The sequence below is a fragment of the Streptomyces sp. NRRL F-2580 genome, from assembly GCF_000720115.1.
Taxonomy (GTDB): domain Bacteria; phylum Actinomycetota; class Actinomycetes; order Streptomycetales; family Streptomycetaceae; genus Streptomyces.
The window spans coordinates 1-115343 of the sequence record NZ_JOIR01000028.1 but is presented as its reverse complement, the minus strand read 5'-3'; the positions used below and the strand labels follow the sequence as shown (position 1 = coordinate 115343).

The 115343-nt window shown below is 72.4% G+C and carries 100 protein-coding genes and 3 pseudogenes (1 of these 103 running past the window's edge); 62 read left to right on the top strand and 41 right to left on the bottom strand.

Features of this window, described 5'->3' with window-relative positions; all coding sequences use genetic code 11:
- Together IF88_RS0126865 and IF88_RS0126860 are read left to right on the top strand one after the other, a co-directional pair.
- On the top strand, positions 1–528 hold the 3' portion of the coding sequence (locus tag IF88_RS0126865) for a carbohydrate ABC transporter permease (RefSeq protein WP_051837608.1). Its footprint begins 351 nt before the window's first position; 528 of the gene's 879 nt are visible here — the last part of the coding sequence; the start codon falls outside the window, past its left edge; the stop codon is at positions 526–528.
- A 52-nt stretch (positions 529–580) separates the two neighbouring features.
- The gene (locus IF88_RS0126860) at positions 581–3604 is read left to right on the top strand and encodes an alpha-mannosidase (protein WP_030717741.1); all 3024 of its coding nucleotides are present in this window, start codon (positions 581–583) and stop codon (positions 3602–3604) included.
- Between the two features lie 61 nt (positions 3605–3665).
- Here IF88_RS0126860 and IF88_RS40910 read toward each other — a convergent pair whose 3' ends face one another.
- Positions 3666–4895 (bottom strand): hypothetical protein, encoded by a 1230-nt coding sequence (locus IF88_RS40910; protein WP_037807138.1) that lies wholly within the window; start codon positions 4893–4895, stop codon positions 3666–3668.
- A gap of 288 nt (positions 4896–5183) precedes the next feature.
- On the opposite strand from IF88_RS40910, the gene IF88_RS0126850 reads away from it, so the two are divergent.
- From IF88_RS0126850 to IF88_RS0126840, 3 genes are all read left to right on the top strand, one after another.
- Positions 5184–7208 carry an NADPH-dependent 2,4-dienoyl-CoA reductase gene (locus IF88_RS0126850; protein WP_030717739.1) on the top strand — a complete coding sequence of 675 codons (2025 nt, stop codon included), beginning with the start codon at positions 5184–5186 and terminating at the stop codon, positions 7206–7208.
- 56 nt (positions 7209–7264) lie between these two features.
- Positions 7265–7678, top strand: coding sequence for a PaaI family thioesterase (locus tag IF88_RS0126845; protein ID WP_030717737.1), 414 nt, complete (start codon positions 7265–7267; stop codon positions 7676–7678).
- Positions 7679–7785: 107 nt separating this feature from the next.
- Positions 7786–8700: a cobalamin-binding protein gene (locus IF88_RS0126840; RefSeq protein WP_030717735.1), complete on the top strand. Its 915-nt coding sequence runs from the start codon at positions 7786–7788 to the stop codon at positions 8698–8700.
- Between the two features lie 18 nt (positions 8701–8718).
- Here the strand turns inward: IF88_RS0126840 and IF88_RS0126835 are convergent, their stop codons facing one another.
- Entirely contained in the window at positions 8719–10122 is a 1404-nt protein-coding gene (locus IF88_RS0126835; protein ID WP_030717733.1) for a short-chain fatty acyl-CoA regulator family protein, read from the bottom strand.
- 293 nt (positions 10123–10415) lie between these two features.
- On the opposite strand from IF88_RS0126835, the gene aceA reads away from it, so the two are divergent.
- The 3 genes from aceA to IF88_RS0126820 all read left to right on the top strand — a co-directional run bounded on the left by aceA (position 10416) and on the right by IF88_RS0126820 (position 14318).
- Positions 10416–11717 (top strand): isocitrate lyase, encoded by a 1302-nt coding sequence (aceA, locus tag IF88_RS0126830; protein WP_030717730.1) that lies wholly within the window; start codon positions 10416–10418, stop codon positions 11715–11717.
- Between the two features lie 118 nt (positions 11718–11835).
- Positions 11836–13434, top strand: a complete 1599-nt coding sequence (gene aceB / locus IF88_RS0126825; protein ID WP_030717727.1) for a malate synthase A — start codon at positions 11836–11838, stop codon at positions 13432–13434.
- A complete protein-coding gene (locus IF88_RS0126820; protein WP_078893163.1) occupies positions 13431–14318 on the top strand; it encodes a 3-hydroxybutyryl-CoA dehydrogenase in 888 nt (295 codons plus the stop codon). The genes aceB and IF88_RS0126820 overlap by 4 nt, the downstream gene beginning before the upstream one ends.
- Before the next feature lie 107 nt (positions 14319–14425).
- Here the strand turns inward: IF88_RS0126820 and IF88_RS47385 are convergent, their stop codons facing one another.
- The 6 genes from IF88_RS47385 to IF88_RS40900 all read right to left on the bottom strand — a co-directional run bounded on the left by IF88_RS47385 (position 14426) and on the right by IF88_RS40900 (position 20511).
- The gene (locus tag IF88_RS47385) at positions 14426–14533 is read right to left on the bottom strand and encodes a DUF4430 domain-containing protein (protein ID WP_234323713.1); all 108 of its coding nucleotides are present in this window, start codon (positions 14531–14533) and stop codon (positions 14426–14428) included.
- Between the two features lie 214 nt (positions 14534–14747).
- Positions 14748–16322: an alpha/beta hydrolase gene (locus tag IF88_RS0126810; protein ID WP_030717722.1), complete on the bottom strand. Its 1575-nt coding sequence runs from the start codon at positions 16320–16322 to the stop codon at positions 14748–14750.
- Between the two features lie 140 nt (positions 16323–16462).
- Positions 16463–17005 carry a hypothetical protein gene (locus IF88_RS40905; RefSeq protein ID WP_051837605.1) on the bottom strand — a complete coding sequence of 181 codons (543 nt, stop codon included), beginning with the start codon at positions 17003–17005 and terminating at the stop codon, positions 16463–16465.
- A gap of 143 nt (positions 17006–17148) precedes the next feature.
- Entirely contained in the window at positions 17149–18126 is a 978-nt protein-coding gene (locus IF88_RS0126800) for an SCO0930 family lipoprotein (RefSeq protein WP_037807136.1), read from the bottom strand.
- 127 nt (positions 18127–18253) lie between these two features.
- Positions 18254–19669 carry an NADH-ubiquinone oxidoreductase-F iron-sulfur binding region domain-containing protein gene (locus IF88_RS0126795; protein ID WP_324617212.1) on the bottom strand — a complete coding sequence of 472 codons (1416 nt, stop codon included), beginning with the start codon at positions 19667–19669 and terminating at the stop codon, positions 18254–18256.
- A gap of 29 nt (positions 19670–19698) precedes the next feature.
- Entirely contained in the window at positions 19699–20511 is an 813-nt protein-coding gene (locus tag IF88_RS40900) for a hypothetical protein (protein ID WP_063754846.1), read from the bottom strand.
- Positions 20512–21115: 604 nt separating this feature from the next.
- On the opposite strand from IF88_RS40900, the gene IF88_RS0126785 reads away from it, so the two are divergent.
- Positions 21116–22411, top strand: coding sequence for a PucR family transcriptional regulator (locus tag IF88_RS0126785; protein WP_030717701.1), 1296 nt, complete (start codon positions 21116–21118; stop codon positions 22409–22411).
- Between the two features lie 245 nt (positions 22412–22656).
- On the opposite strand, the gene IF88_RS0126780 is transcribed toward IF88_RS0126785, so the two are convergent.
- Both IF88_RS0126780 and IF88_RS0126775 read right to left on the bottom strand, forming a co-directional pair.
- Complete coding sequence (locus tag IF88_RS0126780) at positions 22657–24036, bottom strand: DUF1996 domain-containing protein (protein WP_030717699.1); 1380 nt, start codon at positions 24034–24036, stop codon at positions 22657–22659.
- A gap of 9 nt (positions 24037–24045) precedes the next feature.
- On the bottom strand, positions 24046–24687 hold the full coding sequence (locus tag IF88_RS0126775) for a DUF4142 domain-containing protein (protein WP_324617211.1): 642 nt from the start codon (positions 24685–24687) through the stop codon (positions 24046–24048).
- Between the two features lie 435 nt (positions 24688–25122).
- Here IF88_RS0126775 and IF88_RS0126770 point away from each other — a divergent pair, with 435 nt between their 5' ends.
- From IF88_RS0126770 to IF88_RS0126755, 4 genes are all read left to right on the top strand, one after another.
- Complete coding sequence (locus tag IF88_RS0126770; protein WP_234323712.1) at positions 25123–25740, top strand: helix-turn-helix domain-containing protein; 618 nt, start codon at positions 25123–25125, stop codon at positions 25738–25740.
- Positions 25737–26645: an SDR family oxidoreductase gene (locus IF88_RS0126765; protein WP_030717689.1), complete on the top strand. Its 909-nt coding sequence runs from the start codon at positions 25737–25739 to the stop codon at positions 26643–26645. The genes IF88_RS0126770 and IF88_RS0126765 overlap by 4 nt, the downstream gene beginning before the upstream one ends.
- 90 nt (positions 26646–26735) lie before the next feature.
- Positions 26736–27794 carry a VWA domain-containing protein gene (locus IF88_RS0126760; RefSeq protein WP_030717686.1) on the top strand — a complete coding sequence of 353 codons (1059 nt, stop codon included), beginning with the start codon at positions 26736–26738 and terminating at the stop codon, positions 27792–27794.
- A gap of 524 nt (positions 27795–28318) precedes the next feature.
- Complete coding sequence (locus tag IF88_RS0126755) at positions 28319–28738, top strand: TOBE domain-containing protein (RefSeq protein ID WP_030717683.1); 420 nt, start codon at positions 28319–28321, stop codon at positions 28736–28738.
- Here IF88_RS0126755 and IF88_RS48285 read toward each other — a convergent pair.
- Together IF88_RS48285 and IF88_RS40895 are read right to left on the bottom strand one after the other, a co-directional pair.
- Positions 28704–28925, bottom strand: a pseudogene (locus tag IF88_RS48285) (molybdopterin-dependent oxidoreductase); the annotation flags it as partial. The gene IF88_RS0126755 and the pseudogene IF88_RS48285 sit on opposite strands and share 35 nt — an antisense overlap.
- Before the next feature lie 76 nt (positions 28926–29001).
- On the bottom strand, positions 29002–29397 hold the full coding sequence (locus tag IF88_RS40895) for a TOBE domain-containing protein (RefSeq protein ID WP_234323711.1): 396 nt from the start codon (positions 29395–29397) through the stop codon (positions 29002–29004).
- 250 nt (positions 29398–29647) lie between these two features.
- Between IF88_RS40895 and helR the strand changes: the two genes are divergently transcribed.
- Complete coding sequence (helR, locus tag IF88_RS0126740; protein WP_030717676.1) at positions 29648–31819, top strand: RNA polymerase recycling motor ATPase HelR; 2172 nt, start codon at positions 29648–29650, stop codon at positions 31817–31819.
- Here the strand turns inward: helR and IF88_RS0126735 are convergent.
- Positions 31816–32268 (bottom strand): GNAT family N-acetyltransferase, encoded by a 453-nt coding sequence (locus IF88_RS0126735; RefSeq protein ID WP_030717673.1) that lies wholly within the window; start codon positions 32266–32268, stop codon positions 31816–31818. The two genes, helR and IF88_RS0126735, sit on opposite strands and share 4 nt — an antisense overlap.
- A gap of 222 nt (positions 32269–32490) precedes the next feature.
- Complete coding sequence (locus IF88_RS0126730; RefSeq protein WP_030717670.1) at positions 32491–32910, bottom strand: VOC family protein; 420 nt, start codon at positions 32908–32910, stop codon at positions 32491–32493.
- A 213-nt stretch (positions 32911–33123) separates the two neighbouring features.
- Between IF88_RS0126730 and IF88_RS0126725 the strand changes: the two genes are divergently transcribed.
- From IF88_RS0126725 to IF88_RS0126715, 3 genes are all read left to right on the top strand, one after another.
- A complete protein-coding gene (locus IF88_RS0126725) occupies positions 33124–35187 on the top strand; it encodes a SpoIIE family protein phosphatase (protein ID WP_030717667.1) in 2064 nt (687 codons plus the stop codon).
- 95 nt (positions 35188–35282) lie between these two features.
- Positions 35283–36530 carry an erythromycin esterase family protein gene (locus IF88_RS0126720; RefSeq protein WP_030717664.1) on the top strand — a complete coding sequence of 416 codons (1248 nt, stop codon included), beginning with the start codon at positions 35283–35285 and terminating at the stop codon, positions 36528–36530.
- Positions 36531–36755: 225 nt separating this feature from the next.
- Positions 36756–37286 (top strand): GNAT family N-acetyltransferase, encoded by a 531-nt coding sequence (locus IF88_RS0126715; protein ID WP_030717661.1) that lies wholly within the window; start codon positions 36756–36758, stop codon positions 37284–37286.
- 121 nt (positions 37287–37407) lie between these two features.
- Here the strand turns inward: IF88_RS0126715 and IF88_RS0126710 are convergent, their stop codons facing one another.
- The gene (locus tag IF88_RS0126710) at positions 37408–38205 is read right to left on the bottom strand and encodes a VOC family protein (protein WP_030717657.1); all 798 of its coding nucleotides are present in this window, start codon (positions 38203–38205) and stop codon (positions 37408–37410) included.
- A gap of 15 nt (positions 38206–38220) precedes the next feature.
- The gene (locus IF88_RS0126705; protein WP_158754589.1) at positions 38221–38967 is read right to left on the bottom strand and encodes a hypothetical protein; all 747 of its coding nucleotides are present in this window, start codon (positions 38965–38967) and stop codon (positions 38221–38223) included.
- A gap of 136 nt (positions 38968–39103) precedes the next feature.
- On the opposite strand from IF88_RS0126705, the gene IF88_RS0126700 reads away from it, so the two are divergent.
- Together IF88_RS0126700 and IF88_RS0126695 are read left to right on the top strand one after the other, a co-directional pair.
- Positions 39104–39916, top strand: coding sequence for a crotonase/enoyl-CoA hydratase family protein (locus tag IF88_RS0126700; RefSeq protein WP_051837601.1), 813 nt, complete (start codon positions 39104–39106; stop codon positions 39914–39916).
- A gap of 41 nt (positions 39917–39957) precedes the next feature.
- Positions 39958–40572: a 2'-5' RNA ligase family protein gene (locus IF88_RS0126695; protein ID WP_030717648.1), complete on the top strand. Its 615-nt coding sequence runs from the start codon at positions 39958–39960 to the stop codon at positions 40570–40572.
- On the opposite strand, the gene IF88_RS0126690 is transcribed toward IF88_RS0126695, so the two are convergent.
- Complete coding sequence (locus tag IF88_RS0126690) at positions 40554–41450, bottom strand: DeoR/GlpR family DNA-binding transcription regulator (protein WP_078893161.1); 897 nt, start codon at positions 41448–41450, stop codon at positions 40554–40556. The genes IF88_RS0126695 and IF88_RS0126690 overlap by 19 nt on opposite strands.
- A gap of 96 nt (positions 41451–41546) precedes the next feature.
- Between IF88_RS0126690 and galT the strand changes: the two genes are divergently transcribed.
- Positions 41547–42596 (top strand): galactose-1-phosphate uridylyltransferase, encoded by a 1050-nt coding sequence (galT, locus tag IF88_RS0126685; RefSeq protein ID WP_030717643.1) that lies wholly within the window; start codon positions 41547–41549, stop codon positions 42594–42596.
- Positions 42593–43792, top strand: coding sequence for a galactokinase (galK, locus tag IF88_RS0126680; RefSeq protein ID WP_037807131.1), 1200 nt, complete (start codon positions 42593–42595; stop codon positions 43790–43792). Before galT ends, galK begins: the two co-directional genes overlap by 4 nt.
- Before the next feature lie 168 nt (positions 43793–43960).
- On the opposite strand, the pseudogene IF88_RS49660 reads toward galK, so the two are convergent.
- Both IF88_RS49660 and IF88_RS0126675 read right to left on the bottom strand, forming a co-directional pair.
- Positions 43961–44221, bottom strand: a pseudogene (locus IF88_RS49660) (hypothetical protein); the annotation flags it as partial.
- A complete protein-coding gene (locus IF88_RS0126675; RefSeq protein WP_158754587.1) occupies positions 44136–44414 on the bottom strand; it encodes a hypothetical protein in 279 nt (92 codons plus the stop codon). The pseudogene IF88_RS49660 and the gene IF88_RS0126675, both read right to left, overlap by 86 nt.
- A gap of 34 nt (positions 44415–44448) precedes the next feature.
- Here IF88_RS0126675 and IF88_RS0126670 point away from each other — a divergent pair, with 34 nt between their 5' ends.
- Both IF88_RS0126670 and IF88_RS0126665 read left to right on the top strand, forming a co-directional pair.
- Complete coding sequence (locus IF88_RS0126670; RefSeq protein ID WP_030717639.1) at positions 44449–46353, top strand: glycoside hydrolase family 5 protein; 1905 nt, start codon at positions 44449–44451, stop codon at positions 46351–46353.
- Between the two features lie 83 nt (positions 46354–46436).
- Positions 46437–46946 carry a hypothetical protein gene (locus IF88_RS0126665; protein ID WP_234323710.1) on the top strand — a complete coding sequence of 170 codons (510 nt, stop codon included), beginning with the start codon at positions 46437–46439 and terminating at the stop codon, positions 46944–46946.
- A 100-nt stretch (positions 46947–47046) separates the two neighbouring features.
- On the opposite strand, the gene IF88_RS0126660 is transcribed toward IF88_RS0126665, so the two are convergent.
- Together IF88_RS0126660 and IF88_RS0126655 are read right to left on the bottom strand one after the other, a co-directional pair.
- A complete protein-coding gene (locus IF88_RS0126660; protein ID WP_030717635.1) occupies positions 47047–48192 on the bottom strand; it encodes an ABC transporter substrate-binding protein in 1146 nt (381 codons plus the stop codon).
- A gap of 119 nt (positions 48193–48311) precedes the next feature.
- A complete protein-coding gene (locus tag IF88_RS0126655; RefSeq protein WP_234323709.1) occupies positions 48312–51062 on the bottom strand; it encodes a SpoIIE family protein phosphatase/ATP-binding protein in 2751 nt (916 codons plus the stop codon).
- A 252-nt stretch (positions 51063–51314) separates the two neighbouring features.
- Here IF88_RS0126655 and IF88_RS0126650 point away from each other — a divergent pair, with 252 nt between their 5' ends.
- The 6 genes from IF88_RS0126650 (at position 51315) to IF88_RS0126625 (ending at position 57225) form a co-directional block, all read left to right on the top strand.
- The gene (locus tag IF88_RS0126650; protein ID WP_078893160.1) at positions 51315–52625 is read left to right on the top strand and encodes a hypothetical protein; all 1311 of its coding nucleotides are present in this window, start codon (positions 51315–51317) and stop codon (positions 52623–52625) included.
- 124 nt (positions 52626–52749) lie between these two features.
- Positions 52750–53583: a class II glutamine amidotransferase gene (locus IF88_RS0126645; protein ID WP_030717626.1), complete on the top strand. Its 834-nt coding sequence runs from the start codon at positions 52750–52752 to the stop codon at positions 53581–53583.
- A 27-nt stretch (positions 53584–53610) separates the two neighbouring features.
- Positions 53611–54030 (top strand): SHOCT domain-containing protein, encoded by a 420-nt coding sequence (locus IF88_RS0126640; RefSeq protein ID WP_030717623.1) that lies wholly within the window; start codon positions 53611–53613, stop codon positions 54028–54030.
- A gap of 35 nt (positions 54031–54065) precedes the next feature.
- Positions 54066–55928, top strand: coding sequence for a glycoside hydrolase family 15 protein (locus tag IF88_RS0126635; RefSeq protein WP_030717620.1), 1863 nt, complete (start codon positions 54066–54068; stop codon positions 55926–55928).
- Between the two features lie 27 nt (positions 55929–55955).
- On the top strand, positions 55956–56639 hold the full coding sequence (locus IF88_RS0126630; protein ID WP_030717612.1) for a GAP family protein: 684 nt from the start codon (positions 55956–55958) through the stop codon (positions 56637–56639).
- Between the two features lie 121 nt (positions 56640–56760).
- Entirely contained in the window at positions 56761–57225 is a 465-nt protein-coding gene (locus IF88_RS0126625) for a DUF6325 family protein (protein WP_199808140.1), read from the top strand.
- Between the two features lie 25 nt (positions 57226–57250).
- On the opposite strand, the gene IF88_RS0126620 is transcribed toward IF88_RS0126625, so the two are convergent.
- From IF88_RS0126620 to IF88_RS0126605, 4 genes are all read right to left on the bottom strand, one after another.
- A complete protein-coding gene (locus IF88_RS0126620) occupies positions 57251–57565 on the bottom strand; it encodes an SHOCT domain-containing protein (protein WP_030717603.1) in 315 nt (104 codons plus the stop codon).
- Positions 57566–57651: 86 nt separating this feature from the next.
- Positions 57652–58746 carry a carboxylate-amine ligase gene (locus tag IF88_RS0126615; RefSeq protein ID WP_030717602.1) on the bottom strand — a complete coding sequence of 365 codons (1095 nt, stop codon included), beginning with the start codon at positions 58744–58746 and terminating at the stop codon, positions 57652–57654.
- 85 nt (positions 58747–58831) lie between these two features.
- Positions 58832–59797: a hypothetical protein gene (locus tag IF88_RS0126610; RefSeq protein ID WP_030717601.1), complete on the bottom strand. Its 966-nt coding sequence runs from the start codon at positions 59795–59797 to the stop codon at positions 58832–58834.
- A 4-nt stretch (positions 59798–59801) separates the two neighbouring features.
- Positions 59802–60098 (bottom strand): amphi-Trp domain-containing protein, encoded by a 297-nt coding sequence (locus IF88_RS0126605; RefSeq protein ID WP_030717600.1) that lies wholly within the window; start codon positions 60096–60098, stop codon positions 59802–59804.
- A gap of 333 nt (positions 60099–60431) precedes the next feature.
- Between IF88_RS0126605 and IF88_RS0126600 the strand changes: the two genes are divergently transcribed.
- A complete protein-coding gene (locus tag IF88_RS0126600) occupies positions 60432–61862 on the top strand; it encodes a DUF2252 domain-containing protein (RefSeq protein WP_030717599.1) in 1431 nt (476 codons plus the stop codon).
- 46 nt (positions 61863–61908) lie between these two features.
- Here the strand turns inward: IF88_RS0126600 and IF88_RS0126595 are convergent, their stop codons facing one another.
- Positions 61909–63300, bottom strand: a complete 1392-nt coding sequence (locus IF88_RS0126595) for a chloride channel protein (protein WP_030717596.1) — start codon at positions 63298–63300, stop codon at positions 61909–61911.
- Between the two features lie 381 nt (positions 63301–63681).
- Between IF88_RS0126595 and IF88_RS0126590 the strand changes: the two genes are divergently transcribed.
- From IF88_RS0126590 to IF88_RS0126550, 9 genes are all read left to right on the top strand, one after another.
- Positions 63682–65082 carry a chloride channel protein gene (locus IF88_RS0126590; RefSeq protein WP_051837599.1) on the top strand — a complete coding sequence of 467 codons (1401 nt, stop codon included), beginning with the start codon at positions 63682–63684 and terminating at the stop codon, positions 65080–65082.
- Between the two features lie 10 nt (positions 65083–65092).
- Entirely contained in the window at positions 65093–66562 is a 1470-nt protein-coding gene (locus IF88_RS44165; protein WP_078893159.1) for a gluconokinase, GntK/IdnK-type, read from the top strand.
- A gap of 35 nt (positions 66563–66597) precedes the next feature.
- Positions 66598–67521 (top strand): cyclase family protein, encoded by a 924-nt coding sequence (locus tag IF88_RS0126580; protein WP_030717588.1) that lies wholly within the window; start codon positions 66598–66600, stop codon positions 67519–67521.
- A 146-nt stretch (positions 67522–67667) separates the two neighbouring features.
- On the top strand, positions 67668–69248 hold the full coding sequence (locus IF88_RS0126575; RefSeq protein WP_030717585.1) for a GMC oxidoreductase: 1581 nt from the start codon (positions 67668–67670) through the stop codon (positions 69246–69248).
- 159 nt (positions 69249–69407) lie between these two features.
- The gene (locus IF88_RS0126570; RefSeq protein WP_234323708.1) at positions 69408–70247 is read left to right on the top strand and encodes an SDR family oxidoreductase; all 840 of its coding nucleotides are present in this window, start codon (positions 69408–69410) and stop codon (positions 70245–70247) included.
- Positions 70248–70285: 38 nt separating this feature from the next.
- Positions 70286–71782, top strand: coding sequence for a cytochrome ubiquinol oxidase subunit I (locus tag IF88_RS0126565; RefSeq protein ID WP_030717581.1), 1497 nt, complete (start codon positions 70286–70288; stop codon positions 71780–71782).
- On the top strand, positions 71782–72834 hold the full coding sequence (locus IF88_RS0126560; protein ID WP_051837597.1) for a cytochrome d ubiquinol oxidase subunit II: 1053 nt from the start codon (positions 71782–71784) through the stop codon (positions 72832–72834). Before IF88_RS0126565 ends, IF88_RS0126560 begins: the two co-directional genes overlap by 1 nt.
- Before the next feature lie 39 nt (positions 72835–72873).
- Positions 72874–74640 (top strand): cation:proton antiporter, encoded by a 1767-nt coding sequence (locus IF88_RS0126555; protein ID WP_030717577.1) that lies wholly within the window; start codon positions 72874–72876, stop codon positions 74638–74640.
- A gap of 125 nt (positions 74641–74765) precedes the next feature.
- Entirely contained in the window at positions 74766–75131 is a 366-nt protein-coding gene (locus IF88_RS0126550; protein ID WP_030717572.1) for a peptidase inhibitor family I36 protein, read from the top strand.
- Between the two features lie 64 nt (positions 75132–75195).
- Here the strand turns inward: IF88_RS0126550 and IF88_RS0126545 are convergent, their stop codons facing one another.
- Entirely contained in the window at positions 75196–77043 is a 1848-nt protein-coding gene (locus IF88_RS0126545; RefSeq protein WP_030717569.1) for a glycoside hydrolase family 15 protein, read from the bottom strand.
- A 102-nt stretch (positions 77044–77145) separates the two neighbouring features.
- Between IF88_RS0126545 and IF88_RS0126540 the strand changes: the two genes are divergently transcribed.
- From IF88_RS0126540 to IF88_RS0126520, 7 genes are read left to right on the top strand one after another with little or no spacing between them, the layout of a single operon-like run.
- Positions 77146–78474, top strand: coding sequence for a DUF2254 domain-containing protein (locus IF88_RS0126540; RefSeq protein WP_234323707.1), 1329 nt, complete (start codon positions 77146–77148; stop codon positions 78472–78474).
- Positions 78474–78716: a hypothetical protein gene (locus tag IF88_RS48280; protein ID WP_051837596.1), complete on the top strand. Its 243-nt coding sequence runs from the start codon at positions 78474–78476 to the stop codon at positions 78714–78716. The genes IF88_RS0126540 and IF88_RS48280 overlap by 1 nt, the downstream gene beginning before the upstream one ends.
- Positions 78650–79150 carry a serine hydrolase domain-containing protein gene (locus IF88_RS44160; RefSeq protein ID WP_234323717.1) on the top strand — a complete coding sequence of 167 codons (501 nt, stop codon included), beginning with the start codon at positions 78650–78652 and terminating at the stop codon, positions 79148–79150. The genes IF88_RS48280 and IF88_RS44160 overlap by 67 nt, the downstream gene beginning before the upstream one ends.
- Positions 79147–79467, top strand: coding sequence for a hypothetical protein (locus tag IF88_RS42345; RefSeq protein ID WP_051837592.1), 321 nt, complete (start codon positions 79147–79149; stop codon positions 79465–79467). Before IF88_RS44160 ends, IF88_RS42345 begins: the two co-directional genes overlap by 4 nt.
- A gap of 54 nt (positions 79468–79521) precedes the next feature.
- On the top strand, positions 79522–79941 hold the full coding sequence (gene panD, locus IF88_RS0126530) for an aspartate 1-decarboxylase (protein ID WP_030717564.1): 420 nt from the start codon (positions 79522–79524) through the stop codon (positions 79939–79941).
- A 15-nt stretch (positions 79942–79956) separates the two neighbouring features.
- Positions 79957–80316: a GNAT family N-acetyltransferase gene (locus tag IF88_RS0126525; RefSeq protein ID WP_030717560.1), complete on the top strand. Its 360-nt coding sequence runs from the start codon at positions 79957–79959 to the stop codon at positions 80314–80316.
- Complete coding sequence (locus tag IF88_RS0126520; protein ID WP_234323706.1) at positions 80313–80951, top strand: aspartate/glutamate racemase family protein; 639 nt, start codon at positions 80313–80315, stop codon at positions 80949–80951. The genes IF88_RS0126525 and IF88_RS0126520 overlap by 4 nt, the downstream gene beginning before the upstream one ends.
- Before the next feature lie 243 nt (positions 80952–81194).
- Here the strand turns inward: IF88_RS0126520 and gndA are convergent, their stop codons facing one another.
- Positions 81195–82640, bottom strand: coding sequence for an NADP-dependent phosphogluconate dehydrogenase (gene gndA / locus IF88_RS0126515; RefSeq protein WP_030717554.1), 1446 nt, complete (start codon positions 82638–82640; stop codon positions 81195–81197).
- A gap of 194 nt (positions 82641–82834) precedes the next feature.
- Here gndA and IF88_RS0126510 point away from each other — a divergent pair, with 194 nt between their 5' ends.
- Positions 82835–84136, top strand: coding sequence for a transglycosylase family protein (locus tag IF88_RS0126510; protein WP_030717552.1), 1302 nt, complete (start codon positions 82835–82837; stop codon positions 84134–84136).
- A gap of 96 nt (positions 84137–84232) precedes the next feature.
- On the opposite strand, the pseudogene IF88_RS47380 reads toward IF88_RS0126510, so the two are convergent.
- Positions 84233–84973, bottom strand: a pseudogene (locus tag IF88_RS47380) (DMT family transporter); the annotation flags it as partial.
- Positions 84974–85265: 292 nt separating this feature from the next.
- Between IF88_RS47380 and IF88_RS0126495 the strand changes: the two are divergent.
- Positions 85266–86753: an SDR family NAD(P)-dependent oxidoreductase gene (locus tag IF88_RS0126495; RefSeq protein ID WP_030717546.1), complete on the top strand. Its 1488-nt coding sequence runs from the start codon at positions 85266–85268 to the stop codon at positions 86751–86753.
- Between the two features lie 18 nt (positions 86754–86771).
- On the opposite strand, the gene IF88_RS0126490 is transcribed toward IF88_RS0126495, so the two are convergent.
- A complete protein-coding gene (locus IF88_RS0126490) occupies positions 86772–87347 on the bottom strand; it encodes a metal-dependent phosphohydrolase (RefSeq protein ID WP_199808139.1) in 576 nt (191 codons plus the stop codon).
- A gap of 296 nt (positions 87348–87643) precedes the next feature.
- Here IF88_RS0126490 and IF88_RS45750 point away from each other — a divergent pair, with 296 nt between their 5' ends.
- Both IF88_RS45750 and IF88_RS0126480 read left to right on the top strand, forming a co-directional pair.
- Positions 87644–87817 (top strand): hypothetical protein, encoded by a 174-nt coding sequence (locus tag IF88_RS45750; RefSeq protein WP_199808141.1) that lies wholly within the window; start codon positions 87644–87646, stop codon positions 87815–87817.
- A gap of 179 nt (positions 87818–87996) precedes the next feature.
- Entirely contained in the window at positions 87997–88980 is a 984-nt protein-coding gene (locus IF88_RS0126480) for an NAD-dependent epimerase/dehydratase family protein (protein ID WP_030717541.1), read from the top strand.
- On the opposite strand, the gene IF88_RS0126475 is transcribed toward IF88_RS0126480, so the two are convergent.
- Genes IF88_RS0126475 through IF88_RS0126465 form a run of 3 tightly spaced genes read right to left on the bottom strand, consistent with a single transcriptional unit; the run spans position 88966 to position 91942 of the window.
- Complete coding sequence (locus tag IF88_RS0126475) at positions 88966–90408, bottom strand: lipase maturation factor family protein (RefSeq protein WP_030717537.1); 1443 nt, start codon at positions 90406–90408, stop codon at positions 88966–88968. The genes IF88_RS0126480 and IF88_RS0126475 overlap by 15 nt on opposite strands.
- Before the next feature lie 20 nt (positions 90409–90428).
- Positions 90429–90962, bottom strand: coding sequence for a DUF1990 family protein (locus IF88_RS0126470; protein ID WP_030717527.1), 534 nt, complete (start codon positions 90960–90962; stop codon positions 90429–90431).
- A gap of 53 nt (positions 90963–91015) precedes the next feature.
- Positions 91016–91942: a YndJ family protein gene (locus IF88_RS0126465; protein WP_051837588.1), complete on the bottom strand. Its 927-nt coding sequence runs from the start codon at positions 91940–91942 to the stop codon at positions 91016–91018.
- Between the two features lie 232 nt (positions 91943–92174).
- Between IF88_RS0126465 and IF88_RS40885 the strand changes: the two genes are divergently transcribed.
- From IF88_RS40885 to IF88_RS0126440, 5 genes are all read left to right on the top strand, one after another.
- Positions 92175–93425, top strand: a complete 1251-nt coding sequence (locus IF88_RS40885) for a DUF6777 domain-containing protein (RefSeq protein WP_051837585.1) — start codon at positions 92175–92177, stop codon at positions 93423–93425.
- 7 nt (positions 93426–93432) lie between these two features.
- Positions 93433–95496 (top strand): SpoIIE family protein phosphatase, encoded by a 2064-nt coding sequence (locus tag IF88_RS0126455; RefSeq protein ID WP_030717515.1) that lies wholly within the window; start codon positions 93433–93435, stop codon positions 95494–95496.
- Positions 95497–95638: 142 nt separating this feature from the next.
- Positions 95639–96892 (top strand): hypothetical protein, encoded by a 1254-nt coding sequence (locus tag IF88_RS49130; RefSeq protein WP_030717512.1) that lies wholly within the window; start codon positions 95639–95641, stop codon positions 96890–96892.
- A 20-nt stretch (positions 96893–96912) separates the two neighbouring features.
- Positions 96913–97773 carry an Fpg/Nei family DNA glycosylase gene (locus tag IF88_RS0126445; RefSeq protein WP_030717510.1) on the top strand — a complete coding sequence of 287 codons (861 nt, stop codon included), beginning with the start codon at positions 96913–96915 and terminating at the stop codon, positions 97771–97773.
- A gap of 26 nt (positions 97774–97799) precedes the next feature.
- Positions 97800–98189 carry a hypothetical protein gene (locus tag IF88_RS0126440; RefSeq protein ID WP_030717508.1) on the top strand — a complete coding sequence of 130 codons (390 nt, stop codon included), beginning with the start codon at positions 97800–97802 and terminating at the stop codon, positions 98187–98189.
- A 5-nt stretch (positions 98190–98194) separates the two neighbouring features.
- Here the strand turns inward: IF88_RS0126440 and IF88_RS0126435 are convergent, their stop codons facing one another.
- Together IF88_RS0126435 and IF88_RS0126430 are read right to left on the bottom strand one after the other, a co-directional pair.
- Positions 98195–98659, bottom strand: a complete 465-nt coding sequence (locus tag IF88_RS0126435) for a hypothetical protein (protein WP_051837618.1) — start codon at positions 98657–98659, stop codon at positions 98195–98197.
- Between the two features lie 243 nt (positions 98660–98902).
- Positions 98903–99442 (bottom strand): sigma-70 family RNA polymerase sigma factor, encoded by a 540-nt coding sequence (locus IF88_RS0126430; protein ID WP_030717505.1) that lies wholly within the window; start codon positions 99440–99442, stop codon positions 98903–98905.
- Positions 99443–99771: 329 nt separating this feature from the next.
- Between IF88_RS0126430 and IF88_RS0126425 the strand changes: the two genes are divergently transcribed.
- Complete coding sequence (locus tag IF88_RS0126425) at positions 99772–100959, top strand: CapA family protein (protein WP_030717503.1); 1188 nt, start codon at positions 99772–99774, stop codon at positions 100957–100959.
- An 84-nt stretch (positions 100960–101043) separates the two neighbouring features.
- On the opposite strand, the gene IF88_RS0126420 is transcribed toward IF88_RS0126425, so the two are convergent.
- Positions 101044–101505 carry a universal stress protein gene (locus IF88_RS0126420; protein WP_030717500.1) on the bottom strand — a complete coding sequence of 154 codons (462 nt, stop codon included), beginning with the start codon at positions 101503–101505 and terminating at the stop codon, positions 101044–101046.
- Positions 101506–101577: 72 nt separating this feature from the next.
- Here IF88_RS0126420 and lysX point away from each other — a divergent pair, with 72 nt between their 5' ends.
- Together lysX and IF88_RS0126410 are read left to right on the top strand one after the other, a co-directional pair.
- Entirely contained in the window at positions 101578–104880 is a 3303-nt protein-coding gene (lysX, locus tag IF88_RS0126415; protein WP_030717497.1) for a bifunctional lysylphosphatidylglycerol synthetase/lysine--tRNA ligase LysX, read from the top strand.
- A gap of 91 nt (positions 104881–104971) precedes the next feature.
- Positions 104972–105874: a polysaccharide deacetylase family protein gene (locus IF88_RS0126410; RefSeq protein ID WP_030717494.1), complete on the top strand. Its 903-nt coding sequence runs from the start codon at positions 104972–104974 to the stop codon at positions 105872–105874.
- A 27-nt stretch (positions 105875–105901) separates the two neighbouring features.
- On the opposite strand, the gene IF88_RS0126405 is transcribed toward IF88_RS0126410, so the two are convergent.
- Positions 105902–106564, bottom strand: coding sequence for a class F sortase (locus IF88_RS0126405; RefSeq protein ID WP_030717492.1), 663 nt, complete (start codon positions 106562–106564; stop codon positions 105902–105904).
- A gap of 365 nt (positions 106565–106929) precedes the next feature.
- On the opposite strand from IF88_RS0126405, the gene IF88_RS0126400 reads away from it, so the two are divergent.
- The gene (locus tag IF88_RS0126400; RefSeq protein ID WP_030717489.1) at positions 106930–107442 is read left to right on the top strand and encodes a hypothetical protein; all 513 of its coding nucleotides are present in this window, start codon (positions 106930–106932) and stop codon (positions 107440–107442) included.
- A gap of 118 nt (positions 107443–107560) precedes the next feature.
- On the opposite strand, the gene IF88_RS0126395 is transcribed toward IF88_RS0126400, so the two are convergent.
- The 3 genes from IF88_RS0126395 to IF88_RS46745 form a co-directional block, all read right to left on the bottom strand.
- The gene (locus IF88_RS0126395; RefSeq protein ID WP_030717487.1) at positions 107561–108169 is read right to left on the bottom strand and encodes a hypothetical protein; all 609 of its coding nucleotides are present in this window, start codon (positions 108167–108169) and stop codon (positions 107561–107563) included.
- 183 nt (positions 108170–108352) lie between these two features.
- Positions 108353–109123 (bottom strand): DUF4239 domain-containing protein, encoded by a 771-nt coding sequence (locus IF88_RS0126390; protein WP_030717485.1) that lies wholly within the window; start codon positions 109121–109123, stop codon positions 108353–108355.
- Between the two features lie 32 nt (positions 109124–109155).
- On the bottom strand, positions 109156–109308 hold the full coding sequence (locus IF88_RS46745) for a hypothetical protein (RefSeq protein WP_158754581.1): 153 nt from the start codon (positions 109306–109308) through the stop codon (positions 109156–109158).
- A gap of 874 nt (positions 109309–110182) precedes the next feature.
- On the opposite strand from IF88_RS46745, the gene IF88_RS0126380 reads away from it, so the two are divergent.
- Both IF88_RS0126380 and IF88_RS0126375 read left to right on the top strand, forming a co-directional pair.
- Positions 110183–111013, top strand: a complete 831-nt coding sequence (locus tag IF88_RS0126380; RefSeq protein ID WP_030717483.1) for an SAM-dependent methyltransferase — start codon at positions 110183–110185, stop codon at positions 111011–111013.
- Between the two features lie 65 nt (positions 111014–111078).
- Positions 111079–113271, top strand: a complete 2193-nt coding sequence (locus IF88_RS0126375; protein WP_030717482.1) for a putative bifunctional diguanylate cyclase/phosphodiesterase — start codon at positions 111079–111081, stop codon at positions 113269–113271.
- Positions 113272–113412: 141 nt separating this feature from the next.
- Here IF88_RS0126375 and IF88_RS0126370 read toward each other — a convergent pair whose 3' ends face one another.
- Complete coding sequence (locus IF88_RS0126370; RefSeq protein WP_051837583.1) at positions 113413–114504, bottom strand: FAD-dependent monooxygenase; 1092 nt, start codon at positions 114502–114504, stop codon at positions 113413–113415.
- Positions 114505–114609: 105 nt separating this feature from the next.
- Between IF88_RS0126370 and IF88_RS0126365 the strand changes: the two genes are divergently transcribed.
- Positions 114610–115266, top strand: a complete 657-nt coding sequence (locus tag IF88_RS0126365; RefSeq protein ID WP_030717479.1) for a TetR/AcrR family transcriptional regulator — start codon at positions 114610–114612, stop codon at positions 115264–115266.
- Positions 115267–115343: the final 77 nt, after the last annotated feature.

Genomic DNA, 115343 nt, shown 5'->3' with positions numbered 1-115343 from the left:
AAGGGCCGCCGGGCCGTCTTCACCGTGCTCGTGGCGACCCTGATGTTCCCCTTCGAGTCCGTCATGATCTCGATGTTCCTCACGGTGCGCGAGATGGGGCTGGTCGACACCCTCATCGGTGTCTGGCTCCCCGGCGCGGTCTCCGTCCTCAACATCATGATCATGCGGGCGGCCTTCCTCGCCGTGCCCAAGGAGATCGAGGAGGCCGCGGTCCTGGACGGGGCCGGCGAATGGACCCGCTTCACCCGGGTCTTCCTCCCCGCCGCCAAGGGCGCCCTGGCCGTCGTCTGCATCACCAGCTTCATGGGGGCCTGGGACGACTTCCTCTGGCCCCTGCTGGTCCTCACGAACAGCGACCACTACACCCTGCAGCTCGGCCTGAAGACCCTGGCCGGCGCCACCACCGTCAACGACCAGCGGCTCATCGCGGCCGGTGCGATGGCAGCGCTCCTGCCGATGATGCTCCTCTTCTTCGCCCTCCAGCGTTTCTTCTTCAAGGGCGTGGGCGAGGGAGCGGTCAAGACCTGAGCCCGCCCGCCGCACTGTCCGTACCGACCACCCAGTCTCTGGAGCAGCCGTCATGCACGACGACCGCAGCATCACCGAGCACCGTCTCCGCCGGGTCCTGAAGGAGCGGATCAAGCCCGCCGTCCACTCCCGCTCCGTCCCGCTGACCGTCGAGCGCTGGGAGGCGCCGGGCGAGCCCGTCCCCGTCGCCGAGGGCCTGGCGGCGCCGTACGGACCCTGCGCGATCGGCGATCCGTGGGGCCCGGCCTGGGGCACCACCTGGTTCAAGGTCACCGGCACCGTCCCGGCCGACTGGGCCGGCCGCTCCGTCGAGGCCGTCCTCGACCTGGGCTTCGACCGGATGATGCCCGGCTTCCAGTGCGAGGGTCTGGTCCACCGGGCCGACGGCGGTGAGATCAAGGCGCTCAACCCCTACAACGACTGGGTCCGGGTGGCCGACCGCGCCGAGGGCGGCGAGCGCGTCGAGTGGTACGTCGAGGCCGCCTCCAACCCGGTCCTGGTCGACCACGCGGCCACGTACGAGGGCGACCGGCTGACCAGCGGCGACCAGCCGCTCTACCGGCTCGCCCGGATGGACCTCAGCGTCTTCGAGACCGAGGTGTGGGAGCTGGTCCAGGACCTGGAGGTGCTCTACGACCTGATGATCCAGCTCGACACCCGCGAGGCCCGGCGCCACGAGATCCTGCGGGCCATCAGCTCCGCCCTGGACGCGGTGGATCTCACGGACGTCCCCGGTACGGCGGCCGCGGCCCGCGCCGAGCTCGCCGGGGTGCTGGCCGCCCCCGCCGGCGCCTCCGCGCACCGGATCAGCGCCGTCGGCCACGCCCACATCGACTCCGCCTGGCTGTGGCCGTTGCGCGAGACGGTCCGCAAGGTCTCGCGCACCGCGTCCAACATGGTCAACCTGATGGACGAGCACCCCGAGTTCGTCTTCGCGATGTCCCAGGCCCAGCAGCTGGACTGGATCAAGACCTACCGGCCCGAGCTCTTCGAGCGGGTCAAGAAGAAGATCGCGGACGGGCAGTTCGTGCCGGTCGGCGGGATGTGGGTGGAGTCCGACACCAACATGGTCGGCGGCGAGGCCATGGCCCGGCAGTTCCTCTACGGCAAGAAGTTCTTCCTCGACGAGTTCGGCATCGAGACGAACAACGTCTGGCTGCCCGACTCCTTCGGCTACACCGCCGCGATGCCGCAGATCGTCAAGCTCTCCGGCTCCCGCTGGTTCCTCACCCAGAAGATCTCCTGGTCCCAGGTCAACCCCTTCCCCCACCACACCTTCTGGTGGGAGGGCATCGACGGCACCCGCGTCTTCACGCACTTCCCGCCCGTCGACACCTACAACTCCGACCTCGGCGGCGCCCAGCTGGCCCACGCCGCACGCAACTACCGGGAGAAGGGCCGTGGTTCGCGGTCGCTGGTCCCCTTCGGCTGGGGCGACGGCGGTGGCGGCCCGACCCGCGAACACCTCGCCCGTGCCAAGCGCCAGCGGGACCTCGAAGGCTCCCCGAAAGTCCGCATCGAGCGGCCGGACGCCTTCTTCGAGAAGGCCCGCGCCGAGTACGAGGACGCGCCCGTGTGGGCGGGCGAGCTCTACCTGGAGCTGCACCGCGGCACCTACACGTCCCAGGCCAAGACCAAGCAGGGCAACCGGCGCAGCGAATCGCTGCTGCGCGAGGCCGAGCTGTGGGCGGCCACCGCCGCCGTGAAGGTGCCGGGGTACGGGTACCCGTACGAGGACCTGGAGCGGATCTGGAAGACGGTGCTGCTGCACCAGTTCCACGACATCCTGCCGGGTTCCTCCATCGCCTGGGTGCACCGCGAGGCGCGCGCCACGTACGCGCGGCTGCGCGAGGAGCTGCGGGAGATCACCCTCGCCGCGCAGCTGGCGCTCGCCGGGGAGGGCGCCGAGGAGCTGGTCTTCAACTGCGCCCCGCACGCCCGGCGCGGCGTCCCGGCCGGCGGGGCGGGGCACCCGGCCGAGCCCGGGCAGCCGGTCACGGTGGAGGAGCGGCACGGCGGCGGGCACGTGCTGGCCAACGGCCGGCTGCTGGTGGAGATCGACGGCCGCGGGCTGATCGTGTCCGTCTACGACCTGGAGGCGCGCCGCGAGACCCTGGCTCCGGGCTCTGCGGCGAACCTGCTGCAGATCCACCCCGACTTCCCGAACATGTGGGACGCCTGGGACATCGACGCGTTCTACCGCAACCGGGTCACGGACTTGGTGGACCTGGACGCCATGGAGGTCGCCGAGAGCGGACCGGCGGCCGCCACCGTCCGCGTCACCCGCTCCTTCGGCGCCTCCACCGCGGTCCAGGCGGTCACGCTGCGGGCCGGGTCCGGGACGGTGGGCATCGTCACGGACGTGGACTGGCACGAGACGGAGAAGTTCCTCAAGGCCGCCTTCCCGCTGGACGTGAAAGCCGAACGGACGGCCTCCGAGACGCAGTTCGGGCACGTCTACCGGGCCACGCACACCAACACCTCGTGGGAGGCAGCCAAGTTCGAGATCTGCGCGCACCGCTGGATCCACGCGGAGGAGCCCGGCTGGGGGGTCGCGCTGCTCAACGACTCCACGTACGGGCACGACGTCACCCGGGACGTGCGCCCCGACGGCGGCCAGACCACCACCGTCCGGCTCTCCCTGCTGCGGGCCCCGCGCTACCCCGACCCGGAGACCGACCAGGGCGCCCACACCCTGCGGTTCTCGCTCGCGCCCGGCGCGTCCATCGGGGACGCGGTCCGCGAGGGGCACGCGCTGAACCTGCCCGAGCGCACCCTGACGGGGGCGGGCCCGGTCACCCCGCTGCTCGCGGTCGACGACGACGCGGTGGTCGTGGAGGCGGTGAAACTGGCCGAGGACCGCAGCGGTGACGTGGTCGTCCGCCTCTACGAGTCCCGCGGGGGGCGTGCTTCGGCGCTCCTGACGGCGGACTTCCCCCTCTCGGCCGCGGTTGAGAGCGACCTCCTGGAACGCCCGCTGGCCGGCTCGGCGGTGGGCGCCCCGACCCCGGCGGGCGCGGTCCCGCTGACCCTGCGCCCGTTCCAGATCGTCACCGTCCGGCTCCACCGGGTCTGACCGGTCCGGACGTACGGATGACCCCGGCCGGCCGGGCCGGGGTCAGGTCGGTCCGTACCGGTCAGGACGGGTTCAGCTTGATGGCGAAGCCGTTGAAGATGGCCCAGACGTCGACCCAGCCGAGTCCGGTGCTGCACTCCTGCGCGGCGTTGCATCCCCAGCCGTAGCTGACGATGCCGTTGAGCTGCCGTGAGTTCTGATCGTTGATGAAGATCACCGGACCGCCGCTGTCGCCGCCCCGGCCGACGATTCCGCCGGCGTGGGGCACGCCGTAACTGCCCCAGACGTCGGTCCCGTTGACGTTCCACTTGGCGTTGCCCGCGTACACCGTACGGATGTTGCAGACGACCTTGGAGTTGTACCCCAGCTGGCAGGTGAAGTCCCCGACCGCGACGTTGCGCACCCCGTTGAGGTAGCGGGTGTAGCCGTTCGCGTCCACGCCGTCCCACGTGTAGCGGTGGGTCGGTGCCTCGATGAAGGCGGAGTCGATCTCCGGCTTCTTGAACTTGACCTGGCCGATGTAGTTGCCGCCGGCGGCCCACACGTTGTCGCCGACGTTGTAGCAGTGGCCCGCGGTGACCAGCCACTGGCGGCCGTCCCACGTGCTGACGGCCGGGATTCCGCTCGTACAGTACGACCGGCTGCCGGGGGCCGGCCCGAGGGCCGCCCCCGCGTAGAAGGGCGAGGTGTCGTTCCATCGGTTCAGCGGCCGCGACGGCGGTGCCTGGGTGATGCGGACAGGGGTCGCGCCGGCGGCCTCGCGCTGCTGCGCGACCGCCGGGGAGTCGAAGTAGGCCCGGGCGGCCTCGGGCTTGTCCACGGAGAGGTCGATGGCGGAGCCGTCGACGGAGCTGCCGGCGAGGGAGACCGTGAAGGGGAGACCGGCGCGGCCGGTCAACCCGGAGATCTCCTTCATGAGGTCCTTGCGGGATTTCTTCGCCTGGACGATGTGGATCAGCTTGGCGTTCACCTCGGGGTCGGCCTCGTGCACCGCGGCCAGGAACTCCCGGCCGCGGCCGGGATCGGTCAGGTACACGCGGACCGATCGGTAGTCGGACGCCATCTCCACCTGCGTGTAGATGTCCGCCCGGGCTCCCTGGCCCACCCGGGCCGCGGCATCGGCCGCCGCCCGCAGGGGGCCCAGGGCCTCGGCCTGTCGTTCCGGGGCCATCGCGGCGACCGCCTCCGCGGACAGCGGCCCCGGGGGTTCCGCCTGTGCGGAGACGGTCATCAGCGGCAGGACGGCCAGCGCCCCGGCGAGGGCAAGGGAACGCCGCAGCGCATTCTTCATCTGTCCCCACTCTCCGACCCCACCGGTGCGAGGTCTCAGCGCCGGACGCTAGTGAGGGGGGAGGGGGCCGACAAGGAGGGCGGACGGCCCTCCTGGACGCACCGGACCAGCCTGTCGGAGCACGGCAGGATCAACCGGCGCGTGAGGTCCGACACAGGGGGCGCCGGGGAGGTCGTGCGGCGCCCGCATCCGGGGGCGGGGCGCACCCCCGCGGTTATGCACTTAGTTGCAAAACCAGCTTCCCCTCGCTAGAACAGAGTCATCACCCCCGCGCGAGGAGGCGCCCCCATGAGTTCCCAGAGCCGGTACCCGCACCTGCTGAGCCCCCTGGACCTCGGCTTCACCACCCTGCCGAACCGCGTGATCATGGGGTCGATGCACACCGGCCTCGAGGAGCACGCGGGCGGCTTCGAACGCCTCGCCGCCTTCTACGCCGAGCGCGCCCGCGGCGGCGCCGGCCTGATCGTCACCGGCGGCATCGCCCCCAACGACGCCGGGCGCCCCTTCGAGGGCGGCTCCCGCCTCACCACCGAGGACGAGGCCGCCGAGCACCGGGTGATCACCGAGGCCGTGCACGCCGAGGGCGGGAAGATCGCGATGCAGATCCTCCACTTCGGCCGCTACGCCTACCACAAGGACCTGGTCGCCCCCAGCGCCCTCCAAGCCCCCATCAGCCCCTTCGTGCCGAACGCGCTCAGCGACATCGAGGTGGAGCGGACCGTCGAGGACTTCGTCCGCGCCGCCCGCCTCGCCAAGCTCGCCGGCTACGACGGCGTCGAGATCATGGGCTCCGAGGGCTACCTGATCAACGAGTTCATCGCCGGCGCCACCAACAAGCGCACCGACCGCTGGGGCGGCGCGTACGAGAACCGCGTCCGCTTCCCGCTGGAGATCGTCCGGCGCACCCGCGCGGCCGTCGGCGAGGACTTCATCCTCATCTACCGCCTGTCCATGCTGGACCTCATCCCCGGCGGCTCCACCCTCGACGAGGTCGTCCACCTCGCCAAGGAGATCGAGGCGGCCGGCGCCACCATCATCAACACCGGCATCGGCTGGCACGAGGCCCGCATCCCCACCATCGCCACCTCCGTCCCGCGCGGCGCCTACACCTGGGTCACCAAGCGGCTGATGGGCGCGGTGAGCGTCCCGCTCGTCACCAGCAACCGCATCAACACCCCGGAGATCGCCGAGGAACTGCTCGCCGACGGGCGCGCCGACCTGGTGTCCCTGGCCCGCCCCTTCCTGGCCGACGCCGACTTCGTCGCCAAGGCCGCGGCCGGCCGCTCCGAGACCATCAACACCTGCATCGGCTGCAACCAGGCCTGCCTCGACCACACCTTCAGCGGCAAGATCACCACCTGCCTGGTCAACCCGCGCGCCTGCCACGAGACCGAGCTCGTCCTGTCCCCGACGCGCACGAAGAAGAGCGTCGCCGTCGTCGGCGCCGGCCCGGCCGGTCTCGCCTGCGCCGTCTCCGCCGCCGGCCGCGGCCACGCCGTCACCCTCTTCGAAGCTTCCGGCCACATCGGCGGCCAGCTCGACGTCGCCCGTCGCATCCCCGGCAAGGAGGAGTTCGAGGAGACCATCCGCTACTTCGGCACCCAGCTCGCGGAGAGCGGTGTGGAGGTCCGCCTGAACACCCGCGCCGACGTGGAGACCCTGCGCGGCTTCGACGAGGTCGTCGTCGCCACCGGCGTCACCCCCCGCACCCCCGACATCGAGGGCGTGGACCACGCCAGCGTCGTCAGCTACCTCGACGTGCTGCGCGACAGCGCCCCCGTCGGCGAGCGCGTCGCCGTCGTCGGCGCCGGCGGCATCGGCTTCGACGTCGCCGAGTTCCTCACCGACAGCGGCGAGGGCGCCTCCCAGGACCCCGAGGTCTACTTCCGCCACTGGGGCGTGGACACCGCGTACACCGGCCCCGGCGGGCTCGCGAAGCCCGAGCGCCCCGCGCCGCCGCGCCGCGTCCACCTGCTCCAGCGCAAGGCCACCAAGGTCGGCGCCGGCCTCGGCACCACCACCGGCTGGATCCACCGCGCCGAGCTCAAGCACCGCGGGGTCGTCTCCGTCGCCGGTGCCGCGTACGACCGGATCGACGACGAGGGCCTGCACATCACCGTCGACGGCGAGCAGCGCCTCGTGCCGGCCGACACCGTGGTCCTGTGCACGGGCCAGGAGCCGCGCCGCGATCTGTACGAGGCGCTGCGCGCGGCCGGCGTCGAGGCGCACCTGATCGGCGGCGCCGACGTGGCCGCCGAGCTCGACGCCAAGCGGGCCATCCGACAGGGGACGGAACTGGCCGCCTCGCTCTGACCGGAACCGTCCGAAAGGGGATTGTGGCGGTCCGGCCGGGCCGCCACAATGCCCCGGTGACGTTCTCTCCCGCAGACGCAGACAAGATCCTCGCCGACCACTTCGCCCCCTGGGTGCTCGCCCTCGGACTGACCGTCCAGGAGACGGGCGAGCGGCACGCCGTGCTGCGTCTGTCCTGGTCCGGGGAGCTGGCCCGGGACGGCGGCGGGCTCTCGGGGCAGGCGATGATGGCCGCCGCCGACACGGCCACCGTCATCGCGATCTCCGCCGCCCGGGGCGGGTACGGGCCGATGACCACCGTCCAGCAGTCGACGAGCTTCCAGCGGCCGGTGGTCGGCGCCGACCTGCTGATCCACGTACGGGTCACCAAGCTCGGCAAGCGGATGGCCTTCGCCGACATCACCCTCACCCCCGAGGGTTCGGCGGAACCGGCCGCCACGGCCTCGACCGTCTACGCGCTGCTCGGCTGAACCGTCGCCCTGCCGGCTCAACCGTCCAGCGACAGGGCGTTCTTGGCGTGGGCGACGGAGTCCTCGGAGGCGGGTCCGCCGGGGTTCTCGGTGCCTACAGTGGGGGTATGCGCATCGTCTCGCTGCTGCCGGCCGCCACCGACCTCGTCGCCGAGCTCGGTCTGGCCGGTGACCTGGTGGGACGCACCCACGAATGCGACTGGCCGCCGGAGGCGCTCGCCGGCGTGCCCGTCGTCACCGCGGCCGCATTCTCCGCCGAGACGCTCAGCAGCCGGGAGATCTCCGACGCCGTGGGCGGCGCCGCGCACTCCGGATCCTCCCTCTACACGCTCGACACCGAGGCCCTGGCGGCCCTCGCCCCCGACGTGGTCCTGACCCAGGACCTGTGCGACGTCTGCGCCGTGTCCTACCGGGGAGTCTCCCAGGCGGTCCGGGTGCTCGACGCCGGCCCGCGGGTGCTCAGCCTGGAGCCCCGCACCCTGGACGACGTACTGGACTGCCTGGTCACCGTGGGGGAGTTGCTCGGGGTACAGGAACGGGCCGAGCGGCGGCGCGCGGAGCTGCGCGCACGGCTCGCCGGGGTGCGCCGGCTGACGGCGGGACGCGCCCGGCCCCGGGTGGTGGCCATCGAATGGCTCGATCCGCTGTGGCCGGCCGGGCACTGGGTCCCCGAACAGATCGACTGCGCCGGAGGCGAACCGCTGCTCGCCGCGCCGGGGGAGCACACCAAGGCGATGACCTGGGACGAGGTCGTCGCCGCCCGCCCCGACGTCCTGCTCGTACTGCCCTGCGGCTTCCCGCCCGAGCGCACCCTGCGGGAGCGGGCCCTGCTCACCTCCCTGCCCGGCTGGGCCGTGCTGCCCGCCGTACGGGCCGGCGCCGTCTGGGTCCTCGACGGGCCGGCGCACTTCAACCGGCCCGGGCCCCGGGTGGTGCGGGGCGCGGAGGTACTCGCCCACGTACTGCACTCCGTACGGACGGGTGAGCCGGTGACCGCGGCGGAGGCCCGGCGGCTGGACTGAGCCGCCCCGCGGCGCCGTTCAGCCGCGTTCGTCGGTGACCGGGTACGGGATGAAGGTGCTGCTGTTCTCGTCGACGGCGAGGGTGCGGCCGAGCGGCGGGACCGCCCGCTGCGGGCAGTCGAGACGCTCGCAGAGGCGGCAGCCCATGCCGATGGGGGTGGCGGCGGCCGTGTTGTCCAGGTCGAGGCCGTCGGAGTAGACGAGGCGGGAGGCGTGCCGGATCTCGCAGCCGAGGCCGATGGCGAAGGTCTTGCCGGGCTCGCCCCAGCCGCCGCGGTGGCGGGTGACGGCGCGGGCGGTCCACAGGTGGCGCTGGCCGTCGGGCATGGCCGCGACCTGTACGTGGATGCGGCCGGGCGCGGCGAAGGCCTCGTAGACGTTCCAGAGCGGGCAGGTGCCGCCGGCGCGGGAGAAGTGGAAGCCGGTGGCGGACTGCCGCTTGGACATGTTCCCGGCGCGGTCGACGCGTACGAAGGAGAAGGGCACCCCGCGCAGCCTGGGCCGTTGCAGGGTGCTGAGGCGGTGGCAGACCGTCTCGTAGCCGAGGCCGAAGTGGTCGGTGAGCCGCTCGATGTCGTAGCGGAACTCCTCGGCGGCCGTGTGGAAGGCGCGGTACGGGAGGATCAGCGCGGCGGCGAAGTAGTTCGCGATGCCGATCCGGGCCAGGCCGTGGGTCGCGGATCCGGGCGGGAAGTCCTCCGCCGCCAGCCGGTCCAGCTCCTCCCCGTACTCCAGCAGGGCCAGTTGGGTGGCGAGCCGGAAGGCCTGCTGGCCCGGCCGGAGCCGGCTGGAGATGTGCAGGACGCGGGCGCGCTCGTCGTAGTGGTGCAGCCGGTCCGAATCGGCCGCGAGGCGCACCCCGTGCCGGTCCGTGAGCCGCGCCGACAGGGCGCGTACGACGTCCCCCGGACGGATTCCCACCTCGCGGGCCAGCTCCTCGGCGGCGAGGTCGGCGTCGTGGAGGTAGTTCTGCCGCCGGTAGAAGAACTCGCGGATCTCCTCGTGCGGTGAGCGCGGGGTGTCGAGGGCGCCGTCCCGGCCGTCCGCCGCCCCGGCGAGCCGCTCGGCGAGCAGCTGGCCGCGCCGGCCGAGGTCCAGCAGGACCGAGGCGACGGCGGGCATCCGGGTGGCCAGCTCCGCGAGGTCCGAGGCGGACACCCGGGCTTCGGCGACCTCCGTGGCGAGCGCCTCGCGGAGGTCGGCCACCAGCCGGGTGGTGTCCCGCTCCGAGAAGAAGCCGGGGTCGACGCCGAACGCCTCCGTGAGCCGCAGCAGCACCGGGACGGTGAGCGGACGCGAGTCGTGCTCCATCTGGTTGAGGTAGCTGGGCGAGATGGCGAGGACCCGTGCCAGCTCGGCCTGGCTCATCCGCCGTTCCTCGCGCAACCGCCGCAGCCGCGCGCCCGCGTACGTCTTGCTCACCGTGCTCCTCGCCTGCTCCACGTGTGCCGGGGACAGCCCCAACCCTACGCGGGATCCGCGTCCCGCCAAGGTTTGCAAACTTGGCAAAACTGCCCGTGAAGATTCGCAGAACTTGGCATTCTTCCCTCCTTGTTGGCACTCGGTGCCACTGCCAGAGTCAGTCCTGTGGCCTCCGTTCGGCCTCTGGGCCGGTCCGGCGGCCGCGATCCCCTTGAGAGGCACATGGTGCCAGCACGGTGCACAGCTGACCACAACATTGGCAGATCAAGCGATTCACGGAGACGGTGACGGTCATGGCAGAGGCGAACACGACGGCGGCGGCCCAGCAGCTCGAACAGCGGTGGGCCACGGACCCGCGCTGGGCCGGCATCGAGCGCACCTTCACCGCCGAGGACGTGGTGCGGCTCTCCGGCAGCGTCCGCGAGGAGCACACCCTGGCCCGGCGCGGCGCCGAACGGCTGTGGCGCCAACTCCACGAGCAGGACTACATCCACGCACTCGGCGCGCTCACCGGCGGCCAGGCCGTCCAGCAGGTCCGCGCCGGGCTGCAGGCGATCTACCTCTCCGGCTGGCAGGTCGCCGCCGACGCCAACCAGGCCGGCCACACCTACCCCGACCAGAGCCTCTACCCGGTCAACTCGGTGCCGCAGGTGGTCCGTCGGATCAACAACGCGTTGCTGCGCGCCGACCAGATCGCCACCGCCGAGGGCGGCACGACGGGTTCGACCGACGGGGGGACCGACTGGCTGGCGCCGATCGTCGCCGACGCCGAGGCCGGCTTCGGCGGCCCGCTGAACGCCTTCGAGCTCACCAAGGCGATGATCGCGGCGGGCGCCGCGGGCATCCACTACGAGGACCAACTGGCCTCCGAGAAGAAGTGCGGCCACCTGGGCGGCAAGGTACTCGTGCCGACCGCGCAGCACGTCCGCACCCTGAACGCGGCCCGCCTGGCGGCCGACATCGCCGACACCCCGACCCTGATCATCGCCCGTACGGACGCCCTCGCCGCCACCCTGCTGACCAGCGACGTCGACGAGCGCGACGCCGAGTTCTGCACCGGGGAGCGCACCGCAGAGGGCTTCTACCACGTCCGGGGCGGCATGGCCCCGGTCATCGCCCGCGGTCTCGCCTACGCCCCGTACGCCGACCTCATCTGGGTGGAGACCGGCACCCCCGACCTGGAGCAGGCCCGCGAGTTCGCCGAGGCCATCCACGCGCGCTACCCCGACCAGATGCTCGCCTACAACTGCTCGCCCTCCTTCAACTGGAAGGCGGCGCTGGACGACGACCAGATCGCCAAGTTCCAGCGGGAGCTGGGCGCGATGGGCTACCGCTTCCAGTTCATCACCCTGGCCGGCTTCCACTCCCTCAACCACGCCATGTTCGACCTCGCCCGCGGCTACACCGAGCACGGCATGACCGCGTACGTGGACCTCCAGGAGCGGGAGTTCGCCGCCCAGGCACAGGGCTTCACCGCGGTCAGGCACCAGCGCGAAGTCGGCACCGGCTACTTCGACCTGGTCTCGACCGCCGTCAACCCGGCCTCCTCCACGACGGCGCTCGCCGGCTCCACCGAGGAGGAGCAGTTCCACTAAGCGCGCGATGCCGGTTCCCGCCGGCGCCTTCCGATCGCCTTCCGATCGCCGCCCGACGGCGCCCCGGGGCCCTGTCCGCCCCGGGCGCCGGCCGCCCCACGCCGAGGAGTAGAACCGCATGTCACACACGCCCCTGACCAGCAGTGTCCAGGTCCTCGGCGCGCGGGGTGAGCGCCACGAGGAGATCCTGACCCCCGAGGCCCTGGAGTTCATCGGCCGCCTCGACGCCGCCTTCGCGGACCGCCGCCTGGAGGTCCTCAAGGAGCGCCGTCGCCGCGCCGCCCACCTGGTCTCCGGGTCATCCCTTGACTTCTCCAGGGCCACCGTCGGCGTGCGTACCGACCCCGACTGGCGGGTCGCCCCGCCCGCGCCCGGACTGACGGACCGACGGGTCGAGATCACCGGCCCGCCGGAGCGCCGCATGGCGGTCAACGCCCTCAACTCCGGGGCGAGGGTGTGGATGGCCGACTTCGAGGACGCCACCGCGCCGACCTGGGACAACGTCATCGGCGGGCAGCTCAACCTGCTCGACGCCATCGAGCGGCGCATCGACTTCACCACCCCGGAGGGCAAGGAGTACCGCCTCGGGACGGAGCTCGCGACCATCATGGTGCGCCCGCGCGGCTGGCACCTCACCGAGGAGCACCTGGAGGTCGACGGCCGGCCCGTGTCCGCCTCGCTCGTGGACTTCGGCCTGTACTTCTTCCACTGCGCGCGGCGCCAGATCGACGCCGGCCACGGCCCGTACTTCTACCTCCCCAAGCTGGAGAACCGGTACGAGGCCCGACTCTGGAACGACATCTTCCTGCTCGCCCAGGAGCTGCTGGGCATCCCGCGGGGCACCGTCCGGGCGACCGTCCTGATCGAGACGATCACCGCCGCGTTCGAGATGGAGGAGATCCTCCACGAGCTGCGCGAACACAGCGCCGGGCTGAACGCGGGCCGCTGGGACTACCTCTTCAGCCTGATCAAGACCTTCGGCCACCGCCCCGACTTCCAGCTCCCGGACCGGGCCAAGGTCACCATGACCGCCCCGTTCATGCGGGCGTACACCGAACTGCTCGTCCGCACCTGCCACAAGCGGGGCGCCCACGCCATCGGCGGCATGGCCGCCCACGTTCCGAGCAAGGACACCGAGGCCCACACGGCCGCCCTCGCCAAGGTCCGGCTCGACAAGGAGCGCGAGGCAGAGGACGGCTTCGACGGCTCCTGGGTCGCCCACCCCGGGCTCGTCCCCGTCTGCCGCGAGGTCTTCGACGGGGTGCTGGGCGAGCGGCCGAACCAGCTGGAGCGGACGCGCGAGGACGTCGACGTCGCCGCCGCCGATCTGCTGTCGGTCCGCCGGATCGCCGCTCCGCCGAGCTCCGAGGGCATCCGCTCCAACGTGGCCGTGGCCCTGCGCTACTTCGACGCCTGGCTGCGCGGCAGCGGCGCCGTCGCCCTGTACGGCCTGATGGAGGACGCCGCCACCGCCGAGATCGCGCGCGTGCAGATCTGGCAGTGGCTGCGCCACGACCGCGTGGACCGGAGCACGCTCACCGATCTCCTCGACGCCGAGTGCGCCGCCCTGGCGGCCGAGGACCCGCAGGCCTTGGTCCTCGAAGCCCGTGAGGTCTTCGTCGACACCGCGCTCTCGGTGCAACTGCCCGCGTTCTTCACCCCCGAGGCCTACACCCGCCACCTGGTCCGCCACGCCGCTGTGCGGGTGACCGCGTGAGCGCCCCGGCACAGCGGCCGACCCGCGACCTGCGCGTCGGGGTCGCCGGCGGCGGACAGATGGGAGCCGGCATCGCCGAGGTCTGCGCCCGCGCCGGCCTCGACACCGTCGTCGCCGAGGCGGACGCCACCGCGGCCCGCGCCGCCCGCGAGCGGGTGGCCGTCTCCCTCGAACGCGCCGTCCAGCGGGGCAAGCTGGACCGGTTCACCGCCGAGGACGCCCTGGCCCGGCTGGTGTTCACCGGGGACCTGGAGGACCTCGCCGACCGGCAACTGGTCATCGAGGCCGTCACCGAGAACCCCGAAGCCAAGACCGAGGTCTTCACCGTCCTCGACAAGATCGTCGAGGACCCCGAGGCCGTTCTGGCCACCAATACGTCCGCCATCCCGATCATGCGGCTGGGCATGGCCACCGGTCGCGCCGACCGGGTCGTGGGACTCCACTTCTTCAACCCCGTCCCCGTCCTGCCCCTGGTCGAGGTGGTCTCCTCCCTCCACACGTCGGCGGACACACTGGCCGCGGTCGAGTCCTTCGCCCGGGAATCCCTGGGCAAGACCACGGTCCGCTCCCAGGACCGGGCCGGCTTCGTCGTCAACGCGCTGCTCGTCCCGTACCTGCTCTCCGCCATCCGGATGGCCGAGTCCGGCTTTGCGAGCGCCGCCGACGTGGACGCCGCCATGGAGCTGGGCTGCGCCCACCCGATGGGGCCGCTCAAGCTCGCCGACCTGATCGGGCTGGACACGGTCGCGGCCATCGCGGAATCGCTGTACGAGGAGTTCAAGGAACCGCTCCACGCCCCGCCCCCGCTGCTCCAGCGGATGGTCCAGGCGGGGCTGCTGGGCCGCAAGAGCGGCCGCGGGTTCCACACGTACGACCGGGGCTGATGAGGGACCCGGTGGTGCCGGTGCGGGGTTGAGGGACCCCGGCGGCACGGACAGGAGCGCGGAGCGGCCCGGTGAGCCGCTCCGCGCTCCTGTCGCGGGGCGCTCCGTCAGAAGGAGGTCCAGGTGAAGGCCACGTCGTCGCCGGGCTTCAGCTTGAACAGGCGGCCGCCGACCGGGGTCGGGATGCCGTTGACCGGCTGCACGGTGAGGGTCACGTTGACCGCCCGGTTGGTGCTCGGGGCGGCCTCGGGGTGCGCGACGGCCGGCGCCGTGGCGAGGGCGAGACCGAGGACCGCTCGTCGGCCTGGCGGTGAGCGCCGCGCGCAAGGACGCCCCCGACTTCGGCCGCCGTACCAAGGTGGCCGCGGAGGCGTCCCCACGAACCGGCAGCCGTTCGCGGCGCGTGTAGGGCCGGAGGTCGGGCCGGTGTCAGAACCGCCCGGGTCCGGACGGGATCGGCAGCGGCTTCGACGGGGCCAGGGTCCCGCGCTGCCGCGCACCGTTCGGCGGGTTCTGGCAGGTCACGTCCTGGGCGGGCAGTTTGCCCGTGGTCAGGTACGCGTGGACCGGCGCGTTGGCGCAGGAGGTGGGGTCGGCGAGGTACACGCCGTGGCCCTCACCGCCGGCGGCCAGCACCATCCGCGAGCCCTTGAGGGCGCGGTGCAGGCCCTGCCCGCTGACGAGCGGGGTCTGTGAGTCCCACTCGTTCTGCACGGTCAGCACGTTCGCCCTCTTGTTCATCGGGGTGGCCGCCTCCACCGGCCGGTCCCAGAAGGCGCACGGCTTGATGTTGGACGCGAAGTCCCCGTACAGGGGGTACCTGGCCTTGTCCTTCGCCGCGTCCCGCTCGTACTGCTCGGTGTAGCGGGGCCAGTTGCCCGTGTCCCCGCACACCACGGCCCAGAACACGGCGGTGCCGTTGTCCGAGGCGGGATCGGCCGCCGCGCCGCCGGTCAGCAGCCGCTTCAGCTCCGTCACGGTCATGCCCTCGGGCAGCGGCCTGCCCTCGGCCGCGGCCTTCAGGGCCACGACCAGGGGAGTGGCCTGCGCCGGGTAGAAGAACACCCCGCGCGCGGAGCGGATCATGTCCCCGTCGACCTTCATGCCCTCGAGGTCGATGGGCTCCTTGTCGGCGCGCGCCACCAGCTCCCAGAACGTCTCGGACACGGCCTTCGGGCTGTCGCCCAGCCCGTACTCCGCCGCCCGCTGCGCCGCCCACTGGGTCCACCGGGCGAAGGCCGGCTCGGCCTCGGTGGCCCAGACCTGGATCATGCCGCGCCAGATCCGCTGCGGGTCCACACCGCTGTCGAGCACGAAGCGGTCCGTGCGGTCCGGGAACATCTGCGCGTACACCGCGCCGAGGTAGGTCCCGTACGAGTAGCCCAGGTACGAGAGCTTGCGCTCGCCCAGCACCGCGCGGATCGTGTCCATGTCGCGCGCCGTGTTGCGGGTGGTGATGTACGGGAGCACCGAACCGGCCTTCTCGCGGCACTTGTCGGCGATGGTGCGGGCCCACGTCACGTCGGAGCCGAAGGTCTCCGGACGGTAGGCGCGGTCGAAGTTCTGTTCGGCCTCGTCCAGTCCGCAGGTGATCGGGGCGCTGGCGCCGGCTCCGCGCGGATCGAAGCCGATGAGGTCGTACTGGTCCCGGACCTCCTTGGGCATCGCCTCGTTCATCATCAGCGGCAGGTCGAGCCCGGAACCGCCGGGGCCGCCGGGGTTCAGCAGCATGGCGCCGTGCCGCTTGGCCGGGTTCTCGCTCTTGATCCGGGATATCGCGAGGTCGATCGTGCGCCCGTCGGGACGCCGGTAGTCGAGCGGAACCTTGAGCGTGGCGCACTCGTACGAGGCCGGCTGTTCGGGGCTGCAACGGTGCCAGGCGGGCTTCTGCCGCAGGTGGTCCGCCGCGGGGGCGGCCGATGCCTGGGTCGCCGACAGCAGGGGCACGGTGGAGGCGAGCAGTCCGGCGGCGGTGAGCAGTGGTGCGAAGCGTTTCAGGAGCACGAAGGCGTTCCTTTCGGTGAAGTCGCTTACAGCACCACCTTGTTGCACGCGCTGCCCGGCCGAATCATCCCGAAGGGTCGTGCCTTGTGCTCCTCGCGAACGAGCTGACATCAGGACAACTGGCCGACACGCCACGGGGTTCAGGGGTGGGTGGAGTGCTCGGCATGATCGGAGGGCTGGGGATGCTCGGAAGATCCGGGGTGTTCGGAGGATCCGGCGTGCTCGGAGGGGCCGGCGTGCGTGTCGCCCTTCTCCAGGGAGCCGCCGAGCCGGCCGCGCACCACCGCCAGGGCGTCCTCCGTCCCCGCGGTGACGACCCAGCGGTCCCCGACCAGGTAGAGGCCGCCGTACATCCGGGCCTCGGTCAGCCAGGAGCGCAGCCCCTGCTCGGCGGCGAAGGTGACCATGCGGTAGGGGCCACCCTGTTCGGTCTGGCAGCCCCCTTGCCGCAACTCGTCGGCCTGCACGCTCACTTCGGCCGTGCAGCCGATGGCCGCGGCGATCTCCTCGATCGAGGTGCCGCGCGGGGAGGTCGAGGTCTGCTGCGCGGAGTTCGAGGTGCGGTGCGCGGCCGTCTGCCCGGCGCCGCAGCCGCCGCACAGAAGGGCCGTGAGGCACAGCGCGGCGAGGGTCGCACGTGGCGGGCCCGTGCGCCGGGTGCGGCGGTCGGTGGACAAGGGCATGGCGACCTCTCTGGCTGGTCGGGACGGGGGTCGTGGTGCCCGGGTGGGGAGGGGGCCCGGGCACCACGCGTCGAGGGGCGGGCAGGGCGGTCGGGTGCGGCGGGGGACCGTGCCGGGTGGGGCCGGTCCGCTCCGCTCCGGTCCTAGCCGGTGACCTTCGCCTTCTTGCCCTTGTCGGTGACGGCGAACCAGAGGCCCTTGTTGTTGTGGCCGCTGATGTCCCCGGGTTCCTTGTCACCGGTGAACGTGTAGACCGGCCAGCAGTCGATCGTCAATTGCTCGGTGCCGTCGGGCCGCTTCACCTTGCCCACCAATTCGGCGGCAATTCCGGTCACATTTGCCTTGTCGACGGGCTTTGCGGGCTTCCAGGTGTCCGTGCAGCCGTCCACGCAGCCGATTTTCATCGGCCAGGCACTGTCCTTGTCGAACCGGTAGAGCGTCCGGCCCTCGGCGTCCGAGATGATGGGGCCGAGCTGGGCATTCTGATTGACGCTGAGTTCGGATTTCTCCTCCGCCGCGCCGCCGCCCTTTCCGCTGTCCGCGCCGCCGCTCTTGGCCGGAGCGGCCGGCTTTCCGTCCGGTCCCAGCACGTGCCAGGTCCCGCCGACCCCCTCGCCGAGCGAGTCGCCCGCCTTGGTGTCCTTCGCGTAGCGGTACACGGGCCATCCCGCGAGCGTCAGCTGCCGGGTGCCGTCGGCCCGGGCGACCGAGCCGAGGAGGCTCTTGTCGATCCCCTCACCTGCCGAGACGTCGTCCGCGGAGACGGCGGGCCAGGCCGTGGCGCAGTCCCCTTCACAGTTGGACTTGGGGGGCTTGGGCGTGTCCTTGTCGAACCGGTAGAGAGTGAATCCCTGACTGTCGGCGACGCCCGAACCGACCGTCCCGACATCCTGCACCTTCAGCTGCCCGGCCGGACCGTTCTTGCCGGCCGCGCCCGACGGGTCGGCCCCGGATCCGCTTCCGTAGACGTCGTCGTAACCATTCCCGACCTGTTTGCTGTCGCCCACCGGCTGGACCGATGTCCCCTTTCCCGAGTAATTGTCCCCGCTGCCGCATGCGGCCGTCAGCATCAGTACCGCGACCGCCGACCCGGCGAATATCTCACGACGCATCCTCTTCATGGTCTCTCCTTCAGGTTCGGTTCCGCGTTTTCTTGCCCCCGGTAATTGATACGGGGCGACGGGCGACGGAAGCAGAATTCCCTGGGAATTTGTCAGATCGCGCCAAGATTGAACCCGGCGCAATGGTTCAGTCCTGGATGCGCAGGGCAAGGGCTGGGCAGCGCCGCACCGCGCGCAGCGCCTTCGGCCGCAGCCGCCCCGGCACCGGCATGGACGCCTGCGCCGGAAAGCCGTCCGCGTCGAGCCGTACGACGTCGGGCAGGATGTCCACGCACAGCCCGTGCCCCCTGCACAGGGTCCAGTCCACGACCAGCCGCTCCGGACTCTCGTCCTCGGGCAGCGGCAGCGCCCCCAGCACCCGCCGGCCGCACCCGCTGCCGAGGGCGTGGTCCCGGAACTCGTCCGGGAACACGCTGAGCGCCGAGGCCACGAAGCGCGAGGTGCCGTCGGGATGGCTGCACGCACCGCGGCCCAGGACCGCCTTGAGCCGCGCCTCCACCATGTCGAGGGCGGTTCTGCCCCCTCCCCGGATCGCGTCCTCCAGTACGTCGGCCAGTGAGGGCAGCCCCCGCACGCACGGGCCGCACTGGCCGGCCGACTCGTTCGCCATCCAGCGGGTCACCCGCGCCACCTCGCCGGCCGGACAGGTGTCCTCGGGCAGCGGCAGTACCGCCCCCGCCCCCAGCCGGGCGCCGAGCGAGTCGAGGGACTGCCGGGACACCTCCGCGGCGCGGGCGGACCCCGGATCGAGCCATTTGCCGTGATAGCCGCCGACCAGGACGCCCTGGCCGGGATCGGTGCCGCACAGGTCTAGGATGTACGAGAGCGCGGCCCCGGTCGGCGTCTCGACGACGGTGGTGCCGGCGACGGTCAGCAGGACGGTGCCCGGCTCGTTCGGCAGGCCGGTCGTACGGTAGTCCAGCGCGCCGAGCCGTGCGGCGACGGCGAGTTGGGCGAAGGTCTCGGTGTTGGACAGCAGGGTGGGCATGCCGCCCAGGCCCCGTTCGCTGGTCCGCACCTTCTGTCCGGACGGCAGCGTGTCACCTCCGTTGAGGCCGTTGATGTGGGCGGTTCCCTCTCCGGTGACGAACCGCTCGGGGAGCATCGCCACCCGCACCCGGCGGCCGGCCGGGCCGCGTTCCGCGATGGCGGCCCGCACCGACTGTTCCACGTCCGTCCGGGTGACCCCCACCACGACGTCGTCGGCGGAGATCGCGGCGGCGGCCAGCAGGGCCCCGTCGAGCACCAGATGGGGGGCGTGCAGCAGAAGCGCCGTGTCCTTGAGGCAACTCGGTTCGCCCTCACTGCCGTTGACGACGACCGCGGTCTGTCCGTCCCCGCCCCGGGCCGACCGCATGACGGCGCGCAGTTTCCGGGCGAAGGGGAAGCCCGCCCCGCCGCGGCCCCGCAGGTCGATGTTGTCGGAGAGGTCGACCAGTTCGTCCGGCCGGTACCGGGGCAGCGAGCCGTGGGCGGTCAGATGGGCGACGCGGTCGAGCCTGGGCGCCTGGTCGAGCCCGGCCAGCAGCCTGGGGGCGCCCACGCAGCCCAGGCTGGGGGTCGGAAGGCCGGTCACAGCCACCGGTCCCCGGTGGCGACCTGCTCGCCGTTCGCGCCGAGGCCGCCGCCGGCCCGGCTCGGGGCGTACACGGCGGCGCGGGGCGGGTCGTCGGGCCGGGGCGGCGGGGCCGGCCGGTCGATGGCGACCGGACGCGTACCCCGTCTCGGCCGGGGCACGGCCGCCAGTACGACGGACGGCTGTGGCGCGGTCTGTGGGCTGGCCGGCCGGGACGGTACGTCGTCCATACGGGACTTGAGGCGGAACGCGAGCACTCCGGCGACGCCGGCCAGGCACAGCGCGTAGGCCGCCGTGACCCAGACGTCGGCGGGCCGGCCCGCCTTCAGTCCGTGCACCAGGGACGCGCCCCAGGCGGGATAGGCCCCGAAGTGCAGGGCCCGCCACCACAGGGAGCGGCCCTTGGTGGCGAACGCGCTGCGCACGGCACCGGATATCGCCACGGCGAGGAAGAGGTATCCGGCCAGCGAGCCGAGGCCGATCAGGACCGGCTGGCCGACGTCCGTGAACGGCACCGCCGCGGAGGCGGCCGTCGTGCGCTGCTCCGCGATCTTGACCCAGATGTGGAGGGCCAGGAAACCCAGCCCCGCCACCGCGAGGCCGCGGTGCACCCCTTGGGCGAGCAGCCGGTGGCCCGACCCCAGCAGGAGCCGGTCGCTGGCCACCAGCCCCCACAGGACGGTGGAGGTGAGCGAGACGAGCGAGAGCACGCCCGCCCCGTAGTCGAGGAAGTCCCACAGCTGGGTCAGTGCGCCCGCGCGGGCGGCCACGACGAGGGAGACGACGGCCGCGCCGACGGCGCTGATCACACCGGGGCGCAGTCTGCCCGCGGTGGGAAGGAGGGAGGGCCGCCGCACGGCCCGCCGGCCGGCGGCCGGCGCCGTGGCCGCTGCCGCGTGACGGCTTCTGCGGCGGGCTCTGTGTGAGCGGGACATGTGAGGCTGGGGCAGGGGCATCCAGTTCTCCTGTGCGCCTGGGCTCCGAGCGCTCCACCTGGCGCTCGGGCACCCGGGGGTCGTTGTGTCCTCTGTGCCCGGCAGCGCTGTGAAACTCCGCGCCGGCCGAGGGAACTTGGGGCCGGAGTGCAGCAGCATCGTGGAGCTGCACACCAGCTCCACGGGATTTATCGAAACGTGATAATTTCTCGCACCGCGTCTCCGACGCATCGAACAACACCGGAAGATTCCCCTCCAGCGGAGGTTGCGACTGGCCACCGCGCCGCCTGCCACCTACGCGTCCCGGACGGCAAAATCGCCGCAAAATTACGGGACCGTAAGTGGCCGGACCTCTCCAGGAGGGAGTACGAGGGCCGCAACTCCAGTGCCAGACAAGGATGTTGGCGCAGGGGGCAACCTCGGCGGGCTTGTCGCTCTTCCCCGGACAAGCCTCACCCCGGCACGAACGAGGAAAACGATGTGCGAACTTCTGAACCGCATCTGGTCCCGCCCGCGTGGCGAGTGGACCCGCGTCCTGCGCAAAGAACTGCCCGCGCTGGCCGCCGAGATAGTGGAGGAGCTTCTGCATGGAATTCCGGAATTTTCCGCACTTATCGATGACAACGATGCCATCGATGACGAGTTGCTCAGGCAGTGCGTGGAAGAGGCTCTCCTCACCGCGCTCGGCTACCAGGAGCAAACCCGGGAACAGACACCGGACGAGGACGAGGACCAGGACCGGGACGAGGACCCGGACGAGGACCCGGACGAGAGCGAGGACGACATCGCGGACACGGACATGGACACGGTTGGAGTCGGGGCCGAGACCAAGGCCGGGACCAAGGCCCGGATCAGGGCCGGAATCCCCCTCCAGAGGAACGACGAGTGCGAGGTCACGCACGAAGGCCGCTACGAGGTCGTCCGTGAGGGCGTTCGCGAGGGCGCCCGAGAGAGCGCCCGAGCGGGCGGCGACGCGGGCGACCGCGCGCGTGAGGACCTCTTCAACGCCCTCACCGACGACCGCGCCGCTTGCGAGAGTTCCCTCGTCGAACTCGCCGAGGCGGCCGGCTGGCCCCTCCCCCCGGCCGTACGGGCCATCGTGCCGGCCTCGCCCGTCGAGGCCCAGCAGCTCGCCGCCGTACTGGCCGACGCCCTCACCGGCACGTTCGCGGGCCGGCCGTGCCTGCTGGTGCCCAGCCTCGACCCGGACACCCGCGCCCCTCTGGACCAGCTGCTCCGCGGCCGGTTCGCGGCCGTGGGCCACGCGGTCCCGCTCCGGGACACGGCCTCCTCGCTGCGCTGGGCGCTGCGCCTGTTCGCCCTGACCCCCGCCCGCCCGGGGCTGGAGCTGCGGGCCGTGTTCGTGGACGACCACCTCTCGACCCTGCTGCTGCTCCAGGACGAACCGCTCGCCCACGCGCTGGCCGCCCGGTGGCTGCGGCCGCTGGCCGACCTGACCCCGCGCCAGAGCGAGCGCCTGGAGGTGACCCTGCTCGCCTGGCTGGAGGGCGGCGGCGCCCCCGAGGCCGCCAAGGCCCTGAGCGTGCACCCGCAGACCGTGCGCTACCGCATGCGCCAGCTGGAGAAGCTCTTCGGCACCGGCCTGCGCGACCCCCGTACCCGCTTCGAACTGGAGATGGCCCTGCGCAGCCGCCGGCTGATGGCCCAGGTGCGACGCCAGCACTCGCGCGTGAGCCGCAGGGCGGCGCGCGTGATCACCGCCGACTTCACCCCCCTTGTCGTCGGACGCATGGCCCGCGTCAACGGACTCTGAACGGCATCCGAAAACGACATCGAAACGGCATCTGAACCGCGAACAGCCCGGCCCGGCCCCGTCGTCACGGGGCCGGGCCGGGCTGTTGTGTGCGGTGTTGGCCCGAAGTCGGCTCCGGGCCAACACCTTTCCCGGGGCTGGGCGCGGTGGTGGGGGTGAGGAGCGCCCGGCCCCGGGAGCAGAAGGGCCCGTACCGGCCCGGATCTCAAGGAACCGGACCGGTACGGACCAGGGCGGTCAGGGGGTCAGCGGCAGGTGCGCCCGTCGTTGATGCAGCTCACGGCCTTGTTCATCAGGCCGTTCGACATCACGTTGATGAAGTCGTCGTGGTCGGTCACCGGCTTGTGCAGCTGCTCGGGGAAGCTGTCCACGGCGAAGCGGGCACCCGGCGCCACCCCGTACGTGAGGCGCATGACCAGCTGCGGAATGGCCTTGAAGCCCTTCTGGCAACGGCCGTTCTTGTCCGGGAAGGCCACGTGCGTCCGGTGGTTGGCGCTGTCGACGTTCCGGCCGTCCCAGCAGCTCTGGAAGGTGAAGGTGCGGACCACGTCACTGCCCTTGGGGCAGACCGGGTACTTGTCCTTCAACTGGCGGTTCTCGAAGCCGGTGCAGCTCCAGGAGGCGTTGGCGTTGGCGTTGCCGTTGGTGAAGGCCTTGGCGTCACCGGTGATGATGCGCAGGAAGCGGGGCATCGCGGTGACTTTGTCGGCGGGGCTGCCCTTGAAGGTGATCGACACCTGCTTCGGCTTGAGGATGGTGCCGACGTTGGCGTCCTGGCCGCCGCCGGGAGCCTTGGCGTCCCGCTCGGCCTTGCCGTCGCGCAGTCGCAGCACGGGCCAGTAGTAGCTCGACTGGTCACCGTTGCCGCAGGTGGTGCCGGAGGCGGCGAGGCTGTCGTTGGTGGAGAAGGCGTCGGTGGTCTGGTTGCCCACGTAGTCGTGCATGTGGTGGGCGCCGTTGGAGACGCCGGGCGCGACGATCACGTTGTCGGGGTTGAAGTGGCCGTTCTCGTTGCGGCCGCACTGCGAGCTGAAGGACCCCTTGGAGGCGTTCCCCGACGCGGCGGGGGTGCGTACGTTCGGCTTGACCTTGTTGATGCTGACGAAGTCGCTCTTCGCCGGGCCGCCCTTCTGCCCGCCGGCGCCGCTCTTGGCAGCGGCGTTCAGGTCGCCCCCGCCGCCTGCCTGGCCGTCGTTCGCGACGGGTGCCTCCTTCATCGTGCAGGCGCCCAACGACTTTATCTCCTGGGGGGGTTGGCCGCCGCGGCCGATCGCGTCGGCCATGCCGGAGATGGTCTTGTCCCGCTGCTGCCTGAGCTCACCGAGAAGGGCGTCGCCCTTCGCCTCGCCGGCGGCGAGGCGCCGGTAGGCGTCGGCCACCTGGTCGTCCAGCTTGGCGAGGCCCTCGTCCACCTCGGTCTTGGCCTGCTCGGGCACCGCGGTGATCTTGTCCCCGACGTCGGGACAGTCGATGGTGGCCGCCAGCTTCGTCGTGCGGTCGCCCTCCTGGCCCGCGGACGCGTTTCCGGCGACGATGGCGACCCCGCCGCCGCCCAGCACGAGGGCGGACACCACGGCCAGGAGCTTGTTCGACAACCGGGGGCGTTTGTGGCCCTTTTGACTCATGCGATCACTTCACTTCGTCGTTCGGACATTGTCGGAGAGCGTGTCGAAGTCGACCAGTCCGCTGTCTTCGAGGACCGTGATGTGGTCCAGGACCGTGGCGTTGGCGGACGTGGCGAGGGCTCGCACCATGGAGTTGCGGGTCTGCGCCCGTATCCCCGCCAGCAGTGCGAAGACCTTTCCGTGCGCTCGGCGCAGCAGCTGGACGAACAGTCGTTCGTACTCGTCCCCCTTGGCGCGGGTCAGCTGGCCCAGCCATTCCTGCTGCTGCGCGGACGGCTGGTTGGGCAGATCGACGCCGAGGGCCTGGCCGACCTGGATGACCTGCCGGTCCAGCTCGGTGTGGCCCTCGACGAGGTGCTCCCCGGCCGTGCGGATCGCTGGGCGCGACCCGCGCTGCTGGGCCTGCCGTCCTGCGGGCAGTTCCCACAGCCCGGCGAGCCGTACCTTGCGGACGAAGTCCCGGTCCGCGGCCGTCAGCGGTCCGTACGCGGTGCTCACCGTCCCGCCGCCGTCGTCGTCGCCCGCGGCCGGACCCGCTGCGGCGGCCGAGGCGGTGCTGCCGAATCGGTCCACGGGTATCAGCAGGGCGATCAGGGTGAGGGCAAGCGCGGTGATGACGACACCGCTTCCGATCGTGTATCTCGTGGCCACTGACAGGCCGCTGAAAGATCTCCGCCGCAATGACAGCACTGTGCCTCCTCGCTCCATGGGCCGGGAAAGTGGCGGGGCAGGAGGGGCCGCACGTGCCGTGCGGTGCACACCCGCATTCCCGGGGGTGTCACGGGACGCTAGTGCCAGGCGTGGCGCGGCTGCGGGAGGACATCACCATCGGACAAACATCCCGGCGGTCCCGGGAAAGGCTGCTATCTTGCCGCGGCGCGCGCCGAGCAGGACGGCCACGGCGGGACTTGCTCCTCGTTCACGTAGTAGGCCAGGGGCCGGGCCGGGGGCGCAAGGTCGAGTCCCGGCCGCGTCGCGTTTCGATACTCGGACGGGGCGACGCCCCCGCGGCGGTTTGCGGCTTGCGGTGGCGCGGAGCCCCCGCTTTAATAAATGAACGAGCATTTATTAATGAGGTGTGGCGCTGTGGGACGTCCCCGAGGGGTCGACGACGCGGTGATCCTGCGCGCCGCGGCCCAGGTCATGGGCCGGGTAGGTCCGGCCGGGCTGACGCTGGCCGCCGTCGCGCGCGAGGTCGGGCTGGTGCCCGGCACCCTCGTGCAGCGCTTCGGATCGAAGCGCGGTCTGCTCCTGGCCCTCGCCGCCCAGTCCGCGAAGGACGCGGGCGAACGGGCCGGCCGGGTGCGCCGGGAACACGCCTCGGCGCTCGGAGCCCTGGCGGCGCTCACGGCGGAATCGGTGGCCGGGATGGACACGCCGGAGACCTTCGCCCACCATCTCGCGTTCCTGTGCACGGACCTCGCCGATCCGCAGCTCTACGCGCACGCCCTGGCCGTTCACCAGGCCCAGGGGCGGGCGGTCGAGGCGCTGCTGGCGGAGGCGGCGGAGGCCGGTGAGCTGCGCGCCGGAACGGACGTCGCGGCGCTGGCCCGCACCGTGCGGGCGATCACCGCCGGAGCGGGACTGACCTGGGCGCTCGACCGCCGCGGCACCCTCGCGCAGCGGCTCCGGCAGGAGCTCGACACCGTACTGCTCCCGCACATCCCGCCCCACCCCGACCACGACCCGGAGGAATCACCATGACCGACACACGCCCGCTGGCAGGGAAGGTGGCCCTCGTCGCCGGCGCCACCCGGGGCGGCGGACGGGGCATAGCCGTCGAGCTCGGTGCCGCCGGCGCGACGGTGTACGTCACGGGCCGCAGCGGCGTCGGCGGGCGCTCCGACCTGAACCGCCCGGAGACGATCGAGCAGACCGCCGAGCAGGTCACCGCCGCGGGCGGCCTGGGCATCCCCGCCCGCACCGACCACAGCCGTCCCGACGAGGTGGAGGCCCTCGTCGACAGGATCGCCGCGGAGCAGGACGGGCGGCTCGACATCCTGGTCAACTCCGTGTGGGGCGGAGACCCGCTGACCGACTGGGAACACCCCTTGTGGGAGCAGGACCTGGAGACCGGGCTCCGGCTGCTGCGGCAGGCGGTGGAGACCCATGTCATCACCAGCCGGTTCGCGCTCCCCCTCATGGTCGCGCGCAAGAGCGGCCTGGTCGTGGAGGTCACCGACGGCAACACCGCCCGCTACCGCGGCACGTTCTTCTACGACCTGGCGAAGTCCGCCGTGATCCGTCTCGCCGTCGCGCAGGCGGCCGAGCTCAAGCCGCACGGTGTCGCGGCCGTGGCCATCACGCCCGGCTTCCTGCGCTCGGAGGCCCTGCTGGAACACTTCGGCGTCACCGAGGCCAACTGGCGCGACGGCGCCGCCCAGGACCCGAACTTCGCCCACTCCGAGACCCCCGCCTACCTCGGCCGGGCGGTCGCCGCGCTGGCGGCCGACCCCCGGATCATGACCAAGACCGGACGCGCCCTCGCCACGTGGGGCCTGTACCAGGAGTACGGATTCACCGACGCCGACGGCACGCAACCGGACTTCGCCGCCCACTGGGCCCGGAACCTGCAAGAGGAATACGGGCCCCTGGGCGACCCGCTCTGACGGCCGGGTGATGGTCCGTCAAGCTCCATTGTCAGTGCCTCCCCATAGTGTGGAGACATCACTCGGGGAGCCTCGAAAAGGAGCGCAGACATGTCCGCCAACAAAATCCAGCACAAGGTGAACCACGTCGCGCTGGTAGTGGACAGTTCGGGTTCCATGCATCAGCACCAGCACCAACTCATTCGTGTCGTGGACGAGTTTGTCGCGGGCCTGAAGGCCGAATCGGACAGCCTCGGTCATGAGACCAGGATCAGCCTCTATTCCTTCGACCACAGGGTGGAGAACCTGGTCTGGGACATGGACGTGAAGCACCTTCCGTCCATGCGGGGTCTGTACAAGGTCAACAATGGCGCCACGGCCCTCATCGAAGCCTCCCTGAAGTCCCTGGACGACCTGGGACACATCTGGGAGGAGTACGGCGAGCACAGTTTCCTCCAGATCGTGGTGACGGACGGCGAGGAGAACGCCTCCGGCGGCGACCGCCGGCACGACGGCGACATGACCATCCTCGGCCCCTGGCTCGACAGGATCGCCGCGAAGATGGGCGCGCTTCCGGGCCACTGGACCTCGGCGATCCTGGTCCCGAACTCCCTGGCGAAGCGCACCGCGCAGAACTACGGCTTCCCGGCGGGCAACATCGCCATCTGGGACGCGGATTCCCAGGAGGGCGTCGAGGAGGCGATCGGCACCGTCCGCGCCGCGGCCACCAGCTTCCTCCGGGGCCGCGAGCAGGGCGTGCGCGGCACGAAGAACCTCTTCGCGGTCGGCCAGGACATCTCGGTCGACGACGTGCGGGCGAACCTCGAACCGGTCCCGGCCGACAAGTACCGCCTCCTGAAGGTCGACACCGAGGTCGAGATCCGGTCCTTCGTCGACTCGCACCCGGGCGTGACGTACGAACGCGGATCCTGCTACTACCAGCTGGGCACCCGGGTCCAGGTCCAGCCCGACAAGGAAGTCATCGTCGTCGAGAAGGACACGGACCGCGCCTATACGGGCGACGCGGCCCGGAGCCTTCTCTTCGGCACGGGAATCCAGGGAACGGTCTCGGTAAAGGCGGGCCGCAATCCCAAGTTGGAGGTCTACGTGCAGAGCCGTTCGGTGAACCGGAAGCTCAAGCCGAAGACCCGTCTGCTCGTCATGCTCTGAAAGGAAGAGGGCAAAGTGCGGAAACCGTCGACGGACGCGGCCGTGATGCTGCTCGGGGTGCGCATTGGAGGGCGAGTGGCGGGATCTTTCCGATCCGGACACGGAAGACGCCTGGCTCGCCCATCTCCGGTTCGGCCGACCGCTACGTGCAGGTCCACTGCGAGCTCCGATACGGACTCACACCCGCCCTGCAAGCCCTTGGAAGCCTCGACTCGTGGTTCTTCCACGGCGCGGGCGACGATGTCGACGCTTGGGCCCAAGGGCTGAGCGAGCGGCCAGCCTGGACGGCGCTCGCATGCTCAAGCCCGCCGGGATCAGGGTGTACCAGGAGCAGGTGTAGCCGCGCGGTCCCGCGCGGTCGGGCGGAGCCGAGGGCGCTCGCACCCGCAGGCGCCAGCCGGGCGGGTGGTTCCCGCAGGCGGGTGCGAGGGGGTCCGTGCGAGCCGGATCACGGGGTCCTACGGTCGGTCTCGGGCGGTTCCCTCCGGGCCGCACGACACGTCCACGTAAGAGGTCGAACCTTCATGACTCTCAGCATCCGCAACCAGATCGCAGGCACCGTCCTCGCCGTCACCGTCGGCGAGGCCATGGCGACGGTCAAGGTCCGGCTGGACGGGGGGCAGGAAATCACCGCGGCCGTCACCGCCGACGCCGTCAAGGACCTCGGTCTCACCGCGGGCTCCGGCGTCAAGGCGCTCGTCAAGGCCACCGAGGTGGCCCTGGCCACCGGCCCGGTCGAGAACATCTCCATCCGCAACCAGCTGACCGGCACGGTCTCCGACATCGCCACCGGCCCGGCCATGGCCGCCGTGAAGGTGAACGTGAACGGCGGCCACCTGACCGCGGCCGTCACCGCCGACGCGGTCGGCGCGCTCGGACTGTCCGCCGGATCGCAGGTCGTCGTGCTGATCAAGTCGACCGAGATCTCCCTCGCCACCGCCTGATCCCCGGCCGGAGGTCCGGCGCCGCCAGAGCGCCGAACCACACGTGCGTGACGGCGCTGACGTAGCGCGCCCCGCACCGGTCCGAGGAGACCACCAGCTGCGCCCCCGCCCCGTCGAGGTCCTCCCCGTCGAGGCGGGTGGCGAGCAGCACCGGGCTGGCGTCGAAGTCCTCGTCGAGCTCGGCCCAGGGAGACGGCGAAGGGCTCGCCGACGCTGTGGAACATGACGGCCGGACAGCCGGGCGCCCGGCGGGCCGGGCCCTGCTACGTCAGGTCGATGTGGACCTCGGTGGACTTCACCCGGGCCGTCACCGTCGCCCCGACCGTGATGCCGAGCTCCTCGACCGACTCCCCGGTCACCACGGACACCACCCCGGTGCGGACCCGACTGGATCTCCACCTGCCCACGTCGTCGGGCTGCACGGCGGTGACGATCCCGGCGAAGGAGTTGCGGACGGACGTGACGACCGTGCCCGACGGCAGGGGGTGCAGCCCGGCGACACGGTCCTTGGCGAAGGCGGCGAGGACCACCCCGTCGACGATCCGCGATCCGTCCGGACCGGGGCCGGCCGGCAGCCGTCCCGTCTCGGCCCACCGGCGGACGGTCTCGGGGCTCACGCGCAGCAACTGGGCGGCCTGCCCCATGGAATACGACGGCACGCCCGCGGCATAGGGGGTGCCCCGCCGGTCCCGCCGTGCGGGAGGCCGAGAGGGCAAAGAAAAAGGCAAGGAGGTCGAAACCACTCCTTGCCACTCTCAACTTATAGCGCACCGGGGGGCTTGCGGCAAGGCCCCGGCCGTGAGGCAAACTTCGCGGACCGAGCTCCGACCTGCAGAAACGGGAGATCCACCACGTGTGTGCGCTGTTGTCGAGTTGTCCGTCGTACGACCTCGGATCGGAGCTGATGCCGTGAACTCCCTGACCACAACCAGCGCGTTCGACCTTCCCGACCGCCTCTCCGACAAGGCCGACGCGGCGCTGGTCGCCCGCGACGAGCAGCACTTCGCGGCCATCTCGGAGAGCCTCGCCCAGTCGATCGCCGAACTGTCCGACCGCCTGGAGGCCGCGCGCAAGGCACCCGGCGGCATCGGCCGCGAGGCGATGGACCGGGACGCGGAGATCCACCGCCTGACCAGCCGCCTGCGCACCTTGCGCCGCTTCGGCCTGGACCTGTGCCTGGGGCACGTCGTCGGTGCCGACGACGCCGAGCCCGTGTACATCGGACGCCTCGGCCTCACCGACAGTACCGGCCACCGGCTGCTGGTCGACTGGCGTTCCCCCGCGGCCGAGCCGTTCTTCGCGGCGACCCACGCGAATCCGATGGGCCTGGCGAGCCGCCGCCGGTACCGCTGGACCCGCGGTCGGATCAGCGACTACTGGGACGAGGTGTTCACCGCCGACGGGCTCGAAGGGCACGCCGCACTCGACGACCAGTCCGCCTTCATCGCCAGCCTGGGCACCAACCGCTCGCCGCGGATGCGCGACGTGCTCGCCACCATCCAGGCCGACCAGGACGCCGTCATCCGGGCGGGATCCCGCGGCGCCCTCGTCGTCGACGGCGGTCCGGGCACCGGCAAGACCGTCGTCGCCCTGCACCGCGCCGCGCACCTGCTCTACTCCGACCCCCGCCTCGGCCACCGCCGCGGCGGCGTGCTCTTCGTCGGTCCGCACGAGCCCTACCTGGCCTACGTCGCCGACGTCCTGCCCAGCCTCGGCGAGGAGGGCGTGCAGACCTGCACCCTGCGCGACCTCGTCGCCGAAGGGGCCGCGGCGGCGGTCGAGACCGACGCGGACGTGGCCCGGCTGAAGTCGTCCGCCGGCCTGGTGAAGGCGATCGAGGCGGCCGTCCGCATCCACGAGGAGCCGCCCACCGAGGGGATGGAGGTCGAGACCCCCTGGTCCGACCTGTGGCTGAGCGCAGACGACTGGGCGGTGGCGTTCGACGCGGTGGAGTCCGGCACCCCGCACAACGAGGCGCACGACCAGATCCGCGAGGAGCTGGCCACGATCCTGATGGACAAGGACGACAGCGACGCCCCGCCCCACCTGCTGCGGAGGGTGCTGCTCCAGGACCGGGAGCTGCTCAAGGCCCTCCACCGGGCGTGGCCGATGATCGAGGCGACCGACCTCGTCGCGGACCTCTGGTCGGTCCCCGCCTACCTGCGCAAGTGCGCTCCCTGGCTCGGCCCCGACGAGGTGCGCGCGCTGCAGCGTACGGACACCCACGCCTGGACGGTGTCCGACCTGCCGCTCCTGGACGCGGCCCGCCAGCGGCTCGGCGACGCGGAGGCCTCCGTACGCAAGCGGCGGCACGACGCGGCCGTCGCCGCCGAACGGGCGCGCCGGTCCGACGCCATCGACAGCCTGCTGCAGAACGTCGTGCTCGACGAGAGCGAGGGCGCGGTGGGGATGCTGCACGGAGCGGACCTGCAGGACACCCTGGTCGATGAGAGCGCGCTGCCGTGCACCGAACCGGACCTCCTGGCCGGCCCGTTCGCCCACATCGTCGTGGACGAGGCCCAGGAACTGACCGACGCGGAGTGGCAGATGCTGCTGCTGCGCTGCCCGTCCCGCAGCTTCACCATCGTCGGCGACCGCGCCCAGGCCCGCCAGGGGTTCACGGAGTCGTGGCGGGAACGGCTCGAACGGGTCGGGCTCGACCGGATCGAGGTGGCCTCCCTGAGCGTCAACTACCGGACGCCGGAAGAGGTCATGGCGTACGCCGAGCCGGCGATCCGCGCCGCGCTCCCGGACGCCAACGTGCCGACCTCCATCCGCAGCAGCGGGATCCCCGTCGCGCACGGCTCCGTCGCGGAGCTGGACTCGATCCTCGACACGTGGCTCGCCGCGCACGCCGAGGGGGTCGCCTGTGTCATCGCCACCGGCGACGTCGGCGACGGCGCGGTCCGGCCGACGTCGCGCGTCCGGTCGCTGACGCCGGAGCTGACGAAGGGGCTCGAATTCGACCTCGTCGTCCTCATCGACCCGCAGACCTTCGGCGAGGGTGTCGAGGGAGCCGTCAGCCGCTACGTCGCGATGACCCGCGCGACCCAGCAGCTCGTGATCCTCACGAGCTCCTAGTTCGGTGCCATGTCGTAGGTGACCCACATGGTGCGGGTGGCCACCTGGTCGTACTTCGACCGCGCGCGGTGGTTGTCGTCCGCGGTGATCCAGCGGACGACGCTCCAGCCGCGCTGGGCCGCGAGTTCGCGCAGGGCGCCCAGCAGCCGGTCGGCGGCGCCCGAGCCGCGGTGCTCGGGCGCCACGAACAGGTCGTCGAGGAAGCAGCCGACCGTCGCGGAGAGCGGCCGGGCGAACGGGCGGTAGTGGGCCAGCCCGAGGAGGCGGCCGGAGGAGTCCTCGGCGACCAGGGCGCCGACCTCGTGGCCGGGGTCGGTCACCCAGGACCACACGGTGGCCGCGGCCTCCTCGGTCTGCTCCACCCGATAGAAGTCGGCGTAGCCGCGGTAGAGGGTGCGCCACTGGGCGAAGTCCTCGGCCCGTACGGCACGCACGTTGATGTCGGACATGTGGCGGGGCTCCCGTGATCGAAGGAACGCGGTGGTGGAGGAGCGCACGCGCTCCTCCACCGGTGCAGGGAATCGATCATGCGGCAGCCGCGTACCGGGCAGGTACGTCCAGTACGAGCCTCGGCCCTCCGCCTTGCGATGCACCGCACCGGACGCCGCGCCCCGGCAAACCTTTCCGGCCACAGCACTAGGAGCTGTCCCGACGGGGCCCGGCGGCGTGGGTCAGGCGGGCGGCTGGACGATGTTGACCATCCAGATGGTGCCGAAGCGGTCCGTGCACATGCCGAAGACGTCGCCCCACGTCTGCTTCTCCAGCGGGACCGTGACCGTGCCGTCGGCGGAGAGCTTGGACCAGTAGCCGCGCAGTTCCTCGGCCTCGTCGCCGCTCACGCTCACCGAGATGTTGTTCCCGGGCTTGTTCTCCGATCCCGGCGGGTTGTCGGCGCCCATGAGCGTGAAGCCGTTCTCGGTCTCGAGCATGCTGTGCATGATCATGTCGTCGGAGCCCCCGGCCTCCTTCCCGCTGCCGAAGTCACCGTACGTGTTCACCGTCAGGGTGCCGCCGAAGACGCCCTTGTAGAAATCCATCGCCTGCCGGGCGTTGCCGTTGAAGCTGATGTAGGGATTGAGGCGAGAAGGCATGGGATTTCCCCTTCGCTAAGGTGCGGCAGTTTTTTGCCAGATTAGGGGAAGCCCCCGCCCATGGCACGGCCCGACTCCCCGGCCCTCGCTCCACCCCGTTCGTGAAAACCGATCCCATTGCCGACTGGGTGGCCCCTGCGGTCCGCCACCGCGCAATCACCGCGGCGTCCGCATAATGGGTGGAAGGTATCGGCGGGCGGAAGGGGTCGTCTCGTGCCATCGGCTCGGCCGGGGGGCGAGGAGGCTCACGGCCCGTTCTGGTCCGAGCCGGGGACGCTGCTGGAACACGTGCGCGTGGCCGTCTTCGGCATCGACGACCGCGGCCTCGTCTGCTACTGGGGCCCCGGCGCGGGGGAGCTCTTCGGGTACGAGGCCGCCGCCATCCTGTCCAAGCCCGCCGCCCTCCTCTTCGCCGACGAGATCCGGGGCGAATCCGTTTCCGGTGCCCGGCTGGCGGAGAACGGCCGGACCCTGGGGTACTGGCGGGGCCAGCTGGCGGCGCGGCACCGTGACGGCACGGCCTTCGACTGCGGCTTCCGGGTCTTCCCCGTCACCGGAGCCGGCAGCAGCCCGGTGGTGATGGGCCTGGCGAGCCGCAGCGACGAGCTCGACCGCGTCAAGACCAACCTCGCCTTCCTCGACGCCCTCTTCGAGACCTGCCCGATCGGTCTGGTCATGCTCGACCCGGACCTCCGGTACGTCCACCTCAACCAGGTGCTCGCCGACATGGACGGTCTGCCGATCGAGGCGCACCTCGGGCGCCGCATGGACGAGATCATGATCATGTCGGACGGGGGCGAGTACGAGCGCATGCTCCGGGCCGTGGCCCAGGGCGGCGAACCTGTCGTCGGGGCGCTGGTGGGCATGCGCCCGCAGGGACATCCGGACCGCGACCAGGTGCGGTCGGTGAGCTTCTTCCCCCTGAGCGAGGCGGTCGGCTCGCGCCCCGGGGTGGGCGGACTGATGGTGGACGTCACGGACCGGGAACAGGCCATCCTGGAAGCCACCGCCAGCCGCCGGCGCCTGGCCCTGCTGGACGGGGCCTCCACGCGCATCGGGACCACCCTCGATGTGAACCAGACGGCCCAGGAGCTGGTCGACGCCTCGATGCCGGACTTCTGCGACGGCGCGGTGGTCGAGGTCGTGGAATGGATGGACGAGTCCGAGGACTTCGACCCGGCCCGGCCGCTGTACACCCGCAGGATCGCCTCCGGGACGATCCTCCCGGGGTCGGCGATCGAGCTCGTCAGCGGGGTGGACAAGGTCCGGTACCCGCCCGGCTCCGTCATGCACGACATGCTGGGCACCGGACGCGGCGTCTCCGCCGTGGTCGACGAGGAGTTCCTGGCCCGGACCGTCACCATCGAGTCACGCGCGCGCCTCTTCGCCGAGAGCGGGGTGGCCGGGGTCCTCGTCGCCCCGCTCATCGCCCGGGGCACCGTACAGGGCATCGCCATGTTCGGCCGGTCCGCGGGCCGGCCGGCCTTCACCCAGGAGGACGTCAACCTCGCGGGCGAGCTCGCCTCGCGCGCCGCGATCTGCCTCGACAACGCCCGTCTGTACTCCCGCGTCCAGGACATCGCCCTCACCCTGCAGCGGGCGCTGCTGCCCACCGCCCTGGCGAGCAGCCCGTACGTGGACGTGGCCCACCGGTACGTGCCCGGCAGCCGGATCACCGAGGTCGGCGGTGACTGGTACGACGTGATCAACCTGTCCGACGGGCGGATCGCGCTCGTGGTGGGCGACGTGATGGGGCACGGGGTGACGGCCGCCGCCGCCATGGGCCGCCTCCGCATCACCACCCAGGCCCTGTCCCGGCACGACAGCGAGCCCGACGACCTGCTCACCGAACTCGACGCATGCGCCCAGGAGTCCGGCATCGAGCTCGCGACGTGCCTGTACATCGTCTACGACCCGCGGAGCGGCCGCGCCCGCGTCGCCAGCGCCGGCCACCCCCCGCCCCTGGTGCTCCACCCGGACGGCACGGTGGAGACCGTCGACGAGGTCCTCGGAGTCCCGCTCGGCGTCGGCGGCTGCCCCTTCCGGGCGACGGAGGTCGAACTGCCGAAGGACGCCGTCCTCGTCCTCTACACCGACGGCCTCATCGAAGCGCGCGGCCGGGACATCGAGGCCGGCCTGGACGCGCTGCGCACCGAACTGGCCAAGGCGCACGGCTCGTTGGAGGAGATGGCGGACCGCACCCTGGCCGGCCTGCTGTCCGCCCCGCCGACCGACGACACCGTCCTCGTCCTCGCCCGGGTCCACCGCACCCCGTGAACGCGGACTACGATCATGCGGCGGCAGGAGCGGCCCTCGCCGAAGCGGGGCAGCCGCGGCGGGGCTGCCGTACCGCACGGCTGAGGAGACCGCTCTTGTCCGACGAGATCACGCGCTGGTTATCCGCGCACGCACTGCCCCTCACCACCCTTTCCGCCGGCGAACCGTACGAGGACCTCCAGCCGCTCCGCGAGGTCCTGAAGGGCGTGCGCATCGTCGGCCTCGGTGAATCCACGCACGGCACACGGGAGTTCTTCCTGCTCAAACACCGGCTGCTGGAATTCCTGGTCCGCGAGATGGGATTCCGGGCGCTGGCGATGGAGGCCAGCGAATCGGCGGCCCTGGCCGTGGACGCCTACGTGGCGGGCGGCACGGGCGATGCCGGCCGGCTGGTCTCCCGGCTGGACTTCTGGACCTGGCGGACCCACGAGATCCTCGCGATGGTCGAGTGGATGCGGGAACACAACCGCACGGTCCCGGCCGCCGAGCGGGTGCGCTTCGTCGGCATCGACCCGCAGCGCTGCGCGGACTCCGCCGCCGCGGTCGCCACCTTCCTGGAGCAGGCGGCGCCCGCGACCGCCGAGTCCGTACGGGAGACCCTGCGCGTGCTCGCCGCCTCCCGGCCCGGGGCGCGGCCGGACCCGGCCCGGGGGCTGTACGAGGAGGCCGGTGAGCTGGCCGGCTTCCTGGAGGAGCACCGGGCGGCCCTCGCCTCCCGCACGAGTCCCGAGGCGGCAGACGACGCGGTCCGGCACGCGCGGATGCTGGTCCGCTGCGCCGATCTGATCACCCGGCCCCTGGAACCCGGCCCCGGCGAGGAGAGCCTGTACGCCGTCCGGGACCGCCACATGGCCGGGGCGGTCGACGCAGTGGTGGACGGCAGCGGCGACCGGGTCGCCGTATGGGCGCACAACGGGCACATCGCGAAGGGCACGTACGGAGCCGGGGTGCCCGCGCTCGGGAGCCTGCTGCACCGCCGCCACGGCGAGGCCTACTACGCACTCGGCCTGCTCTTCGGGAAGGGCCGGTTCCGGGCCCGCCGGGGCATCGGCAGCACCGGCCCGGCGGTCCGGCACCGCATCGGCGGCGCCGGCCGCTCGGTCGAATCCCGGCTGGCGGCCGCCGTACCGGGCGACTACCTGGTCGACTTGCGGGGCGGGGAGGCGCAGGCGCCACCCGCCGTGCGGGAATGGCTCCGGGGGCCCGGCCTCCAGCGCAGTTTCGGCGCCAACGTCCCGCGGTTCACCTACCGTTTCCACCTCGCACCGCTCGTACCCGCCGAGGAGTACGACGGCCTCGCCTTCGTGGCGAGGTCGAGCTGCTCCCGCCCCCTGGCGGCATGACCACCGCCTCCACCCCTGACCGACACCCTCGGCAGCAGCGGCCGGGTGCGTCCCCTGGCGGCCCTGCGGCAGACGGGACGCTGTGGGGTGTAGCTCCGTCTTGGGGGCAGCTGATCTGGGGTGTGTGACGACCGTTGACCAGCCAGCCCGGGGGTGTTGTGGTGGGCGGTGCTCGGTCGGGATAATTGCTGGTCGCCGCTTGCTGATGGTGGTCATACTGCCGCGATGGATCCAGTGACTCTTGAGACCGACCGCCTGGTGCTGCGGGCCTTCACACCTGTCGACGTGGATGCGGTGTACGAAGCCTGCCAGGACGAGGACATCCAGTTCTACACCCCGGTGCCGGTGCCGTACCGGCGTGCGGACGCGGAGGAGCTCGTCGGCGAGAAGCTGCCCGCTCAGTGGGCCGAGGACAGGGACTACACGCTCGGCGCGTTCCGCAAGGACACCGGCGCCCTGGTCGGCTCGTACTGCCTGACCCTCATCAGCCGCGGCGTCTGGGAGCTCGGTTACTGGGCGGTCAAGGAGCAGCGCGGACGCGGGTACTCGGTGGAGGCCGCTCGGGCCCTGTGCGACTGGGGCTGGGCCACCCTCGACGTCCACCGCATCGAGTGGTGGGCCATGGTCGGGAACACCGGCTCGCGTGCCGTCGCCGAGAAACTCGGCTTCACCGTCGAAGGGACACTGCGCAATCGCGGCATCGCCAACGACGGCACGTCGCACGACTGGTGGGTGGGCGGACTGCTGAGGCCTTGATGCTCGGGCCCGGTGCCTGGCCGGCTCCGTTTGCTCGTCTGCAGGGTAGTTCCCAGCTCGGACAGTCGAAGAGTGCGCGGGCGCGCCCGGTGGGTCCGGGGTCCGCCCGGCGCCCCCGGGCTCAGCCCCGGGCCGGGGCGAGCACCACGAAGTCCGCGTTCGACGGGTCGAGGCAGACGGCGAGCCGGCCGACGCCCTCGGCGTCCTCCGGGCCCATCTGCACGCTGCCGCCGTTCCCGGTGACCTTGGCCACCGCGGCGTCGCAGTCTTCGACGGCGAAGACCGGGTGCCAGTACGGCCGCCCGCCCGTCAGGGCGAGGTGTTCCTCGGGCAGCTCCATGAGGCCGCCGTGCATACGCTCCTCGGGAAGCCCGGCAGGGGTGATGAGGGCGTACGTGCCCCCGCCGCCCGGCAGCGGCATGTCGCTGAAGCGCCAGCCGAAGAGGCCGCCGTAGAATTCCTTGGCGGCCGGGGCGTCGCTCGTGTACAGCTCCGTCCAGGACAGTGAGCCCGGCTCGTCCACCAGCTGGACCCCGCTGTCCTTGCCCGGCTGCCACACGGCGAACTGCCCGCCCAGCGGGTCGTCGTACTGGGCCATCCGCCCCCACTCGTCGAGGTCCCTCGGCGGCACCCGCACCGTGCCCCCGGCGCGCTCGACGGCCTGCGTCGTGGCGTCCGCGTCGGCGACGCTGTAGTAGATCATCCAGGCCGAGCGGGCTCCCTCCTCGGTGAGCTTGCCGAGCCCGGCGACGATCTTGCCGTCCTTCCGGAACATCCCGCCTTCCATCTCCTCGCTCTCGCCCATGGACTCGTAGTCCCACCCGAGCACGGCCCCGTAGAAGGCCGCGGCGGCGGGGACGTCGGGAGCACCGAGGTCGATCCAGCAGGGGGAGCCGGGGACGAAGTCAGTGGTGATCATGGTCGATCCCTTTCGCTACTGGAGCTCGGACAGGTCGACCGAGTCGGCGGGGGCGGGAGGCTTGGCCTGGACGGGCTCGTCGAAGGCGGAGAAGGTGGCCTCCACCCGCTCGCCGGACTCCTCGGTGCCCTGGATGCGCAGGAGGTAGGGCTCGTCCTCGGTGGAGACCTGGTAGGTGCCCGTCCTGTCGTCCTGCCGGCTGTTGACGGTGATGGCCGGCCGGCCGTCGACGCTGGTGCGCGCCCCCTTGTCGAGCTGCTCGTTCGCCGGTTTCGAGGTGAACTCCTTCTTGTAGAAGTCGAGGTCGCAGAATTCGGCGAAGTCGCTCAGCGTCGGACTGCTCGTGGTCCCGTGCAGGTAGCGGCCGTTGATGAGCGCGATCGCGTCATCGGCCGTGCCGCCCGGCACTTGGGCCCGCAGCAGCTCGTCGTCCAGCTTCATCCACACGTCGTCGCCGCGTTTGACGACGTCGGCCGTGCCGGAATCGCCTGGCGGGGTGACGGTGCCGACGCAGTTGCCCCGCGCGTCGAACCGGAGGTCCAACGCGGTGGTGCCCGAAGGGTCGGTCACCTTGGCCACCATGCGCATGGACGTGAGCCCCGACATGGCCTCGCGGGCGGCCGCCGCGATGGCCGGGGCGCTCTTGTCGGCGATGCCGTTGTCATCGGCCCTCGCGGCGCCCGCGCCGGGGCCCGCGAACATCAACAGAGTGACGGTTCCGGCGGCCGCACATCGGGCCGCGGATGCCCGGGGTGCAGACATCGGGCATCACCTCCCTCTGGCAGCGTAGGTCCGCGCGGCGGCGGGCGCAGTCCGGGCGGACCCCGGCCTCTCGTGCCGCCCGCGCGATTGCTGCAGAGTGGGCGTCCGCACACCACACGACCCAGGGAGTTCCGCCGTGGCCACGACCTTCGAGACAACGGGGACGACGCCCGCCGACCCGGCTGCCGTCCGGATCGAAAGCGACGGCCCGGTCCGTACGGTGATCCTCAGCCGCCCCGGCGTCCGCAACGCGGTCGACGGCCCGACGGCGGCCCGACTCGCCGATGCCTTCCGCGCGTTCGAGGAGGACGAGGAGGCGTCCGTCGCCGTGCTGTGGGGCGAGGGCGGTACGTTCTGCGCGGGCGCGGACCTCAAGGCCGTCGGCACCGACCGCGGCAACCGGGTCCGGGCCGAGGGCGACGGCCCGATGGGCCCCACGCGGATGCGCCTGACCAAACCCGTGATCGCCGCGATCAGCGGCCACGCGGTGGCGGGCGGGCTCGAACTGGCCCTGTGGTGCGATCTGAGGGTGGCCGAGGAGGACGCGACCTTCGGCGTGTTCTGCCGCCGCTGGGGCGTCCCGCTGATCGACGGGGGCACGGTGCGGCTGCCGCGCCTGATCGGCGAGAGCCGCGCGATGGACCTGATCCTCACCGGCCGCCCCGTGACCGCCGCCGAGGCGTACGGCATCGGCCTCGTCAACCGCCTCGTACCGCCCGGGGAAGCCCGCCGGTCGGCGGAGCGGCTGGCCCACGAGATCGCCGGGTTCCCGCAGTTGTGCCTGCGGCACGACCGGCTCTCCGTACGGGAACAGCACGGGCTGGGCGAGGCGGAGGCCCTGGCCGCCGAGTACCGGCACGGCCTCGTTCCGCTCGCCGCGGGGGAGACCCAGGCGGGCGCCGACCGGTTCGCGGGCGGCGCCGGGCGGCACGGCTCCTTCACCGGCTGAGACGCGCGGCCCCCGGCCGGTGTCCGGGGCATCATGGCGGTGTGAACGGGTTCCCGACCACCGGTGACGGAGCCGGTGTCCCCGCATTCCTCGGGGTGTCTCCCACACCCCGGACCGCCGTCGCGTGGCTACCTCCGGCCGGGCTGTGGCCCCCCATCCAGAGCATCCGGGCCGAGCACGACCCCCAGATCCGCCGCTGGCCCCCGCACGTGAACCTGATCTTCGGCTTCGTCCCGGAGGACGATTTCGCCGCGGCGGCCCCGCTGCTGGCCGCCGCGGCCGGCGGGATCCGGCCGTTCTCCGTCCGCCTGAGCGGAGTGCGCGCCTTCCGGCACCGTGCCTACGCCACCGTGTGGCTGGACCCCGCCGCGTCCGGCCCGGCCCCCTGGACGGCGCTCCAAGAGGCGCTGGTGGAGCCCTTCCCCGCATGCCGGGGCCGGTTCCCCTCCTTCACGCCGCACCTGTCACTGGGGCGCACCCACGACCCGCGGCGGCTGGCCGCGGAGTGCGCCGCCCGGCTGGGCAGCGTGTCGGCGCGGGTCGACGAGGTCGTGCTCCTCGCCCGCAGGGGCGAGGAGCCCATGCGGCCCCGCGCCACGATCCGCCTGGGCACGGGCGGACTCCACTGGCACGGCGATCACCCCTTCGCGGCGTGACCTCGGCCGAGACCCCGGTCGCGCTCTTCGCCGTGCTGCTCGCCGTGCTGCTCGGCGTGCTGCCCGCTGGGCTCCCCGCCCGCGACGAGGAGTTCACCCACCGACTCGGTGAGGACGGCGCGGGCCGGGGCGGGCATGCCCGCGTCGGTCACGAACCAGTCGGCCCGGTCCAGCGCGGCGAAACCGCTGAGCCCGACCACCCCCCACTTGCTGTGGTCGGCCACGACCGCGATCCGGCGGGCCGAGGCGACCAGGGCCCGGTTGGTCTGGGCCTCCGTGAGGTTGGGGGTGGTCAGCCCCGCCTCCTCCGTCACCCCGTGGGCGCCGAGGATCAGCAGGTCCACATGGAGGGAGCCGATCACCAGGTCGGCGAGGGGCCCGACCAGCGCGGCCGAGGGGGTGGGGGAGCCGCCGGTGAGCAGCAGCGTGGGGGCCGTGCCCGCGCCGTCGCGGTCGGCTGCCCGCACCAGATCGGCCACCGGGAGGGAGTTGGTGACGATCGTGAGCCGCGGGACGCCGAGCAGCCGGGTGGCGACCGCGTGCGCGGTGGTACCGCCCGAGAGCGCGACCACGCTGCCCGGTTCCACCAGGGCCGCGGCCGTGTCCGCGATGGCGGCCTTGGCGGCCGCCTCCAGATCGGACTTGGCGTCGAACCCGGGCTCGTGCCCGCTGGCCCCGGCGGTGGCGACGGCCCCGCCGTAGACCTTCTCCAGGGCGCCGCGCCGGGCCAGGGCGTCCAGGTCCCGGCGGATCGTCATGTCCGAGACGCCGAGCTGTCCGACCAGGTCCGCCACCCGTACCGAGCCGTCGCGCCGGACGGCGTCGAGGATGAACGCGCGTCGCTGATGGGCCAGCTGCGCAGCCTGCTGTTCGGCCACGAGGTCACTCCCGGCATCTGGGGCATCCACTCAGAAAGCAACAACATAGCACGCCGTGACTGTTGATTTATTTTGGAAACTGTTTAGTCTTGGCGGGTGAAGAAGACCCTCACGAAACTCGCGGACGGCCGCGAACTGATCTACTTCGACCACGACGAGGGCGCCGTGCGCGACGCCCCCGACCTGCGCCCGCTCGACCGCGTGCGCAGTCACCCGGAGCTGCGCCGGGACGAGGCGACCGGTGACTGGGTCACGATCGCCTCGCACCGGCAGGGCCGGACCTACCACCCGCCGGCCGGGGAGTGCCCGCTCTGTCCCTCCCGGGACGGCCGGCTCGGGGAGATCCCCGCCGCCGACTACGAAGTGGCCGTCTTCGAGAACCGCTTCCCCTCCCTCGCGGGCGAAGCGGGACGCTGCGAGGTCGTGTGCTTCACCCCCGAGCACGAGGCCGGATTCGCCGATCTCACCCCGGCGGCCGCCCGGCTGGTCCTGGACGCGTGGACCGACCGCACCGCGGAACTCTCCGCCCTCCCGGGCGTCGAGCAGGTGTACTGCTTCGAGAACCGGGGCGTCGAGATCGGGGTGACGCTCTCCCATCCGCACGGCCAGATCTACGCCTTCCCCTTCGTCACGCCGCGCACCGCCAAGATGACCGCCGCCGCGGCCGCCCACCGCGCCGCCACCGGACGCAACCTCTTCGAGGACCTGCTCGCGGGTGCCCGCGCCGCCACCGAGCGGGTGGTGACCGCCGGGGAGCACTGGACCGCCTTCGTGCCGTACGCCGCCCGCTGGCCGTACGAGGTGCACCTCCACCCGCACCGCCGGGTCCCCGACCTGACCTGCCTCACCGAGGCCGAGCGGGCCGAGTTCCCGGGCATCTACCTGGACCTGCTGCGCCGCTTCGACCGGCTGTTCCCCGTACCCGGGCAGCCGGAGGGGGCGCCTCCCACCCCGTACGTCTCCGCCTGGCACCAGGCACCGCGCACCCGGGGCGAGGAACTGGCCTTGCACCTGGAGCTGTTCACCATCCGCAGGTCTCCCGACAAGCTCAAGTTCCTCGCCGGAACGGAGTCCGGAACGGAAGCCTTCATCAACGACGTGGCCCCCGAGGAGGCCGCGCGGCGACTTCGGGAGGCACTGTCGTGAACGGGACCGAGCAGCGGGACGACGACAGCCGGGCCGAGCGGGTCTCGGACACCTTCCGGAAGCTCTACGGCGGCTCCCCGGACGGGGTCTGGGCGGCGCCGGGCCGGGTCAACCTGATCGGCGAACACACCGACTACAACGACGGTTTCGCCCTCCCGATGGCCCTCCCGCAGACCACCCTGCTCGCCGCCCGCGCCCGCACCGACGGACGGCTGCGGCTGCACAGCGCGCAGGGCGACGGCCGGATCACCGATCTGGCCGTGGCCGAGCTGGCCCCGGGCGCATTGCAGGGCTGGACCGGCTACCCGGCCGGCGTGGTCTGGGCACTCGGCGAGGCGGGCCACCCGGTCGGGGGCGCCGACCTCCACTTCGACAGCACGGTGCCCACCGGCGCCGGACTCTCCTCCTCCGCCGCGCTGGAGTGCGCGGTCGCCGTCGCGTACGACGAGCTGTACGGACTGGGGCTGGCCGGGCCCGAACTGGCCCGGACCGCCCAGTGCGCCGAGAACGGCTTCGCCGGAGTCCCCTGCGGAATCATGGACCAGATGGCCTCCGTCTGCTGCACCGCCGAGGCCGCCCTCCACCTCGACGCCCGCACCCCGGAGGACCACGCGCAGGTCCCCTTCGACCTGCGGGGGCAAGGGCTGCGGCTCCTGGTGATCGACACCCGCGTCACCCACGACCTCGGGGACGGGGCGTACGCCGCCCTGCGCGCGGGCTGTGAACGCGCGGCCGCGCTGCTCGGCCTGCCCGCCCTGCGCGACCTGCCCACCGGGGAACTCGCGCGGGCCCTGGAGGCCCTGCCGGTGGAACTCGCCCCGCTGGTCCGCCACGTGGTGACCGAGAACGCGCGGGTCACCGACGCCGTCTCCCGGCTGCGGGAGGGGAACGCCGCCGCGCTCGGCCCGATCCTCACCGAGGGCCACGCCTCCCTCCGCGACGACTACCGCGTCTCCTGCGCGGAGACCGACCTCGCCGTGAGCGCCGCGCTCAGCGCCGGGGCCCTCGGCGCCCGGATGACCGGAGGCGGCTTCGGAGGCTCCGTCATCGCACTCGTGGCGGACGGGCGGGAGGGCGTGGTGGCCGAGTCGGTCACCGTCGCCTTCGGGTCCGCCGGCCACCGCCTCCCGCGCATCCTGGAGGTCACCCCCGCGGCGGGCGCCCGCCGCCTCGCACCGGCCCCCGGGACGCGGTAGCGCGCGGCCGGAGCCGCCGGCGAGGGACGCGGCGTCCCGAGGCCCGGCCGCTCCGCACCCGTGCGGGCGCCCGTACTGCGCAGGTACGGCAGTCGGGCCAGGGGCGCGTCGATCCGGACCGTGGCCGGGCCCTCGTACGACCGGCCGTCGTCGCTGCGGCCACCTGCCCGGCGGGATCACGACCTCGCGCCCGACCGCGCCCTTGGTCACCACCGGAGCCACCATCAGGTCGTCGCCCGGCATGAACTGGTCGGTGACCGCCGCGTACCCCCGGTGCGGGAAGGCCCATTTCCCCGACCACCGAGTAGTTGAACTGGCGTCCGTCGAAGGCGAGTCTGTACGCCTACATGTTGGGGGTGTGGTTCGTGGAGACGGCGGCGGGCGCCAGGGACTGGAGCGCGCGGCCGGGCGCCGGGACCTGCTCGACACCCGCAGCCCCCTCGTCCGCCGCGTGACCCTCGCACCGCGAGGTGTCGCCGTCCTCGGCAGCGGCGGCTGAGCGACCACGGCGCCACCGCACCACGGCGCCACCGCACCACCGCACCACGGCGCCACCGTCCCACCGCACCACGGCGCCACCGGACCACGGCGCCACCGCACCCCCGCCCCACCGCTCGACCACGGACGTCCCACCCCCAGGCCTCACGGAGGACACAGTGAGAAGAGCCCTACTCCCCGCGGCACTCGCCGCGGCGCTCGCGCTCGGAGCGCTCGCCGCCTCCCCGACCGTCGCGTCCCCGACGACCGGGACGACCGCGACGCCCTCGGCCGCGACCGCGTTGTCCGACTCCTGGACCGCGCCTCTCAGCACCCGCGGCCGCTACGTCGTCGATGCCGAGGGCAACCGCTTCAAGCTCAAGTCCGCGAACTGGCACGGAGCTCAGGGCTCCTGGAGCGGCTCCGGCGACATCAACGACCCGGCCAGCCACCACGACGGCGAGAAGGCCGACCAGATGCCCCTCGGACTGGACCGCGCGCCGATCGCGCGGATCCTCGCCGGATTCCACGAACTCGGCATCAACAGCATCCGGCTGCCGTTCTCGAACGAGATGCTGCACGACCAGCGCCCGGTCTCCGACGCCTCCGTCGCCGCCAACCCCGGCCTGCGCGGCAAGACCCCGCTCCAGGTCTTCGACGCCGTCATCGCGGCGATCACGGCCGAGGGCTTCGCGGTGATCCTCAACAACCACACCAACACCTCGCGCTTCTGCTGCGGTCTGGACGGCAACGAGCGCTGGAACACCAGCCAGTCCACCGCGCAGTGGGAGAACGACTGGCTCGATCTCGCCCGGCGCTACAAGGGCAACAAGCGCGTCGTCGGCGCCGACCTCTACAACGAGGTCCGCCGTACCGTCACCGACGACGCCAACTGGAACTGGGGCAACGGCCACGACTGGTGGGCCGCGTCCCAGCGCCTCGGCGACCGGCTCCTCACCGAGGCAAACCCCGACCTGCTCGTGATCGTCGAAGGCATCAACTGGCAGGGCATCCCGGCCGACGGGCTGCCCCACGGGCGTCCCACGCTCGAACCGGTCCGCACCCTCTCGCACACCCTCGTCGCCTCGAACAAGCTGGTGTACGCGGCGCACTTCTACGGCTACACCGGGCCGAACCACACCGGGGCGACGGGCATGGGCGAGACCCACGACCCGCGCTACCAGGAACTCTCCCGCGAGGACCTCTTCGCGACCCTGGAGCGGCAGGCGTTCTACGTCACGGCCGAATCCGGCCGCCACTTCACCGCACCGCTGTGGATCAGCGAGTTCGGAATCGGCAGCGACGAGACCAACCCGCAGGCACGCGCCTGGTTCGGCAACTTCGTCGACCACCTGATCGCCAACGACACCGACTTCGCCTACTGGCCCCTGGTCGGATGGACCGGACACGGCACCTGGTCGATCCTCAACTTCGATGGCGCAGGCCGCCGTTCCGGCCTCCTGGACGGCGCAGACTGGCGCGCCGCCGACTGGAACCGGCTGGTCACCTCGGTGCAGAAGAGCGGCCCGGTCGCCGTCTCCGACACCTGGGACATGCTCAACCTCGACCACGCCGACGCGGTCCAGTCGGCACGCGTACGGGCGCTCGGCGACTGGGACGCGGGAGCTCGCAAGGGGACCTGCCCCGACGGGCAGCGGCTCGTCGGCCTGGCCCACCGGGACGGGCGCGGGCTGTGCACCGACGCCGGGGCCCCCGGCCTGGCGGCCACCGGCCCGGCGCCGATCGTCGTGACCGACGAGCGCCACGTACAGCAGGGCGATTGGGCGGGTGGCTACACCAAGTACCAGTGCGGGCCCGACCAGTTCATGACCGGCTACAGCGTGCGCGGCCAAGCGGTCTCCGCGGTCCTGTGCGCCCAGGCGGGCCGGACGCTGGGAACGAATAGCCGCACCGTCTGGTTCGACAGGGGTGACAACCGCCCGGCCGCGGGCCCGGGCGGAGAGTTCGCGTACGGCAACCACAAGGGCCAGTGCGGCACCGACGAGTACGCCGCGGGCATCGCGTTCACCGGGGCGTGGGCCAAGGGCAAGACGCCGGACGCCCTGCTGTGCCGCAAGCTGTGACACCCGTCGTCTGACGGCCCGGCGGGCCGGTCACCCGGTGTGGTTCCGGGGCTCCGGCCCGGCCGCGCCCTACGGTGGGTTCCGTGAGGGACCATGCGGCGGACGCGGTGAGCACGGAGATGGCCGCGGCCCAGCTCAAGGAACGGCTCTACGCGACGATCACCATGATCTCCGTCGTCATCGGGCTCGCCGGCAGCAGCCACGTGAGCGTCCTCGGGGCCGCGGCGACGATCGGGACCGCCTCGGTGGGCCTGTGGCTGGCCGCGCTGGTCGCCGACCAGCAGGCCCACCGCGTGACGCACGGAGCCCTCGCACGGGGACGGGACCTGCGCGCGATGCTCTTCGTCAGCAGCCCGCTGCTGCTGTCCGCGGTGGGCCCGCTCGTTCTGATCGGCCTCTCGGCACTGGGGGCGGTGGGCCTGGACACGGCCCTGCTCGTGGCGGCCGGGGTCAACGTCGCCACCCTCTTCGCGTGGGGGTGCTACGGAGGGATCCGGATGGGCGGCGGGACGGCCTTCGCGCTGCTGGCCGGCGCGATCGACGCGGCGATCGGGACAGCGGTCGCCCTGGTCAAGGCCGCCGCCGGGCACTGACGCCACCAGAAGCCCCCGACACCGGGCGGGCTGACGGTACGCGTCCCGGGCGGCCGCGCTCTCACCCCGCCCACCGTTCGGGACCGGCCCCCCCCGTGCCTCAGCCCGAGACGGCGTCCGCCCAGCCGCGGTTGACGGTCTCCCGCGCCTTCGCCGTCTGGCCCGCCGTCGGGAACGTCGGCGTGCCCTCGACCGTCGGCAGTTTCTCCGCGGCCGCCTTGTCGAGGGTGCCGTCCTTCTCCATGGCGTCCATCAGGACGGGGCGTGCGTAGGCGCCGAGCCGGAGGTTCTGGCCTTCCGGACTGAAGACCCACTCCTGCCACAGGCGTGCCGCCGCGGGGTGCGGGGCCTCCTTGTTCACCCCGTTCGCGTAGTACTCGGCGAAGCTGCCGTCGAAGGGGATGGCGGTCCGCCAGTCGACGTCCGCGCCCTTCTCGCGGAACGCGTCGGCGTACCCGAGGTTGAGGAAGTCCCAGTCGATGCTGATCGGGGTCCGGCCCGACTCGATCGTGGCCGGTGAGGACTGGACCGGGATGAAGTTGCCGCTCCTGCTGAGCTCGGCGAAGAAGTCGAGGCCGGGCTGGATGTCGTCGAAGGACCCGCCGTTCGCCAGGGCCGCCGCGTATACGCCGGCGAAGGCGGACCCGGACTTGGTGGGGTCGCCGTTGAGGGCGACCCGGCCCTTGTACTCGGGCTTGCGCAGATCGGCGAAGGTCGAGGGGCAGGTCTTCACGCGCTTGGCGTCGCAGCCGATCGACATGTAGCCGCCGTAGTTGTTGTACCAGCGGGCGTCCGGGTCCTTCTGGTCCTCGGGGATCTGGTCGAAGGGGGCGACCCGGTACGGAGCGAGCAGGCCCTGCCGGGCCGCGGACTGCGCGAACGAGCCCCCCACGTCGATCACGTCCGGGGCGCGGCCGCCGTCCCCGCGCTTCTTCAGGGCGTTGATCTCGTCCTGGCTGGTCCCTTCCGGGTTCTCCACCGTGACCTTGATCCCGTACTTCTTCTCGAAGCCGTCGATCAGCGCCCCGTAGTCGGCCCAGTCGCGCGGGAGCGCGATCGCGTTGAGCGCGCCCTCCTTCTTCGCCGCGGCCGTCAGCGCCGCCATGCCGCCGGCGTCCGCGGCCGAGGTGGCCACCGCGGGCGCCCTGGGCCCGGCGTCGGGCTTGTCTCCGCAAGCGCCGAGGGGCGCCGCCGCGAGGGCCAGGCAAGCGGCGACGAAGGCTGTCCGGAGACGGGATGCGGGCACAAAGGCTCCATAACGGGCGGTCGCGTACCGATCGAGGCCAGCGTACGTTCGACGGCCTCGGCGGCGCAGTCCCGAACGGTGGTGTCCGCACTCTTCCCCGCGGCAGCCGTACCGGCGGGCTACCGGAACCCCTCGTCGTCCCACCCGGCCAGGAGCGCCTCCCCGAGATCCATCGCGGCCGGCGCGGCCCCGTCGTGGAGCGCCTGCTCGCTCCAGATGATCTTTCCGCGCGGGGTGTAGCGGGTGCCCCAGCGCTCGGCGAACTGCGCAACCAGGAACAGGCCGCGGCCGCCCTCGTCGGTGTCCGCGGCCCGGCGCAGGTGCGGGGAGGTGCTGGACCCGTCGGAGACCTCGCAGACCAGGCAGCGGTCGTACAGCAGCCTCACCCGGATGGGCTCGGTGCCGTAGCGGACGGCGTTGGTCATCAGCTCGCTGAGGATGAGCTCCGTGGTGAACGAGATGTCCTCCAGACCCCACTCCGCCAGCCGGCGGGCGCAGGCGCCCCGCACCGGGGACACCGCCGCGGGGTCGGGGGAGACGTCCCACTCGGCGATCCGCTCGGGGTCCAGCCGGCGGGTGCGGGCCACCAGCAGCGCGACGTCGTCGCTGGGCCTGTTGGGCAGCATCGCCTCGATCACCGCGCTGCAGGTCTCCTCCGGGGTCCGGGAGGGCCCGGACAGGGCGGCGCGCAGGGCCGCCAGGCCGGCGTCCGGATCGAGGTCGCGGCTCTCGATCAGCCCGTCGGTGAAGAGCGCCAGCCGGGAGCCTTCGGGCACGGTGAGCGTCGTGGTCTCGATGGGCATGCCCGCGCCCAGGCCCAGCGGCGGGGAGACCGGCACCTCCGGGAAGGACACGGTCCCGTCGGGGGTGACCAGAGCGGGGCCCGGATGCCCGGCGGTCGCGGCGGTCACCTGCCCTGAGACGGGATCGTAGATGGCGCACAGGCAGGTGGCTCCGGTGATCCCCTGCCACTCCTGCTCGTCGGTGTCGATGTGGGCGACCAGCTCGTCCAGGTGGCTCAGGAGTTCGTCCGGGGGCAGGTCGAGAGTGGAGAAGTTATACACGGCGGTGCGCAGCCGGCCCATGGTGGCGGCGGCGTGGAGACCGTGGCCGACGACGTCGCCGACCACCAGCGCCACCCGGGTGCCGGGCAGCGGGATGACGTCGAACCAGTCACCGCCCACCCCGGCCCGGGCGGCCAGATAGCGGTGCGCGACCTCGACGGCCGACTGCTCCGGCACCCCCCGCGGCAGCAGGCTCCGCTGCAGGGTGACGGCCATGTTGTGCTCGCGGGTGTAGCGACGGGCGTTGTCTACGGAGACGGCCGCCCGGGCGGTCAGCTCCTCGGCGAAGGACACGTCCTCCTCGTCGAACGGCGGGGAGTCCTGCCCCCGCCAGTAGCCGGCCATCCCCAGCACCACGCCCCGGGCCCGCAGGGGTACGACGATCAGGGAGTGGATGCCGCGGTCCAGGATCTGCCGGGCGTTGGCCTGGTGCTGGGCCCGCCAGCGGTGGGTGGCGCGCAGGTCGGCCTCCAGGACCGCACGGCCCAGAGCCAGCCCGGTGGCCATGGGGCCGCTGGGCGCGAACCGGATCAGCTCGCCGACGGGGGAGAGCGGGTGCTCGCCCCGAAGGCCGACGACGGCGGTGCGGCGCATCTCGGTGTTCGCCTCGGGCGGCTCCTCGCCGCGCAGCACCGGGTCCAGCAGGTCGACCGTGACCACGTCTGCGAACCTCGGGACCGCCACCTCCGCCAGTTCCTGGGCGGTGCGTTCCACGTTCAGCGTCGTACCGACCTGCACGCCCGCGTCGTAGAGCAGCTTCAGCCGCTCCCGGGCCACCTCGGCCCTGCCCGACAGCGCCCGCAGCTCGGTGGTGTCCCGCAGGGTGACGACGGTCCCGGCCTGCCCGTAGGGGGCGGTGGGCCGGATGTTCACCGCCAGCAGCCGGTCGGCCGACATGTGCAGCTCGTCCGTCGCGGACCGGCCCGAGGCGATCGGTTCGGCGATCGCCTCCTCCAGACCCAGGTCCGTGACGGGGCGCCCTTCCGCGTCCGCGGGCAGGTCCAGCAGCCGCCGCGCCTCGTCGTTGGCGAGCAGCAGCCGTCCGCCGCCGCCGACGATCAGTACGCCCTCCCGTACCGCGTGCAGCACCGCGTCGTGGTGCTCGTACATCCGCGTCATCTCGGCCGGCCCCAGGCCGTGCGTCCGGCGCAGCAGCCGACGGCTCACCAGAGCCGTGCCGCCCGCGCTCAGGACGAGCACCCCGGCCGCGGTCCCGAGGGCGACCGGCAGCTGCCGGTTCACCATGCCCTGGACGTTCTGGACGGTGACGGGGGAGGAGACGACGGCGATGACGCGGCCGTCGGGGTCCCTGACGGGGACCACCGAGACCACCGACTGCCCCAGGGAGCCCTCGAACGTCTCCGTGAACGACTTGCCGGCCGCCGCCTTGGAGAAGGGGCCGACGACGCGCCTGCCGATCTGCCGCGGGTCGCTGTGGGTGAGGGTGACCCCGTCGAGGGTGTACACGTTGATGCCGTCGACCCCGGCGACCTTCCGGGCCGCCTCGGCGCTCGGCTGCAGCACCGCGCTCGGATGGGCGCTTTTCAGAGCCGCGACGATGCCCGGCGACTCCGCGAACGTTCCCGCGGCGGCGAGCGTACGGTGCCGGGCGTCCAGCATGGCGTCGCTCCGGGCCTGCACCACGAGCGCCGCCACCGCGGCGGCGACGAGGAGCACCACGACGGCCAGCTGGAGGAGGAACACCTCGCCGGCCACGCTGCGCACACTCAGCAACGAGGACAGACGCTGTGGCCGCCGCGCCCGTCCCTTGGCGGGCTGGACGCGCTCCGGCCGGAGGTCGGTCATACTCCATCTTCCAACCTCGGCGGCCCGTCGGCAGCGGGGAGCGGCCGTCAGCCGCCGGCGCCGCCCTGGGGACGGGGTCGCGCGGAGCGGCCCGGGGGACCGACCGGCCCGGCGCGTCACGCGCGTCCCACGCCTCGCTCAGGCGCCTCACACGTCTCACACGATGAGCCCAACTGAACGCGCGGACCCGCGGTGCGGCATGTCCAATGACCGGGAAGCGGCCTTTCACCTCAGTCGTCCCCTGGGAGCGCTATGAGTCTGCCGTCCGAGCCGCCCGCCGAGGCGCCCGCGCCGGGACGGCAGGCCTCGCGTTCCCGGAAGATCGTGGCCGGCACCGTTTCGGCCGTGTTGATCACGCTCACGTGCATCCTCGTCCCGGTCTCGCTGCTCACCGTGTGGGTCCACGACATCGTGCTGGACACCGACCGGTACGTCTCCACGGTCGCTCCGCTCGCCTCGAACCCGGACGTCGAGGCCGCCGCGGTCCACCGCATCACCGAGGCGGCCGACGTCCGCGTCGACGGCGCCCAGGTCACGGACGACCTGGCGAAATGGCTCGAATCGCAGGGACTGCCGCCCCGTGTCGGCAATGCCGTCAAGGCCCTGGGCCCCCAGCTGGACTCCGCCGCCGACGCGGCCGTCTCCAAGGTGGCGACCCGGTTCGTCGACAGCGACCGGTTCGAGAAGATCTGGACCACCGCCAACCGGGCCGCCCACAACGCGGTGGTGCACGCGCTGACCGGGCAGGGCCGCGGCGCGGTGGAGGTCGCGGGCGGCACCGTCACCCTGGACATCGGCGAGGCCGTGGAGAAGGTCAAGGAGGACCTCGTGAAGGCCGGCATCTCCCCGGCCGAGAAGATTCCCGAGGTCAACAAGCAGATGGTGCTCTTCCAGTCCGACAAACTGGCGAAGATCAGGAGCATGGTCCACCTGCTCGACGTCCTCGGCAACTGGCTGCCCGTCCTCACCGTGATCCTCGGGGTGGCCGGAGTCCTGCTCGCCCGGCGCCGGCGCCGGGCCCTGGTGACCACCATGCTCTGCGCGGCCCTCGCCTGCCTCATCCTGGCCATCGGCCTGGTCATCGCCCGCCGTTACTACCTCGACCACCTCCCGGAGCAGGTCCAGTCGCCCGCGGCGGCCGCGGCCATCTTCGACACGCTCGTGCGGTTCCTGAGGGTCAGCATCCGCACCGCGATCGTCCTCGGGATCGTCGTCGCCCTCGGCGCCTACCTGTCCGGTGCCGGCCGGCTGCCGCGCGGCGTCCGCGGTACGGCGGAGCGCGCGGCCGACTCCGCGGCGGGCTGGGGAGCCGCCCACGGAGTGCACACCGGGCGCGTCGGCACCTGGGTCCTGGCCCGCCGGCGCTGGCTCACCATCGGCGTGCTGCTCGTCCTCGCGCTGGTGTTCGCGCTGTGGAACCACCCGACGGTGCTCACGGTCCTGCTGCTGGTGCTCATCCTGCTGGCCGTGCTGGCCGTACTCGCGCTGCTGGCGGCCGGTGGCCGGCGCGGTGACGCGTCGGGCGTCCCGCGTGGCGCTCCCGGGGGAGGGACCCGAGAATGAGATGGCCGGACGAGATCCACATGACGCCGGCCGCAGCGCGCAGGGAAAGCACGGCATTCCGTCCCGGGGCGCGCGGGACGGCGGTTCGTTTCCCGCAGTGCCGTAGAGACGCAGGTGATGACCCATGTGCCGATGGCTCGCGTATTCGGGTACGCCCATGCTGCTCGACACCATCCTGTACAAACCGGCTCACTCGCTGATCGACCAGAGCCTGCACTCCAAGCTCGGAGTGGAGACGACGAACGGCGACGGGTTCGGTGTCGGCTGGTACACGGACGACATCGAATCTCCGGCGCTCCTCAGGGACGTCGGTCCCGCCTGGAACAACCGCAACCTGCGGGAGATGGCGGACCACGTCCGCTCCCCGCTGTTCTTCGCGCACATCCGGGCGTCGACCGGGACGGCGGTGCAGCAGTCGAACTGCCACCCGTTCCGGCACGGCCGCTGGATGTTCATGCACAACGGAGCGATCTCCGGTTTCCACCTGATGCGCCGGGACCTCACCATGCTCGTCGATCCCGCCCTCTACGCCGACATCGGCGGAACGACGGACTCCGAGGTGATGTTCTACCTGGCCCTCACCTTCGGGCTGGAAGAGGACCCGCCGACCGCCATCGCCAGGATGGCGGGAGTGGTGGAGCGCGTGGGGCACGACCACGGAGTGGAGCTCCCGCTCCAGATGACGCTCGCCATGACCGACGGCGAACGCGTCTGGGCCTTCCGCTACTCCAGTGGGCACGCCTCCCGCTCGCTGTTCTACAGCAGCAAGGTGGACTCGCTGCGCAGGCTGCACCCGGACATGGCGTTCCTCCAGGAGGTCTCCGACGAGACCCGCCTGATCGTGTCCGAACCCCTCGGCGATCTGCCCGGCGCCTGGAACGAGGTACCGGAAAGCAGCTACGGCGTCGTACAGCCGGGCGCTGACTCGTTGTTCCCCTTCGCCCCGGTGCCCGCCTGACCGACCCGACCGACAGGAGACCGGGCCATGCAGAACCCGTTGCTCAACCTGGCAGAGGACTACGACTACCCCCTGCTGAACTTCTTCTGGACCATGATGCTGATCTTCCTCTGGGTCCTCTGGTTCATGCTGCTCTTCCGCGTCATCGCCGACATCTTCCGTGACGACGGTCTGAGCGGCTGGGGCAAGGCGGGATGGACTATCTTCGTCATCCTGCTGCCGTTCCTGGGCGTGTTCGTCTACCTGATCGCCCGGGGCCGCGGGATGGGCGAACGCGAGCTCAACCGGGCCCAGCAGCAGGAGCAGGCCTTCCGTTCCTACGTGCGCGACAGCGCCGGGCCCACCGGTCACGCCGACGAACTGTCGAAGCTCGCCGAGCTCAAGAACCGCGGCGACCTCACGGCGGCCGAGTACGAGCAGGCCAAGGCCAAGGTCCTGGGTTCCTGAGAACCGGACCAGGACGCATCAGGAAGGCGAGGCCGATGCTCCCCTACCCGCCGATCGCCGAGCACGGTCTGATCGGGGACCTGCAGACGTGTGCCCTCGTCTCCTCCGAGGGCGTGCTCGACTGGTTCTGCTCGCCTCGCTTCGACGCGCCCAGCATCTTCGCCAGCCTGCTCGACGACCGCGGAGGCGGCTACTTCGCCATCACCGCCGACGCGCCCGACGTCTCCGACGACGGACCGGCGGGCAGCGCCGAGGTCGTCACCCAGCAGCTCTACCTGGCCGACACCGCCGTCCTGATGACCCGTTTCCTCACCCCCGAGGGCGTCGGCGAGGTCATCGACTTCATGCCCGTACGCGATCCGCACATCGTCACCGAGCGGCACCAAGTGGTGCGGGTCATGCGGGGTGTGCGGGGCACCGCGCGCTTCAGCCTGGAGTGCCGCCCTCGCTTCGACTACGGCCGGGCACCGCACGACCTGACGTTCGACGGTGCCACCGCCCGCTTCGACGGCCCCGGCATCACCGCGTACCTGCAAGCCCTGGGGCCGGTCGACCTGGAGGCCGACGGCACGGACGTGCGCGCGACCCTGGCCCTGGCCGAGGGCGAACGCGCGGCCGTCCTCCTGACCGTCTGCGACGCCGACAGCGCGCCCCCGCCGGCAGTGAACGTGCACGACATGACGGAGGAGTTCAACGACGTCCGCGACTTCTGGCACGGCTGGGTCGCCCACTGCACCTACCGCGGCCGCTGGCAGCAGATGGTCAACCGTTCCGCGATCACCATCAAGCTGATGACGTACGCGCCGACCGGCGCGCCGATCGCCGCCGCCACCATGGGCCTGCCCGAGCAGGAGGGCGGCGAGCGCAACTGGGACTACCGCTACACCTGGGTCCGCGACGCCTCCCTCTCGGTGCGCGCCATGCGCGACCTCGGATTCACCGACGAGGCCAACGCCTTCCGCAGCTGGCTGCTCCGGCGGCTGCGGGACGGCGGCGCTCCCAACGGCGAACCCCTCCAGATCATGTACCGCGTCGACGGCGACCCGTACCTGACCGAGGAGGTCCTCGACCACATGGAAGGGTGGCGCGGCTCCCGACCGGTGCGTTCGGGCAACGGCGCCGCCGACCAGCTCCAGATGGACATCTACGGCGAGGCCGTCTACGCCCTCGCCCAGACCGGCCAGGTCAGCAACGTCATCGGCTACGACGACTGGCTGCGCTGCGCCGCGCTGCTCGACTGGCTGTGCGACAACTGGGACCGCCCCGACGAGGGCATATGGGAAACCCGGGGCGGCCAGAAGGACTTCACCTACAGCCGCCTCATGTGCTGGGTCGCCCTGGACCGCGGCATCCGCCAGGCAGTGGCCACCGCCCGCCCCGCCGACCTGACCCGCTGGACGGCGGCACGGGACGCGATCCTCAACCAGGTCATGACCCTCGGCTGGAGCGAAAAGCGTCAGGCGTTCGTCCAGGAGTACGACAACACCGTCCTGGACGCCTCCCTGTTGCTCATGCCCCTGGTCGGCTTCATCGCCCCCAGGGATCCGCGCTGGCTGTCCACCCTCGACGCCATGGACACCGACCTCGTCTCCGACAGCCTCGTCTACCGCTACGACCCGGAGGCCTCTCCGGACGGCCTGCGGGGCGCCGAGGGCACCTTCTCCCTGTGCTCCTTCCTGCACGTCTACGCCCTCGCGAAGGCCGGCCGTCTCCATCAGGCCCGCTACTCCTTCGACAAGATGCTCACCTATGCCAACCACGTGGGGCTCTTCGCCGAAGAGGTCGGCCTCACCGGAGAGCAACTGGGCAACTTCCCCCAGGCCTTCACCCACCTCGCCCTCATCACCGCCGCCCTCGCCCTGGACTCCGAACTCGACCAGGTCGCGGGCGCCGCCTGAGCCTTCCCTCCGAGGGGGTGCGCCGCGATGGTGCTCGACCTGCTCCTCATCGGCCTGGCGGTCACCCTGTTCCCGCTGCCCATCATGGCCTTCGTCCTGGTGGTGTCCGCACCCCGCGGGGTGCGGAAGGGCCTGGCCTTCATCCTCGCCTGGCTGGCGTGCCTCGTGGCCGTGATGGCGGTGGTCCTCCTGCTCACCGGCGGGCAGCCGCCCCCGCCCCGCTCACCTCCGTCGATCGCGGCGCTCGTGGCCACGCTGGTGATCGGTGTCGGCCTGGTCGTGTACAGCGAGCACCGGCGGCGCCGGAGCCGCCGTGGCGCCACGGCGGCGGATCCCTCCGCGGAGGAGGGGGCCGAGGCCTCCGGGACGTCCATGTCGTCCCGGATGGACGACGCCACCGGATGGTCCGCGGCGGCCCTCGCCGTGCTCCTCCAGCCCTGGGGGATGGTCGCCGCCGCGGCCGCCACCGTCGTGCAGGCCGACCTCTCCCACGGGGAGTCCTTCCTGGCCCTCATGGGCTTCTGCCTCCTGGCCACCTCAACCCTGCTGGCCATGGAGCTGTACATGGTGTTCTCACCGGAGCAGGCCCAACGTGCCCTGCTGGGCTTGCGCACATGGCTGGAACGGCACAAGGACCAGGCGATCGTCGTCGTGTGCCTGCTCCTGGGCCTGTGGCTCGTCGGCAGGAGCCTCTACCAGCTCACCGGCTGAGGTGCGGGGCTTCGCGGCGGATGCTGCAATGAGAGCTGCAATGACAACAGGGCCGTGACCGGCCCCCCGATGCGTTCGTCCGGCCACGGCCGAGACGTCGAGCCACACGCGAGGAGCGCTCATGAGCGACGACATCGAAGACATGGGCCCCGTCGACTACCTGGTCGTCGAGTTCCCCGGAAACCGCCTGACGGGCGAGGCGTTCCCCCTGCTGATCGACCTGGTGGACCGGGGCATCGTCCACATCCTCGACCTCCGCTTCGTGCAAAAGGACGCCGACGGAACCGTCACCGCCCTGGAACTCACGGAGCTCGACGGTGAAGGGAACTCCTTCGGCCTGTCCGTCTTCGAAGGCGCGTCGTCCGAACTGCTCGGCCAAGAAGACCTCGACGAAGCGGGCAACGCCCTCCAGCCGGGCAACGCGGCCGCGATCCTCGTCTACGAGAACCGGTGGGCCGCCCCCTTCGCCCGGGCCCTGCGGCGCAGCGGCGCGCAGATGGTGGCGAGCGGCCGGATCCCCGTACAGGCCCTGCTCGCCTCCCTCGACGCCGAAGGAGACGCCGAAGGCGGCCCGCTGCCTCAGTGAGCACGAACGGGCCGCCCTCGGACGATCAGGTCCCCAGGATCCTGCTCTTCTGCTCGGCGAACTCCGCCTCGGTCAGGATTCCCTGCTCCTTCAGCGCTCCGAGTTCCTTGAGCTGGTCGATCTTGCTGCTCATGTCATCCGCCATCGCCGGAGCGGCAGCGGGGACGGGTGCGGGTGGGGCGGCGTACTGCTGCGGGGGTTGAGCGTACTGCTGCTGCGCAGCGGCTTGATCGTCCTGCGCTGCCCACCGGCCCGCCTGGCGCCGCGACACGCGGTTGGACACCGCCGTCGCCGTACCGGCGACCACCGCGGTGCGCGCTACTCCTCGAAGAAGACCCACGTCAATCTCCCTTGCTGCCGGGGCCGGCCCCGGCAGTCCGGCCGCCGGCCCTCCACTCCTTCCAGCATCGCACCTCGGCAGGCGACTCACCCGGTGGTGGCTCCCGTGGTGATCAGGTCCGCGAGCGCCGACAGGCCGGTCCCGGCCAGGGCCCGGCGCTGGCGGTCGGCCGAGGTGCCCTGCCGCAGGAGCCGGTGAAGGAGCGAACTCACCTCGCGGAAGTCGCCGTTCTCCTCAAGGGCGGGGCCGATGTGCCGCAGGAGCGCGCACACGACGTCCCCGCTGCTGCGCAGCCGGCCTTCCGGGTCCATCAACGTACTGCTCATCCCGTGCCGGGCCGCATGCCACGTCGCGGCCTGCAGGATCTCCGGCGGGCACAGCGCGGGTGCGGCCCCCGCCTTCTCCTCGGCGATCGCGGTGGCGGCGAGGCCGCGGACGACGCCGGCGAGCATGACCGCGTCGTCCGCCTCCAGCTGCACGTCGCAGCAGCGCACCTCGACGGTCGGGTAGCGCTCGGAGAGCCGGGCCTGCCAGTACAGCTGCCCCCGATCGGGGATCAGCCCGGATTCCACCAGCGCGTCGGCCCGGGCCTCGTAGTCCGCGAACCCCGCGAAGTGCGGGGGCGGGCCGCTGACCGGCCAGCGGCCGAAGATGATCGTGCGCCAGCTGGCGAAGCCGGTGTCCCGCCCGTCCCACAGGGGCCCGTTCGCGGACATCGCCAGCAGGGTCGGGAGCCAGACGCGCAGCCGGTTCAGGACGGCCACTCCGGTCTCCGGGTCGGGGATCCCCACGTGGACGTGCATGCCGCAGATCAGCTGCTCGTCGACGAGCACCCGGGCCTCTCCCCGCATCCTCAGATACCTCGCCGTGCTGGTGACGGGCACGGGGAGGACGTCCCGGACCGGCGCGGTGGCGGAGATCGCGATGCGGCAGCCGTTGGCCTGGGCGGCGGAGGCGACGGCGTGACGCAGCCGCAGGAGGTGGCCCCCCACCTCCTCCAGGCCCGTGCAGACGGGGGTGGCGACCTCGATCTGCGCCTGGAGCAGTTCGTCCTGGACCTCTCGCTCGTCCGCGATCGGCGTCAGGCTGGCCGTGGCACGCACCTCGTGCACGAGCGGTACGGGCAGGAGGGTCTCCGGGTCGACCAGCAGGTACTCCTCCTCGACCCCAACAGTGATCATGCTGGGTGGCTACCCCAAACCCGTCGTGATCACCCAGCTGAACGGGCATTTCGTCGTAATAGGGGAAAACCTGCCGCTCTTCGTGTCAGGGGCAGCTCGACTGCGGGTCGTCGTGGACCAGGGCGCAGATCATCTGCTCGCCGCGCCGGTGGTCCGGGTACGCCGCGAGCAGTTCGGCCTTGAAGTCGTTCCACTGGCGGGTGATCTCGGCGGTGGCCCCGGACACGGCGTGCTCGAAGTTGTCGCCGGTCTTCGAGCGGCGGGAGGCGGCGGTGTCCTTGTTCAGGGCCTGGTTGTGCGTGACACGGCCGGCGCAGTCGTCGTCCTTCACCCCGGTGGAGTCGAAATCGGAGTAGCAGCCGGTCGCGAGGTCCACGGGTATGCGGGCACGTGCCTCCCGGGTCCAGTCGGCGTCGCTCATGGCGCTGTACCGGCGGATGTCGAGGAAGGGGACGACATCGGTACGCGCCAGTCCGGGAGGGTCGGCGAGGCCGACCGGGCCGGGGGCGGCCCGGTCGGACCAGTTGGAGTGCGCGTAGAAGTCCTCGATCTGGTGCCACCCGCGGCCGAGCTGTTCCAGGACCTCGCACTTGGCCCGGTCGGACGTCTCCTTCCACGCGCAGTGCGAGGACAGGTCACTCTGGTCGGCCCGCACCTTGCCGTCCGCGTCGACGAGGCCGTCGGCCGCCCGGACCGCGTTCCGGAACCGGGCCACGGAGGTACGGACGCAGGCGAGGAGCTCGGTGGTGGCCTCGTCCCGGCTGCGGGGATAGTGCGGGACGTAGCGGGGGGCGAGGTAGTCGGCGTTGTCGCAGTGCAGGGGGCCGAGGAGGAAGTATCCGCCGTGGTCGTTGGCGTTGATCGCCCCGTCGCGGGCGTCGGCCATCTCGGACAGGGTGACCGGCTCCCAGGGCAGGGCCGCCCGGGTGATCTCCTCGTGGTTGCCGCCGGTGAACGCGAACGCGGGACCGGGCGGCGCGGCGGCCAAGGCGATCACGAAGGCGGCGGCGACGACCGCCCGGAGCGGGCCGGACGGCAGGCGGTGAGACACGCGATCACGACGCCCGGGACGCCGATCCCTTGCCCCGTGCCGGCCGCTTGGTCCGTGGCGGCGCGGCCCCGGTCCGGACGGTGGGCCACTTGAGTTCGAGCTCCAGCTCGATCTCCCCGTGGCCCACTTCGACCTCGATCTCGGTGCGGAGTTCGGCGGGGACCTGCAGGCTCAGCGTCCCGGAGCCGAATTCCAGCTCGACGTCGCCGCCCTGCCTCAGCGCCTCGGCGAGCGCGGAGAGCTGATCCGCGGCCTCGAGGCGGGACAGGGAACTCTTCTGCTCGAACTTGAGGTCACTCACGGACGTCTCCCATCCGCTGCCCCCCGACAGCTCTCGACGGCTAGGGAACGGTGGTGCCGGCGATCGCCGTGCCCTGCCTCAAGGCTGCGCCGCGGCCCGGGTCGCCGCACTCCGGACCGGCGGGCCGCGCCCCATGCGGGGTACGGGGCGAGGTCCTAGGGTTGAAACGAGGGAAAACCCGTGGTCACTCGGGAGGACGCGAGACAGGTCCACCGCGGGCCTGACCGCCGAGCAGTCGCAGCAGGACGCGCTGGTCGCGATCACCACTGGAACGGCGCGCGAACAGGGCGCCGTTCGAGTGCTGAGGACGCAGGTCCAGGCAGGAGCACACTGATGTCCCAGAGCACCACCGCCGCGATGCGCGCGGTGCCCGGCAGCACACCCCAGGAACGCGCGGCCCAGGGCAAGGAGGCCCGGAGCCGCTCGCCACGCTCGGGGCACGCCGTCCACCGGCCGTCTCCGGACCGGCCGGACCCGCTGGCCATCCTGGAGGAGCAGTCCGCCGCCCGGGTGCCCGAGCTGGTTCCGATCCGCTACGGCAGGATGCTCGAATCACCCTTCCGGTTCTACCGGGGGGCCGCCGCGATCATGGCCTCCGACCTGGCCGGCAGCCCCGACTCGGGGATCACGGTCCAGCTGTGCGGGGACGCGCACCTGCTGAACTTCAGGCTGCTGGCCTCTCCGGAGCGGCGGCTGATGTTCGACATCAACGACTTCGACGAGACCCTGCCGGGTCCCTGGGAGTGGGACGTCAAGCGGCTGTCGGCGAGCTTCGTCATCGCGGGCCGGGCGAACGGCTTCGACGACGCCGAGCGCGCGGGCATCGTGGGCGCCGGCGTGCGCTCGTACCGCGAGGCGATGCGCGGCTTCGCCGGCATGGGCAACCTCGACGTGTGGTACGCGAAGATCGACGCGGACCGCCTGGAGGACCTCGCCTCGAACCGGCTCGACAAGGGCGGACGGAAGAAACTGGCCCGTGCCCTGTCGAAGGCCCGTACGCGCGACACGCTGCAGGCCTTCGACAAACTCACGGAGCTGATCGACGGCCGACCGCACATCGCGGCGGACCCCCCGCTGCTGGTGCCGCTCGCGGAACTGCTGCCGGACGTCGAGCGCACCGAGCTGGAGGGCCGGTTCCAACGCCTGATCGAAACCTACGGCCTCACGATGGCGAGCGACCGGAGGGTGCTCTTGGAGGACTACCGGCTGGTGGACATGGCCCGCAAGGTGGTCGGCGTCGGCAGCGTCGGAACCCGCTGCTGGATCCTGCTGCTGCTCGGCCGCGACGGCCGGGACCCGCTCTTCCTGCAGGCCAAGGAAGCCGACACCTCCGTGCTCGCCGCCTACCTCGGCGCGAGCCGCTACCGCAACCAGGGCGAGCGCGTCGTCTCGGGGCAGCGGCTGATGCAGGCGGCGAGCGACATGTTCCTGGGCTGGGAGCGGGTGGACGGGATCGACGGCAGACAGCGCGACTTCTACATCCGGCAGCTGCGCGACTGGAAGGGGATCGCCATGCCGGAGACGATGTCGCCCGCGCAGCTGGCGACGTTCGCCGAGGTGTGCGGCCTCACCCTCGCCCGTGCGCACGCGCGGTCGGGCGACCGGATCGCGATCGCCTCGTACCTGGGCCGCGGCGAGGCCTTCGACCGGGCGCTCGTCACCTTCGCCGAGGCGTACGCCGATCAGAACGAACGCGACCACCAAGCCCTGGTCGACGCGGTGCGCGCGGGCCGGCTGCCGGCGGAGGAACTTCCGGCGGACTGACCGCGCGCCACCGGGCACCGCGCCACCGGGACCCCTTGACGGCACGTCAGGTGGTCCCGGCCGCCTTGGCGCCGCCCGGGTCCGCGGGCGGCTGCTCGGCGAGCGGAGCGGGCGGATGGGCCGTACCGGCCGGGAGCAGCTCGGTCGTGGTGAAGGAGATCACGGCCGCGAGGATGGCGATCGGAATCATCGCGGAGCTGCCCAGCAGCAGCACCACCAGGACCACGCTGCTGACCGGCAGCCGCATGACGGCCGCGGTGGCCGCCGCCATGCCCGCCGCCATGGCCGGTACGGCGCCCAGCCCGGGCAGGGGAGCCACGAGGACGCCGGCCGCCGCTCCGAGGAAGACCGCGGGGAAGATGGCGCCGCCGCGCAGGCTGCCCAGACAGAGGGCGTAGGCGGCGGTCTTGAAGAGCAGGACGGCGATCAGCGCGCCGACGGCCCAGGCGTGCGGGTCGGCGGCCAGTTCGCCGAGGGCGGCCTGGCCCGAGAGGGCGACGTCCGCGGGCGAGCGGCCGGTGATCAGGGCGTAGAGGGCGGCGCAGAACGCGGCGCCCAGCGCGCACAGGACGGTGCGGGGGAGCACCTGGGCGGAGACGAACGCCGCCACCCGCCGGCCCACTTCCAGGACCGGGTTCAGCAGCACGGCGAGGACGAGGGCGATGAGTACGGTCCACATCACGTCCGGTGCGTCCAGGGACGGCAGGGGCATGGGCATGGGCAGCGTGAGGCTGAGGCTGCCGGTCTCCAGCCCGGTCCACTTGCCCAAGCCCGTGAAGACGAGGGCCCCGATCCCGCTGGAGAGCAGGGCGGGGAGCATGACCGCGAAGAGCTGGGGGCCGCCGATCCCCGACACCTCGATGAGGAGTACGGCGGCGATCAGCGGGTTGCCGAAGATCGCCGCGATGGCCGCGGCCGCACCGGCCGCGCCGAGCAGCGCGGTGGTCTGCGGGGTCGCCGGGGTCCGTGTGAGGTCCCGGAAGAGCAGGGCCAGGCCGCCGCCGAGGGCGATCAGGGGCGCCTCCGGTCCCAGCACCGCGCCCAGCGGCAGGCTCGCGACCGCGGCGAGCACCACGCCCGGCAGCGCGGCCGGGTGCGTCGCGCCGGCGTGCAGGCCGCCCGCGGGGATGTGGCCGCCCCCGCCGGTCATGTGGGCGGCGACCAGGCCGACGACCACACCGGCGACCAGCAGCAGGGGCAGCGGCCACCACCACGGGGCCGTGTCCCAGCCCAGATGGTGCGGAATCTCCGCCCAGAAGACGTGCTGCAGTTCGTGGAGTCCGACGAGGAACCAGAACGCGATGAGCGACACCGGAATGCCGATGAGGGCCGAGTACACAAGGATGACGAGGTAGCCCGGGGCGCGAAGGATCTCACGCAGCCGGTCCGCCTCCTTCGGCTGACCGGTGCCAACGGGTTGAGGACTCGGCTCCGTCATGGAATTCCTCTTCCTGACACCTGACCGCCGGCCGCACTGCCCCACGGGACAGCCACCAGTGGTGTGGTGCCGACGGCGCCCCCTGCGCCGCCGGCCGGACGCCGCCACCCGGGCGGCCGAACCTCTCGTCTCGATGATCCGCCCGCCCGCCGCTCTTCGCCGCCGGAGAGCGGCGACCCCGGGGCGGGCTCCGTCCGGACATGCGAAGCTCCCGGCCGGATGCTGCAATGGCTCTGGCCCGTCCAGGCCCCGCCGCGCCCCCGCCGGACGCGGTGACCCGGTCCGCTCCGGTCCACCCGCACTCCCTGGGAGATGAGCGAACATGCCCGGAACCCTTCGTGGCCCGAGACGGACGTGCGGCGCCGAGACGGGACCCGGCGGATGACGGCGCCCGATCCGCACCCCGCGGGGCCCGGCGGGACCACACAGCCCGAAGAGGCGGACCGGCTGCGCGAACTCCTGCGCAGCGCCGGCTATCTCAAGGCGCTCGTGTTCTGCGCCCTCATCGGCGTTCCGGTGTCGCTGGTGGCCTTCTGGTTCCTGGTCGGTCTCCACGAGCTGGAACACCTGATGTGGAGCGGTCTGCCGGAGTCCCTGGGGTGGGACGCCCCGCCGTGGTGGTGGCCGTTGCCGCTGCTGCTCGTCGCCGGCGTGACCGTCGGGCTCGTGGTCACCCGCATGCCCGGCGGGGGCGGCCACATCCCCGCCTCGGGACTCCACACGGGCGGAGTCTCGCCCGGAGCCCTGCCCGGCGTGATCCTCGCCGCGCTGCTCAGCCTCCCTCTCGGCGCCACGCTCGGACCGGAGGCCCCGTTGATCGCCCTCGGCGGCGGCCTGGCGCTGCTCTTCAGGGATCTGGCGCAGGTGCCGGCGAGCGCCCAGAGCACGGTGCTCCTCGGTGCGGCGGGCGCGGCGGCGGCCGTCGCGGTGATCTTCGGAAGCCCGCTGATCGCGGGGGTCCTGCTGATCGAGGTGGCCGGGGTCGGCGGGCCCCAGCTGTTCGCGGTCATGCTCCCCGCGCTGCTGTCGAGCGGGGTGGGCTCCCTCGTGTTCACCGGCTTCGGACGCTGGACCGGTCTCGACGCGCCCAGCCTCTCCGTGAAGGTGGGCGTGCCCCTTCCGCGGCTCGACCCCGGGGACGTGCTCTGGTCCATCCCGATGGCCGTGGCCATCGGCTTTTGCATGCACCTGATCATGCGAGGGGGCCGGTCGACCGCGCGGTTCGTCGCGAAGCGTCCCCTCGCCCACACGACCCTGTGCGCCCTGGCGGCCGGCGTCTGCGCCGCCGTGTACGCGCTCACCACCGGCCGCTCGCCCGCGAACGTGGCGTCTTCCGGCCAGGAGACGCTGAGCGGGATGGCGGCCGATCCGTCGGCCTGGGGGGTCGGGGCCCTGATCGCCGTGGTGCTCTGCACGGGCGTCGCCTACGCCCTGTGCCTGGGCAGCCTGCGCGGCGGCCCCGTGTTCCCGTCGCTGTTCCTGGGCTGCGCGGTGGGTGTGCTGCTCGCGCCCCTGCCGGGCCTCGGGGTCGTACCGGGAATGGCCATCGGCATGGCGGCCGCGACGACCAGCGCCCTGCGGCTGCCGGTCAGCAGCATCGTGCTCGTCGTCCTGGTGCTCGGCAGCGTGGCCATGACCCCTGTGGTGATCCTCGCGTCCGTCGTGGCCTTCGTGACGATCCAGTTGCTGCCGCCCGGACCCGCCGTTCCACCGGTGGGCAAGGCGGCCAAGCCGCCGACCGCGCGTCCCCCCGCCGCCGGTGCGTCGTCCGGCTCCTCATGAAGGAGGCCGTATGGCACGGCACCACGTGACGGTGCCCGCATCCGTGGTGCTCGTGACGGGCGTGGCGGGTTCCGGGAAGACCACCGTGGGGGTGCTGCTGGCCGACCGGCTCGGCTGGGCCTTCCAGGACGCGGACGACCTTCACACGGCGGCGAACCGGGCCAGGATGGCGGCCGGCGAGGCCCTGTCCGACGAGGACAGACGCCCGTGGCTGGCCGCGGTCGCGGCATGGATCGACCGCCGGATCGCGGCGCGCGAACCCGCCGTCGTGGCCTGCTCCGCCCTCAAGCGCGCCTACCGCGACCAGCTGGCCGGGGGACGGCCCGACGTACGACTGGTCCATCTGCACGGCTCACGGCAGCTCATCCGGGCCCGGCTCCAGTCCCGGCACGGCCACTTCTTCCCCGCACGGCTGATGGACAGCCAGTTCGCCGACCTCCAGGAGCCGGAGCCCGACGAGGACGCCTGCGTGGTGGACATCGACCAGCCCCCGGAAGCCGTCGTCGAAGCCGTCGTCGCTCAACTCCGCGCCGCAGCGACCGAGGTACCGCACATGCCCCCCACGGCATCAGGAGAACAGTGGCGGCTACGCCACGGCCCGCATACGGCGGTGGTCGTCGAGCTGGGCGGCGCCCTGCGCCACTATGACGTGGGCGGGCGGCCGCTCCTCGACGGATTCGCCGCCGACGAGGGGATCACCGGCGGCCGCGGACAGCTCCTCGTTCCCTGGCCGAACCGGATCGCCGGCGGACGCTACCGGTTCGGCGGCCAGGACCTGCAACTCCCGCTGACCGAGCCGGAGAACGGCAACGCGATCCACGGACTCCTCCGATGGGTCCCGTGGCGGCTGCTCGACCGCAGCGAGAACGCCGTCACGGTGGGCACCACCCTCTTCCCGCAGCCGGGATACCTGTACCGGCTGGAGGTCCGTGCCGAATACCGGCTGGGTCCGGAGGGGCTCGACACCACCGTCACCTCCACCAACCCGGGGGACACCGCCGCGCCCTACGGCGTGGGCCAGCACCCCTATCTGACCGTGGGCACCGACCTGGTGGACACCGCCCTGCTGACCGTGCCGGCCCGCTACCGGCTCGGCAGCGACGTGCACGGCCTGCCGACAGGGGAGGAGCCGGTCGAGGGCACGGCGTACGACTTCCGCACCGCCAGGCCCATCGGCGAGCAGCACCTGGACACCGCGTACACCGGGCTCGACAGGGATCCCGCCGGCCACTGCACGGTGCGGCTCGCGCACCCCTCGGGGCATCACGGCATCGACGTACGGCTCATCGAGGGCATCCGGTACGTGCAGGTGTACACCGGGGACACGCTGTCCGAGCCCGGGCGGCGCCGGCGCGGTGTCGCCATCGAGCCCATGTCCTGCCCGGCCGACGCCTTCCGCAGCGGCACGGCGCTCACCGTCCTGCGACCGGGCGACAGCCATGTCCTGCGCTGGGTCCTGGCCCCGTGGGGATCCCGGTGACCCCGGGCAGCGGGCCGTCGTCGACGCCGCAACGCATGACCGCCGGCGCCTTCCGCGCGTTGTACGGGGAGCTGCGCGAGCGCAGCCCCCGCGCCCCCGACGACCGGCGCGGTGCGCTCGGCCACCTGACGCCCGAGCGCGTCGTGGCCGCCGCCGCCGAGGTCCGCTCCGGACGTACGGTGTCGCTCGCCGCGCCCATCGAGACCCTGCCCGGCCCGGACAATCCCGAACCGGCGCGCCACCGGATGATCGCGCCCGCCGACGGTGAGACCGGTGCGAGCGGCGGCGACGCGCTGCACTTCGCCCGCGACCGGTTCGCGATGAACGTGCACGGGGACGCGGACAGCCATCTCGACGCGCTGTGCCACGTCGTGTTCGACGGGGAGCTCTACAACGGCGTGCCGGCGAGCAGTGTGACGTCCCACGGCGCCGGCACGCTCTCCGTCGAGGCCGTCCGGGACGGCATCGTCGGCCGTGGCGTGCTCCTGGACGTTCCGCGGCTGCGGGGCGTGCCGTGGCTGGAGCCCGGCGACCACGTGAGCGCCGCCGACCTGACCGGGGCGGAGGAGGCCCAAGGGGTCCGGGTCCGGCCGGGCGACCTGCTGTTCGTACGGGTGGGGCATCGACCGAGGCGCCAGGAGCGCGGGGCGTGGAACGCCGCGCGGGCCCGGGCCGGCCTTCATCCCACGGCCGTACGTTTCCTGGCCGAGCGGCAGGTCGCCGCGCTGGGCTCGGACGGCAACAACGACACCGCCCCCAGCGCGGTGGCCGGGGTCGACTTCCCCGTGCACGTGCTGGCGGTGCACGCCATGGGACTGCACCTGATGGACTACCTCCAGTTCGAGGAGCTGACCGCGGCGTGCGCCCGCGCGGGCCGGTGGTCGTTCCTGTGCGTGGTGGCGCCGCTCAGACTTCCCGCGGCCACCGGCTCGCCCGTGAACCCGATCGCCGTGCTGTGACGGCCGGCTGCGCGCGCCCCGTCCGGTCGCCGTCCCCGGGAACGAGGGATACGTTCGAAGAGGTGGGGTGGCTGCCGCGTCCCGGCAGCGCGCAGAGAGAGGGCCGGTGACAGGGCGGGCCCGCGAGCGCAAGGACGGTGGTCGCCGTGGGCGACTTCCCGCACTACGACGTCGTCATCATCGGTTCGGGCGCCGGCGGCGGCACGCTCGCCCACCGGCTCGCCCCCTCCGGGAAGCGGGTGCTCATCCTCGAACGCGGTGACTACCTCCCCCGCGAGCGGGACAACTGGGACTCCACCGCCGTGTTCGTGAAGGGCAAGTACCGGGCTCCGGAGTTCTGGCTGGACAAGCACGGCGACCAGTTCCCGCCCGAGGTCAACTACTACGTCGGGGGGAACACCAAGTTCTACGGCGCGGCCCTGTTCCGGCTGCGGCCCGAGGACTTCGCGGAACTCCGCCACCACGACGGGGTGTCGCCGGCCTGGCCGATCCGGTACGAGGACCTGGAGCCCTACTACTCGGAGGCCGAGCACCTCTACCTGGTCCACGGACGCCACGGTGAGGACCCGTGGGAAGGGTCGTACAGCGCCCAGTACGCCCATCCGCCGGTCGAACACGAGCCGCGCATCCAGCAGTTGAGCGACGACCTGGAGAAGCGCGGTCTGCACCCCTTCCACCTGCCCATCGGCGTCGACCTGACCCAGGACGAGCACGGGCGGGCCACCAGCAGCAGCGTCTGTATCCGCTGCGACCGCGTGGACGGCTTCCCCTGCCTGGTGCGCGGCAAGTCGGACGCCCAGGTGATCTGCGTGGAACCGGCCCTGCGGCACCCGAACGTCGAGATGGTCACCAACGCGCGGGTGGTCCGGCTGGAGACCGATCCGACCGGACGCACCGTCAGCAGGGTCGTGACCCGGAACGAGGACGGGGCGGAGGCCTCGTACGCCGCGGACATCGTGGTCGTCGCCTGCGGGGCGGTCAACTCCGCGGCGCTCCTGCTGGCCTCGGCCAACGACCGTCACCCGCGCGGGCTGGCGAACAGCTCCGACGTGGTCGGCCGGCACTACATGCGCCACAACAACCTCGCGCTGATGGCCCTTTCGAAGGAGCCCAACGACACCAAGTTCCAGAAGACCCTGGCCCTGCACGACTGGTACCTCGGCGCCGACGACTGGGACTACCCGCTGGGCGGCATCCAGATGCTCGGCAAGTCGGACGCCGACCAGATCCACGGCGAGGCGCCCCGCTGGGCGGGTGCCGTGGCCCCCGACATGCCCTTCGAGGTCATGGCCCACCACGCGGTCGACTTCTGGCTGTGCGGCGAGGACCTTCCCCTCCCCGACAGCCGGGTCACCCTCGAAGGAGACGGCACCATCCGGCTCGTGCTCGACGAGAAGAACAACATCGAGGGGCTCAAGCGCCTGCGGCACAAGCTCCAGGGCATGCTCAGCCATCTGGGGATGCACGAGCACCAGCTCCTGACGCGCAGCATCTACCTCCACAAGGGCATGCCGATCGGCGCCACGGCGCACCAGGCCGGCACCGTACGGTTCGGCGACGACCCGGCCACCTCAGCCCTGGACGTGAACTGCAAGGCGCACGATCTCGACAACCTGTACGTGGTCGACACGAGCTTCTTCCCGAGCATCGGCGCGGTCAATCCGTCCCTCACGGCGATCGCGAACGCCCTGCGGGTGGGCGACCACCTCGTGGAGCGGCTGGGCTGACCCCGCGGTTCCTCCGACCGGGGGGTGATGCTCGGCCGCGTGGCCCAAGGGCACGCCGCCCGGGCCGCCGATCCGCGACGAGGGTGCTTCCGTGGCGTTCGGACCCCGCCGGACCGCGGTCCGGCGGACCGGACCGGGCATGCGAGGAGGCAGTCGATCGTGAGTCCCACCGAGGGCGTACCGCGGGGCGTGATCCCCGCCCACCTGCTCAAGGGCCAGAAGGCGCTGGTCACCGGCGCCAACAGCGGGATCGGCAAGGCCACGGCCATCGGCCTGGGCCGGGCCGGCGCCGACGTCGTCGTGAACTACGTGGCCGGCAAGGAGGAGGCCGAGAAGGTGGTCGAGGAGATCACCTCGTTCGGCGTGCGCGCCGCCGCGTACGAGGCGGACGTGTCCCAGGAGGACCAGGTCGTGGCCATGACGGACCGGATGGTCCGGGAGTTCGGCACGATCGACATCCTGGTCGCCAACGCCGGGCTGCAGCGCGACGCCCCGTTCGAGGAGATGACGCTCGCCCAGTGGCAGAAGGTGCTCGACGTCAACCTCACGGGCCAGTTCCTCTGCGCCCGTGAAGCGACGAAGGAGTTCCTGCGGCGCGGGGTCGTCCCGGAGGTGTCCCGCGCGGCCGGAAAGATCATCTGCATGAGCTCCGTCCACCAGATCATCCCCTGGGCGGGACACGCCAACTACGCGTCCTCCAAGGGCGGCGTGCACATGCTGATGACGACCCTGGCCCAGGAACTCGCGCCCAAGAAGATCCGCGTGAACGCGATCGCGCCCGGAGCCATCAAGACACCGATCAACAAGGACGCGTGGGAGACGGCGGAGGCCCGGGAGGACCTGCTCCGGCTGATCCCGTACGACCGCATCGGCGATCCCGAGGACATCGCGTACGCGGCCGTGGCCCTCGCCTCCGACCTCATGGACTACGTCGTGGGCACCACGCTCTACGTCGACGGCGGGATGACCCTCTTCCCCGGCTTCGCCACCGGCGGCTGACGCTCCCCCGACCGCCGTCCCGAGCGCCGAAGGACCGCATGCACATCACGCTCCACCTGCTGGCGGCGGACGCCCCCGCCCAACTGCTCCCGGCCAGGGAGCTCATGGCGTTCACCCTCGCCTCCCACATCATCCTCGTGCCGATGGGCGTGGCGCTGCCGCTCATCACCCTGGTCATGCACTCCATCGGCCTGCGCAGGAACGACGCCACGGCCCTGCTGCTGGCCCGGCGATGGTCGGCCGTGATGGCCGTGCAGTTCGCGATCGGCGTCGTCACCGGAACCGTACTGTCGTTCGAGTTCGGCCTGCTCTGGCCCGGGCTGATGGGCAAGTGGGGCGATGTCTTCGGCATCGGTTTCGGCGTCGAGGCCTGGGCGTTCTTCCTGGAAGCCGTGCTCATCGCCATCTACCTGTACGGCTGGCGCCGGCTGAAGCCGCGCACCCACTTCCTGCTCGGGCTGCCGCTGCCGGTCACGGCGCTCCTGGGGGCCTTCGGCATCCTCGCGGCCAACGCGTGGATGAACACGCCCCGGGGGTTCTCCCTCGACTCCCAGGGCAAGCCGGTCGACGTGAACGTCTGGAAGGCCGTCTTCACCCCCATGTTCGGGCCGCAGTACTGGCACTTCGTCGTGGCGATGCTGCTGACCGCGGGCTACGTCGTGGCGGGCGTCTACGCCGTCGGATGGCTGCGGGGCCGCCGGGACCGCTACCACCGGCTCGGCTTCACGGTCCCCTTCACCCTCGCCGCGGTGGCCACACCGGTCCAGTTCTTCCTGGGCGACTCGATCACCCGGCAGGTGTTCCAGAAGCAGCCCGTGAAGTTCGCCGCGACGGAGATCGTCTGGAAGACCGACAGCCACGTTCCCGAGTACCTCTACGGCCGCCTCCACCCGGACGGATCGATCTCCGGCGGCATCAAGTTCCCCCAGCTGGACTCCATCCTGGCCGGGTTCAGCCCGGACACCGTGGTGACGGGGCTCTCCTCCGTACCGGCGAGCGACCGCCCGAACGCCACCCAGGCCACGATCGCCCACTGGGCCTTCGACACCATGGTCGTGGCCGGCAGCCTGCTCCTGCTCCTCGCCCTGTGGTACGGCCTCGTCTGGCTGCGCCACCGCCGGCTGCCCGACTCCAAGTGGTTCTTCCGCGGCGCCGCCTGCGCCGGCGTCGGCTCCGTCATCGCCGTCGAATGCGGCTGGATCACGACCGAGGTGGGGCGCCAGCCCTGGATCGTCTACCAGAACATGCGCGTCGCGGAGGCCGTGACCTCCACCCGCTCCACCACCCTCTGGATCATGTTCGGCCTGGTGATCGTGGTGTACGTGTTCATCTTCGGGGCGTTCCTCACGGTCCTGCTGAAGATGCGCGACCGGTGGCGACTGGCCGACGCCGAGACGAGCGGGCGGCCGGACGGGCGGCCGGTGGACGCACCCGAGGCGGTCACCCCCTACGGTCCGCGCCCGGCCGTCCCGGCCGGCGACGCCCCGTCCTCGGGAGACGGCGACTCCACTGCCTCCCGGGGAGGTGACGCGTGATGGCCGAGTTCGTCGCCTTCGTCCTGCTGCTGGCCGTGGCCGCGTACGCCTGCGGTGGCGGGACCGACTACGGGGCGGGCTTCTGGGACCTGACGGCCGGCGGAACCGAGCGCGGCAAGCGCCCCCGATGGCTGATCGACCACGCCATGGCACCCGTCTGGGAGGTCAACAACGTCTGGCTGATCTTCGTCCTCATCCTCATGTGGACCGGATTCCCCGTGCTCTTCCAGACGGTGTTCACCGCGATGTGGCTGCCCTTCGCGCTGGCCGCCCTCGGCATGGTCCTGCGCGGCGCCGGATTCGCCCTGCGCAAACCCAGCCGCCGGCTGGCCCGGCGGCGCCTCTACGGCGCCGTGTTCGCCATCGCCTCCCTACTGACCCCCTTCTGCCTCGGGGCGGCCGTCGGCGCCATCGCCTCCGGCCGGATCGCACCGGGAACCGAGGCCTCGGCGCACGCCTGGGCCACCCCCGCGTCCCTCCTGTTCGGGCTGCTCACCGTCGCCGGGACCGCACTCCTCGGCGCCGTGTTCCTGACCGCCGACGCCAAGCGCTTCGACGCACCCGACCTGGTCGGCTACTTCCGGCTCCGCGCCCTCGCCGCTCTCGTCGCGGTCGCCCTGACGGCCGTCGGCGTCCTCCTCGTCACCCGCGGCGACGCCCCCCACGTCTGGCACGGGCTGACCCACGGTGCGGGGCTCGCCCTCGCGATCGTGTCCGCGGTGTTCTTCGTCGCCACGGGACTGCTCGTGCTGCGGGGACAGACGCACTGGGCCCGCTTCAGCGCCGTCGGGATCGTCGGCGCGGCCGTCTTCGCCTGGGGGCTCGCGCAGCGCCCCTACCTCATCCCCACCTCCCTGTCGGTGGCGGACGCCGCGGGCGATTCCCAGACGCTGCTCTGGCTGTCGGTGGTCAGCCTCGTCGCCCTGCTGTTCGTCCTCCCGGCCGTCTTCTTCCTCTACTGGCTGGACACCCATGGCGAGCTGGAGCCCCTCACCGACGCCGACCTGCGACCGACCGGCCCCCTGCGCGGGGACGCGGTCGACGGCGACTGAGTCCACCGTCGCGCCCGCGGGGCGAGGAAGGAGACCGCTGTGAGCGAGGACGACATCCTCCTCGGCATCGCCCTGGTCGTGGCGCTGGCCGCCGCCTGCCAGATCCTCGCCGGAAGGCTCCGCGTCCCCGCGCTGATCCTGCTGCTGCCGGTCGGCTTCGCCGCGGGCGCCCTGACCGACGTCGTCCACCCGGACCAGCTCGTCGGGGAGGACTTCTCCGCCCTCGTGTCCCTGTCCGTGGCGGTGATCCTCTACGACGCCGGTCTCGGCCTCGACCTGCGCAACCTCACCGGCGACACCCGCGCGATCGTGGGCAGGCTGCTCCTCTTCGGTGTGGCCTTCACCTTCCTGGCCGTCTGCGCGGTCGGCCCGGTCCTGTTCGGCATGTCGCTCAGGGTGGCCGCGATGGTCGGCATGATCCTCGTCGTGTCGGGGCCCACGGTCGTGGGGCCCCTGCTCCAGTACGTGCGGCCGACGGACAAGGTGCGGCGCCTGCTGATCTGGGAAGGGACACTGACCGACCCCATCGGCGCCATCCTCGGGGCACTCGTCTTCCACGCCATCGACACGACGAACCGGATCGACATCGGCCGCGGCTACCAGATCGGCCAGTTCCTCATCAGCATGGCCGTCGGCCTCGTCGGCGGAGCCGTGGGCGTCGCACTGCTGTGGCTGACCCTGCGCGTGCTGCGGCTCGGCGAGACGCTCGGCACCCTGGCGCAACTGGCCACGGTGATCGCCGTGTCGGCGGGCTGCGACATCGTCCGCGACGACACCGGGCTCATCGCCGCGATCGTCACCGGCATGGCCGCGGCCAACATCCGGGGCTTCGACATGCCCGCGCGCCGGCCCTTCTTCGAGACACTGGTCCAGCTGATCATCGGGCTGCTGTTCATCTCCATCTCGGCCAGCGTCACCCCGGCCTCCCTGGTCCCCGTGCTCCTTCCCACCCTGGCCCTCGTCGCGTTCCTGGTCCTGGTGGTACGGCCGCTCGTGGCCTTCGTCGCCACCATGGGCAAGGACATGACCCCGGGGGAACGGGCGTTCGCGGGATGGATGGCTCCGCGCGGCATCGTCGCGGCCTCCACCGCGGCGGCCTTCGCCGCCGGCCTCGTCCAATTGGGGCTGCGCGGCGCCTCCAAGATCCTTCCCATCACCTTCCTCGTGATCGTCTCGACGGTCGTGCTGTACGCCCTGACCGCCGGCCCCGTGGCCCGGCGGCTCGGCGTCGCCCGGCCGAACCTCACACGGCCGCTGCTCGTGGGCGGAGCCCCGTGGACGATCGCGCTGGGCACGGCCCTGCGGTCGACGGGGCTGGACGTACAGATGTGGGCGGGAATGGGCGAGGAACGTGAACGGATCAAGGACGCCGGGATCAAACTGGCCAGAGGAGACCTGCTGGCCACGGCCACCAACCCCCGGGCCCGGCTGGAGGGGGTCAACGCCGTCTTCCTGCTCACGGACGACGACGACTTCAACGCGCTCGCCTCGGTGGTGGTCCAGGACAACGTCGAGGGGCCGGTCTACCGGGTGGGACCTCCCCACGAGAGCCACGGCGTCGTCGCGCCCTACACGGGCGGCGCCATCCTGTTCGGCGGCTCACTCGTCAGGCACGTCCTGGCGACACGCTACGAACAGGGCGCCCGGTTCCTCGTCCAGCCGGCCTCCGACCCGGTCCCGCGGGGACACGAAACGCTGTTCCTGGTCAGCGCCGAAGGCCGCCTGGACCCGGTGGACGCGACCCAGCCCCCGACCCCGCAAAAGGGCGACGTCGTCGTCCTGCTCGGCCCCGTCCCGGAGACCTAGGCCGAATCCCCGAGCGCCGTTTTCTACAAGACCCGTCCTGGGGTCCGCCCTCAGACTCATGCCGAGTTCGCCAACCGCCGGCCGGTCGAGTCGGTGGCACACCTCCACGTCAAAGGGGACAAGGCATGCGTATGACGAGGAACCTTGCAGGCATTGCCGGCGGTATCGCGCTGACCGGCGGTCTGCTGGTCGGGGGCGCGGGAACCGCGAGTGCGGCGGCGTCGGACTGCCCCTCGGGCTACTTCTGCGTCTGGTCCGGATCGAACTACACCGGCCAGCGGCAGCAGGTCGCCGGGACCAACGCCAGCCTGACCCAGTACGCGGTGTTCCAGAACTTCAAGTCCTGGTACAACCACGGCGCTTCCTGTGACTTCAAGGCGTACTCGGGAACCAACTACTCCGGCAGCAGCACCATTGTCGCCAAGGGGGCCAAGGGCTCCGGCGGCCAGAGCTACTACTTCAAGTCCAACAACTGGGTCAACTGCCGCTGACCGGCCCAGGCGCAAGGACTGCGCTCGACCGGGCCTCCCGGCTGCCCGGGGGTGCCGGGAGGCCCTAGCCGCCGCTCCGCGCCATGCGGTTCAGGGTCTCGTCCAGGGTGATGGCCGCGTCGATGAGCGCAAGGTGGGTGAACGCCTGCGGGAAGTTGCCGAGCTGGCGGCCCGTCAGGGCGATCTCCTCGGAGTACAGGCCCAGGTGGTTGGCGTACGTCATCATCTTCTCGAGTACCAGCCTGGCCTGATCGGCCCGCCCGGCGCGGGCCAGCGCGTCGACGTACATGAAGGTGCACAGGGAGAAGGTTCCCTCGTTGCCGCGCAGGCCGTCGGGCGATGCCTCGGGGTTGTAGCGGTAGACCAGGCTGTCGGTGACCAGCTCGCGGTCCATCGCATCCAAAGTGGACTGCCACATCGGGTCGTCGGGCGTGATGAACCCCACGGTCGGCATCCGCAGCAGTGCGGAGTCGAGCACATCGCTGCCGTAGTGCTGCACGAAGGCCTTGCGGTCGGGGTCCCAGCCCTTCGCCAGGATCTGCTCGTAGATGTTGTCGCGCTCGGCGGCCCAGCGGCCGCTTTCGGCCGGTCGGCCGTGGGCGACCGCCAGCCGCAGCGCGCGGTCGAACGCGACCCACGACATCACCCGGCCGTACGTGAAGTGCTTGCGCCCGCCCCGGGTCTCCCACAGTCCCTCACCGGCCTGGTCCCAGTGGTCCACGAGCCACTCCAGCAGGGTGCGCAGCGAGGTCCAGCCGTGGATGTCCAGGTGGATGCCGTGCTGGTGGGCGAAGGAGATGCTGTCGAGCGCCTCGCCGTAGATGTCCAGCTGCAACTGCGTCGCCGCGCCGTTGCCGATGCGCACCGGGGCGGACCGCTGGTACCCCTCCCAGTGGTCCAGGGTCTCCTCGTAGAGGTCGGAGGAACCGTCCACCCGGTACATGATGTTCAGCGGCCCCGAGTCGCCGTCGCTGCCGGCCTTCTCCTTCACCCGGTCGCCCAGCCAGGCGATGAACGCCCGCGCCTCCTCCGTGAACCCCAGTCCCAGCAGGGCGTACACGGAGAAGGACGCGTCCCGGATCCAGGTGAACCGGTAGTCCCAGTTGCGCTCGCCGCCCAACTGCTCCGGCAGACCGGCCGTCGGGGCCGCCACCAGGGCCCCGCTGGGTGCGTACGTCATCAGCTTCAGCGTGATGGCGGAGCGCTCCACCATCTCGCGCCAGCGGCCCGAGTACCGGGACTGGTGGAGCCACGAGCGCCAGAACTGCCGGGTTTCGGCGAACAGTTCCTGGAACTCGGCGACGCGGATCTCGCGCGGCGGCCCCTCCGCGGCCGACTCCATGACCAGCCCACGCTGTTGCCCGGCCTCCAGCGGAAGCGTGACGCGCAGGTCGTGATCGCCGGTGAGGGTGTGCACCACCCGTTCGTCCTCGGGCTCGCGCACCACGCTGAGCGTGAGCTCCAGATCGTCCGAGGCGAACACCGCCCCGTTCTCGGTGAGGCGCAGGGTGTGGGGCTTGCGCCCGTAGTCGAACCGTGGGGCGATGTCGATCCGGAACGTCATGCTGCCGCGGACGCACCGGAGCATGCGGACCAGGCGGTGGTGGTCCGTGGCCGTCCTTCCGGTCACCGGCATGAAGTCGACCACCTCGCCGGCACCGGCCTCGGTCATGAACCGCGTCACGAGGATCGCGGTGTCCGGCAGGTACAGCTGCTTCGTGGTGTACGTCTCGTCCGTCGGTCTGACCGTGAAATGGCCGCCCTTCTCCCAGTCGAGAAGAGCTCCGAACACACTGGGCGAATCGAAGCGCGGGCAGCAGAACCAGTCGATGGTTCCCTCGGTGGTCACCAGCGCCGCGGTCTGCAGATCACCGATCAGGCCGTGGTTCTCGATCAGCGGGTAGTCAGCCATGGGAGGACCCTTCCGACGCCACTCCCTCAGCTTAGGCGCGGCGTTCCCGGTGGGCCCGCCGGGAACGCCGCGCCCCTGCACCCGCCGGTGAACGGCTCTAGTATGAGAACCACGAGCCGGATGTTCAGGCGGGAGCGGACGATGATCTCCTGGGCGGCACGCTTCCGGTTGATGCAGTACGTCAAGGCGAGCCTGTGGATCATCCCTCTGATCGGACTCCTGCTGGGAGCCCTGCTCGCCGAGTGGGCCGCCGGAGTGGAGGGCGCGGGCTGGTGGCCGGACAGTTGGCGGTACTCCGCGTCGACGGCGAGCAGTGTGCTCAGCTCCGTCGTCGGAGCCATGGTCGCGCTGCTCGGGTTCGTCGTGACCATCGGCGTCCTCGTCGTCCAGCAGGCCACCGGAACGCTGTCCCCGCGCTACATGCGCCTGTGGTACCGCGACCGACTCCAGAAGGCGGTACTGGCCACGTTCGCCGGGACGTTCGCGTACGCCTTCTCCCTCTTGCGCAGGATCGAGTCCGACATGGTCCCCGACCTGGGAGTGACCCTGTCCGGCGTGGCCGTCTCCCTCAGCCTCGTGCTTCTGCTGATCTACCTCAACCGGTTCACCCACAACCTCCGGCCCGTGGCCATCGCCGACCTGGTGGGGCGCCTGGGGGAGAAGGTGCTCCTGCGCGCGACGGAACGCATCCACCACTCCTCGGCCCACGACGGGTCCACCCCGCCGTCCGCCGGTCCGGTGACCCTCATCCGGTCCGAACGGGGCGGAGTCATCCAGGCGTTCGACGCGGCGGGACTGATCGCCACCGCCGTCCGCCACGACTGCGTCCTCGTACTGGCCCACCAGGTCGGCGACTTCGTACCGCCCGGCACCTCGCTCGTCGAGGCCCACGGGTGCGCGCGGGCGCCGGACCCGCGGCGGCTGACCGGGCTCGTCGCCCTCGGCACCGAGCGCACCATCGAGCAGGATCCCGCCTTCGCCCTGCGCGTCCTCGTCGACATCGCCATCCGCGCCCTCTCGCCCGCCGTGAACGACCCCACGACCGCCGTACAGGTGCTCAACCACATCGACACGTTCCTGCACGTGGTCGGCCGGGCCCGGCTCCGCGGCCGCTACGTGCTCGCCGACGGCGAGGGCCGGCCCCGGCTGGTGGTGGAGGGCCGCGGCTGGGAGGACTACCTGGAGCTCGGCGTCACCGAGATCCGGGAGTACGGGGCCACGTCCCTCCAGGTGTGCAGGCGGCTCCGCGCACTGCTGGACGACCTCCTCGAAACCCTGCCGGACGAGCGGCTGCCGGCGGTACGCGCGGAGCTCGCCCTCCTCGACGAAGCCGTCCGGCGGGCGTTCACCGACCCCGCCCGCCGCGCCGCCGCGCGCACGGCCGACCGACAGGGCCTCGGCGGCGGGGCGCGTCCCGAGATCGCTCCCTGATGAGGAAGGTGGTGTCCGTGAGCCGGATGGTGTCGTTGTGCACTGCCGGGGGCGCCATGCTCGCGGTGGTACTGGCCGGTGTCGCACAGCCGCAGGCATACGCGACCGGCGACGACCGCGAGGAGCGCAGCGCGGACGTTCTCCGGGAGTTGGTGCCTTCTCCCGACGGCCCGGGCTGTGCGGCAGCCGTCGGCGTACGGGGAAGCGTCGTCTGGGAGGCGGGGAGAGGGAGGCCGATCTGACGACCGGGCGCGCCATCACCTCGAAGACGGTCTTCGACATGGCCTCCAACTCCAAGCAGTTCACCGCGGACGCCGTCCTCCTGCTGGCCGGGCGGCACCGACTCGCGCTGGACGACCCCCTGTCCGCATTCCTCGACGATCCGCCCGCCTGGACGCGGAAGGTCACGCTGGGCGACATGATGCGTCACACCAGCGGCATCACCGACTACCAGGACCTGTTGGAGGCCAAGGGCATCGAGCTGACGGATCCGGCCGGGCAGAAGGAAGCGATCGAGGCCATCCTCGCCTCGCAGCCGGAGGATCCGCCGGGCAGGCGATTCTCCAACTCCAACTCCAACTACGTCCTCTTGGCGCTGTCGTCGAGAGGGTCACCGGCCAGCTGTTCCCGGCCTTCCTCCAACAGGAATTCTTCACTTCGCTGCACCTGCGCATGAGGTTGTCCCCGGGGGTGGACGTTCCCGGCAAGGCGAAGTCGTACGACGAGAAGGACGGCTCGTTCACTCCCAATTCCTTCCCTTGGAGACAGTACGGAGACGGCTCCGTCCAGACCACCCCCGGAGAATTCGTCCGCTGGGCCGACCATTACCGCACCGGTCGCATAGGCGGAACGGAACTGCTCACCGGAGTCACGGAGGGAGCCGTGAGCGTGGGCGACGTCCGGCGCGGGCGCGGCATCGAGGAAGGGCGGTACATGGACATCGTTGGCTGGGGAGAGCTGACCGGAGACGCGAATCGTTGTAGGCTCCGATGACCGCCCTTGACCTGCGTGAAGCAGGCAGGGAGCAGACATATCGGGAGTATTCGCATGCTTCGCACCATGTTCAAGTCCAAGATCCATCGGGCCACCGTCACCCAGGCCGACCTGCACTACGTCGGCTCCGTGACCATCGACGCCGATCTGCTGGACGCGGCGGATCTGCTGCCCGGGGAGCTTGTCCACATCGTGGACATCACCAACGGCGCCCGGCTGGAGACCTACGTCATCGAGGGCGAGCGCGGGTCCGGGGTCATCGGGATCAACGGGGCCGCGGCCCATCTGGTGCACCCCGGGGACCTGGTCATCCTCATCAGCTACGCACAGGTCGAGGACGCTGAGGCCCGGGCGCTGAAGCCCCGCGTCGTGCACGTGGACGGCGACAACCGGATCGTCGAGCTGGGCGCGGATCCCTCCGCCCCGGTGCCGGGTACGGATCAGGAGCGCAGCCCCCACGCGGTGGCTGTCTGACGGGGGTCGGGGACCATGCCGCAGAGCCAGAGCACACCGATCGAGTTCCAGGACGAGCGCGAGGCCGGGCGGCTGCTCGCCGTGGAGGACGGGGCGGTGGTCGGATACATCGCCTACTTCGTGCTCGCGGAGGCGCCTCACGCCCTGGTGGCGGTGCACACCGTCGTCGAGCCCGCCCACGAGGGCCGGGGCATCGCCGGGGGGCTGGTGCGGACCTTCTACGGGATGGCCGCCGCCGAGGGCGTGCCCGTGGTGCCGCTCTGCCCGTACGCGGCGAGCTGGGCCGCCAAGCACCCCGACCAGGCGCCCGAGCCGGCCGCCGAGGTCGTGGCGGCGGCCAAGGCGCAGCTCGACGCCGACTCCGACCTCTGGTGACGGGCCCGGGCCTGGTCCTGCTGCACACCTCGCCCGTGCACGTCCCGGTCTTCGACGCGCTGCGCGACCGGCGCCACCCGGGGGCCGTGCTGCGGCACCTGGTGGCGCCGGAGCTGCTGGAACGGGCCCGCGCCGAAGGGCCCGGGGCGGTGGCTCCGGCCCTCCTGGCCCTGCTGGCCGCCGCGGGGCCCGCGCCCGTGCTCGTCACCTGCTCGACCATCGGCGCGACCGCGGAGTCGCTGGCTCCGCAGCTCGGTGCCCCCGTGCTGCGCGTGGACCGGCCGATGGCGGCCGCGGCGGTGCGCACGGGCGCGCGGATCGCCGTACTGGCCGCCCTGGAGTCCACGCTCGCCCCGACGGCCGGGCTGCTGGCCGACGAGGCGGGCGAGCGGCGCGTGTCCGTCCGTACGCACCTGGTCGCCGGGGCCTGGGAGCGCTTCGAGGCGGGGGACACGGCGGGGTACCTGGCCCGCGTGGCCGCGGCCGCCGACGCCGTCACCGGCGCGGACGTCATCGTGCTCGCCCAGGCCTCGATGGCCGGGGCCGCCGGCCTGACCACGAACCCGGTCCCGGTGCTGTCCAGCCCGGCCCCGGGCCTGGCCGCCGGTCTGGCGCTGCGTACGGCGGCGCCGTAGCGGGCGTACCCGCCGCGATCGCGGGAAACTGAACAACATGGGACGAAACCTAGAGCAGACGCAGCCGCCGGTCCCGGGGCCCGGGCCGTTCCCCGACCCCGACCCCGAGCCCATGCCGCGGCCCGTGCCGCCGGTGCCCGGACCGGTACCCGAGCCGGACCCGGTCCCCCCGCCTCCGGGACCCGCGCCGATCCCCCAGCCCGGGCCCCTCAGCTAGGCCCTGTCCGGGCCTGGTGCAGGGCGTCAGTCCGTGCGGACCTCCGAGCGGACGCCGCTCCAGAGGGTGTGGAACGAGCCCTCGCGGTCGGTCCGCCGGTAGGTGTGCGCGCCGAAGAAGTCCCGCTGCCCCTGGGTGAGGGCCGCCGGCAGCCGCTCGGCGCGCAGGGCGTCGTAGTACGCGAGGGAGGCCGCGAACGCCGGGACCGGGATGCCCTGGCCCACGGCGGCCGTGATCACCGCGCGCCAGTCCTGCTGCGCCGCGCCGATCTCGTCCGCGAAGCCCGGGTCGGCCAGCAGGCTCGGAAGGTCCGGGCGGGCGTCGTACGCCGCCCGGATCCGGTCGAGGAACGCGGCCCGGATGATGCAGCCGCCGCGCCACAGCGAGGCCATCGCGCCCAGGTCCACGCCCCAGCCGTACTCCTCGCTGCCCGCGCGGATCTGGTGGAAGCCCTGGGTGTACGAGACGATCTTCGACGCGTACAGCGCCTGCTCCACCTGCGCGGCGAAGGCCTCCGCCGCCTCCGGCGCGAGCGCGGCGGCGGTCGGGCCCGCCAGCCCGCGGGCGGCCGTCCGCAGGTCCGCGTGGCCGGAGACGGCCCGGGCGAAGACCGCCTCGGCGATCCCCGACACCGGCACCCCCAGGTCCAGGGCGATCTGCACGGTCCAGCGGCCGGTGCCCTTCTGCTCGGCCGCGTCGGCCACGACGTCGACGAACGGGCGGCCGGTCGCGGCGTCCGTGTGCGCGAGCACCTCCGCCGTGATCTCGATCAGGTACGAGTCCAGGCGTCCCCGGTTCCAGCCCCGGAAGGTCTCCGCGATCTGCGCGGGGGAGTAGCCCGCGACCTCGCGCAGCAGGTGGTAGGCCTCGGCGATCAGCTGCATGTCGGCGTACTCGATGCCGTTGTGCACCATCTTGACGAAGTGTCCGGCGCCGTCGGGCCCCACGTGCGAGGTGCACGGCGTACCGTCTTCGGCCTTCGCGGAGATCTTCTCCAGCAGCGGGCCGAGTGACGCCCACGACTCCTCCGAGCCGCCGGGCATGATGCTCGGGCCGAGGAGCGCGCCCTCCTCGCCGCCGGAGATGCCCACGCCCACGAAGTGGATGCCCTGCTCGCGCAGTTCCCTCTCGCGGCGCCGGGTGTCCTCGAAGTGGGCGTTGCCGCCGTCGATGATGACGTCGCCCTCCTCCAGGAGCGGGGCGAACTCGTGGATCACGGCGTCGGTCGGCTCCCCGGCCTTCACCATGATCACGATGCGGCGGGGACGCTCCAGCGCGTCGACGAACTCCTTCGCCGACCCGGCGGCCACGAAGGCGCCCTCGTGCCCGAATTCCTCCACCAGGGCCGTGGTCTTGGCGGCGGTCCGGTTGTGTACGGCCACCGTGAATCCGTTGCGGGCGAAGTTCCTGGCGAGGTTGCTGCCCATGACGGCGAGCCCGGTGACGCCGATCTGGGCTGTGCTGGTGCTCATCGTTGCGCTCCTGCGTGCTTCGGTGTGCTTCCGTGTGCGGGACCGCCGACGCTACCGCCACGCGGCCGCCCGTGGATCACCTGACGGGCAACACACCGTCAAGTACCGGTGCCGACCGCCCCGTTGCGCCCCTTGTCATGCCCTGTTCGCAACGTTAAGTTGTGCGGTTCCTGATGTCTTCAAGGGGGGCTCCCATGGGTGTACGGGGCCGGCACCGCCGGTATCAGCCGAGCAGCATCAACCGGGCCTCGCTGGCCGTCACCGCCGGCGGCGCGGGGATGGCGCTCCCGCTCATCGGCGCCGGGGTCGCCCACGGCGCGACCGTGGACACCTGGGACAAGGTCGCCGCCTGCGAGTCCACCAACAACTGGCGCATCAACACCGGGAACGGCTACTACGGCGGCCTCCAGTTCAGCCAGAGCACCTGGCGGGCCTTCGGCGGCGCCGCCTACGCACCGCGCGCCGACCAGGCCACCAAGGACCAGCAGATCGCGGTCGCGGAGAAGGTCCTGAAGGGCCAGGGACCCGGGGCGTGGCCGCAGTGCGGCAAGAAGGCCGGCCTCACCCGCAGCGGCCCGGCGCCGGCCGTCGCCCCGCCGGCGCCGTCGCAGCCCAGGGCGCAGTCCGCGGCGCAGCCCAAGGCCGTGGCGCCGTCCCAGCCGGTGAAGACGGCCGCCCCGGCCCAAGGCGCCACGCCCAGTCCGACGGGGACCTCCGTCCTGCCGAACCCGTACGTCGTCGCGCCCGGCGACTCGCTCTCCGCGATCGCCACCGAGCAGCGCGTCGACGGCGGCTGGCAGGCGCTGTACGAGACCAACCGGGCCACCGTGGGCGCCAACCCGAACCTGATCTTCCCCGGCCAGCGGCTGACCCTGCGGATCACCGCCGCACCGGCGAAGCCGCCGACGGAGCCGTCGACGCCGCCGCCCGCCAGGCAGGACCCCGAGAAGCCGCCGCGGACCGCCGAACCGGTCAAGCCCGCGGAACCGGCGGCCGAGAAGCCCGCCGAGAAGCCCGCGCCGAAGCCGGCCGAAAAGCCGGCGGAGAAGCCCGCGCCACAGCCCGCCTCAGCGCAGCAGAAGCCGGATGCGGGCGGTTTCTCCGCCCCTGTCGACGCCGCCCTCGGCACCGCGTACCGCGTCTCGGGCTCCCACTGGTCCAGTGGCTACCACACGGGCGTCGACTTCCCCGTGGCCACCGGCACCACCGTCAAGTCGGTCGGGCCCGGCCAGGTCCTCTCCGCCGGCTGGGCAGGTGCCTACGGCTACCAGGTGGTCATCAAGCACACCGACGGCCGGTACTCCCAGTACGCCCACCTCTCGGCCCTCGGCGTCAAGGCCGGCCAGCAGGTCTCCGGAGGCCAGCGGATCGGCCGCTCCGGCTCGACCGGCAACACCACCGGCCCGCACCTGCACTTCGAGATGCGCACGGGGCCCGGCTACGGCTCCGACATCGACCCGCTGAAGTACCTCCGGGGCCACGGAGTCCGCATCTGACCCCCGCACGTGCGGGGGCACGGCCGTGAGCAGCACCAGACCGGCCGCCGCCACGAGGGCGCTGGCCACCGCCGCGGCGGTGCCGGCGGCCCCGTACCGGAAGCCCTCGTCGAACAGCGTGATGCCGACCGTCGCCGCGACCACCGGGTTGACCACCGTCACGGTGGCCAGCGGCGCGGTCAGCCCCGCGCCGCGGTAGGCCGCCTGCGACAGCAGCAGGCCGGCCGCCGCCAGCGCCGCGATCGCCACGAGATCGGGCCACAGGCCGCCCAGCGCCCCGGGGGCGAAGTCCTCGGCCACCGACTTCGTGAACACCGAGGCCATGCCGAAGGCCGTACCGGCCGCCGCGGCCAGCAGCACGCTGTGCAGCACCGCCCGGTGCATCCGGTGCGCCGCCACGAACAGCACGGCCACCGCCGCCCCGGTCACGGTCAGCAGCACGTTCCGCTCGCCGCCCGCCAGTGCCTGCCCCGCCCGTCCGCCCCCGCCGGTCAGCGCCAGCAGCCCGGCGAGGCCCACCGTGGCCAGCACCGCCCCGCGCCAGGCCGCCGTGCCCGCCCGGCGCCGTACGAACACGGCCGCCAGCGGCAGGGCGAAGACGATGGTGAGCGCGCCCAGCGGCTGCACCACGCTCAACGGCCCGTACGCGAGGGCGACCACGTGCAGCAGCGCGCCGAGGCCGTTCAGCCCCACCGCCACCCACCAGCCGACGCGCCGCAGCGGGGCGTAGGGGCGGTCCGGCGTGCTCGCCGCGACCCGTTCCTGGACGATCGCACCACCCGCGTACGCCAGGGCGGACACGAGACAGAGCAGGACCGCCAGCGCCAGTGCACTCATAAGGTCCACAATGCCCGACCCATCTGCGCTATTCCTCCGCCCACAGGTGGTCACCGGTCATACTCCCGACGTAGTACGGGAGTACGCCAGCGTGGCCCTCGCCACGGCGGGAAGACGACCCCTACGGCGCCCGCGGGTCACCGCGGCAACCCCCTACGGTGACGACCTGCTCGCGGTCCGTGAGGATTCCGGGATCGGGTTTGGCTCCGGGTGCGTGGGATCCGTACAGTTCCCCTTTTGAGGACTTCCGCAGCAGGCGGATGCGGACGAGTGATCAAGGAACGCAGCGGCCATGACGGTGACCGAAGACAGCCGGCAGCAGGGGCAGGACTACGGGCCGGGCATTGACCCCGAGCGGCTGGCGCTCTGCCTCAGCGTGCTCGAAGAGCTGGACAAGATCGACGTAGACCACCCCGACGCCATCGCCGTCCGCCGCGCCACCGCCGGTGTCTACCGCACGGTCAAGCAGCGCCGCCGTCAGGAGCGCCGCGCCGCCAAGACCGCCAACGACAGGGCCGTCACCGAGGCCACCGCAACCGGCTCCGCCGAGCGCATCGACGACGAGACCGAGGGCATCCTGCCCTCCTCGGTCACGGAGGCCGGCCGGATCGCCGGGATACTCCAGCGCCCGCGCTCCTGCTACGTGTGCAAGACGCGCTACGTCGAGGTCGACTACTTCTACCACCAGCTCTGCCCCGAGTGCGCCGCCCGGAACCGGGCCAGGCGCGAGGCCCGCACCGACCTCACCGGCAAGCGCGCGCTGCTCACCGGCGGCCGGGCGAAGATCGGCATGTACATCGCGCTGCGGCTGCTGCGCGACGGCGCCCACACCACGATCACCACCCGCTTCCCCAAGGACGCCATCCGCCGCTTCAAGGCGATGGAGGACTCGGCGGAGTGGATGCACCGCCTGGAGGTCGTCGGCATCGACCTGCGCGACCCCGCCCAGGCCGTGGCCCTCGCCGACCAGGTGGCCGGCGCCGGTCCGCTCGACATCCTGATCAACAACGCGACGCAGACCGTGCGTCGCCTGCCCAGCGCTTACGCGGCGCTGGTCGAGGGCGAGGCCGCCCCGCTGCCCGCCGGTGAGCTTCCCGCCCACCAGGTCATCGGCGCCTTCAACTCCGGCGCGGTCGACGGCCTGGCGGCGCTGCCCGTCGGGGTGAGCGGGCTCGAGGCGCAGAAGGTCGCCGACCTCGCCCTGGTCGCGGGCAACGCCAGCCTGGAGCGGCACCTCGCCGGCACCGCCATCGACGCGGGCGGCCTGCTGCCCGACGTCGTCGAGAGCAACACCTGGGTGCAGACCATCGACCAGATCTCCCCGGTCGAGCTGCTGGAAACCCAGCTGTGCAACTACACGTCGCCGTTCATCCTGATCAGCGCCCTTCGCCCGGCCATGGCGGAGGCCGCCCGGAAGGCGTCCAGCGGGCGGGCGTACGTCGTCAACGTCTCGGCGATGGAGGGCGTCTTCAGCCGCGGCTACAAGGGCGCGGGCCACCCGAACACCAACGCCGCCAAGGCCGCGATGAACATGGTGACGCGGACCAGCGGCCAGGAGATGTTCCAGAGCGACCGCATCCTGATGACCTCGGTCGACACCGGCTGGATCACCGACGAGCGCCCGCACTTCGACAAGCTGCGCCTCGCCGAGGAGGGCTTCCACGCCCCGCTCGACCTGGTCGACGGCGCGGCCCGGGTCTACGACCCGATCGTCCGCGGCGAGCTCGGCGAGGACCTGTTCGGCGTCTTCCTGAAGGACTACGCCCCGGCGAACTGGTGACCCCGGAGCCTCCCCCTCCTAGGGGAGGCCCCTGACGGACCTTCTCGACCCCCTCGGCGCGCCGAGGGGGTCGGTCGCGTTCCGGGAGGGCCCGACCCGGCAGGCCCCGGCCGCGACCAGGTCCAGCAGCGGCCGCCAGTCCTCCAGCACGCCCGCGTCCAGGTCCGCGGCGGCGGCCGAGTCCCGGGCGTGGCGCAGGGCGGACACCGCCTCGGCGTCCGGGCCGAAGCCGGAGCCGGAGCTGGAGCCGGAGCCGGAGCCTGCGCCCGGGCCCGAGGCTGAGGCGGTGTCCTGGCGCGAGCCGGCCGCGCCGTCGCCGCCGAGGCCGCCCGACAGCCGTACGAGCCGGGCCACCCGCCGGCCCAGTAGAGGGCGGATCGCCTCCGCCGCCACCCCGACGGTAACCGTCCCGTCACTCAGACGGAGCAGCCGCCCGATGTCGTGGAGCAGGCCCGCGAGCTGCAGTTCCTTGTCGAAGGGGTGCGAGCGGCGCAGCAGGGCCGCGGTCCGCAGACCCCGGTCGTCAGGGCTGCCGCGCAGGAGCTGCATCAGTTCCAAGACGCTTGTGACGTACGGCACTTGAGCTTCGGGCACCCCGGACTCCGCCACCGCCGACCCCCTCCGTCACACCCTGCTCGTCCGGCGTCGAGCAGATCATCCGCCACGTGCCCGCAGCCCGACGACTTGCTGAACAAGGAGCGAAAGTAAGAGGGCGCAGCGGATTTTGCCTTCCGATCGAGCGGAGGTCCGCTCATATGTGTACTCTGGGGCATCAAGACGGCCCCCACCCGGGCCGCGCTCCACTAAGGCGCCACCGCGTCCGGAAACCCTTTATCCCTTGCCCGGCTCGCGGTCCGCTTGCCGGGTTGCGCGACACAAAGGAGTGCGCGGTGACTGACAAGACCAAGCCCGAACCGACGGTCATGGAGCGGACGGTGACGCGGGCGAAGCCCCGTACCGACGAACTCGGCAGCCTTGAGGTCTGGGCCCGATCCGCCCCGATCCGACTGGCCGGCTACGAGGACGACCTGGCGGAAGCACACATCCTGCCGGGTATCGACTAGCCGCTAGAGCGGTGCCAAGCGCCCCCTCGTGCCCACGCGCACCGGGGGCGCTGCCCTGCCCGCCGCGGCAGGTCCGAGCCCGGTCCGGCCGGGTTCCCCGACCGGCTACGCCCTGAGCGTCATCGCCGAGGGCGATCACCGCTTCCCCCGCCCCGCCCGCCCCGGGCAGGCTGGCCGGCATGAAGCTGCTGATGCTGGGTGGTACCGAATTCGTCGGACGCGCGGTCACCGAGGACGCCCTCGACCGGGGCTGGCAGGTGACCGTCTTCCACCGCGGACACCACGCGCCCCCGCCGGGCGCCGCGGCCCTGCACGGGGACCGCACCGCCCCCGGCGGCCTGGCCGCCCTCGCCGCGGGGGAGTGGGACCTCGTCGTCGACACCTGGAGCGGCGCCCCCACCGCGGTGCGCGACAGCGCGCGCCTGCTGCGGGAGCGGGCCGGCGGGTACGCGTACGTCTCCAGCCGCTCCGTGTACGCCTACCCTGCCCCCGCCGGGCAGGGCGAGGACGGCCCGCTCGTCGAGGGCTCGCCGGACGCCGGTCCGACCGCCTACGCCGAGGACAAGCGCGGCGGTGAACTCGCCGCCCTGGACGCCTTCGGCGACCGCGCCCTGCTGGTGCGCGCCGGACTCGTCCTCGGCCCGTACGAGAACATCGGCCGACTGCCGTGGTGGCTCAACCGCACCGCCCGCGGCGGCCCGGTGCTCGCTCCCGGCCCCCGCGAACTCCCGGTCCAGTACGTCGACGTGCGTGACCTCGCGCGCTGGATCCTGGACGCCGCCGCGGCGGGCCGCGGCGGCGCGTACGACCTGGTCTCCCCGCCCGGGCACGCCACCATGGGCGGTCTCCTCGACGCCTGCGCCGCCGTCACCGGCGGCGGCGCCGAGCTGCGCTGGACCGACCCGGCCCGGCTCCTGGAGGCCGGCGTCGAGCCGTGGACCGAGCTGCCCGTCTGGATCCCCGAGGGGCCCTCGCGCGCGCACGTGTTCGGCGCGGACGTCGGCAAGGCGCTGGCGGCCGGACTGCAGTGCCGCCCGGTCGAGGAGACCGTCGCCGACACCTGGGCCTGGCTGCGGACGCTCGGCCAAGTCACCCCGCAGCGGCCGGACCGGCCGGTCCTCGGCATCTCTCCCGAGCGGGAGGCCGCGCTACTCGGGCTCTGACAGCCAGGGGTCCGCGAGGCGGGTCGGCGGGAGGTACTCGCGCACGAGCGTGCGGTGCCACCAGGCCCCCGTCTCGCGCAGCTCCTGCCAGGTGGTGAACCGGTAGCGGTAGAGCAGCGCCCGGATGTAGACGGGCGGCGCGTCCGGGAACGGGTTGTGGCGCAGCAGCCGCAGCGTGTCCCGATCGCCCGCCAGCAGCCGCTCCACGAACGGCCCGAACCAGTCCCGCGCGTAGCCCGGGGAGATCGCCGCGAACCACATCAGCCAGTCCAGCCGCAGGTGGTACGGGGCGAACTGGCGCGGAATCCTGCGCAGTTCGGTCGGCTTGCCCCGGAAGCCGTACTCCCGCCAGGCGCCGCCGTCCTCGTGCGGCACCCGGTCCGCGGTGCCCTCCACCACCACCTCCATGCGGACCCGGCCGACCGAGCCGAAGGCCCCGTAGGTGTTGACCAGGTGCAGTGCGTCGAAGGAGCGGTTCATCACCTGCCGGCGCGAGATCATGTTGAGCACCGGGCGACGGCTGAGGAACAGCACGAGTGCGGTCACCGCGCAGACCAGGACCACGAACCACACGGGAGCCCCCTGCGAGGCGGCGGCGGGCGGAGCGCCCGCGAGCCCGGTGAAGTCCACGGCCGAAAGGGCCAGCGTGATCGTCAGCCAGTTCAGCCAGGCGAAGTTGCCGGACAGCACCAGCCACAGCTGCGTCGCGACGATGATCCCGGCGGCGTACGAGGCCACCGGCTGCGGGGTGAACAGCAGCACCGGGACGACCAGTTGGGTCACGTGGTTGGCCGCGCACTCCACCCGGTGCAGCGGCTTCGGCAGATGGTGGAAGAACCAGCTCAGCGGCCCGGCCATCGGCTGCGTCTCGTGGTGGTAGTAGAGGCAGGTCAGTTTGCGCCAGCAGGCGTCCCCGCGCATCTTGATCAGCCCGGCCCCGAACTCCACGCGGAAGAGCACCCAGCGCAGCAGCCACAGCACCAGCACCGGCGGCCCGGCCCGGGCGTTGCCGAGGAACACGGCGAGGAAGCCCACCTCCAGCAGCAGCGACTCCCAGCCGAAGGAGTACCAGGTCTGCCCCACGTTCACGACGGAGAGGTAGAGCAGCCACAGCAGGGCCCACATCGCCATGGCGGCGCCCAGCGGAACCTCGTCCCCGGCCCCGGCGGCCAGCGCCGCGGCGAGCGCCGCGCCGGTCCAGGCGCAGCCGGCGAAGAAGCGGTCCGAGTAGTGCAGTTGGAACAGGCTCGGGGCGTGCCGGAAGGGCACGTACCGCACGTAGTGCGGCACGGGCAGCATGCCGTGCGCCCCGATCAGGGCCCGGAACTGCAGGGCGGCCCCGACGAAGGCGAGCAGGTAGATCCCGGCCAAGGCCCGCTGGAAGACCAGCCGGGCGAGCCAGTATCCGGGCGCTGTGAACCAGTCCATCGCCTCCAGTATCGGACCGGTCAGGCGGCGGTGGCCAGCCTGCGCAGGCGGTGGCCCAGCCAGCGGGCGTAGCGCAGCTGGAGGAAGGGGACCACCGGGCCGGCGAGGCGGGTGTACCAGCTGTTCGGGCGGCTGAAGGCGGTCACCGTGAACCACACGGTGCCGTCGGGGTCCATGTCCACGATGAAGGACTCCTCCCCGCACTCGGGGTGGCCGGGCCGGGTCCCGTAGGCGAAGCCGATGCGGGTGGGCTCGTACGCCGTCCAGATCACCTGGCACGGGGCGTCGATGCGCAGCGGCCCGAGGCCGATCCCGACGACCACGCGGCTGCCGGGCCGGACCGCTCCGGCATCGGCCCTCACCCGCATCCCGGAGGCCCGGTGCGCGTGGAAGGTGGTCACGGCGGTGCCGGCGGCCTCGAAGACGCCCCGGCCGTGCCCGAGGCGGGTGCGGTGGTTGAGGTGGTGGTATCCGGCGGGCAGGGGCCGGTGGGCCGTCGCGCCCTTGTCGGGGTAGTTGACGGTGTCCCGGCCGGCGCTGATGAGGCGGGTCATGGCGAGGTCTCCAGTCGGTGGGTGGCCAGGGGCGGGTGGTCAGCGGTGGGTGGTCAGTGGTGGGCGGCCGGCGCCCGGTGGTCGGCCGTGAGCCGTGGGTCGCCGTCCCCGGGGGAGGAGCGGTCGGTGGTGAGCCGGCGCCAGGCCAGCACCGAGCAGAGGGCGAAGCCGAGGGCGTTGCCGAGGCCGTGGGTCGCGGCCATCCAGGTCAGCGTGGGGTGCACGATCCCGGTGGCCTCGCCGGCCGCCCACCACAGGGCGAGCAGCATGGTGGCCGCCAGCACGGCCGCCGAGGTCGCGAGCAGTGCCCGCGTGCCCCGGTCCCGGGCCGCGGGCCGGATGTCCCGCCAGGTCAGCAGCGCCACGGCCCACATCCCGCCGGTCAGCACCACCGCGCCCACGAGCTCCGCCCAGTCGTCGACGAAGTAGCCGAGGAGCACGAGCAGGGTGCCGGCCGGGACGCTGTACGCCGCCCAGCGCGAGAGCCCCGTCGCGGGCCGGTCCCGGACGGCCCGGCACACGAGCCCCGCGACCAGCGCGGCCGTGAACCCGGCGAAGTGGAAGTGCGGCACGGTGAGCGCCAGGATGTCGAGGTCGAAGCCGAAGAGCCGGTACCCGGCACGCTCGGCGACCAGCGCGGTCCCGGCGATCGAGGGCGAGACCAGCGCGGTGGCGACGGCGATCCCGGACGGGTCCGGCACCCGGATCGGTACACGGCCCGGTACACGGCAGGGGTGACGGCCCCGCAGCAGCCGGACCGGGGCCCGGGCCGCGAGGGCCAGGCAGGCCGCCGCGTAGAGTGCGGCGAGCGCCGTGGCGGGCAGCCCGCGCGGCAGCCAGAGGCAGAGCGCCCCGGGGGCGGCGAGCAGCGGCCAGAGGCGGGCGGTCCGGCGGAGCCCGGCCGGGTCGATCAGGCGCAGGCCCGCCGGGACGACGTAGAGCATGCCCAGGGTGACGATCACGTTCACCAGTACCGACACCCTGGACTCCCCCCAACGCTGCGGCCGAACGCCTTGAACGCGTTCAACTCACGGGGATGACCTTACGACCTTCCTTGAACATGTTCAAGACGCCTTCCGGTTGCGGCTCTCGCGCACATGCGGCAGACAGGAGGGAGCAACCGGGGCGAAAAGGGAGATCCACGTGCACGCACCGTCAGTTCCGACACCTCGTCAGACGTCGGGCCGTCACCTACCGGCCGGCGCTGCCCTCTTGGCCCTCCTCGGGCTGTTCGCCGCGGGCTGCGGCGGCGCCGAGGAGCCCAAGAGCGCCCCCGGACCCGAGAGCCAGGAGGTCTACCTCCAGCCCGTGGCCTCCGCCGGCCCCGACCCCTTCACCGCCTCCTCGGCCACCGCCGAGTCCGCCCCCGTCCAGCCCCCGCTGCCCAACCCGACCGGACAGGGCATCCGCACGATCAACGCGGCCACCCCCGGCCTGTACGGAGGCACCCAGCGGCTCGGCAGCTGCGACGTGGAACAGCAGGTCCACTTCCTGACCACCGACAACGCCAAGGCCCGGGCCTTCGCCCAGGCCGCGGACATCGAACAGGCGAGCATCCCCGAGTTCCTGCGCGGCCTGACCCCCGTCGTGCTGCGCGCCGACACCCGGGTCACCAACCACGCCTTCCGCGACGGCCGGCCCGACGGCTTCCAGTCCGTCCTGCAGGCCGGCACCGCCGTCCTCGTCGACGAGCACGGCATGCCCCGGGTGCGCTGCGGCTGCGGGAACCCGCTGGCCTCCCCGCTCGCCGCCAAGGGGTCCCCGGTGCACAAGGGCGACCCGTGGAGCGGCTACCAGCCCAACCAGGTCGTCGTCGTCGAACCCACCACCCACGTGATCAACAACCTGGTGATCGTCAACATCGCCGACAACACCTGGATCGAGCGCAAGCGGGGCGACGACGGGGCCCAGGACCGGCCCCCGCGCGCGCTGCCCCAGTTCGACCCCGCCGACGGGATCCCGACGGGCCCCGTCACCCCGTCCGGGCCCGCCTCGGCCCAGCCGTGCCCGAGCGAGCAGCCCGGCGCGCCGCAGGACTGCCAACCGAGCGGATCGGCCCCGCAGAGCCCGCAGAACCCCCAGGGCGAGAACCCGCCGCAGAGCCCCGGCGTCCCGCAGAACCCGGGCTCGCCGTCGGACGCCGTCCCCCGGCCGCAGCAGCCGCGCTCGGACGGTCCGTCGGACGTCCCCTCCGACCTGCCGGGCGGCGACGTGCCCTCGGACCTCCCCTCGGACCTCCCGTTCGACCTGACGCAGCCGAACCCGGACGACCCGGGTCTCGTGCCCGAGCCCGACGGATCGATGCCGCCCCCGCTGGCCCCGTACACCGAGCCGTACGGGGACCCGTACACCGAGCCGTACGGGGACCCGCACACCGATCCGTACACCGACCCGTACCTGCAGCCGCAGCCGCAGCCCTCGGACGGGAGCTCCGACGGGAGCCACTCGCTGGAGGGCGCCTGACCGGCCGGTGTGTCATGGTGGATCGGTGCCGACCACCGTATCGCTGCCGGACGACTGGCCCGCACACCCGGACCGGTCGCTCTCGCTGAACCGCATGGGTAGTTTCGACTGGGACCTCGTGACCGGTCTCATGCACATGGACGAAGCGGCCCTGGACGTCTTCGACACGCCCCCCGACGAATACGACGGCCGGCCCGAGTCCCTCTCCCCGCGCGTCCCGGCCACCGAGTCGACACGCCTCGACGCCCTCGTCTCCTCCGCGCTCAAGAGCAAGGTGGACAGCTACGGCGCCTACTTCCGCATCCGCTGCCACGACGGGCGGCTGCGCTGGACGCACACCCAGGGCCGCGTCATGCGCGGCCCGGACGGGCGGCCGTACCGGATCATCGGCATCGTCCGCGACGCGACCGACGAGCTCAGCCACTCGGCGGAGCGCCTGGGCCTGGACGAGGAACGGCGCCGCCAGACGTCCGTCGTCGAGTCCACCACCGCCGCCCTCGCACACGCCCGGACCGTACGGGACGTCATCGACGTCATCGGCGATGCCCACGGCCTGGAGCGGCTCGGCTCCATGGGCATGGTGATGGGCCTCGTCGAGGCCGGGCGCATCCACCTCGTGGCCGAGGGCCCCCAGGACAGTTTCGTCCCCGGCACCCGCTACACCCGCGTCGACGAGCAGTACCCCATGAGCGAGGTCGTCCGCTCGCTCCAGCCGCGCTTCCTCGACTCGGCGGAGGAGTTCGCCGAGGGCTATCCCGAGCTCTGGGCGAACATCTCGTACATGCGGATCTCGGCGGCCGCCTACCTGCCGCTCATCGCCCAGGCCCGCCCCATCGGCGCGATCGGACTGCTCTACCAGGACAAGGACGGCTTCACCCAGGAGGAACGCAACCTGCTCGTCGCACTCGGCAGCAGCATCGCGCAGAGCCTCCAGCGGGCCATGCTGCTGGAGCAGGAGCACGACCTCGCCGAGGGCCTGCAGCAGGCCATGCTGCCCAGGCGGATCCCGTCGGTGCCCGGCGGGGAGATCGCCGTACGGTACCGCTCCGCCCGGATGGGCCGCGACATCGGCGGCGACTGGTACGACGTCATCCCGCTGCCGGGCGGCCGGGTCGGCGCCGTCATCGGCGACGTACAGGGCCACGACACGCACGCCGCCGCGGTCATGGGCCAGCTGCGGATCGTCCTGCGCGCCTACGCGGCCGAGGGGCACTCGCCCGGCACGGTCATGGCACGGGCCTCCGTCTTCCTGCACGAGCTGGACACGGACCGCTTCGCCACCTGCACCTACGCGGAGGCCGACCTCTCCACCGGCGTCCTCCAGCTGGTACGGGCGGGCCACATCGACCCCCTGCTGCGCACCCGCGACGGGGACTGCCGCCGGCTCCCGGTGGAGGGCGGGATGCCGCTCGGCCTGTCGGCCGAGTTCGGCCGGCTCGAGTACCCGGTGACCACGGTGGAACTGGACCCGGGAGAAACGCTCCTGCTGTGCACCGACGGCCTGGTGGAACAGCCCGGCGCCGATCTCGACGACGGCATCCGGCTGCTGGCCTCCCAGATCCGCAGCGGCCCGTCGGACCTGCAGTTCCTGGCGGACCGGCTCTGCGAGGTCGCCGACGACCGGGGCGGGAACGACGACATGGCGCTGCTCCTGCTGCGCCGTGAGGTGGCGGCCGCCCCGCAGGCCGGCAGCCGCCTGCAGCAGCACGTGGCACCGGGCGACCCCGAGGCCCTGGTGGCGGCCCGCCACATGATCGGGGCGGCGGTGCGGGCGTGGGGCGCGCGGGAGCGGTCCGACGAGATCGAGCTGGTCGCGGACGAGCTGATCGTGAACGCCCTGATGCACACCGACGGCCCGGCGATCGTCACCCTGCGGGTCCTGGCGGGACACGAGCGCAGACTGCGGGTGGAGGTCGAGGACCGCTCCAGCGCGCTGCCCCGGCGGCGCGAGGCGGGGGAGGCGGGGGTCTCGGGACGGGGCCTGATGCTGGTGGACCGGCTGGCGGACGTCTGGGGCGTGGAACCGCGCGGCGGCGGCAAGTGCGTGTGGTGCGAGTTCGTCATGGGCTAGACCTCCGACGGCGGTCGCGGCGGGTCGCGGGGGGCCGCGGGGGGTCGCGGCGAGGCACGGCGGGCCGCGGCGGGGCGGGCGGTGGTGCCGGGCGGGGAAAGTGCGTTGCGGGGCGGCGCCCGGTCCGTGAGGATCAACGGCGATGACTATCGCCATGGATGACGTCCGCCGGCTGCTCAAGGCAGGCGATCTGCCCGGAGCCGTACGTTCGCTGCGCCCCCGTGCGGAGACCCTCCCCGTCGCCGAACTCGCCAAAGCCACCCGGGCCTTGGCCGAGACCGCCGGCTTCGAGGACCTCGCCTCGGCCGCCCGGGCCGCCGCCAGGCGGGCCGACGAACCGCAGGCCCTCTACGACTTCGGCTACGCCTGCGTGGAGCGGGGCGTCGCCTTCCTCGCCGTCGCGCCCCTGCGCGAGGCGCTCCGGCTGCTCCCCGACTCGCGGCCGCTCCTCGCCGAGCTGGTCTCCGCCCTGGAGGACGAGCACCGGCACGCGGAGGCCGCCGCGCTGCTCTCCGGCCGCGGCGGCGGGCTGCCCGCCTGGCCCGAGACCTACCTGCTGGTCCACCACACCCTGCTCGCCGGGGACCTGGACGCCGCGGAGGGGCTGCTGCTCGGCCTCCCCGCACCCGAGGACCCGCAGTGGTCGGGCGCGCGAAAGCGCCAGGCGCGCCAGGTGCTGCGCAGCGGCCAGTCCCGCAGGGCCCAGGGCGCGGCGGGACACCCTGACCCGCTCGGCCCGGACGACCTGCGCGGCTGGCACTACGGCCTCACCGGGGGCCTCCTCGGCACCCTCTCCCCGTACGGCTGGGACGCCGGGATGACGGGCCGGTACGCCTACCTCGGCGACAGCCCCGAACAGTGCCGCCGCGGCCTGGCCCGGCTCGCGCTCGCTCTGGAGGCCGCCGGGCGCGCCCCCGCGACCGTCTCGCTGCTGCCCGGCCGGTCCGACCGGATCCTCGGGCTCGCCGCGGCCCGGGTGCTCGGGCTGCCCGTCGTCCCGTACGAACCGAACCGTGCGGACACCCTCGTCGTCGCCTACGACCTGAACGCGGCCGACCAGGAAGTCGTCCGCACCCTGCGCGAGCGCGCCGACGGCCAGATCCTCCACGAGCACGCCACCTGCTGGACGGATCCGCCCGCGGTGAGCGCCGACTCCAGCGCGCTGCTCTGCCAGTACGTCGCCCCGCCGTGGCAGGACGACGACCGGCGCGAGGAGGAGATCGCCGGCGAGATCGCGACGGCCGACCCGGCCCCGGACGGCGGCGACGGCGCGACCCCGGCCGACCCGGACGAGGCCTTCCGGGCGTTCGTGACGGCCGTCCGCACCGGCTGGCTCTCGGCGCCCCGCGACCGGGTCGCGTCACCGGGCCCCGTGCCCAGCTCGCGTTTCGCCTGAGGCGGCGGCAGGCTGGACCCATGCCGGAGCTGCCCGAGGTCGAGGCCCTGCGGGAGTACCTCGACGAGCACCTCACCGGGCGGGTGGTCGAGCGCGTCCTCCCGCTCGCCGTCAGCGTGCTCAAGACGTACGATCCGCCACTGTCCGCCCTCGAAGGGCAGCCGGCCGGCGCCACCGCCCGGTACGGCAAGTTCCTGGCCCTGCGGATCGGCGGGCTCCACCTCGTCACCCACCTGGCCCGGGCCGGCTGGCTGCGCTGGCAGGAGACCCTGCCCGCGCAGCCGCCGCGCCCCGGCAGGGGGCCGCTCGCGCTGCGGGTCGTACTGGAGGGCGGCGGCGGCTTCGACCTCACCGAGGCCGGGACCCAGAAGCGCCTCGCCGTCTACGTGGTCCACGACCCCCAGGAGGTCCCCGGCATCGCCCGCCTCGGGCCCGACCCGCTGGCCGACGAGTTCGACCGGGACGCCTTCGCCGCGCTGCTCGCCGGGGACCGGCGGCAGATCAAGGGCCTGCTGCGCGACCAGAGCGTCATCGCGGGCATCGGCAACGCGTACAGCGACGAGATCCTGCACGCGGCGAAGGTCTCCCCCTTCAAGCTGGCCGCCTCGTTCGACGAGGACCAGGTGACCCACCTCTACGAGGCCGTGCGCGCCACCCTGGGCGAGGCCGTCGCCCGGGCGCACGGCGTGGCCGCCGGCGCGCTCAAGGCCGAGAAGAAGTCCGGGCTGCGCGTGCACGGCCGGGACGGGGAGCCGTGCCCGGTGTGCGGGGACACCGTCCGTTCCGTGTCCTTCGCGGACTCCTCGCTGCAGTACTGCCCCACCTGCCAGACGGGCGGCAAGCCGCTGGCCGACCGGCGGCTGTCGCGGCTCCTCAAATAGCGGGGCGCTGCGTAGACTCCCACGCCATGGCCGAGGAGCAGCAGCAGTCGCCGCCCCGGCGCGAGATCGTCACCGGGGTGCCCCGGGGCGCCCGCCGCCGGCCGCCCGCGCACGCCCCGGCCCGTTCGGAGATCTCCGAGCACACCACCCTCGGGGCCACCTACGTACGGGCACTGATGCGCAGCCAGCTGCGCGCCGGGCTGGGGGCGCTGGCCGCGCTCGTGGTGCTGGTCGGGACGCTGCCGCTGCTGTTCGCGCTGCCGAGGGCCGCGTCGGGGCCGCTCGTGTGGGTGGTGCTCGGGCTGCTGGTGTATCCGGTGATGTGGCTCATCGCCCGGTGGTACGTCACCCGGGCGGAGCGCAACGAGGCCGATTTCACCGGCCTGGTGACCGACCCGGCCGAGCGGTCCGCGTAGGGGCGTCAGAACAGGTGCATCGCCAAGTGGCCCAGCGGCAGTCCGAGCTGCCAGGCGGGGGTCCACACCCGCGCGTTCTCGTCCAGTCCCGGCGGGGTGTCGGCGTGGCCGTGCCGCCCGGGGTCGAGGTTGGTGGCGAAGAGCTCGGTGCGGTCCAGCCAGCGCCACGCCGCCCGGGCCAGCTCAAGGTCGGGGTCCTCGCCGCGGCCACGCTCCCTGGCCTCCTCGCCCAGGGCGAGGAACCGCGTGTGCACCCAGTCGCGCCAGGGGTGTCCGTACGCCGTCAGTGACATCCACTCGTCGAGCTGCGAGACCACGCGGATCCCCGAGAGCTCGCCGGCGGCGTCCGAGAGGTAGATCGTCAGGGCGAGCGTGTCGCGTCCGGCCCGGAACTCCAGGGTGCTGACCGGGATCAGCCGGCCGGTACGCAGCAGTTCGTCCGCGATGTACTCGGCGTAGAGCCAGGCCATGGGCACCGCGAGCCCGCCGTCACTGGTGCCGTTCGTACCCTCGGGCTGCACCGTTCCACCTTCTCCCACGCTTCGAGCATCCCGTCGTCGTCAGCTCGAGCCTTCACCGAGCGGCTGACCGGGCGGGGGATGTTTACGCAAGTTGGACGCACTGATGCCCGATTCCATGCGTTTTTTGTCCGGTCCGCGCCCCTTCACGGCGTTCCCGGATCCATTGCCCCGATGTCCCCGCGCGCCGGAAGCTCAGGCTCCGAGGCCGTAGCCGTACCCCTGGAGACCCTTGCGGAGGGCGCGAAGGGCGTAGTGGGTACGTGACTTGACGGTACCGGCCGGGATGCCGAGCTCGGCGGCGGCCTCCGCCACCGACCGGTCCCGGAAGTAGACCTGCATCAGCACCTCGCGGTGCTCCTGCCCCAGGGACCCCACGGCCCGCCGGACGTCGATCGCCGTGACCGAGCCGGCCACCGCGTCCTCGGGCGCCGGCGCCTGCTCCAGCCCCTCCGCGTCCACCTCCAGCGGCCGTGACAGCCGGGCCCGGCGGGCGTCGATGGCGAGCCGCCGGGCCACCGTGAACAGCCACGGCCGCATCGATTCGTGCCCGCTCGCCAGGGCCTCCGGGTGCTGCCAGACCCGTACGAGCGTCTCCTGTACGAGGTCCTCCGCGCGCTGGGCGTCGCCGGCGGTGAGGCCGAGCAGGAATCCGAACAGGGCCCGCCCGTGGTCGCGCTGGAGTTCGGCCAGCGCCTCGGGGTCCGTGTGCGGGAGGGCGGGGGAGAGCGGCACGAGGGGCTCCTTCCGAGGTGCGTGGGGGTCCGACAGGGGTCCGTACGGGGTCCGTGGCGGAGGCGTTTCGTCCACCCTGACCTGCGGGGAGCCCCCCGGGAACCGTCCCGCCCGGGTGATGCGCCCAAGCACCCGGGTCGTCCGCCGGGCGGCCGTGCCGGGCGGTGAACGGTCGAACGGCGCGGCGAACGGCAGCAGGCGCCGCCGGTGTCCGCCGTTGAGGTGGGCCCGGTGCCCGCACGCGGATCCGTTCCTTGACATGCGGCGTCTACTTCTATGGATTGCAGGTGATCGGATATCAGATAGTCGTACTGATGAGAGCTGGGCAGATGACCAAGCGCACCCGGCCCCAGGCGGTCGCCCTCCTGTCGGCGCTCCTCGTGTCCGCGGCCGCCGCCGGATGCTCGGGCACCGGCGACCCCGCACCCGCCCGCCTCGGCGAGAGCGCCGGACGGGCCCCCTCCAGCGCCGCCGGTGCCCCGGCCGGCAAGGGCTTCACCCTGGTCGCGAGCGGAGACGTGCTGCCGCACACCTCCGTCATCCAGCGCGCGTCGAACGACGCGGACGGCGACGGGTACGACTTCAGGCCGATGTTCTCCGGCGTCAAGCCCGTGGTCTCCGCGGCCGACCTGGCCCTCTGCCACATGGAGACCATCTACGGGGAGGAGGGTGGCCCGTTCTCCGGCTACCCGGCCTTCAAGTCCCCGCCGGAGGTCGCCGACGGGCTGAAGGACGCCGGGTACGACGGCTGCTCGACGGCCTCGAACCACACCCTCGACGACGGGGCCGCGGGGCTGCGCCGCACCCTGGACCGCTTCGACAAGGTCGGGCTGAAGCACGCCGGCTCGGCCCGTACGGCGGCCGAGGCGGCCACGGTGACCACGTACACGGCGGGCTCCGCCAAGGTCGCGCACCTCGCGTACACCTACGACACCAACGGCTACCCGCTGCCCGAGGGCCAGCCCTGGGCGGTCAACCTCATGAAACAGGACAAGATCATCGCGGATGCGCGGGCCGCCCGGAAGGCGGGCGCGGACGTGGTGCTGGTGAGCGTGCACTGGGGTACGGAATGGCAGACCGAGCCGGACGAGACCCAGCTCTCGCTCGGCAAGGCGCTGACCGCCTCGCAGACCGGCAGCCGGCCGGACATCGACCTGATCCTCGGCACGCACGCGCACATCCCGCAGCCCTACGAGAAGGTCAACGGGACCTGGATCATCTACGGCATGGGCGACCAGGTCGCGGGCGAGATGTTCAACTACACGGGCGCCCGGGACATGCGGGGCAACTACGGCTCGATCGGCCGCTTCACCTTCGCCCCGCCCGCCGCCGAGGGGCAGCGCTGGCAGGTCACCAAAGCCGAGTTCGTGCCGCAGATGATGGACCTGTCCGCCGGCCGGGTCGTCAATCTCGCACGGCCCTCCGACCGTGACGACCACGAGAGCGCCCGGGACGAGATCATCGAGGCCGTCCTCAGCCGCGGCGCCGCCAAGGACGGCCTCACCCTCGCCCAGTAGGCCCCGGCCCCACGGGACCAGGGCCAGGTCTGACGGGACGCCCCGGTCGCACGGGACGCCCCGGTCCTACGGGACGCCCGGGTCCTACGGGACGACGGTCACCGGCCAGCGGCCCGCCCTGACCAGGCGGATCGCCACCGAGCCCACGATGCGGTGGCCCGCCTGCTCGGACGCGCCGACCACCACCGCGTCCGCCATCAGCTCCTCCGCCGCGCCCACCAGCCCGGCGTACGGGTCGCCGCGGAAGGTGTGGAACTGCCAGCGCACCTCGTAGATGCCCTTGAGCCGCTCCGCGGACTCGCGGATCTCGGCCACCAGCCCCTCCGCGATCTCCCCGGTGGTGTCGGCCACCGGCGCCCCCAGGGCGGCCCCGGCCGGCATCACCGGCTGGACGTACACCAGCGCCAGCAGCGCGTTCTGCCGCCGGGCCAGCCCCGCCGCGTAGGCCGCCGCCCGCAGCGAGGAGTCGGAACCGTCGACCCCGGCGAGGATCACCTTCGGCCCGTCGGTACCGCGTTCGAATCCCGTGTTCACGTGCTCCGTCACCCTGCCGAGGTTAGGCGATGCCCCGTTCCGCTCGGCGCGCGCACCCGCCCGGCCCTCCCTACAGTGCGAACCATGAGTGCCACCGTGGAGGAGACGCGCGGGACCCGGAACCGCTTCCTGAACCGGGTGCCCGACGGGTTCGGCGCGTTCTTCGGAGCGCTCGGCCTGCTGTGCGCCCTGCTCTCGCTCTCCCCGACACTGCGGCGGCTCCTGCGCCACGTCGTGCGCTTCCTCGACCTGATCGTCGTACCGGTCAGCGCGAACCTCGCCTACGCCGTGTTCCTCTTCCTCCTCGCCGCGGCCCTCGGCACCCGCAAGAAGGTCGCCTGGTGGATCGTCATCACCTATCTGGCCCTGCTGATGCTCGACGACGTCCTGGACATGGCCGTCGGCGACTACTGGATCGGCGTCCCCTCCATGGCCATCGCCGTCGCCGCGATGGCCGTGCTGATCGCCGCCCGCGACGAGTTCTACGCCGCCTCCCGGCCCGGGGCCCTGTGGCACGCCCTGCTCGTGCTGGGCCTCGGCCTGCTCGCCGCCGTCCTCGTCGGCTGGGGACTCGTCGCCCTCTTCCCCGGCACGCTCCCCAAGGGCCAGTGGCTGGACTGGGCCGCCAAGGAGGTCTTCGGCGGTCTCTTCTCGGCCCGCCAGTTCGACGGCAGCCCGCCCCACCCGCTGTACTTCCTGCTCGGCCTCTTCGGCGCCCTCGCCCTGCTGAACGCGGCCGCCACCCTCTTCCGCTCCCAGCGGCTGACCGCCGCCCTGCACGGGGACGAGGAGCCCCGCATCCGCGCCCTCCTCGGCGCCTACGGACGCAACGACTCGCTCGGCTACTTCGCCACCCGGCGCGACAAGGCCGTGGTCTTCGCCCCCAACGGCAAGGCCGCCGTCACCTACCGCGTCGAGGCCGGTGTCTGCCTCGCCAGCGGGGACCCGGTGGGCGACCCCGCCGCCTGGACCCCGGCCGTCGACGCCTGGCTGGCCGTGGCCCGCCGCTACGGCTGGCAGCCCGCCGTCATGGGCGCCTCCGAGGACGGCGCCACCGCCTACGCCCGCTCCGGACTCAGCGCCCTCCAGCTCGGCGACGAGGCCATCCTGCACGTCGCCCACTTCGACCTCGACGGCCGGGACATGCGCGTGACCCGCCAGGCCGTCAACCGGGTCAAGCGGACCGGCGCCACCACCCTCATCCGCCGCCACTCGGCCCTCTCCGAGGACGAGATGCAGACCATCGTCGACCGGGCCGACCGCTGGCGGGACACCGAGACCGAACGCGGCTTCTCCATGGCCCTGGACCGGCTCGGCGACCGTGCCGACGGAGACTGCCTGTTGGTCGAGGCCTTCGACGCGCAGGGCGAACTGATCGCCCTGCTCTCCTTCGTCCCCTGGGGCAGGGACGGCATCTCCCTCGACCTCATGCGCCGCGACCGCGCCGCCCCGAACGGGGTCATGGAGTTCATGGTCGCCCAGCTGTGCGCCGCGGCCCCCGGCCTGGGCGTCCGGCGGATCTCCCTGAACTTCGCCGTCTTCCGCTCCGCCTTCGAGGAGGGCGGCCGGATCGGCGCCGGACCCGTCCTCAAGCTGTGGCGCAGGCTGCTGCTGTTCTTCTCCCGCTGGTGGCAGCTGGAGGCGCTGTACCGCTCGAACGTCAAGTACGGCCCCGAGTGGTACCCGCGGTTCCTCTGCTACCAGGACGCCGGCTCGCTCGCCCGGGTCAGCCTCGCCTCCGGCATCGCCGAGGGCTTCGTCTCCGTACCCAGCCTGCGCACCCTGTGGGGCAACGGCCACCCCAGGGGACTCACCAACCCCGCCACCACCCAGGGGCTGCCCTCCATCGACTCCCTGGGTCTGGACGCCGTGGGGGAGGGCGAGGGCACCGCCCCCGCCGAGCGGTTGCCCGAGCAGGTCCGCGTCCGCCACGCCAAACTGGACCGCCTCCGGGCGGTCGGCACCGACCCCTACCCGGTGGGAATCCGCCCGCGCACCCACACCGTCGCCCAGCTGAAGGCCGCCCTCCCCGGGCTCGAGCCCGGCGCCCGGTCGGGCGAGCCGGCCACCCTCGCCGGGCGCGTGATGGTCGTACGCGACCTCGGCGGCGTGGTCTTCGCCGTCCTGCGCGACTGGTCCGGCGACATGCAGCTGATGCTCACCCGCGACGAGTCCGGGAGCGAGGTGCTTGACTCCTTCACCGCCCAGGTCGACTTCGGCGACCACGTGCTGGTCAGCGGCGAGGCCGGGGCCAGCAAGGCCGGCGAGCCCTCCCTCCTGGTCCGCTCCTGGCAGCTCACCGGCAAGTGCCTGCGCCCCCTGCCCGACAAGCGCAAGGGACTCGCCGACCCCGAGGCCCGGGTCCGGCGCCGCTACCTCGACCTCGTCGCGAGCCCCGAGGCGCGCGACGTCGTACGGGCCCGCTCCAGCGCCGTCCAGGCCCTGCGCCAGGGTCTGCTGGAGCGCGGCTACCTGGAGGTCGAGACCCCGATGCTCCAGCAGATCCACGGCGGGGCCAACGCCCGGCCCTTCCGCACCCACATCAACGCCTACGACCTCGATCTGTACCTGCGCATCGCCCCCGAGCTGTACCTCAAGCGGCTCTGTGTCGGCGGCATGGAGAAGGTCTTCGAGATGGGCCGCACCTTCCGCAACGAAGGCGTCTCCTACAAGCACAACCCCGAGTTCACGATGCTGGAGGCCTATCAGGCCTTCGCCGACTACGACGTGATGCTCGACCTCACGCGCGAACTCATCCAGGGCGCCGCCACCGCCGCCTTCGGCTCGCCGATCGCCCACAAGGCGGGACCGGACGGGAAGCTCGTCGTCCACGACATCTCCGGGACCTGGCCGGTCAAGACCATGTACGGGGCCATCAGCGAGGCCCTCGGCGAGGAGGTCGACGCCGACACCGGGGAACCCGTACTGCGCAGGCTGTGCGACCGGGCCGGCGTGCCGCACGCCCCCGAGGACACCCGCGGCGACGTGGTCCTGGAGATGTACGAACGACTGGTGGAGGAGAAGACCGGACTGCCCACCTTCTACAAGGACTTCCCCACCGACGTCTCCCCGCTCACCCGCCAGCACCGCAAGGACCCGCGGCTCGCCGAGCGCTGGGACCTGGTCGCCTTCGGAACCGAACTGGGCACCGCCTACTCGGAGCTGACCGACCCCGTCGAGCAGCGGCGCCGGCTCACCGCGCAGTCCCTGCTCGCGGCGGGCGGCGACCCGGAAGCCATGGAGCTCGACAACGACTTCCTGGACGCGCTGGAGTACGCGATGCCGCCGACCGGCGGGCTGGGCATCGGCGTGGACCGCCTGGTCATGTTCCTCACGGGCCTGACGATCCGCGAGACGCTCCCGTTCCCCCTGGTGCGGCGCGGCTGACCGGCCGCCCGGCTGGTCCGGGCGGGTGACGGGGACGGGGCGCGTCCGCGCCTCTCGACATCTGCGGCGATGTCGTTGATACGTAGTAATAATGAAAAATGACGAGCCGACAGTAGGGCGGCGCGCGCTCCTGCGTACCGCCGTCTTCCTCGGAGTGGCGGCCGCCGCCGGACTGGTCTCCTCGGGCGGCGAGGGCGCAACGCCCGGTGTCCCCAGGGCGGGTGGTGCGGGCGGTGCGCCGGGCGCCGCCGGGCCCGGGCCGAATCCCGCGGCGGGAGCGCCCGGGGCCGCCTTCCCCCAGGGACTGCCCGAGAGGGCCTACCGGCTGCGCCCCATGACCTCCGACGCCCCCGCACGGCCCGCCGTCGTGCAGCCGGCCGTCCGGACCCGGCCCATCCTGGAGCTCCCGGCCGACGCGAGCACCGCCAGCGCCATGGTGCTCACCTTCGACGACGGGCCCGACCCCCGCTACACCCCGGGCATCCTCGACACCCTCGCCCGGTACGGCGTACGCGCCATGTTCTTCGTCTGCGGGGAGATGGCCGCGGAGAACCCGAACCTGCTGCGCCGGATGGTCGCCGAAGGGCACGTCATCGGCAACCACACCTGGACCCACCCGCTCATCCCCAAGCTCAGCCGGCCCGCCCTCGCCTCCGAGATCGGCCGCACGAGCGAGGTCGTGCAGCAGACCGTCGGCGAGGCACCGGTGTGGTTCCGCGCGCCGTACGGGGCCTGGAACCGGGCCGCCTTCGAGATCGGGGCCGAGCTGGGCATGGAGCCGCTCGCCTGGACCGTGGACACCCTCGACTGGAAGGAGCCCGGGACGGGCACGATCATCTCCCGGGTCCTCGGCGGCGCGGGCCCCGGCGTGATCGTCCTGTCCCACGACGCGGGCGGCAACCGCTCGCAGAGCGTCCAGGCGATCTCCTCCTACCTGCCCCAACTGCTGGGGCGGGGCTACCGGATGACCCTTCCGAAGCTGCCGCCCCGCTGAGCGGCCCGCCGCCCGGCGGGCGACCGCTCAGCGGGCCTCGACCATGCGGGCGAAGACGACCACGTTGCCGTCGTAGCCGCGGGCCTTCGAGTACCCGCCGCCGCACGTGATCACCCGGAGTTCCGGGTGCCCGGTGTCCCCGTACACCCGGGCTCCGGGGAAGGCCTCCTTGGAGAACACCTCCACGCCGTAGACCTCGAACACGGCCGTGCGCCCGTCGTACCGCTCCACCTCGACGCGGTTGCCCGGCTTGAGGGATCCCAGGCCGTAGAAGACCGCCGGGCCCTGCGCGTTGTCCACGTGCCCCACGATCACCGCCGAACCGCGCTGGCCCGGCGAGATGCCGTTGAGGTACCAGCCGGCGAGATTGCGGTCCTGCGGCGGCGGGGCGTCGATCCAGCCCTCCGCGTCCAGCCCGACCGTCATCACCGGCGCGTCCACGTTGATCGTGGGGATCCGGATGCGCTGCACCGACGAGTGCTCCAGCACCTCCATGCCCGCGGGCGCCACCGGCGGGTTCGCCGGCAGCTGGTCGGCCCTCACCGCCACCGCCGAGGCCGCGGTGGGCTGGGGCGGTCCGCCGCCGATGTCCACGCCGTTCCGCACCATGGCGAGGCCGGTGAGCATGACCAGGGCGAGTACGCCCCACGGTGAGCGTTTGCGTGACTGCCCGGTCTCGTCCTCGCCCATCGTTCTCCCTTCCCGACGCGGGGGTCCCGACCCGCGTTCCTGTCCCGCCCCTGTACGCCCTACTTCACGCACGCTAAGGGCGACCGGGCGGGACGGCGAGGGGGGAGGTGCGAACGGGTGGCCGCGGCCCCGGAGGGGGCCGGAAGAGGTGCGTCCATCCAGGTAATCGTCACATAAATGCCTGACGGGTCGTGACCTGCGGATCCGTCAGCCGCAACGTCCGCGCTTCGGCGTGTCGCTCAACCGGGCGGCCCAAAGCCGGAAATGCGGAGCTTGCGGGGCGATCGGAGGGTTCGACGTGGGAGGCGTTCTCGTCGATCATCCGGGGCCGACGCTCCGGGGCGCTTCCCGCTGGAGGTTCCACCATGCGTGTCTTGCGCGCTCTTACCGTGACGGCGGCAGCCTGCGCCGCGATCGGCCTCAGTGTCCCGTTCGCCTCCGCGAACCAGAACCCCGGTGGTGGTCAGGGCGGGAACGGCGGTCCCAGCAACATCTCGGTCAACCCGTACTCCGTGCACCAGGGATCCACGATGCAGGTGAGCGCGTCGGGCTGCGGACACGGCGGTACCGTCTCCTCGCCCGGGAACTTTCCGCCGGCCAACCTGTCCGCGGGGTCGATCGGCTTCGCGAACGTCCGGATCTTCAACCACGCCTCGCCCGGCCACCACACGCTCTCGGTCCGGTGCAACGACAGCAGCCTGGTCGCCACGCACCGCTTCACGATCCTCGAAGGCAACCCCTCGCAGGGTGGCATCGGTGGATCCTTCGGCCCGTCCGCCGCCGAGACCGCCATCGGCGCGGGCCTCGTCGGCGCCGCGGCGCTCGGCGCGGGGGCCCACGTGGTGCGCCGTCGCCGTCCGCTCCGCAGCCGGGCCTGACCGGACACCCTTCCGGTCGGGTGAGTGCCCCGCCCGTGTTCCCCGCTGTCGCCGGTCACCCCCAGCCCTCGCCCGGGCCCGGGGTGACCGGCGGCAGCGGGGAACACGGGCGGGTTCCTCAGTGGCCGCGGCCGGATCCCCTGCGGCGCAGTACGTACGCGGCGCCGCCCGCGGCGGTGAGGAAGAGGCCGGCGCCCGCGCCGAACTCCACGGGATCCATGCCGGCCACACTGCCGCCGAGGCCGCCGCGGACACCGCGGGCCGAACCGGCGACCGTGGCGTTCGTGGGCTTGGCGGCCCGCGTGGCCGTGGCGGTGGCGGTCCGCGTGGAACTGGTGGTGGGCCGGGTCGTGCCGCCGGCGATGGTCAGGTCGGCCGAGCCGGTCTCCCCGTTGCAGGTGAAGGAGACGGAGTAGACGGCCCCGCGCCGGGCGTCCCGGTCCACGGTGACCCGCGCGGTCTGCCCGCGCGCGATGCTCACGGTGTCGAAGACCCCGGAGGAGGCGGTCGAGTAGGCGGAGTTGCAGCCGCTGACCGCGAGCACCGTCTGGCCGCCCGGGGCCACGGTGGAGGGGGTGATCGTGAAGCCGAACGAGGTGATCTGGCGGGCCCCGACCCCGGCCCCGGCCGAGGTCGCGGCGGACGCGCCGAATGCGCCGAGCGCGAGTACGGCGGCCGTTGCGCCGGCGCTGAGCAGGACGGTGGCGGAGCTGCGTATCGCACCCATGCTTGAGTCTCCGGATCCCCGAGGAGCAGCCGCGGAACGGTTTCCGCACGTGGGGGGTCGTGCGCCTCGATGTCCGCCACGCTAGGTCCGGGGGCGGTGGCCCGCGATCAGGAACGGGCGAATGGGGCATGACCCTAGGCCGAACCGGGGACGGGAGGCCGCCCCCGGTTTGCCGGGCGGCCGTCAGTCGCCGAGGTCCAGGTGCGCGAACTGCGCGAGGAAGGGCTCGGCGGTGGCCGCGATGCCCCGCCCGAAGGGCGCGTCGAAGTCCCAGATCAGGAACAGCAGGAACGCGATCAGGGCACTGAACAGGCCGGCCAGCAGCAGCTCCCGGAACGACCGCCTGATCTGTAGCGTGAAGATCAGGCCCACCGTCACCAGGGCGCCCGCGAGCAGCCCGAACCACACCACCCCCGGCATGGTGGCCCCGGCGCTCTGGCCGCGCGCACTGCGGGCGTCGTCCACCACCGCGACCTGGTCGACCAGTGGCTGGTACGCCTGCCCCTCGTGGTCGGTCTGCGGCTCGTAGTCGGTGACGTCCCGGCGGATACGTTCCAGCAGCTCCCCGCCGCGGTCCGTGAGGTCGCCGTGGTCGGCCATCTCCTTCCACTCGGTGTCCACCACGTACGTCACGTACGCGTCGACGTCGGACCGGATCTTCTTGCGCACCTCGGCCGGGTAGACCTCGGAGCGGACACTGATCTCGTGCAGGGCCTGCGCTTCTTGGCGCACGTATTCCTGGGCGGCGCCGCGGCCCTCCCAGACACCGGCGATCGCCAGGCCCAGCACGATCGCGTAGATCACGCCGATCATCATCGTCATGTATTCGATGACGTCCGGGGTTTCGTTCGGATCGTCGTCCTCGCCGATCCTGCGGTGGTTGAAGAAGGCGATGGACAGCACCACGGCACAGGCCGCGGCCATCGCGAGGGACAGGACGAGCCATTCCGACAAGATGACTCCCGATCGGTTTCAGGTGGGGCGGGTCAACGCGGGCGCAGCGCGACGATCGCGAGCACCGCGGGAGCCGCGGTCAGCAGGGTGAAGGTCACCGGCGAGATGTGGTGCTCGACAGGTTTGCGGGCCGGTGCGTGGTACGCCGGGCGGGCCACCGCCTTCGGCGGCGGCGGTGTCACCACGGGGGCGGGTGGGGGCGGTGCGGGCGCCGTGACCGCGCGGGGTGGTGGGGGCGCCGGTTTCGGCGCGGGCGGTGGGGGCAGGACGGGCTTGGGCACGGGTTTTGGCGCCGGCTTGGGCGCCGGAGGCGGTGGCGTGGGCTTCGGGGGCGGGGCGGGCGTGGGCTTGGGCGGCGGTGGCGGCGTCGGCGGTGGAGGAGGGGGGGGCGGCGGTGGTGGTGGTGGAGGCGGCGGGGGCGGCGGCTTCGGCGGGCACGGTGGTGGGGGCGGTGGCGGCGGGCAATGGGGGCCGCCGTGTCGGCTCCCGTCGTGGTCCCCGCCACGGCCCCTTCCGTGGCCGGAGCCGCGGTCGTCACCGTGATGTCCGCCACCCGGGCCGCCTCCGCGGCCGCTGCCGCCGGCCACCGCGAACACCGCGGTGGCGGTCGCGCCGTCCCCGGAGCAGGTGGTCGCGTAGGCGCAGCTATCAGCCACGGCCGGCGTGGCGGACAAGGCCGCCCACAGCAGGACCGGGACCGCCAGCAGGCGCTGGGCACAGGCTCTGTTCACCCGGGGAGCATGGGCCCGCGCGCGCCCGCGCACGCGAGGCTCGGCCCCCGGTTCGCCTGAACGGGTGGAGCCGCGACCCGAGAGGTTTGAGCCACTTGTGGGACGGTCCTGAGGTCATCCCGATCACGCACCGGTCAATTCCCAAAAGGGATTTGTCGGTACCGGTCATTCGCCCCGCGGGGCATGGTGGGCGCCTTTGGTGTGTGACGAAGAACGGATCGCCAATTTCCGCTTTTGCTCGCCCTGTTGGGCAATGATCAGTACATTCGGCTCGGACAGGAGTCCGACCTCGGACGGACCACCGTAGGAACAACGCTTGGAGACCTCGATGGAGCGCCCGGCCTGGGCCCCGCCAGGCATCGACATATCGGTGCCGAGCGTGTCCCGCATCTACGATTACTACCTGGGCGGGTCCCACAATTTCGAGGTCGACCGCCAGGCGGCCCGACGCGCCATGGAATTCATGCCGGGACTGCCCAAGATCATGCAGGCCAACCGGGCATTCATGCGCCGCGCCGTCCGGCACGCCGTCGCCGAGGGCGTCACGCAGTTCCTCGACATCGGCTCCGGCATCCCCACCTTCGGCAATGTCCACGAGGTCGCCCAGGCCGCCAGCCCCGAGGCGCGCGTGGTCTACGTCGACCACGACCCGGTGGCCGTCGCGCACAGCCGAGCCGTCCTCGGCGAGGACGACCGCACCGACATCGTCGCCGCCGACCTGCGCAAGCCGAAGGAGATCCTGGCCTCCGCCGAGGTCGGCCGGCTGATCGACTTCGACCGGCCGGTCGCCCTCCTGCTCGTCGCCGTCCTGCACTTCCTGGAGGACGCCGACGACCCGTACGCCGCCGTCGCCGCACTGCGCGACGCGCTGGCCCCCGGCAGCCTGCTGATCCTCACGCACGCCTCGTACGAGGGGATCCCGCTCACGGAGGAGGTCGCGGGCGGCGTCGTCGACGTCTACCGGAACATCCGCAACCCGCTCGTCATGCGCACCGGCGAGCAGATCGGCCGGTTCTTCGACGGCTTCGAGCTGCTGGAGCCCGGACTGGTCTCCATGCCCGACTGGCGGCCGGACGGACTCGGCGGCGAGGCGGAGGAAGAGACACCGGAAGACCCCTATGCCTTTTCGGGCTTCGGCGGAGTGGGACGCAAGGCGTGAGACTTCCGGCACAGACCGCGGGCGCACCGGACGCCGTCGCGGCGCCCGCCGCCACACCGGCCGCAGTGGCGGCCGCGGCACCGGCCGCCGGCCCCGCCGCGGCGCCGCACGGCGGCATCGAGGACCGGATCGCCCGCTTCGCGACCATCTGGGGCCGGGCGATCTTCCCGGTCACGGCGACCTCGCTCACCCGCACCGAGTTCGAGCGGCACCTGGTGCCGCTCACCCGGACGCTCACCGAGGCCCTGCACGCCCGGCCCTTCGACGCCGCCGTCGCGCACCGCGTCGGGGCGGACCTCGTCGCCGTGCACTGCACCGACCCCGAGGCCCTGGCCGGCACCCTCGGCGTGATCGAGTCGTACCTGGTGCTCTACTGCGGACCGGACGGACTCGAAGGCTCCGGCGTGGAGGCCACCGCCGAGTACCACGCGCGCTGCGCCCGGCTCCAGCACGCCATGGCGGCCGGGTACGCCCGCGCCCTGCGCGAGCGCACCCTCCGGGAGCAGGAGGCCATCGCCCGCTCCGCGCTGACCGCCCGCACCGATGCCCAGCAGGCCCTGCACGCGAGCGAGGAGCGCTTCCGGGCCGTCTTCGAGGGCGCGGCCGTCGGCATCGGCATCGCTGACCTCGACGGGAACGTCCTGGAGGTCAACGACACCCTCCTGCAGATGTTCGGCGGCCTGGAGGGCCACGTCCGCAGCCGCAACGTCAGCGAGTGGGGCCACCCCGACGACACCCCGCACGTGTGGCGGATGTACGGGGAACTGGTGCGCGGCGAACGCGAGAGCTACCGCGTGGAGAAGCCGTACTACCGGCACGACGGAACCGTCCTCTGGACCAACCTCACGGTGTCGCTGCTGCGCGACGCCGACGGGAAGCCGCAGTACCAGCTGGCGCTGATGGAGGACACCACCGAACGCCGGCTGCTGAACCTGCGCCTGCGCTACGAGGCCACCCACGACGCCCTCACCGGACTGCCCAACCGGACGCTGTTCTTCGAGCGGCTCGAAAAGGCCCTCAGCGGCGCCGGCGGCAGCCGCTACGGCCTGTGCTACCTGGACCTCGACGGCTTCAAGACGGTCAACGACAGCCTCGGGCACTCGGCGGGGGACCGGCTGCTCGTCGAGGTCGCCGACCGGCTGCAGAGCTGCGCGACCGGCCCCGGCGAGGTCGTCGCCCGGCTCGGCGGCGACGAGTTCGTCGCCCTGACCACCGGCCCCGACACCGAGCAGAAGGTGACCGACCTCGCCGTCCGCATCCTCTCCGCCCTGTCCACGCCGATCCGGCTGGAGGGCCGGGAACTGACGGTCCGGGGCAGCATCGGGATCGTCGAGGGCCCGGCCAAGGAACGCACCCCGGCGGAGGTGCTGCGCAGCGCCGACATCACGATGTACCGGGCCAAGGCGGCCGGCGGCAACCGCTTCGAATTCGCCGACGCCGAGGCCGACGCCCGCGCGATCACCCGCCACGGCCTGACCAACGCCCTGCCGGCGGCGCTGGAACGCGGCGAGTTCTTCATCGAGTACCAGCCGCTGGTCCACATGCGCGACGGCACCGTGCGCGGGGCCGAGGCCCTGGTGCGCTGGTCGCACCCGCAGTACGGGGTACTCGGCCCGGACCGCTTCATCCCGCTCGCCGAACGCACCGGGCTGATCGTGCCGCTCGGCCGCTGGGTGCTGGAGGAGTCCGTCCGCCAGGCCCGGATCTGGCAGTGCCAGAACGGCGGCTCGGCCCTGCGGGTCAACGTCAACCTCTCGCCGACCCAGCTGCACCACCCGGGCCTCGTCGCCGACACCGTCGCCGTGCTGGAGAAGTCCGGGCTCGCCCCGGGCGCCCTGTGCCTGGAGGTCACCGAATCCGCCCTGATAGGGGCCGACGACGAACTCCTGGAGCCGCTGCGCCGGCTCGCCGCCCTGGGCGTGGACATCGCCCTCGACGACTTCGGCACCGGCTACTCGAACCTCGCCAATCTGCGGCGCCTGCCGGTCAGCGTCCTCAAGCTCGACCGCTCCTTCACCCAGGGGATGCAGCAGCAGCCCGCCAACCCGGTCGACGTCAAGATCGTGGAGGGGATCGTCGCCCTCGCCCACAGCCTCGAACTCGCCGTCACGGTCGAGGGCGTGGAGACCGGAGCCCAGGCCGCCCAGCTGCGCGCCCTCGGCTGCGACACCGCCCAGGGCTGGTACTACGCCCGCCCCGGAGCCCCCGACCGCATCCATGCCCTCTCCCTCTCGGACGCGGTGCCCACACCTTCCTGACGCCTCCTCCACGGACCGTCGGGAGGGCCGGGAGCCCGGGCCGCGGATTCCCGGGACCGGGAGAGCCGGGCCAAGGGCTGGGAGTCCCGGGCGGGGAGTCCCGGGCCGGAAGTCCCGGGCCGGGAGTCGGGCGGGGTCGGCTCAGGCTCCGGCGGGCGGCTGGCTCCGGTTCAGGCCGACCTCCGTCCCGCGGCCGGGGGTCCGGACGGCCTCCAGGACCCGCTCGTACCGCTCCGCCGTGTCGGCCAGGACGTCGGCCGCCACCGGCAGCCGCTCCGCCTCGTACGCGTCGAGCACCTCCTCACTGCCGGGCCCGGTGAGCGCGGCGGCCAGCGTCCGGGCGAGGGCGGCCGCGTCCTGGATGCCGGTGTTCATGCCGAGCCCGCCGGCTATGGGCTGCACGTGCGCGGCATCCCCGGCGAGGAAGACCCGGCGCTCCCGCAGTCGTGTGGCCATCCGGATGTTGACCCGCCAGGCCGAGATCCACGTCGCATCGACGAGCCGGATGCCCGGCACCCGGGCATGCCGGTCGAAGAGCCGCTGGAAGCTCTCCAGGGAGGGAGGCAGCGGCTCGCCCCGCTCGTCCCGCTCGGGCGAGGCCTGCAACTGGAAGCTGTCCGTCCCCGGCATCGGGCAGAGGAGCATTCCATTGCCGTCCGAGGTGAACCACTGGTGCCAGACGTCCCGGCTGAGCCCGGGTGCCCGGACGTCCCCGATGACCATCGCGGGCTCCTCCTGGCCGTTCCCCTCGAAGGGGATGCCGAGCAGCTTGCGGGTGGTGCTGCGCCCGCCGTCGCACCCGGCGAGATAGCGGGCTCCGATCACGGTGCCGTCCGCCAGCTCGGCGCGCACACCGGACTCGTCCTGGCTGATTCCGGCGAGCTCCGATCCGTACTCGACCCGCACCCCCAGCCCGGCGAGCCGCTCACGCAGGGCCGCTTCGATCTGCCACTGCCCGATCAGCAGGCCGGCGTCGGTGCGGGTGTCGTTGATGTGCTCCCCGTCGAAGTACTTGCGCAGCACCACGCTCCTGCTGCCGGTGGCGGCCAGGGTGTCGAGCACGCCGAGCTCCCGGAAGACGTCGAGGCTGCCAGGCAGCAGCCCCTTGCCCCGGGACTCGTGGTGCGCTTCGGTGCGCCGGTCGATGACGCGCACCGCGAAGCCGCGCAGCGCCAGGTCGCAGGCGAGCGTCAGTCCGGTGGGACCCGAGCCGGTGATCAGTACGTCGGTCATGGGATGTCCTCTCCTCGTCGATGTCTCAAGGAAAGCGGCTCCCGGGAGAAAAAGCAACCCGGTTACAAAAATAACTCGGTCACGAATCCGTGCTACGCTGTGCGCATGGAGAACACGACGGGTCTGCGCGAGAACAAGAAGCTCCGTACGCGTCACCGACTGGCGGCGACGGCGCTGGAGCTCTTCCTGGAACGGGGCTTCGACGCCGTGTCGGTGGCGGACGTCGCCGCCGCGGCCGAGGTCTCCAAGCCCACCCTCTTCCGGTACTTCCCGAGCAAGGAGGACCTGCTGCTCGACCGGTTCGCCGACCATCAGGACGAGGTGGCGCGCATCGTGCGCGAGCGGCCCGCGGGCCGCACGCCGGTGGGTGTGGTGCACGCGCACTTCCTGGACGCCCTGGCCGAGCGGGACCCGATCACCGGCCTGTGCGACCACCCGAACGTGATGGCCTTCCAGCAGCTCGTCTACAGCACCGCCAGCCTGAAGAGCAGACTTGGCCTCTACACCCAGCGCGAGGTGGAGCTGGCCGCCGCCGGGCTCGAGGCGGAGACGGTCCCCGAGCTGGCCGCCCGCCTGGCGGCGACGCATCTGGTGGCGGTCCGCCACGAGTTGGGCCGGGTCAACTGGCGGCGGATCGAGTCCGGACAGAGCGCCGACGAGGCCTACCCGGCCGCGGTGACCGATGCCGACCTGGCCTTCGGGATGCTCGCCGACGGCCTCGACAAGTCCCTGCCGACTGCACCCGCCCCGGCCGCGGACTGACCCCCGCCCCGGCCGACGCCCCCACCCGGCCGCAGCCCGACCCCGCCCCGGCCGACGCCCACCACCCGGCCGCAGCC

What these genes read in the sequence shown, in the direction of transcription:
- IF88_RS0126860 (WP_030717741.1), top strand. Translation starts at nt 581, where the DNA reads ATGCACGACGACCGCAGCATCACCGAGCACCGTCTCCGCCGGGTCCTG.
- IF88_RS40910 (WP_037807138.1), bottom strand. Translation starts at nt 4,895, where the DNA reads ATGAAGAATGCGCTGCGGCGTTCCCTTGCCCTCGCCGGGGCGCTGGCC.
- IF88_RS0126850 (WP_030717739.1), top strand. Translation starts at nt 5,184, where the DNA reads ATGAGTTCCCAGAGCCGGTACCCGCACCTGCTGAGCCCCCTGGACCTC.
- IF88_RS0126840 (WP_030717735.1), top strand. Translation starts at nt 7,786, where the DNA reads ATGCGCATCGTCTCGCTGCTGCCGGCCGCCACCGACCTCGTCGCCGAG.
- aceA (WP_030717730.1), top strand. Translation starts at nt 10,416, where the DNA reads ATGGCAGAGGCGAACACGACGGCGGCGGCCCAGCAGCTCGAACAGCGG.
- aceB (WP_030717727.1), top strand. Translation starts at nt 11,836, where the DNA reads ATGTCACACACGCCCCTGACCAGCAGTGTCCAGGTCCTCGGCGCGCGG.
- IF88_RS40905 (WP_051837605.1), bottom strand. Translation starts at nt 17,005, where the DNA reads ATGCCCTTGTCCACCGACCGCCGCACCCGGCGCACGGGCCCGCCACGT.
- IF88_RS0126800 (WP_037807136.1), bottom strand. Translation starts at nt 18,126, where the DNA reads ATGAAGAGGATGCGTCGTGAGATATTCGCCGGGTCGGCGGTCGCGGTA.
- IF88_RS0126785 (WP_030717701.1), top strand. Translation starts at nt 21,116, where the DNA reads ATGTGCGAACTTCTGAACCGCATCTGGTCCCGCCCGCGTGGCGAGTGG.
- IF88_RS0126780 (WP_030717699.1), bottom strand. Translation starts at nt 24,036, where the DNA reads ATGAGTCAAAAGGGCCACAAACGCCCCCGGTTGTCGAACAAGCTCCTG.
- IF88_RS0126765 (WP_030717689.1), top strand. Translation starts at nt 25,737, where the DNA reads ATGACCGACACACGCCCGCTGGCAGGGAAGGTGGCCCTCGTCGCCGGC.
- IF88_RS0126760 (WP_030717686.1), top strand. Translation starts at nt 26,736, where the DNA reads ATGTCCGCCAACAAAATCCAGCACAAGGTGAACCACGTCGCGCTGGTA.
- IF88_RS0126755 (WP_030717683.1), top strand. Translation starts at nt 28,319, where the DNA reads ATGACTCTCAGCATCCGCAACCAGATCGCAGGCACCGTCCTCGCCGTC.
- IF88_RS0126735 (WP_030717673.1), bottom strand. Translation starts at nt 32,268, where the DNA reads ATGTCCGACATCAACGTGCGTGCCGTACGGGCCGAGGACTTCGCCCAG.
- IF88_RS0126730 (WP_030717670.1), bottom strand. Translation starts at nt 32,910, where the DNA reads ATGCCTTCTCGCCTCAATCCCTACATCAGCTTCAACGGCAACGCCCGG.
- IF88_RS0126715 (WP_030717661.1), top strand. Translation starts at nt 36,756, where the DNA reads ATGGATCCAGTGACTCTTGAGACCGACCGCCTGGTGCTGCGGGCCTTC.
- IF88_RS0126710 (WP_030717657.1), bottom strand. Translation starts at nt 38,205, where the DNA reads ATGATCACCACTGACTTCGTCCCCGGCTCCCCCTGCTGGATCGACCTC.
- IF88_RS0126705 (WP_158754589.1), bottom strand. Translation starts at nt 38,967, where the DNA reads ATGTCTGCACCCCGGGCATCCGCGGCCCGATGTGCGGCCGCCGGAACC.
- IF88_RS0126655 (WP_234323709.1), bottom strand. Translation starts at nt 51,062, where the DNA reads ATGACCGACCTCCGGCCGGAGCGCGTCCAGCCCGCCAAGGGACGGGCG.
- IF88_RS0126650 (WP_078893160.1), top strand. Translation starts at nt 51,315, where the DNA reads ATGAGTCTGCCGTCCGAGCCGCCCGCCGAGGCGCCCGCGCCGGGACGG.
- IF88_RS0126645 (WP_030717626.1), top strand. Translation starts at nt 52,750, where the DNA reads ATGTGCCGATGGCTCGCGTATTCGGGTACGCCCATGCTGCTCGACACC.
- IF88_RS0126640 (WP_030717623.1), top strand. Translation starts at nt 53,611, where the DNA reads ATGCAGAACCCGTTGCTCAACCTGGCAGAGGACTACGACTACCCCCTG.
- IF88_RS0126635 (WP_030717620.1), top strand. Translation starts at nt 54,066, where the DNA reads ATGCTCCCCTACCCGCCGATCGCCGAGCACGGTCTGATCGGGGACCTG.
- IF88_RS0126630 (WP_030717612.1), top strand. Translation starts at nt 55,956, where the DNA reads ATGGTGCTCGACCTGCTCCTCATCGGCCTGGCGGTCACCCTGTTCCCG.
- IF88_RS0126625 (WP_199808140.1), top strand. Translation starts at nt 56,761, where the DNA reads ATGAGCGACGACATCGAAGACATGGGCCCCGTCGACTACCTGGTCGTC.
- IF88_RS0126615 (WP_030717602.1), bottom strand. Translation starts at nt 58,746, where the DNA reads ATGATCACTGTTGGGGTCGAGGAGGAGTACCTGCTGGTCGACCCGGAG.
- IF88_RS0126600 (WP_030717599.1), top strand. Translation starts at nt 60,432, where the DNA reads ATGTCCCAGAGCACCACCGCCGCGATGCGCGCGGTGCCCGGCAGCACA.
- IF88_RS0126595 (WP_030717596.1), bottom strand. Translation starts at nt 63,300, where the DNA reads ATGACGGAGCCGAGTCCTCAACCCGTTGGCACCGGTCAGCCGAAGGAG.
- IF88_RS0126590 (WP_051837599.1), top strand. Translation starts at nt 63,682, where the DNA reads ATGACGGCGCCCGATCCGCACCCCGCGGGGCCCGGCGGGACCACACAG.
- IF88_RS44165 (WP_078893159.1), top strand. Translation starts at nt 65,093, where the DNA reads ATGGCACGGCACCACGTGACGGTGCCCGCATCCGTGGTGCTCGTGACG.
- IF88_RS0126580 (WP_030717588.1), top strand. Translation starts at nt 66,598, where the DNA reads ATGACCGCCGGCGCCTTCCGCGCGTTGTACGGGGAGCTGCGCGAGCGC.
- IF88_RS0126565 (WP_030717581.1), top strand. Translation starts at nt 70,286, where the DNA reads ATGCACATCACGCTCCACCTGCTGGCGGCGGACGCCCCCGCCCAACTG.
- IF88_RS0126560 (WP_051837597.1), top strand. Translation starts at nt 71,782, where the DNA reads ATGGCCGAGTTCGTCGCCTTCGTCCTGCTGCTGGCCGTGGCCGCGTAC.
- IF88_RS0126550 (WP_030717572.1), top strand. Translation starts at nt 74,766, where the DNA reads ATGCGTATGACGAGGAACCTTGCAGGCATTGCCGGCGGTATCGCGCTG.
- IF88_RS0126545 (WP_030717569.1), bottom strand. Translation starts at nt 77,043, where the DNA reads ATGGCTGACTACCCGCTGATCGAGAACCACGGCCTGATCGGTGATCTG.
- IF88_RS0126540 (WP_234323707.1), top strand. Translation starts at nt 77,146, where the DNA reads ATGAGAACCACGAGCCGGATGTTCAGGCGGGAGCGGACGATGATCTCC.
- IF88_RS48280 (WP_051837596.1), top strand. Translation starts at nt 78,474, where the DNA reads ATGAGGAAGGTGGTGTCCGTGAGCCGGATGGTGTCGTTGTGCACTGCC.
- IF88_RS42345 (WP_051837592.1), top strand. Translation starts at nt 79,147, where the DNA reads ATGAGGTTGTCCCCGGGGGTGGACGTTCCCGGCAAGGCGAAGTCGTAC.
- panD (WP_030717564.1), top strand. Translation starts at nt 79,522, where the DNA reads ATGCTTCGCACCATGTTCAAGTCCAAGATCCATCGGGCCACCGTCACC.
- IF88_RS0126525 (WP_030717560.1), top strand. Translation starts at nt 79,957, where the DNA reads ATGCCGCAGAGCCAGAGCACACCGATCGAGTTCCAGGACGAGCGCGAG.
- gndA (WP_030717554.1), bottom strand. Translation starts at nt 82,640, where the DNA reads ATGAGCACCAGCACAGCCCAGATCGGCGTCACCGGGCTCGCCGTCATG.
- IF88_RS0126510 (WP_030717552.1), top strand. Translation starts at nt 82,835, where the DNA reads ATGGGTGTACGGGGCCGGCACCGCCGGTATCAGCCGAGCAGCATCAAC.
- IF88_RS0126495 (WP_030717546.1), top strand. Translation starts at nt 85,266, where the DNA reads ATGACGGTGACCGAAGACAGCCGGCAGCAGGGGCAGGACTACGGGCCG.
- IF88_RS0126480 (WP_030717541.1), top strand. Translation starts at nt 87,997, where the DNA reads ATGAAGCTGCTGATGCTGGGTGGTACCGAATTCGTCGGACGCGCGGTC.
- IF88_RS0126475 (WP_030717537.1), bottom strand. Translation starts at nt 90,408, where the DNA reads ATGGACTGGTTCACAGCGCCCGGATACTGGCTCGCCCGGCTGGTCTTC.
- IF88_RS0126470 (WP_030717527.1), bottom strand. Translation starts at nt 90,962, where the DNA reads ATGACCCGCCTCATCAGCGCCGGCCGGGACACCGTCAACTACCCCGAC.
- IF88_RS49130 (WP_030717512.1), top strand. Translation starts at nt 95,639, where the DNA reads ATGACTATCGCCATGGATGACGTCCGCCGGCTGCTCAAGGCAGGCGAT.
- IF88_RS0126445 (WP_030717510.1), top strand. Translation starts at nt 96,913, where the DNA reads ATGCCGGAGCTGCCCGAGGTCGAGGCCCTGCGGGAGTACCTCGACGAG.
- IF88_RS0126440 (WP_030717508.1), top strand. Translation starts at nt 97,800, where the DNA reads ATGGCCGAGGAGCAGCAGCAGTCGCCGCCCCGGCGCGAGATCGTCACC.
- IF88_RS0126435 (WP_051837618.1), bottom strand. Translation starts at nt 98,659, where the DNA reads ATGGCCTGGCTCTACGCCGAGTACATCGCGGACGAACTGCTGCGTACC.
- IF88_RS0126425 (WP_030717503.1), top strand. Translation starts at nt 99,772, where the DNA reads ATGACCAAGCGCACCCGGCCCCAGGCGGTCGCCCTCCTGTCGGCGCTC.
- lysX (WP_030717497.1), top strand. Translation starts at nt 101,578, where the DNA reads ATGAGTGCCACCGTGGAGGAGACGCGCGGGACCCGGAACCGCTTCCTG.
- IF88_RS0126410 (WP_030717494.1), top strand. Translation starts at nt 104,972, where the DNA reads ATGAAAAATGACGAGCCGACAGTAGGGCGGCGCGCGCTCCTGCGTACC.
- IF88_RS0126405 (WP_030717492.1), bottom strand. Translation starts at nt 106,564, where the DNA reads ATGGGCGAGGACGAGACCGGGCAGTCACGCAAACGCTCACCGTGGGGC.
- IF88_RS0126400 (WP_030717489.1), top strand. Translation starts at nt 106,930, where the DNA reads ATGCGTGTCTTGCGCGCTCTTACCGTGACGGCGGCAGCCTGCGCCGCG.
- IF88_RS0126395 (WP_030717487.1), bottom strand. Translation starts at nt 108,169, where the DNA reads ATGGGTGCGATACGCAGCTCCGCCACCGTCCTGCTCAGCGCCGGCGCA.
- IF88_RS0126380 (WP_030717483.1), top strand. Translation starts at nt 110,183, where the DNA reads ATGGAGCGCCCGGCCTGGGCCCCGCCAGGCATCGACATATCGGTGCCG.
- IF88_RS0126370 (WP_051837583.1), bottom strand. Translation starts at nt 114,504, where the DNA reads ATGACCGACGTACTGATCACCGGCTCGGGTCCCACCGGACTGACGCTC.
- IF88_RS0126365 (WP_030717479.1), top strand. Translation starts at nt 114,610, where the DNA reads ATGGAGAACACGACGGGTCTGCGCGAGAACAAGAAGCTCCGTACGCGT.